This is a genomic window from Nakamurella sp. UYEF19, assembly GCF_040546275.1.
Taxonomy (GTDB): Bacteria; Actinomycetota; Actinomycetes; order Mycobacteriales; family Nakamurellaceae; genus Nakamurella.
This window is the reverse complement of record NZ_JBEPNO010000008.1, coordinates 1-115,343: the sequence shown is the minus strand read 5'-3', so window position 1 is coordinate 115,343 and position 115,343 is coordinate 1. Positions and strand designations below refer to the sequence as shown.

At 68.3% G+C, this 115,343-nt stretch carries 101 protein-coding genes, 1 tRNA gene and 2 pseudogenes (1 of these 104 running past the window's edge); 40 read left to right on the top strand and 64 right to left on the bottom strand.

Going from position 1 to position 115,343, the window contains the following annotated elements:
* A protein-coding gene (locus ABIB25_RS13340) for a hypothetical protein (protein ID WP_354528945.1) crosses the window boundary here: on the top strand, window positions 1-56 show its end. Its footprint begins 523 nt before the window's first position; the window shows 56 of its 579 coding nt (coding positions 524-579); its start codon lies beyond the left edge, outside the window; its stop codon occupies window positions 54-56.
* 588 nt (window positions 57-644) lie between these two features.
* Window positions 645-848 (top strand): cold-shock protein, encoded by a 204-nt coding sequence (locus tag ABIB25_RS13335; protein ID WP_090475851.1) that lies wholly within the window; start codon window positions 645-647, stop codon window positions 846-848.
* Between the two features lie 294 nt (window positions 849-1,142).
* On the opposite strand, the gene ABIB25_RS13330 is transcribed toward ABIB25_RS13335, so the two are convergent.
* On the bottom strand, window positions 1,143-2,261 hold the full coding sequence (locus tag ABIB25_RS13330) for an FAD-dependent oxidoreductase (RefSeq protein ID WP_354528944.1): 1,119 nt from the start codon (window positions 2,259-2,261) through the stop codon (window positions 1,143-1,145).
* 218 nt (window positions 2,262-2,479) lie between these two features.
* On the opposite strand from ABIB25_RS13330, the gene ABIB25_RS13325 reads away from it, so the two are divergent.
* Window positions 2,480-3,142 carry a hypothetical protein gene (locus tag ABIB25_RS13325; protein ID WP_354528943.1) on the top strand — a complete coding sequence of 221 codons (663 nt, stop codon included), beginning with the start codon at window positions 2,480-2,482 and terminating at the stop codon, window positions 3,140-3,142.
* Window positions 3,143-3,299: 157 nt separating this feature from the next.
* On the opposite strand, the gene ABIB25_RS13320 is transcribed toward ABIB25_RS13325, so the two are convergent.
* From ABIB25_RS13320 to ABIB25_RS13310, 3 genes are all read right to left on the bottom strand, one after another.
* Entirely contained in the window at window positions 3,300-3,530 is a 231-nt protein-coding gene (locus ABIB25_RS13320; protein WP_354528942.1) for a hypothetical protein, read from the bottom strand.
* A gap of 217 nt (window positions 3,531-3,747) precedes the next feature.
* On the bottom strand, window positions 3,748-4,947 hold the full coding sequence (locus tag ABIB25_RS13315) for a M20 metallopeptidase family protein (RefSeq protein WP_354528941.1): 1,200 nt from the start codon (window positions 4,945-4,947) through the stop codon (window positions 3,748-3,750).
* Window positions 4,948-5,026: 79 nt separating this feature from the next.
* Window positions 5,027-5,734, bottom strand: a complete 708-nt coding sequence (locus tag ABIB25_RS13310) for a TetR/AcrR family transcriptional regulator (RefSeq protein WP_354528940.1) — start codon at window positions 5,732-5,734, stop codon at window positions 5,027-5,029.
* 134 nt (window positions 5,735-5,868) lie between these two features.
* Between ABIB25_RS13310 and ABIB25_RS13305 the strand changes: the two genes are divergently transcribed.
* From ABIB25_RS13305 to ABIB25_RS13280, 6 genes and pseudogenes are all read left to right on the top strand, one after another.
* Window positions 5,869-6,315, top strand: coding sequence for a nitroreductase/quinone reductase family protein (locus ABIB25_RS13305; RefSeq protein ID WP_354528939.1), 447 nt, complete (start codon window positions 5,869-5,871; stop codon window positions 6,313-6,315).
* An 87-nt stretch (window positions 6,316-6,402) separates the two neighbouring features.
* Window positions 6,403-6,915: a hypothetical protein gene (locus tag ABIB25_RS13300; protein ID WP_354528938.1), complete on the top strand. Its 513-nt coding sequence runs from the start codon at window positions 6,403-6,405 to the stop codon at window positions 6,913-6,915.
* Window positions 6,831-7,058, top strand: a pseudogene (locus ABIB25_RS13295) (hypothetical protein); the annotation flags it as partial. The gene ABIB25_RS13300 and the pseudogene ABIB25_RS13295, both read left to right, overlap by 85 nt.
* A gap of 151 nt (window positions 7,059-7,209) precedes the next feature.
* The gene (locus ABIB25_RS13290; RefSeq protein ID WP_354528937.1) at window positions 7,210-7,707 is read left to right on the top strand and encodes an HNH endonuclease signature motif containing protein; all 498 of its coding nucleotides are present in this window, start codon (window positions 7,210-7,212) and stop codon (window positions 7,705-7,707) included.
* 131 nt (window positions 7,708-7,838) lie between these two features.
* Entirely contained in the window at window positions 7,839-9,164 is a 1,326-nt protein-coding gene (locus ABIB25_RS13285; protein ID WP_354528936.1) for an MFS transporter, read from the top strand.
* Between the two features lie 54 nt (window positions 9,165-9,218).
* Entirely contained in the window at window positions 9,219-10,046 is an 828-nt protein-coding gene (locus ABIB25_RS13280; protein WP_354528935.1) for a DUF1295 domain-containing protein, read from the top strand.
* Between the two features lie 57 nt (window positions 10,047-10,103).
* Here the strand turns inward: ABIB25_RS13280 and ABIB25_RS13275 are convergent, their stop codons facing one another.
* Window positions 10,104-10,667 (bottom strand): DUF1697 domain-containing protein, encoded by a 564-nt coding sequence (locus ABIB25_RS13275; RefSeq protein ID WP_354528934.1) that lies wholly within the window; start codon window positions 10,665-10,667, stop codon window positions 10,104-10,106.
* Between the two features lie 79 nt (window positions 10,668-10,746).
* Here ABIB25_RS13275 and ABIB25_RS13270 point away from each other — a divergent pair, with 79 nt between their 5' ends.
* Complete coding sequence (locus ABIB25_RS13270) at window positions 10,747-12,744, top strand: glycoside hydrolase family 15 protein (protein WP_502919814.1); 1,998 nt, start codon at window positions 10,747-10,749, stop codon at window positions 12,742-12,744.
* Between the two features lie 183 nt (window positions 12,745-12,927).
* On the opposite strand, the gene ABIB25_RS13265 is transcribed toward ABIB25_RS13270, so the two are convergent.
* From ABIB25_RS13265 to dcd, 3 genes are all read right to left on the bottom strand, one after another.
* Window positions 12,928-13,440, bottom strand: a complete 513-nt coding sequence (locus ABIB25_RS13265) for a tetratricopeptide repeat protein (protein WP_354528933.1) — start codon at window positions 13,438-13,440, stop codon at window positions 12,928-12,930.
* Between the two features lie 74 nt (window positions 13,441-13,514).
* A complete protein-coding gene (locus tag ABIB25_RS13260) occupies window positions 13,515-15,695 on the bottom strand; it encodes a (Fe-S)-binding protein (RefSeq protein WP_502919806.1) in 2,181 nt (726 codons plus the stop codon).
* A 234-nt stretch (window positions 15,696-15,929) separates the two neighbouring features.
* Window positions 15,930-16,511: a dCTP deaminase gene (gene dcd / locus ABIB25_RS13255; RefSeq protein ID WP_354528932.1), complete on the bottom strand. Its 582-nt coding sequence runs from the start codon at window positions 16,509-16,511 to the stop codon at window positions 15,930-15,932.
* Window positions 16,512-16,639: 128 nt separating this feature from the next.
* Between dcd and ABIB25_RS13250 the strand changes: the two genes are divergently transcribed.
* The 3 genes from ABIB25_RS13250 to ABIB25_RS13240 all read left to right on the top strand — a co-directional run bounded on the left by ABIB25_RS13250 (window position 16,640) and on the right by ABIB25_RS13240 (window position 18,250).
* A tRNA-Gly gene (locus ABIB25_RS13250) sits at window positions 16,640-16,713 on the top strand.
* A 73-nt stretch (window positions 16,714-16,786) separates the two neighbouring features.
* Complete coding sequence (locus ABIB25_RS13245) at window positions 16,787-17,503, top strand: SIMPL domain-containing protein (RefSeq protein ID WP_354528931.1); 717 nt, start codon at window positions 16,787-16,789, stop codon at window positions 17,501-17,503.
* A 141-nt stretch (window positions 17,504-17,644) separates the two neighbouring features.
* A complete protein-coding gene (locus ABIB25_RS13240; protein WP_354528930.1) occupies window positions 17,645-18,250 on the top strand; it encodes a ribonuclease FAU-1 family protein in 606 nt (201 codons plus the stop codon).
* A 220-nt stretch (window positions 18,251-18,470) separates the two neighbouring features.
* Here ABIB25_RS13240 and ABIB25_RS13235 read toward each other — a convergent pair whose 3' ends face one another.
* The 3 genes from ABIB25_RS13235 to ABIB25_RS13225 form a co-directional block, all read right to left on the bottom strand.
* A complete protein-coding gene (locus ABIB25_RS13235; RefSeq protein WP_354528929.1) occupies window positions 18,471-20,864 on the bottom strand; it encodes a putative bifunctional diguanylate cyclase/phosphodiesterase in 2,394 nt (797 codons plus the stop codon).
* A gap of 361 nt (window positions 20,865-21,225) precedes the next feature.
* The gene (locus ABIB25_RS13230) at window positions 21,226-21,900 is read right to left on the bottom strand and encodes a DinB family protein (RefSeq protein ID WP_354528928.1); all 675 of its coding nucleotides are present in this window, start codon (window positions 21,898-21,900) and stop codon (window positions 21,226-21,228) included.
* A 99-nt stretch (window positions 21,901-21,999) separates the two neighbouring features.
* A complete protein-coding gene (locus ABIB25_RS13225; protein ID WP_354528927.1) occupies window positions 22,000-23,976 on the bottom strand; it encodes a hypothetical protein in 1,977 nt (658 codons plus the stop codon).
* A gap of 261 nt (window positions 23,977-24,237) precedes the next feature.
* Here ABIB25_RS13225 and ABIB25_RS13220 point away from each other — a divergent pair, with 261 nt between their 5' ends.
* Together ABIB25_RS13220 and ABIB25_RS13215 are read left to right on the top strand one after the other, a co-directional pair.
* Window positions 24,238-25,086, top strand: a complete 849-nt coding sequence (locus ABIB25_RS13220; protein ID WP_354528926.1) for a GVDTG sorting domain-containing protein — start codon at window positions 24,238-24,240, stop codon at window positions 25,084-25,086.
* The gene (locus tag ABIB25_RS13215; protein WP_354528925.1) at window positions 25,087-25,989 is read left to right on the top strand and encodes a class F sortase; all 903 of its coding nucleotides are present in this window, start codon (window positions 25,087-25,089) and stop codon (window positions 25,987-25,989) included.
* Window positions 25,990-26,005: 16 nt separating this feature from the next.
* Here ABIB25_RS13215 and ABIB25_RS13210 read toward each other — a convergent pair whose 3' ends face one another.
* Window positions 26,006-27,790 (bottom strand): bifunctional 3'-5' exonuclease/DNA polymerase, encoded by a 1,785-nt coding sequence (locus ABIB25_RS13210; protein WP_354528924.1) that lies wholly within the window; start codon window positions 27,788-27,790, stop codon window positions 26,006-26,008.
* A 64-nt stretch (window positions 27,791-27,854) separates the two neighbouring features.
* Between ABIB25_RS13210 and ABIB25_RS13205 the strand changes: the two genes are divergently transcribed.
* The 4 genes from ABIB25_RS13205 (at window position 27,855) to ABIB25_RS13190 (ending at window position 32,340) form a co-directional block, all read left to right on the top strand.
* Window positions 27,855-28,304: a hypothetical protein gene (locus ABIB25_RS13205; RefSeq protein ID WP_354528923.1), complete on the top strand. Its 450-nt coding sequence runs from the start codon at window positions 27,855-27,857 to the stop codon at window positions 28,302-28,304.
* 129 nt (window positions 28,305-28,433) lie between these two features.
* On the top strand, window positions 28,434-30,122 hold the full coding sequence (locus ABIB25_RS13200) for an NAD(P)/FAD-dependent oxidoreductase (RefSeq protein ID WP_354528922.1): 1,689 nt from the start codon (window positions 28,434-28,436) through the stop codon (window positions 30,120-30,122).
* Between the two features lie 173 nt (window positions 30,123-30,295).
* Window positions 30,296-31,732 carry an ATP-binding protein gene (locus ABIB25_RS13195; RefSeq protein ID WP_354528921.1) on the top strand — a complete coding sequence of 479 codons (1,437 nt, stop codon included), beginning with the start codon at window positions 30,296-30,298 and terminating at the stop codon, window positions 31,730-31,732.
* A 260-nt stretch (window positions 31,733-31,992) separates the two neighbouring features.
* Window positions 31,993-32,340 (top strand): UBP-type zinc finger domain-containing protein, encoded by a 348-nt coding sequence (locus tag ABIB25_RS13190; RefSeq protein WP_354528920.1) that lies wholly within the window; start codon window positions 31,993-31,995, stop codon window positions 32,338-32,340.
* A gap of 402 nt (window positions 32,341-32,742) precedes the next feature.
* Here the strand turns inward: ABIB25_RS13190 and ABIB25_RS13185 are convergent, their stop codons facing one another.
* The 3 genes from ABIB25_RS13185 to ABIB25_RS13175 form a co-directional block, all read right to left on the bottom strand.
* Entirely contained in the window at window positions 32,743-34,116 is a 1,374-nt protein-coding gene (locus ABIB25_RS13185; RefSeq protein WP_354528919.1) for a CoA transferase, read from the bottom strand.
* A gap of 77 nt (window positions 34,117-34,193) precedes the next feature.
* The gene (locus ABIB25_RS13180) at window positions 34,194-34,610 is read right to left on the bottom strand and encodes a hypothetical protein (RefSeq protein WP_354528918.1); all 417 of its coding nucleotides are present in this window, start codon (window positions 34,608-34,610) and stop codon (window positions 34,194-34,196) included.
* A gap of 90 nt (window positions 34,611-34,700) precedes the next feature.
* Window positions 34,701-35,768, bottom strand: coding sequence for an alpha/beta hydrolase (locus ABIB25_RS13175; RefSeq protein WP_354528917.1), 1,068 nt, complete (start codon window positions 35,766-35,768; stop codon window positions 34,701-34,703).
* Between the two features lie 180 nt (window positions 35,769-35,948).
* On the opposite strand from ABIB25_RS13175, the gene ABIB25_RS13170 reads away from it, so the two are divergent.
* Window positions 35,949-37,799: an acyl-CoA dehydrogenase gene (locus tag ABIB25_RS13170; RefSeq protein WP_354528916.1), complete on the top strand. Its 1,851-nt coding sequence runs from the start codon at window positions 35,949-35,951 to the stop codon at window positions 37,797-37,799.
* A 226-nt stretch (window positions 37,800-38,025) separates the two neighbouring features.
* Here ABIB25_RS13170 and ABIB25_RS13165 read toward each other — a convergent pair whose 3' ends face one another.
* Window positions 38,026-38,766, bottom strand: a complete 741-nt coding sequence (locus ABIB25_RS13165) for a class I SAM-dependent methyltransferase (RefSeq protein WP_354528915.1) — start codon at window positions 38,764-38,766, stop codon at window positions 38,026-38,028.
* A gap of 372 nt (window positions 38,767-39,138) precedes the next feature.
* Between ABIB25_RS13165 and ABIB25_RS13160 the strand changes: the two genes are divergently transcribed.
* From ABIB25_RS13160 to ABIB25_RS13150, 3 genes are all read left to right on the top strand, one after another.
* On the top strand, window positions 39,139-40,557 hold the full coding sequence (locus tag ABIB25_RS13160) for a L,D-transpeptidase (RefSeq protein WP_354528914.1): 1,419 nt from the start codon (window positions 39,139-39,141) through the stop codon (window positions 40,555-40,557).
* Between the two features lie 207 nt (window positions 40,558-40,764).
* Window positions 40,765-41,007 carry a hypothetical protein gene (locus ABIB25_RS13155; protein ID WP_354528913.1) on the top strand — a complete coding sequence of 81 codons (243 nt, stop codon included), beginning with the start codon at window positions 40,765-40,767 and terminating at the stop codon, window positions 41,005-41,007.
* The gene (locus tag ABIB25_RS13150; protein ID WP_354528912.1) at window positions 41,004-41,381 is read left to right on the top strand and encodes a type II toxin-antitoxin system VapC family toxin; all 378 of its coding nucleotides are present in this window, start codon (window positions 41,004-41,006) and stop codon (window positions 41,379-41,381) included. Before ABIB25_RS13155 ends, ABIB25_RS13150 begins: the two co-directional genes overlap by 4 nt.
* Before the next feature lie 644 nt (window positions 41,382-42,025).
* On the opposite strand, the gene ABIB25_RS13145 is transcribed toward ABIB25_RS13150, so the two are convergent.
* Entirely contained in the window at window positions 42,026-43,435 is a 1,410-nt protein-coding gene (locus ABIB25_RS13145; RefSeq protein WP_354528911.1) for a bifunctional lysylphosphatidylglycerol flippase/synthetase MprF, read from the bottom strand.
* A 245-nt stretch (window positions 43,436-43,680) separates the two neighbouring features.
* Between ABIB25_RS13145 and ABIB25_RS13140 the strand changes: the two genes are divergently transcribed.
* Complete coding sequence (locus ABIB25_RS13140; RefSeq protein WP_354528910.1) at window positions 43,681-44,412, top strand: uracil-DNA glycosylase; 732 nt, start codon at window positions 43,681-43,683, stop codon at window positions 44,410-44,412.
* 114 nt (window positions 44,413-44,526) lie between these two features.
* Here ABIB25_RS13140 and ABIB25_RS13135 read toward each other — a convergent pair whose 3' ends face one another.
* The 7 genes from ABIB25_RS13135 to sthA all read right to left on the bottom strand — a co-directional run bounded on the left by ABIB25_RS13135 (window position 44,527) and on the right by sthA (window position 51,154).
* The gene (locus ABIB25_RS13135) at window positions 44,527-44,997 is read right to left on the bottom strand and encodes a hypothetical protein (protein WP_354528909.1); all 471 of its coding nucleotides are present in this window, start codon (window positions 44,995-44,997) and stop codon (window positions 44,527-44,529) included.
* A complete protein-coding gene (locus ABIB25_RS13130; RefSeq protein ID WP_354528908.1) occupies window positions 44,994-45,827 on the bottom strand; it encodes a heavy metal-binding domain-containing protein in 834 nt (277 codons plus the stop codon). The genes ABIB25_RS13135 and ABIB25_RS13130 overlap by 4 nt, the downstream gene beginning before the upstream one ends.
* 90 nt (window positions 45,828-45,917) lie before the next feature.
* Complete coding sequence (locus ABIB25_RS13125) at window positions 45,918-46,781, bottom strand: heavy metal-binding domain-containing protein (protein ID WP_354528907.1); 864 nt, start codon at window positions 46,779-46,781, stop codon at window positions 45,918-45,920.
* A gap of 146 nt (window positions 46,782-46,927) precedes the next feature.
* Window positions 46,928-48,304 (bottom strand): vWA domain-containing protein, encoded by a 1,377-nt coding sequence (locus tag ABIB25_RS13120; RefSeq protein WP_354528906.1) that lies wholly within the window; start codon window positions 48,302-48,304, stop codon window positions 46,928-46,930.
* Window positions 48,305-48,460: 156 nt separating this feature from the next.
* Complete coding sequence (locus tag ABIB25_RS13115; protein ID WP_354528905.1) at window positions 48,461-48,880, bottom strand: hypothetical protein; 420 nt, start codon at window positions 48,878-48,880, stop codon at window positions 48,461-48,463.
* Window positions 48,881-48,900: 20 nt separating this feature from the next.
* Complete coding sequence (locus ABIB25_RS13110; protein WP_354528904.1) at window positions 48,901-49,686, bottom strand: TerD family protein; 786 nt, start codon at window positions 49,684-49,686, stop codon at window positions 48,901-48,903.
* Between the two features lie 58 nt (window positions 49,687-49,744).
* Window positions 49,745-51,154 carry a Si-specific NAD(P)(+) transhydrogenase gene (sthA, locus tag ABIB25_RS13105; RefSeq protein ID WP_354528903.1) on the bottom strand — a complete coding sequence of 470 codons (1,410 nt, stop codon included), beginning with the start codon at window positions 51,152-51,154 and terminating at the stop codon, window positions 49,745-49,747.
* A gap of 249 nt (window positions 51,155-51,403) precedes the next feature.
* On the opposite strand from sthA, the gene ABIB25_RS13100 reads away from it, so the two are divergent.
* Window positions 51,404-51,598, top strand: coding sequence for a hypothetical protein (locus ABIB25_RS13100; RefSeq protein WP_354528902.1), 195 nt, complete (start codon window positions 51,404-51,406; stop codon window positions 51,596-51,598).
* Window positions 51,599-51,638: 40 nt separating this feature from the next.
* Here the strand turns inward: ABIB25_RS13100 and ABIB25_RS13095 are convergent, their stop codons facing one another.
* The 9 genes from ABIB25_RS13095 to pdhA form a co-directional block, all read right to left on the bottom strand.
* Complete coding sequence (locus ABIB25_RS13095) at window positions 51,639-51,959, bottom strand: GroES family chaperonin (RefSeq protein ID WP_502919805.1); 321 nt, start codon at window positions 51,957-51,959, stop codon at window positions 51,639-51,641.
* A 55-nt stretch (window positions 51,960-52,014) separates the two neighbouring features.
* Window positions 52,015-52,464, bottom strand: coding sequence for a pilus assembly protein CpaE (locus tag ABIB25_RS13090; RefSeq protein WP_354528901.1), 450 nt, complete (start codon window positions 52,462-52,464; stop codon window positions 52,015-52,017).
* A gap of 137 nt (window positions 52,465-52,601) precedes the next feature.
* Window positions 52,602-53,372 carry a trans-aconitate 2-methyltransferase gene (locus tag ABIB25_RS13085; RefSeq protein WP_354528900.1) on the bottom strand — a complete coding sequence of 257 codons (771 nt, stop codon included), beginning with the start codon at window positions 53,370-53,372 and terminating at the stop codon, window positions 52,602-52,604.
* A 400-nt stretch (window positions 53,373-53,772) separates the two neighbouring features.
* Entirely contained in the window at window positions 53,773-53,919 is a 147-nt protein-coding gene (locus ABIB25_RS13080; protein WP_354528899.1) for a hypothetical protein, read from the bottom strand.
* A 157-nt stretch (window positions 53,920-54,076) separates the two neighbouring features.
* Window positions 54,077-54,847 (bottom strand): mechanosensitive ion channel domain-containing protein, encoded by a 771-nt coding sequence (locus ABIB25_RS13075; protein WP_354528898.1) that lies wholly within the window; start codon window positions 54,845-54,847, stop codon window positions 54,077-54,079.
* Between the two features lie 283 nt (window positions 54,848-55,130).
* Entirely contained in the window at window positions 55,131-55,385 is a 255-nt protein-coding gene (locus tag ABIB25_RS13070; RefSeq protein ID WP_354528897.1) for a Smr/MutS family protein, read from the bottom strand.
* Window positions 55,386-55,451: 66 nt separating this feature from the next.
* Window positions 55,452-57,095, bottom strand: coding sequence for a dihydrolipoamide acetyltransferase family protein (locus ABIB25_RS13065; RefSeq protein WP_354528896.1), 1,644 nt, complete (start codon window positions 57,093-57,095; stop codon window positions 55,452-55,454).
* 17 nt (window positions 57,096-57,112) lie between these two features.
* The gene (locus tag ABIB25_RS13060) at window positions 57,113-58,126 is read right to left on the bottom strand and encodes an alpha-ketoacid dehydrogenase subunit beta (RefSeq protein WP_354529051.1); all 1,014 of its coding nucleotides are present in this window, start codon (window positions 58,124-58,126) and stop codon (window positions 57,113-57,115) included.
* 50 nt (window positions 58,127-58,176) lie between these two features.
* Window positions 58,177-59,346 (bottom strand): pyruvate dehydrogenase (acetyl-transferring) E1 component subunit alpha, encoded by a 1,170-nt coding sequence (gene pdhA / locus ABIB25_RS13055; protein WP_354529050.1) that lies wholly within the window; start codon window positions 59,344-59,346, stop codon window positions 58,177-58,179.
* 492 nt (window positions 59,347-59,838) lie between these two features.
* Between pdhA and ABIB25_RS13050 the strand changes: the two genes are divergently transcribed.
* Complete coding sequence (locus ABIB25_RS13050; protein WP_354528895.1) at window positions 59,839-60,573, top strand: SRPBCC family protein; 735 nt, start codon at window positions 59,839-59,841, stop codon at window positions 60,571-60,573.
* Window positions 60,574-60,698: 125 nt separating this feature from the next.
* Here the strand turns inward: ABIB25_RS13050 and ABIB25_RS13045 are convergent, their stop codons facing one another.
* Window positions 60,699-62,555, bottom strand: a complete 1,857-nt coding sequence (locus tag ABIB25_RS13045; RefSeq protein WP_502919813.1) for a phosphoenolpyruvate carboxykinase (GTP) — start codon at window positions 62,553-62,555, stop codon at window positions 60,699-60,701.
* 454 nt (window positions 62,556-63,009) lie between these two features.
* Between ABIB25_RS13045 and ABIB25_RS13040 the strand changes: the two genes are divergently transcribed.
* Window positions 63,010-63,672 (top strand): 4a-hydroxytetrahydrobiopterin dehydratase, encoded by a 663-nt coding sequence (locus ABIB25_RS13040; protein ID WP_354528893.1) that lies wholly within the window; start codon window positions 63,010-63,012, stop codon window positions 63,670-63,672.
* A 14-nt stretch (window positions 63,673-63,686) separates the two neighbouring features.
* The gene (locus ABIB25_RS13035) at window positions 63,687-64,307 is read left to right on the top strand and encodes a GNAT family N-acetyltransferase (protein ID WP_354528892.1); all 621 of its coding nucleotides are present in this window, start codon (window positions 63,687-63,689) and stop codon (window positions 64,305-64,307) included.
* A gap of 16 nt (window positions 64,308-64,323) precedes the next feature.
* On the opposite strand, the gene ABIB25_RS13030 is transcribed toward ABIB25_RS13035, so the two are convergent.
* On the bottom strand, window positions 64,324-64,686 hold the full coding sequence (locus ABIB25_RS13030; protein ID WP_354528891.1) for an ArsR/SmtB family transcription factor: 363 nt from the start codon (window positions 64,684-64,686) through the stop codon (window positions 64,324-64,326).
* 141 nt (window positions 64,687-64,827) lie between these two features.
* Here ABIB25_RS13030 and ABIB25_RS13025 point away from each other — a divergent pair, with 141 nt between their 5' ends.
* Window positions 64,828-65,394 carry a manganese efflux pump MntP gene (locus ABIB25_RS13025; RefSeq protein ID WP_354528890.1) on the top strand — a complete coding sequence of 189 codons (567 nt, stop codon included), beginning with the start codon at window positions 64,828-64,830 and terminating at the stop codon, window positions 65,392-65,394.
* A gap of 81 nt (window positions 65,395-65,475) precedes the next feature.
* On the opposite strand, the gene ABIB25_RS13020 is transcribed toward ABIB25_RS13025, so the two are convergent.
* From ABIB25_RS13020 to eccD, 13 genes and pseudogenes are all read right to left on the bottom strand, one after another.
* Window positions 65,476-66,897 carry a metallopeptidase TldD-related protein gene (locus ABIB25_RS13020; protein ID WP_354528889.1) on the bottom strand — a complete coding sequence of 474 codons (1,422 nt, stop codon included), beginning with the start codon at window positions 66,895-66,897 and terminating at the stop codon, window positions 65,476-65,478.
* A complete protein-coding gene (locus ABIB25_RS13015; RefSeq protein WP_502919812.1) occupies window positions 66,894-68,408 on the bottom strand; it encodes a TldD/PmbA family protein in 1,515 nt (504 codons plus the stop codon). Before ABIB25_RS13015 ends, ABIB25_RS13020 begins: the two co-directional genes overlap by 4 nt.
* A gap of 102 nt (window positions 68,409-68,510) precedes the next feature.
* A complete protein-coding gene (locus ABIB25_RS13010) occupies window positions 68,511-69,821 on the bottom strand; it encodes a DUF6802 family protein (RefSeq protein ID WP_354528887.1) in 1,311 nt (436 codons plus the stop codon).
* A gap of 172 nt (window positions 69,822-69,993) precedes the next feature.
* On the bottom strand, window positions 69,994-70,362 hold the full coding sequence (locus ABIB25_RS13005) for a hypothetical protein (RefSeq protein WP_354528886.1): 369 nt from the start codon (window positions 70,360-70,362) through the stop codon (window positions 69,994-69,996).
* Window positions 70,359-72,035 carry a DUF6802 family protein gene (locus ABIB25_RS13000; RefSeq protein WP_354528885.1) on the bottom strand — a complete coding sequence of 559 codons (1,677 nt, stop codon included), beginning with the start codon at window positions 72,033-72,035 and terminating at the stop codon, window positions 70,359-70,361. Before ABIB25_RS13000 ends, ABIB25_RS13005 begins: the two co-directional genes overlap by 4 nt.
* Window positions 72,036-72,143: 108 nt before the next feature.
* Window positions 72,144-74,549 carry a dynamin family protein gene (locus tag ABIB25_RS12995; RefSeq protein ID WP_354528884.1) on the bottom strand — a complete coding sequence of 802 codons (2,406 nt, stop codon included), beginning with the start codon at window positions 74,547-74,549 and terminating at the stop codon, window positions 72,144-72,146.
* A 22-nt stretch (window positions 74,550-74,571) separates the two neighbouring features.
* Complete coding sequence (locus ABIB25_RS12990) at window positions 74,572-76,620, bottom strand: Hsp70 family protein (RefSeq protein ID WP_354528883.1); 2,049 nt, start codon at window positions 76,618-76,620, stop codon at window positions 74,572-74,574.
* A gap of 75 nt (window positions 76,621-76,695) precedes the next feature.
* The gene (locus ABIB25_RS12985; RefSeq protein ID WP_502919811.1) at window positions 76,696-77,676 is read right to left on the bottom strand and encodes an acyl-ACP desaturase; all 981 of its coding nucleotides are present in this window, start codon (window positions 77,674-77,676) and stop codon (window positions 76,696-76,698) included.
* Between the two features lie 158 nt (window positions 77,677-77,834).
* Window positions 77,835-78,182 carry a histone-like nucleoid-structuring protein Lsr2 gene (locus ABIB25_RS12980; protein ID WP_354528882.1) on the bottom strand — a complete coding sequence of 116 codons (348 nt, stop codon included), beginning with the start codon at window positions 78,180-78,182 and terminating at the stop codon, window positions 77,835-77,837.
* A gap of 643 nt (window positions 78,183-78,825) precedes the next feature.
* Window positions 78,826-79,485: a nucleotide exchange factor GrpE gene (locus ABIB25_RS12975; protein ID WP_354528881.1), complete on the bottom strand. Its 660-nt coding sequence runs from the start codon at window positions 79,483-79,485 to the stop codon at window positions 78,826-78,828.
* Between the two features lie 266 nt (window positions 79,486-79,751).
* Window positions 79,752-81,365: pseudogene (locus tag ABIB25_RS12970) on the bottom strand (dynamin family protein); the annotation flags it as partial.
* A gap of 69 nt (window positions 81,366-81,434) precedes the next feature.
* Window positions 81,435-83,465 (bottom strand): Hsp70 family protein, encoded by a 2,031-nt coding sequence (locus ABIB25_RS12965; RefSeq protein WP_354528879.1) that lies wholly within the window; start codon window positions 83,463-83,465, stop codon window positions 81,435-81,437.
* Between the two features lie 155 nt (window positions 83,466-83,620).
* Entirely contained in the window at window positions 83,621-85,057 is a 1,437-nt protein-coding gene (gene eccD, locus ABIB25_RS12960; protein ID WP_354528878.1) for a type VII secretion integral membrane protein EccD, read from the bottom strand.
* Between the two features lie 223 nt (window positions 85,058-85,280).
* On the opposite strand from eccD, the gene eccCa reads away from it, so the two are divergent.
* The gene (gene eccCa, locus ABIB25_RS12955; RefSeq protein ID WP_354528877.1) at window positions 85,281-89,375 is read left to right on the top strand and encodes a type VII secretion protein EccCa; all 4,095 of its coding nucleotides are present in this window, start codon (window positions 85,281-85,283) and stop codon (window positions 89,373-89,375) included.
* 12 nt (window positions 89,376-89,387) lie between these two features.
* On the opposite strand, the gene ABIB25_RS12950 is transcribed toward eccCa, so the two are convergent.
* Window positions 89,388-90,227 (bottom strand): hypothetical protein, encoded by an 840-nt coding sequence (locus tag ABIB25_RS12950; protein WP_354528876.1) that lies wholly within the window; start codon window positions 90,225-90,227, stop codon window positions 89,388-89,390.
* Between the two features lie 232 nt (window positions 90,228-90,459).
* Between ABIB25_RS12950 and ABIB25_RS12945 the strand changes: the two genes are divergently transcribed.
* The 8 genes from ABIB25_RS12945 (at window position 90,460) to ABIB25_RS12910 (ending at window position 96,701) form a co-directional block, all read left to right on the top strand.
* Entirely contained in the window at window positions 90,460-90,792 is a 333-nt protein-coding gene (locus ABIB25_RS12945) for a hypothetical protein (RefSeq protein ID WP_354528875.1), read from the top strand.
* Entirely contained in the window at window positions 90,789-91,676 is an 888-nt protein-coding gene (locus ABIB25_RS12940) for a hypothetical protein (protein WP_354528874.1), read from the top strand. Before ABIB25_RS12945 ends, ABIB25_RS12940 begins: the two co-directional genes overlap by 4 nt.
* A complete protein-coding gene (locus tag ABIB25_RS12935; RefSeq protein WP_354528873.1) occupies window positions 91,676-91,885 on the top strand; it encodes a hypothetical protein in 210 nt (69 codons plus the stop codon). The genes ABIB25_RS12940 and ABIB25_RS12935 overlap by 1 nt, the downstream gene beginning before the upstream one ends.
* A gap of 158 nt (window positions 91,886-92,043) precedes the next feature.
* Window positions 92,044-92,574 carry a hypothetical protein gene (locus ABIB25_RS12930; protein WP_354528872.1) on the top strand — a complete coding sequence of 177 codons (531 nt, stop codon included), beginning with the start codon at window positions 92,044-92,046 and terminating at the stop codon, window positions 92,572-92,574.
* Between the two features lie 87 nt (window positions 92,575-92,661).
* On the top strand, window positions 92,662-94,014 hold the full coding sequence (locus ABIB25_RS12925; RefSeq protein WP_354528871.1) for a M12 family metallopeptidase: 1,353 nt from the start codon (window positions 92,662-92,664) through the stop codon (window positions 94,012-94,014).
* A 152-nt stretch (window positions 94,015-94,166) separates the two neighbouring features.
* Window positions 94,167-95,243, top strand: a complete 1,077-nt coding sequence (locus ABIB25_RS12920; protein ID WP_354528870.1) for an ABC transporter ATP-binding protein — start codon at window positions 94,167-94,169, stop codon at window positions 95,241-95,243.
* A 79-nt stretch (window positions 95,244-95,322) separates the two neighbouring features.
* Window positions 95,323-96,078: an ABC-2 transporter permease family protein gene (locus ABIB25_RS12915; protein ID WP_354528869.1), complete on the top strand. Its 756-nt coding sequence runs from the start codon at window positions 95,323-95,325 to the stop codon at window positions 96,076-96,078.
* Window positions 96,079-96,344: 266 nt separating this feature from the next.
* On the top strand, window positions 96,345-96,701 hold the full coding sequence (locus ABIB25_RS12910; RefSeq protein ID WP_354528868.1) for a hypothetical protein: 357 nt from the start codon (window positions 96,345-96,347) through the stop codon (window positions 96,699-96,701).
* Between the two features lie 92 nt (window positions 96,702-96,793).
* On the opposite strand, the gene ABIB25_RS12905 is transcribed toward ABIB25_RS12910, so the two are convergent.
* The 15 genes from ABIB25_RS12905 to ABIB25_RS12835 form a co-directional block, all read right to left on the bottom strand.
* Window positions 96,794-97,585 (bottom strand): TVP38/TMEM64 family protein, encoded by a 792-nt coding sequence (locus ABIB25_RS12905; protein ID WP_354528867.1) that lies wholly within the window; start codon window positions 97,583-97,585, stop codon window positions 96,794-96,796.
* Window positions 97,578-98,795 (bottom strand): nickel pincer cofactor biosynthesis protein LarC, encoded by a 1,218-nt coding sequence (larC, locus tag ABIB25_RS12900; RefSeq protein ID WP_354528866.1) that lies wholly within the window; start codon window positions 98,793-98,795, stop codon window positions 97,578-97,580. Before larC ends, ABIB25_RS12905 begins: the two co-directional genes overlap by 8 nt.
* Window positions 98,792-99,484: a nickel pincer cofactor biosynthesis protein LarB gene (larB, locus tag ABIB25_RS12895; protein ID WP_354528865.1), complete on the bottom strand. Its 693-nt coding sequence runs from the start codon at window positions 99,482-99,484 to the stop codon at window positions 98,792-98,794. Before larB ends, larC begins: the two co-directional genes overlap by 4 nt.
* A complete protein-coding gene (gene larE, locus ABIB25_RS12890; protein ID WP_354529048.1) occupies window positions 99,477-100,277 on the bottom strand; it encodes an ATP-dependent sacrificial sulfur transferase LarE in 801 nt (266 codons plus the stop codon). The genes larB and larE overlap by 8 nt, the downstream gene beginning before the upstream one ends.
* 47 nt (window positions 100,278-100,324) lie before the next feature.
* A complete protein-coding gene (locus ABIB25_RS12885; protein ID WP_502919810.1) occupies window positions 100,325-101,611 on the bottom strand; it encodes a lactate racemase domain-containing protein in 1,287 nt (428 codons plus the stop codon).
* A gap of 44 nt (window positions 101,612-101,655) precedes the next feature.
* Window positions 101,656-102,675 carry a LacI family DNA-binding transcriptional regulator gene (locus ABIB25_RS12880; protein WP_354528863.1) on the bottom strand — a complete coding sequence of 340 codons (1,020 nt, stop codon included), beginning with the start codon at window positions 102,673-102,675 and terminating at the stop codon, window positions 101,656-101,658.
* 25 nt (window positions 102,676-102,700) lie between these two features.
* On the bottom strand, window positions 102,701-103,774 hold the full coding sequence (locus ABIB25_RS12875) for a Gfo/Idh/MocA family protein (protein WP_354528862.1): 1,074 nt from the start codon (window positions 103,772-103,774) through the stop codon (window positions 102,701-102,703).
* The gene (locus ABIB25_RS12870; protein WP_354528861.1) at window positions 103,771-104,724 is read right to left on the bottom strand and encodes a sugar phosphate isomerase/epimerase family protein; all 954 of its coding nucleotides are present in this window, start codon (window positions 104,722-104,724) and stop codon (window positions 103,771-103,773) included. The genes ABIB25_RS12875 and ABIB25_RS12870 overlap by 4 nt, the downstream gene beginning before the upstream one ends.
* A gap of 43 nt (window positions 104,725-104,767) precedes the next feature.
* Window positions 104,768-105,868, bottom strand: a complete 1,101-nt coding sequence (locus ABIB25_RS12865) for a Gfo/Idh/MocA family protein (RefSeq protein ID WP_354528860.1) — start codon at window positions 105,866-105,868, stop codon at window positions 104,768-104,770.
* Window positions 105,865-106,692: a sugar phosphate isomerase/epimerase family protein gene (locus ABIB25_RS12860; RefSeq protein ID WP_354528859.1), complete on the bottom strand. Its 828-nt coding sequence runs from the start codon at window positions 106,690-106,692 to the stop codon at window positions 105,865-105,867. Before ABIB25_RS12860 ends, ABIB25_RS12865 begins: the two co-directional genes overlap by 4 nt.
* Before the next feature lie 66 nt (window positions 106,693-106,758).
* The gene (locus ABIB25_RS12855) at window positions 106,759-108,159 is read right to left on the bottom strand and encodes a mannitol dehydrogenase family protein (protein WP_354528858.1); all 1,401 of its coding nucleotides are present in this window, start codon (window positions 108,157-108,159) and stop codon (window positions 106,759-106,761) included.
* Window positions 108,156-109,619: a glucuronate isomerase gene (uxaC, locus tag ABIB25_RS12850; RefSeq protein WP_354529047.1), complete on the bottom strand. Its 1,464-nt coding sequence runs from the start codon at window positions 109,617-109,619 to the stop codon at window positions 108,156-108,158. The genes ABIB25_RS12855 and uxaC overlap by 4 nt, the downstream gene beginning before the upstream one ends.
* Before the next feature lie 8 nt (window positions 109,620-109,627).
* Window positions 109,628-110,545, bottom strand: a complete 918-nt coding sequence (locus tag ABIB25_RS12845) for a carbohydrate ABC transporter permease (RefSeq protein WP_354528857.1) — start codon at window positions 110,543-110,545, stop codon at window positions 109,628-109,630.
* A gap of 1 nt (window position 110,546) precedes the next feature.
* Entirely contained in the window at window positions 110,547-111,395 is an 849-nt protein-coding gene (locus ABIB25_RS12840) for a carbohydrate ABC transporter permease (protein ID WP_354528856.1), read from the bottom strand.
* A gap of 101 nt (window positions 111,396-111,496) precedes the next feature.
* Window positions 111,497-112,843: an ABC transporter substrate-binding protein gene (locus tag ABIB25_RS12835; RefSeq protein WP_354528855.1), complete on the bottom strand. Its 1,347-nt coding sequence runs from the start codon at window positions 112,841-112,843 to the stop codon at window positions 111,497-111,499.
* A gap of 160 nt (window positions 112,844-113,003) precedes the next feature.
* Here ABIB25_RS12835 and trmB point away from each other — a divergent pair, with 160 nt between their 5' ends.
* Together trmB and ABIB25_RS12825 are read left to right on the top strand one after the other, a co-directional pair.
* On the top strand, window positions 113,004-113,732 hold the full coding sequence (gene trmB / locus ABIB25_RS12830; protein ID WP_354528854.1) for a tRNA (guanosine(46)-N7)-methyltransferase TrmB: 729 nt from the start codon (window positions 113,004-113,006) through the stop codon (window positions 113,730-113,732).
* A 322-nt stretch (window positions 113,733-114,054) separates the two neighbouring features.
* On the top strand, window positions 114,055-115,343 hold a 1,289-nt coding region (locus ABIB25_RS12825), incomplete at its 3' end, for a DUF222 domain-containing protein (RefSeq protein WP_354528853.1).

Below are 115,343 nucleotides of genomic sequence, written 5' to 3'. Positions count from 1 at the left end.
GCATCAGCGAGCGCGACTTCCAGGCTGCGAAGCTCCGGCTTCTCGACGAGCTCTGAGGTCCCGACCGACGCTCGGCCCACGACCTGGTCGGCTTCTCTCCCGAGCGCTCTCGGCGGTCCCGCTGGCAGCCTCGACTGCCGTGGCGCCAGGACGCTGACGAGTGGCGTGGGCAATCGGACGCACGGCATTCGGGTGGATCACTGGCGCAAACGTGCGTTGACGCCGAGGGACATACGACGTCACCGGAGTTCGGGCCCGCCCGCGGCGGTGCCGATCACCGTCGACCCGCTACCGCTGGAGTCGGCCAAACACTCTGCGACGCTCTGACTTTCACGCCCGCGCCGGACTCGACCTCGGGGCCTGACGGGCGGCGTCACGGGTTCTGGTCGAGTGACGGTCTGCTCTGGTTCGTTACTCCGGACGGGTGCTTTGGGATCGAGTTGGTGGTCCGATTTCGGTGTTCAGTCTGTGTCATGGAATACTAGTTCCTGGTTACAGTTCTTGAGTTCGTGTCATAGCGGTCCCAAGGCAGTCGAATCGTCTTGGGACCTCTCGGATCTTGTGTCCGAAAGTGTCGCACTCGTCGACGAACCCGGAGGGGCGATCCACGTCCCTCTGATCGGATACATGCAAGGAGAAACAACATGGCACAGGGAACCGTCAAGTGGTTCAACGCTGAAAAGGGCTTCGGCTTCATCACCCCCGAGGGTGACGGACCGGATGTCTTCGTCCACTACTCGGAGATCCAGTCGGGCGGCTACCGCTCGCTCGAGGAGAACCAGAAGGTGACCTACACGGTCACCCAGGGTGCCAAGGGCCCGCAGGCCACCGGCGTCACCGCCGTCTGATCTGCGCAGATCCCAGGCCCGCTGAGGTCCTAGATCTTCAACTGCAGGGTGTCACCTCTCCGGAGGTGGCACCCTGCAGTGATTTCTGCACGGTGGCGAGCGCCCCGCGTCGTGTGATGGCCACCGGGCCGTATCACCGCCAACGGGCTGTCTGACCGGCTGCCGGGCGGTATGACACTCACGCTGCGTACCTGCAGGTCGACGGCCATACGACCTAGCAGTGCAAACGACCCAGCAGTGCATACGACCTGGAAACGCCGACGCGCCCGACGCGCCGTCGTACGCAGCAAGCCGTCACGGCTTCAGCAACCGGCGGAGGTCGCGGACGGCGAGACGGCCGGCACGGTTGGCGCCGATGGTCGAAGCCGAGGGGCCGTACCCGACCAGGTGGATGCGCCGATCAGCTGCGACCGCGGTCCCGTCCATCTCGATCCCACCGCCGGGGCGACGAAGGTGCAGCGGCACGAGATGATCGAGGGCAGCACGGAACCCGGTGCACCAGAAAAGGATGTCCGCCTGACGGGTCCGCCCGTCGGCCCAGCGCACACCGTCGGCCGTGATCGTCGAGAACATCTCCTCCCGCTGCAGAACGCCGCTCGCCCTCGCCTCGATCGTCGCCGGCGTCAGGCCTAGACCGGTCACCGAGACCACCGACCGCGGCGGTAGCCCACGACTGACCCGGTCGATCACCATGGCCACCGCCGCACGGCCCAGCTCCGGCGTGAACTCACGGTCTACCCAGACAGGTGGTCGGCGGGTGACCCAGGTGTGCTGCGCGGTGTGGGGAGCCAATTCCATCAGCAACTGCACGGCCGAGATCCCGCCGCCGATGACGATCATCCGGGCTCCGTCGAACTCGGCCGGCCCGCGGTAGTCATGGGTGTGCAGCTGCCGACCTCGAAAGGCAGCGGCCCCGGGATAGTGCGGCCAGAACGGCCGGGTCCACGTGCCGGTCGCGTTGATCAGCCCGCGCGACCGGAGCACCATCCCATCCCGCGAGGTCGTGACCAGCATCTCCCGGTCCGACTCCACCTGGCTGACCTGCACCGGGCGACGCACCACCAGCCCGAACTGTGACTCGTACCCGGCGAAGTACTCCGGGATCGCGGCCCGCGCCGGCGTCCTCGGGTCGACCGGAGGCACCACGGAGCCGGGAAGTTCACGGATGCCGTTGACGGTGGCCATCGTCAGGGAGGGCCAACGGTGCTGCCACGCTCCACCGGGCCCGCGCTCGGCGTCGAGGACGACATGGCTCAGTCCGCTCCGCTGCAGGTGGAAGGCGGCGGACAATCCCGCTTGGCCGGCCCCGATCACCACCACCTCGGTCTCCTCGACGGGGCTCGCCCCGACGGCCGCTGATCCCTGCGGCACCCACGCCTCCGCCCACCTGCCGTCCGCCGCCACGATGTTCATCGTCCGCTGCGGGTCCCGCTCGTCGAACTCCGGGCCCCGAGGGCGCAGGCTGGGCAGGGTCGGATCTTCGCTCCGGCGGTGCGCAGGAAGAGTGACGCAACGGATCGGCCGGAGCTGCCGTCTCTGAAGTGATCATGACCGGCCCTGCTGCGGTCGCGAAGCGTGGATCCGGCCTGACGGCGGCCACGAGCCCGGCACCACGAATATCAGGAGGAACCATGTCCCGAATGCGCTTGATCGTCGTCGGCGCGGCTCTGGCGGCCAGCTTGGCCGCATGTGGAAGCGCCGTACCGGCCGGAGGGCCCAACTCCCCGGCGGTTCCCACTGCCCCTGCAGCCTCCGCACCTGCCGGCTCCGCACCTGCCGGCTCGGCACCTGCCGCCTCCTCCGCCGCCTCCGCACCTGCCGCCTCTGGACCCGCCGCTTCCTCCGCCGCCCCCTCGCCTGCCGCTCCCTCCGCGCCGGCAGCGCCCACGTCGGCCCCGGTCACCGCAGGTTCCACAGCGGCGTCGACGCCCGCCGTACTCCCACCACCCAGCAACGCCCCGTCCAGCGGCGGAACGTCCACCGGAACCACCGCGGACTCGCCCACGAGCAGGCCGACGTCCACCGGGCGTCCGGTCGTCTCCACCACCCCCGCGCCGCCCACGCCGCCCGGCGAGCAACTGACCCTGACCGGCACCGTCGAGGCCGGCGTCGAACGCGGCTGCCTGATCCTGAAGGACACGGCCACCGGCCGACAGGTCAACCTGACCAGCGGCGACAAGAACATCGTCAAGGTTGGAGCCAAGGTCACCGTCGTCGGCGTGATCCGCAAGGACATGATGAGCTACTGCCAGCAAGGAGCGATCTTCCAGGTGGTCAGGGCCACCGCGGGATAGTCACACGCGGGCCAACCACGTGGGGACAGAACGCAAAGAGGCCCAGCGGCTGGTCGCACCGCAACATTGCGGTGGACACTGCCCTGGGCCTGTCAGATGGAGCGGTACCACCGAAACTACGGTACTTCTCGATCCTGCAATCCTGCCGTGAAATGAATCAGGCGGCGCGGTGTTCGGTGCTCGACAGCACGCGTTCGCTGATCAGCTCCTGGATCTCGACGCCCAGTTCGTCGTCGTTGCGCTCGAGGATCGCCGACAGCTCGGCCTTCTCGGACTCGGTGACGAAGCTGGCGAGCTCACGCTCGAGACGACGACGTTCGGCAGTCTCGTGACGACGGTCGGCGCGAGCAGCCCAGATCGCGGACATTCCGGACTTCGGGGTACTCATTCTTGTCCTCCATCTATTTGAAGCTTGGAATAGTCCCAGGTAGAACTACCTGAATCGATTATGAACGAACTCAGTTCTCGTCGCCAACGAAACGCCCCGTGATCTCCCTCTCGAATCGGGACTTCGGTCCCGCCCCGCCGACAGACCGACCCGAGCCGCACTGCGCAGCACCGGCCCGCACCGCACCGCACCGCGCGCTCAGACAGGTAGGAGGACCTCAGCCCTCGGCGAGCCGGTCGAGAGCCAGCGCTGCGAGGACAGCCGGCCCCACGGCCAGCGCAGCGTCGTCGAAAGTCGCCTGTGGTGCGTGGTTGTAGGCAGCAGTGGTCGGGTCCGTTCCGCGCACGGTGGCACCGACGCCGAAGAAGGCGCCCGGCACCTGCTGCAGGACGTAGGCGAAGTCCTCCGAGCCGGGGATCGGCTGCTGCGCCGGGAAGTACGCCTGCGCCCCGAAGAGGCCGCGCGTCAGCCGAGCCACCCGGTCCACCTCGGCTGCAATGTTCACGGTCACCGGATAACCGAGCCGGTAGTCGATCGTCACGGTCAGGCCGTGCGCAGCTGCGACCCCCTCGCAGACCCGGCCGAACTTCTCGCGAACCTGGTGGTGGACGGCTTCGGAAAAGGTGCGCACGGTTGCGGAAATCGTTGCGGTGGAGGGGATCACGTTGTCGGCCGTGCCGGCCTCGATCCTGCCGACGGTTACGACCACCGGGTCGAACACGTCGAACTGCCGGGTGACCATCGATTGCAGGGCCAGCACGATCTCCGCGGCAACCGGGATCGGATCAGCGGCCAGATGCGGCATGGAACCGTGGCCGCCGCGGCCGTGGAGCGTGACGGTCACCGAATCTGCGGCGGCCAACACCGTCCCGGGCCGGGATGCGACCAGCCCGAACGGCAGGATCGCCGACATCACGTGCAGACCGTAGGCGGCGGCGACGCGTTCGCCGGCCGCCTCGAGAACACCCTCCTCGATCATCAGGCGGGCGCCGTGCTCGCCCTCCTCCCCCGGCTGGAACATCAGCACGACGTCACCGGTCAGCTGCTCCCGACGGGCCGCGAGCAGTCGCGCCGCTCCGACCAGCCCCGCGGTGTGCAGGTCATGGCCACAGGCGTGCATGGCCCCGGGGCGCTCGCTGGCGAAGTCGACGCCAGAGTCCTCCGTCACCGGCAGGGCGTCCATGTCGGCACGGAGCAACACCGCCGGACCGGGCTTCCCGCCGCGCAGAACGGCCACCACCGAGGACAGGCCGCGGCCGGTGGTGATCTCGAGGTCGAGCCCGTCCAACGCGCGCAGCACGGCCAACTGGGTGACCGGCAGGTCCAGGCCCACCTCGGGATGACGGTGCAGATCGCGGCGCAGGGCGACCAGCTCGGGCAGCATCGCCGCGGCGTCGGTCGTCAGGTTCTCGATCATCGATGATCCTTTCTCTTCGCGCAGGCGCTCATCGGTTCGCGAGCTCCGCTCCTTGCTCGCGCCTCGCTAAGATGCTCGCTCACTGCTCCTCGATTCCCAGGAAGTCCGCCATCAGGTCGACCGCTGCGGCGAAGAATTCGTCGGCCGGCTCGAGGGTTCCCACGAGTTGCCCGAACAGCTCGAAACTCACCATTCCGAACAACTGCGTCCAGACGACGACCATCCTCAGTACGACCGAGGCGGGCAGGTCGGGCGCGAACTCTGCCGCGACCGCCGAGAGTTGACCTTGCAGGAGGCCTGGAAGCCGGTTGGCGTCCGAAGCCGGGGCGTCGACCGTCCCCGCAGCCCAGGCCAGTCGAACCGCGTCGATCAGCGCCAGCGGCACGCGTGCGGCAGGGCCGATCGTGTCGGCCGGGGCGCGATATCCGGGAATGGGCGAGCCGAAGATCAGCCCGTACTCCTGGGGATGGCCCTGCGCCCAGTTCCGGACCGAGCCACAGAAGGCGCGCCAGCGGGCTCGGATCCGCTCGGGGGGGACCGCGTCGACGGCGCGTTCGACGGCACTCCCGAGGGCGTCGTACGCATCGACGATCAAGGCGGTGAGCAGATCGTCCCTGGTCGGGAAGTAACGGTAGACCGCTGAGGAGACCATGCCGACCTCTCTTGCCACCGCCCGGAAGGACAGGCGCGCGGCACCCTCCTCTGCGACCTGACTCCGGGCCGCGTCCTTGATGGCCGCCGTCAGGCTGGCTCTGGCCAGTTCTCGGGCTGTGACGCTTGCGTTCATCGATCCAGCATGCCTGACCCAAGAGCGCCGAACAACAACGAGAGCAACGCTCTTGACCGGCAAAGGGTTTGAGTGTTCACTGATCCACAACACGAGCACTGCTCTCGCACCCCGCTACTGATCGGGAGAACACCATGCGCGACACCCGCTACCTCCGGCCGGGCCGCCTGACCCGGCTCTTCAACTCCGTCGTCGCACTCTGCACCCGGCTCGGCCTCACCGTCTGGGGCAGTCGGCAGCTCTACGTGCGCGGCCGGTCGAGCGGCGAGCTCCGCCAGACGCCGGTCAACCTCCTCACCGTGGACGGCGCCCGTTACCTGGTCGCGCCGCGCGGCGTGACCCAGTGGGTGCGAAACCTGCGGGTGGCCGGCGAGGGCGAGCTCCGACTCGGGCGCCGGACCGAGAAGTTCATCCCCACCGAGCTCTCCGATGCGGAGAAGCCCGTCATCCTGCGGGAATACCTGCGGCGCTGGAAGTTCGAGATCGGCGTGTTCTTCAACGGTGTCGACGCCAAGTCCACCGACGAGGAACTACTGGCCATCGCCGCCGGTTACCCCGTCTTCCGGGTGTCCACCGTCTGAGTTCGGAGAATGCTGTGCGGCGCGCATCGTGGGTCGGTTTTCGCAGCCACTCTTGCCCGGCCTGACCAGGTGAGACAGCCCCGACCGGTGTCCGTTTCGGGGGACTGTCGGTGCTACCTGTGCCACCGGCGCGGTGGGTCGGCCCTGCGAGCCACCCTCGCCCAGCAGCACCATCCTGACGACGCCCCCGACCCCGCCGATTCCTACTGGGAACCCGGCCCGGCGCAGACCGCGATCAACGCCGTCGCCACAGCCGTGGACGGCCTGCTCCAAGTGGACCCGACCGCCCCCGGCACCGGCGCCACCCTGGACCTGCTGCGCGCCGTCGAAATGCAGACCCGCCGGCTCTACGGCATGTCGGTGTCCGTCATCTCCCAGATGGACCACCGCGGCCTCGCCGCCCCCGCCGGGCAACTGTCCACCACCTCCCTGATCCGGCAGATCATCAACATCAGCCGCACCGACGCCGCCGCCCGCGGCTGCCGCTACTCGCCGCCGCCGTCCACGCCGGAACCATCGGACCCACACACGCCGACCTGGTCGCCGGGGTGTTCAAAACCTTCGACGCGTCGGTGCCGCAGGAGCTGCGGGAATCGGTAGAGACATTCCTGGTCGCCGAAGCAGCAATAGCGGATCCGTCGACGTTCGATCAGGTGTGCCGCAGCATCATCCTCGCCGCCAACCCCGACGGGCCGCAGGAGGAGAAGGACGCCCACGACAAGCAGGAATTTCACATCTGCGCGCGCCGACCCAACGGACTGACCAAAGTGTGGGGGCTGCTGGATGACCTCACAGCCGCAACTCCTGGTCACCGTCGAAGAACGATCACTACGGGACCGCCGCGGCCACGGCACCCTGGGCTACGGCACCCACATCAGCATCAAACAAGTCCGGATGCTCGCCTGCGACTCCACAATCATCGCCGCCGTCCTGGGCGGACGATCACAACTGCTGGACATGGGCAGATCCATGCGCGCCTTCAACGCCGCCACCGCCCGAGCCATCCTGCACCGCGACAAAGGCTGCGTGTTCCCCGGCTGCGACATGCCCGGACTGTGGACCGAAAAACACCACATCCAACCCTGGGAAGACGGCGGACCCTCCAACTACGCCAACGGCTGCCTGCTGTGCCGCCGACACCACACCCTGATCCACCACAACGACTGGGAAATCCGCCCGGCCCCCGACGGCCACCCCGAAATCATCCCCCCGCCACCCACGACCCCACCCGAAAACCGTTGCGCAACACCCTCAACCACCAACCACAATTCAGCTGGCCACAACCAGCCTGACCATCGCAAAGTCCCGGCTGACCAGACGGACCCAGTTCTCAGCCGATCCGGCCAGACAACGAACCTCGTGCTCGACAGCGACCAGCCCGGGCGCAGGTGACCCGTGACGGCCGGCCACCGCCCGAACAGCATCCTCGCGGGAGGAACCGGAGCCACGAACTCTGGCCGATGGTTCGCGTCGCGAATGGCCCCTTGTCGATGGTTCGCGTCGCGAACGACGAAGATGGACCCGTGCTCGACAACGCCCCACCCGCTCCACCCCGGCACCCGTCGCCGTCGCCGTCGCCGTCGCCGTCGCCGTCGACGCAGCCCACCGCCCGGGACCGGGCTGCGCGTCGATCGGTCATCGTGCTGTTCGCGTTGATGGGTGCGACCACCGGCAGTTGGGCTGCGCGGATCCCGGGCGTCCGCCAGCAACTGCACGTCACCGATGCACAGTGGGGTCTGGCCAACATCGGGGCGACCGCAGGCAGCCTGATCTCGCTGACCCTGGTGCTGCTGATGATCACCCGGGTCGGTCCGCGGCGGCTGAGCCTGGTCGGCGGTCCGCTGCTGATCCTGAATGCACCATTGCTCGCCGGCTCGACCAGCACCGTAGCCCTGGTGATCGGCCTGTTCGTCCAAGGGGTCTCGACCGGGTTGCTGAGCACACCCATGAACGCGCAGGCCGTGGAGGTCGAGCGTCGCTACGGCCGCCGGATCATGTCGAGCTTCCACGCCTGCTTCAGCCTCGGTCAGCTCGCGGGCGGAATCATCGCCACCTTCGCCGCGGCCGCCGGTGTGCGGCCGAACGTCCAGCTGGCCGTCACCGGCCTGCTGCTCGGCATCCTCCTGGCCCTGACCTTCCGCGGACTGCCGTCCGATGCCGAAAATCCAGCACCCGATACAACCAAACCTGTAGTAGCACAACAGGAAGCGAGAACGACGCGACGATTCACCCCTCAACTCCTCCTGCTCGCGTGCATCGCGTTGCTGGCGTCGATCAACGAGGGATCCGCTGCGCAGTGGAGCGCGCAGTACACGGCCGGCGCCCTGGGTGCCGGCGCGGCGTCCGGCGCCGCCACCTACACCTGCTACACGATTGCGATGACCATCTCGCGGACCACTGGCGACCGGCTGGTGGATCGGCTGGGCCAGCGGCTGTTCATCCGGCTGTCCGCGGCGCTCGTCGCCGTCGGCTTCGGCCTCTGCCTCGTCGTGGCCACTCCGGTCGCAGCATTCGTGGGATTCGCGCTGCTCGGGCTGGGCTCCGGATGCATCGTGCCGAGCGTCATGGGGCTGGCCGGCAATCAACCGGATGTGTCGACCGGGTACGGCGTCTCGGTGGTGTCGTTCGGTCAATGGCCGGCAATGCTCGTCGGACCACCGTTGATCGGGGCGATCGCGGGCCTGATCGGTCTGTCGCATGCACTGTTCGTCCTGGTGGGGGCCGCGGTGCTGATCGTCGCACTGTCAGGGTGGATCAGGCAGCCGGATCGGGCACGACGAGTGGCGGCGGGCACATCCCACACACCGATGGACCGTCAGTCGGAGCCTGAACGGCGTCCATCCGGGTGACGGCAGAGTCCCTGCACGCCACGCAACGGTCCGATGGTGGTAATTCTGGAAGTCGTGAACAACTTCTCCCTCGGCCTGACGGTCGCCGGCGGCGCGACCGCCGTCGTCTGGCTGTTGTCGCTGCTGACCGGCGATCACTCCTGGGTCGACCGCATCTGGTCGATCATCCCGGTGGTCTACCTCTGGATCTTCGCCGGCGCCGCCGGGTTCGGCGATGCCCGGCTGAACGTGATGGCCGTGCTCGTCACCGCGTGGGGCATCCGACTGACGTTCAACTTCGCCCGCAAGGGCGGTTACGCCCGAGGCGGAGAGGACTACCGCTGGGCTCTGCTGCGCTCCCGCATGACGGGGTGGCAGTTCCAGCTCTTCAACCTGCTGTTCATCGCCATCTACCAGAACGCCCTGTTGTTCGCGATCACGCTGCCGGCCCTCACTGCTGCCGAGCACCGCGGCGGATTCGGCGCCCTGGACGTCATCGCCCTCCTGCTCTTCCTCGCACTGCTGGCCGGGGAGACGCTGGCCGATCAGCAGCAATGGAACTTCCACCAACGGAAGCGGACCGAGTCGGACGCCGGACGGCCCGGTGGGATCGGGTTTCTGCGAACCGGACTCTTCCGGTTCAGCCGGCACCCGAACTACTTCTGCGAGATCGCCATCTGGTGGGTCGTCTTCGCCTTCGGCGCCATCGCGGCCGGATCGGTCGCACAGTGGACGATCGCCGGCGCCATCCTGCTGACGCTGCTGTTCGTCGGATCCACTGCCTTCACCGAGAAGATCACCCGGGCAAAGTATCCCGAGTACGCGGAGTACCAGCGAACCACCTCGGCGATCGTCCCCTGGCCGGCCCGGAACGCGCCGGCCCGACGGACCAGCAACGCCTGAACCGGGCACCGGTCGGCGCACCCACGACGCCTGGAGCTGGCAGTTGCGGCGGACGGCTCAGACCTTCGTCATATCAAGGAGTTTGCCGATCGTCGCGAAGTTGCGCATGGTCACGGTGACACCGAGTTTGCGGTCCCAGTCGACCATGGCGAACGACGACTTGGACACGCCTTGCGGGCACCACAGGTAGCAGTGGTCCTTCTCGATCCGGTACACGCCCCCGACATCGGGGTCGACGTTCTTCGACGTCACCAGGTCGTCGAAAGCGGTGAGCTTCGACGCTTCGGGTACCCCTGAAAGAAAACCCAGCAGGTGCTTGGACGGGTCGTCGGCGAGGTCGGTGAACGGGTCGGCCGCGACAGCCGCGGCCAGTTGGGCCTCGGTCCGGACCACCACCGCGACGTCAAGGCCGCACTCGTCGAGCAGTCCCTTCTCGATGGCCGCCGTCACCTTCGGAGCGGTAGCCGAGGCAGTGAAGACCGCGTTGCCGCTCTGCAGGAGCGTGGCGACGTCGTCATAGCCGAGGCCGGCGAGCAGTGCACGCAGATCGGCCATGGCGATCCGTTTCGCCTTGCCCACGTTGATGCCCTTGAGCAGGGCGACGTAGGTGGTGGCCGTCAAACGACCAACCTTTTCTTGGGAGTCGTCACCACGCGATCCTCTCAGTAGTGACAATGATCAGGTGAACGACACCACCCCTGTGGCCCACGCCGGAACGACCAACGGTCAGGTCGACTCGTTACGGCAGGAGCAAGGCACCTTCAGCTCCACCGTCCCGGCGACCGTCGGTCCGGACGGGGCGCTGCTCCAGCACTTCGGGACGAGCAACTTCCCGAACATCGCCGACTACGCTTTTCTCTCCGACTGCGAGACGAACTGCCTGATCGCGCCGTCGGGAGCGGTCGAATGGTTCTGCCTGCCGCGGCCGGATTCACCCAGTGTCTTCACTGCCCTGCTGGATCGGTCAGGCGGGTCGTTCCGGGTCGGTCCGTTCGGCGTGCAGGTGCCGGCTGCCCGCCGCTACCTTCCCGGCACGTTGGTGCTCGAGACCACCTGGCAGACGCCGACCGGGTGGGTGATCGTCCGCGATGCCCTGATCATGGGGCCGTGGCACAACGTCAACGACCGGTCCAAGACGCACCGCCGTTCGCCCACCGACTTCGACGCCGCCCACTGCCTGCTCCGGACGGTCAAGTGCATCTACGGCACCGTCGACCTGTCGGTCGTCTGCGAGCCGGTCTTCGACTACGCCCGCGTGGGCGCCACCTGGTCCTACCCGGGATCCGGCTACTCGAAGGTGGTCGCGAAGGCCGACGGGCAACCGAGCCTGACGCTGACCAGCTCGTTGCGCCTGGGGATCGAGGGGCGGGCGGCGATGGGCCGGACCAAGATGTCGCTCGGCGACTCCCACTTCGTGGCGCTGACATTCTCCGAACTGCCGGCGCCGCAGGACTGGGCCGAGGCCGAGGACCAGATGTGGAAGACCGGCGAGTACTGGCGCGAGTGGCTCACGCAGGGGTCGTTTCCCGATCATCCATGGCGGGTTTTCCTGCAGTCATCGGCGCTCGCCCTGAAGGGGCTGTCGTATGCGCCAACCGGTGCGCTACTGGCCGCGGCCACCACCTCGCTGCCGGAGACGCCGCAGGGAGAACGCAACTGGGACTACCGGTTCACCTGGATCCGTGACTCCACGTTCGCGCTCTGGGGGCTGTACACGCTGGGCTTCGACCGCGAGGCCAACGACTTCTTCTTCTTCATCCACGACGTGTCGCGGGACAATCCCGAGGGCCTGCAGATCATGTACGGCGTTGGCGGCGAACGGCAGCTGGAGGAGTCAACGCTCGACCATCTGTCGGGCTACGACGACGCCCGCCCGGTGCGGATCGGCAACGGCGCGTTCGGTCAGCAGCAGCACGACGTGTGGGGCGCGCTGCTCGACTCGATCTACCTGCACACCCGATCACGCGAGCAGATGCCCGAGGAGCTCTGGCCGATCGTGGTGGCGCAGGTCGAGCAGGCCGCCGCCCACTGGCGCGAGCCGGACCGCGGCATGTGGGAGGTGCGCGGCGAGCCGCAGCACTTCACCTCGTCGAAAATCATGTGCTGGGTCGCGCTCGACCGTGGCGTTCGACTGGCCCGCCTGCACGACTCGCACTCGATCGCCGACAAATGGCAGTCGGTCGCCGACGAGATCCATTCCGACATCCTGGAGAACGGCGTCGACGACCGCGGCGTCCTGGTCCAGCGCTACGGCGACAAGGCTCTTGACGCCTCGCTGCTGATGGCGCCCCTGGTGCGGTTCCTGCCGCCGGACGACCCGCGGATCAGGGCGACGGTGCTGGCCATCGCCGACGAGCTGACCCGCGAGGGCATGGTGCTGCGCTACCGGGTCGAGCAGACCGATGACGGACTCGCCGGCGAGGAGGGCACGTTCACCATCTGCTCGTTCTGGCTGGTGTCCGCGCTGGTCGAGATCGGTGAGGTGGACCGCGCACATGCCCTCTGCGAGCGCTTGCTGTCGCACGCCTCGACGCTCGGCCTCTACGCCGAGGAGCTCGACCCGGAGACCGGCCGCCACCTCGGCAACTTCCCTCAGGCCTTCACGCATCTGGCGCTGATCAATGCCGTCACGCACGTCATCCGGGCCGAGGACGTCTCCCACTCCTTCGGCTTCACCCCCGCCAATCGGCAGGGCTGAGGTTTACCGGGGCTTCGGGCTTCCGGGCGCTGTCGGGGCGTCCTGGCAAGGTCCACCCCGTCCTCGCAAGGTCTGCGGGCCATGCCAGGACCGGGCTGCCCTTGCCAGGTGTGGCCGGGATGTGCAGGCCGCCAACCCCGGGACGTGCAGGCCGCCAACCCCGGCGAGCGCAGCGCTGAGCGCCTACGACTCGCGACGGCGGGCCGCAGCAGCGTCGATCAGCTCGTCGACCCGCTCCAGCGCCATCCGGGACGACTCGATCTGATCACCCGGCGCGCGGGAGATCACCCGATGGGCCATCGCCGTGGCGAACGACTCCCGGGCCCGCGTCAGATCGCCTGACTGGAAGAACACCTTGCCGAGGTGCTGGTGCAACAGGGCTTCTCGCGGTCCATGGAGATTTTCCTCCAGCAGCGCCTCGTAGATCACAGCGGCTCCCGCGAAATCGCCTTGTGCGCAGGCGATGTCAGCCGTCAGGGCACGTATCCGGAACGTCGGCGGTCCAGCGGCGTCCACCAAAGCGGTCGCCCGGTCCAGATCGCCGAGGAACAGCGCTTCGAGCAGCAGGTCGGCCGGATCACCCGAGGCCCGCATCGCGGCGGAGAACCGAGCGCGGTCGTGCACGATCGGGCGCAACGACCACCGGTCGATCCCGGCGCCCGCGCCGGTGTCCAGGTACTCACCCTCGTGGTCCACGGCCTCACCATAGGCTCCGGCCGGCTGAAGTGCCGGGCGCCGGGTCGTCGACCGTCCAGAGCCGGCCGCGCAGGTCAGCCGCTGCCCTTGACCCCGGCCAGCAACATCATCGCGACGTCGACGACCTCGACGTTCTCGCCCACCGGTTCCGGCTGGCCCTGACGAGCGGTCAGCCCGTCGGTCAGCATCACGCGGCAGAACGGGCAGCCCGTCACGATCTTCTGGGCCTTGGTCTCGAGCGCCTCGTCGACACGGTCCAGGTTGATCCGCTTGCCGATTTTTTCCTCCATCCACATGCGTGCGCCGCCGGCGCCGCAGCACATGGACCGCGCGGAGTTCCGCGGCATCTCGGTCAGCGTTGCCCCCGCTGCCCCGATGAGCTCCCGGGGCGGCGAGTAGACCTTGTTGTGCCGGCCCAGGTAGCAGGGGTCGTGATAGGTCACGTTCGTCGCCTCGACCTCAACCTTCCGCACCAACCGCTTGTCCCGCACCAACTTGTTCAGCAGCTGCGTGTGGTGCACGACCTCGTACTGCCCGCCCAGCTGCGGGTACTCGTTCAGCAGGGTGTTGAAGCAGTGCGCACACGACACCACGATCTTCTTCTGCGCCCGGTTGCCGAACGCCGCGTTGATGGTCTCGACGTTCTGCTGGGCCAGCATCTGGAAGAGGAACTCGTTGCCGGCCCGGCGGGCGGGATCACCGGTGCAGGTCTCCCCGGTCCCCAGCACGGCAAATCCGACGGCCGCGATGTGCAGGAGTTCGGCGATCGCCCTGGTGGTCTTCTTCGCCTTGTCCTCGAATGCTCCGGCGCACCCGACCCAGAACAGGTATTCGTGATCGTCATCCATCACGTCGGTGATCACCGGGACCTCGAAGTCCAGGCCCTTGGCCCAGTCCATCCGGTCCTTCTGGTTCTGCCCCCACGGATTGCCCTTGTTCTCCAGGTTGCGGAAAAGCCCGCCCAACTCGGAGGGGAATTCGGATTCGATCATCACCTGGTAGCGGCGCATGTCGACGATGTGGTCGACGTGCTCGATGTCCACCGGGCACTGCTCGACACAGGCACCGCAGGTGGTGCAGTCCCACAGCACTTCCGGATCGATGATGCCGTTGACCTCGGGGCCGCCGATCAATGGCCGGCCGGCCTCCAGCATCGCCAGTGGATCCGCATGGGCAAAGGCTGCGAGATCAGCTTCGCTGAGTTTTTCAACCCCGGCCATATCAGTGCCACCACCGGCCGCCAGATAAGGCGCCTTGGCGAACGCATGGTCCCGCAGCGCGAGCATGACCAGCTTGGGGGACAAGGGCTTTGCCGTGTTCCACGCCGGGCACTGCGACTGGCAGCGACCGCATTCGGTGCAGGTGGCGAAATCGAGCCAGCCTTTCCAGCTGAAGTCCTCGATCTTCCCGGCGCCGAAGGTGTCCTTCTCCGGATCGGCCTTCTCGAAATCGAGTGGCACACCATTGCTCATCATCGGGCGGAGAGCACCAAGGGCCGTCCGCCCGGATTCCTCACGCTTGAAATAGATGTTGAAGAACGCCAGGAAACGGTGCCAGGCCACGCCCATGGTCAGGTTCCGCGCAATGACGATGGCCCACGCCATCGAGATGATCACCTTGATCAACGCGACGATGCTGATGGCTGCCAGCGACGCCGGGAGGATATCGCCGAGGCCATGCGAGATCGGCGCGGCCCAGGTCGGATAGGGCAGGTTTCCGGTCGACGCCTTGAACCCGCGGATCAGGAAGATGCAGAACCCGATCGAGAGAATGACCGACTCGACGAAATAGGCCTGCAGGAAGTTGGATCCGGTGAATCGCGAACGCCGATCGGACCGGCGGGGATGGGCGAGTTGCCGGATGACGATCAATGTGCCGATGCCGAGGACCGTCGTCAGGGCGATCAGTTCGACGAACAATCCGTACCAGGCCTGGTGTCCCAGCCAGGGGATCTCGAACCGCGGGTAGAACGTCTCGCCGACGGCCTCGACCAGCGTCAGGACCAATGCGCCGAACCCGACCATGACGAACCAGTGGGCGACGCCGACAATGCCCCACTTGAGCATCCGGGTGTGGCCGAGGAATTCCTTGAACAGCGTCTTCGTGCGGGCGACCGGCGACCCGGTGCGGGTGGGGTCGGGACGGCCCAGCTGCACGGTGCGGTAGATCTTCAGGGAGGCGACACCGAGCATGGCGAACCCGACGATGATGAACGCCGCGCTGACCGGGCCGGTGAACCACTGCAGGCCGGTCACCGTCCGGCTCCGACCATGACAGCCGGTGGGGTAGCGGCATGCAGCATGGTCGCTCCTTCGCGGGGTCTGTTCCTGACGGACGACCCGAAGACGTGTGTCGTCACCGAGCACGGCGAGCCCGGTGATCAGTGGTGACTTCACGAGGTTACCTGTGAGTAACTCCCCGGTACCAAGGCGCGGAATCGAACCAGTGGCGGGCATCACGCCCGTCCTTGGTGGCAGGGGCGGGGTAGGTCAGCGGCGGGTGTCGTCCCGACGGAAGTTCAGATGGGAACGGGACGGCGTCGGGCCGCGCTGGCCCTGGTAGCGCGACCCGTACTCGGCGGAACCGTACGGGTGCAACGACGGCGACGTCAGCCGGAACAGGCACAGCTGGCCGACCTTCATCCCAGGCCACAGGGTGATCGGCAGATTGGCCGCGTTGGACAGTTCCAGCGTGATGTGGCCGGTGAAACCCGGGTCGATGAACCCGGCGGTCGAATGGGTCAGCAGACCGAGGCGCCCGAGCGAGGACTTGCCTTCGAGGCGGCCGGCCAGCGTGTCCGGCAGGGTGACCGCCTCGAACGTCGAACCGAGCACGAACTCACCGGGGTGCAGCACGAACGCCGCGTCCGGCTCGACCTCGACCAGCGCCGTCAGGTCGTCCTGCTGTAGCTGGGGGTCGATGTGGGTGTACTTGGAGTTGTTGAACACCCGGAAGTACCGGTCCAGCCGCACGTCGATGCTCGCCGGCTGGATGAGGGTGGGATCGAACGGATCGAGGCCGAGCGCGCCGGATTCGATCTCGGCGCGCAGATCGCGGTCGGACAGCAGCATGGCGATCACCCTAGCGGGACGGGATACCGGCCGTGCCCCGCTGGAACCGACGGCCCGGACGGTCCGGTTCTGAGCCGTCCGGAACGGTCGTGCCCCGGCATCCGGCCTGGGTATAGTGAGCCGACCATGCGGGTGTAGTTCAGTGGCAGAACTTCAGCTTCCCAAGCTGATAGCGCGAGTTCGATTCTCGTCACCCGCTCCAGATGTTGATGTCACCGTCGCGCAGTTGCCGCCCGTGATACCGACTGTGATGTGGACCGGCCTAGCATCGCGTCGTGACCACTCCCGAAGCGTCGACCACCCTCTCCGTCCGCGGCGAGGCGCAACGGGCGACTCCGCCGGACGAGGCACGGGTGTTCCTGACGTTGCACAGGACCGCCGATTCCAGGAGCGTTGCCGTCGCGGAAGTCCAGGCGATGCTGTCCGCGGTCACCAGCGAGCTCGCCGGCCTCGGCGGGGAGATCCTGACCCCGGAGACGGCACGCACTCCGCTCACCTGGTCCGCCCAATCGATTCGGACCGAGGCGGAATACGACCACGACAAGCGCAGCGGTTCGCACGGTCCCACCGGTCGTCAGGTCGCCTCGGTCACGCTGCTGGTCACCGTGCGCGACTTCACCCGGCTTCCACCCGTGTCGACGGTGTTGACCGACCTCGACTCGATGGACGTGCAATCGGTGCAATGGTCGGTCGACGACGACAACGCCGAATGGGCGCTCGTACGGGCGGACGCCATCCAGGCCGCGCTGCTCAAGGGCAGGGATTACGCCGCAGCCCTGGGGGGACGGCTCCTGACGATCGATCACGTCGCCGACGCCGGTCTCCTGGCGGGTGATAGCGCCGGCCGCATACGGATGACGGCGTTCGGTGCGGCGGCCGGTGGGGTCGGGATGGGCGGAGAAGGGCTGTCGCTGGATCCGGTTCCCCAGGTGGTCAGTGCGACCATCGAGGCCCGCTTCACGGCCGTGGTCAGCGCCCTTCCCGGCCCCTGACTCACCTTCCGGTCGCTCACCTGCTTCCGGGCCTCCTGCCCGACGGCCGGCCCTCCTGTCCGTCGGACGGTCGTCGGCCCGCGCTGCCCTGCATCGACCACCAGGGTGACCGGGCCATCGACGACGGTTAGCCTGTCGAACATGTCAGCTCCTTCGCGCCAAGGGCAGCCGCCGTTCACCCCGGGTTCCGTGGTGGACTACCGGTTCCTGCGGTCGGACGGCTCGGTCAGCGGAATTCATCCGATGACGGTGGTCGCCGACGACGGCGTGACGCTGCTGGGCTGGATGCCGGTGGGCACTCCCATCCGGCGCAGTGTGCTCACCGACGGACGCGACATCCGCGAGGCGGATCTCGAGCAGCGATTCCGCCTGCCCCGCAAGCTGATCGATGGCGAATGGCTCGGGACGTCGACCCTGCGCCTGGTGGACGATCGTTGGTGGAGTGCGGTCTGGTGGTTCTTCGAGGGCAGCACCGGTTCTTTTCTCGGCTGGTACGTGAACCTGGAGATCCCGCTCGGCCGCGATGAGCGCGGTGTGATGAGAACTGATGCGGTGCTGGATATCTGGGTCGACCCGGACCGCACGTGGAGTTGGAAGGACGAGGACGAGTTCGAATCGGCCATCAGGGCCGGCCGGTTCACCCCGGACCAGATCGTCGCCCTGCGTGCGGAGGGCCTGCGGGTGGCCGCTCTCGCCGAATCGGGTGTCTTCCCGTTCGACGGCACGCACGCCGATTTCGCCCACTGACCTCGATCCGAGGTTGCGCCTGATGTCAGCGTGACCCTCCGGGTCGGGTTCGTCCCGATCATCGCCGACCGCATCCCGACCCTCCGGGTCACCGCGCATACGGAATCGACCGGAATCGCCTCCTCGGTGACCAAAACGGAAGTTTCGGTATGCGCCGGGCAGTTCGGTATGCGCACAGGGGACGCGCGACCTGCGCAGGGCGGGGGCGTCGGCTGTGGATCTACCGGGGCGGCCAGAACACCGGGCGGCCCTGGGGGTCTCGGGGTAGCGAATCGACGAGGGCCGTCAGGCCGTGCACCGATTTCGGGTGGGCGAACAGGTAACCCTGCCCGATGGCGCAGTTCATCTCGAGCAACCGATCCAGCTGCGCCGCCGTCTCGATGCCTTCCGCGACCACTTGCAGGTTCATCGTCCTGGCCAGCGTGATGATGGCCTCGACGATGCCGGCGGCGCTGCGTTCGCCGTCGAGGTCGGCGATGAACTGCCTGTCGATCTTCAGCACGTCGACCGGCAGATGCCGGAGCTGGGCGAGCGAGGAGTAGCCGGTGCCGAAGTCGTCGATGGCGATGCGGACACCGGCGGCGCGGAGTCTCAGCAGACTGGACCTGGCCGAGGCAGGGTCTGCGACGAGCGTGCTCTCGGTGACCTCCAGTCCCAGATATGCAGCAGGAAGGCCGGTCTCGGCGAGAATCAGCTGGACCCGGCTCGGGAACTCGGCGACCCGGAGTTGGCGCGGCGAGACATTGACCCAGATGCTGACGTCGCTCCAACCCGGCCGCTCCGCGCGCCAGGCCGCCAACTGCTCGCACGCCCGGCGCAGCACGAACTCGCCGACCTCGACGATCAGGCCGCTCTCCTCGGCAACCGGGATGAAGGTCATCGGCGGGACGTAGCCCCGCCGGACGGAGTTCCACCGCAGGACCACCTCGACGTCGACCAGCCGGCCGGTCCGGAGGTCGATCATCGGCTGGAAGGCGCAATCCATCTCGTCGTTGACCAGCGCCAGCGCCAGATCGGCCTCCAGGCTCAGCCGGTCAGCGGCCTGGGCCCGAAGGCCGGGCGTGAACATCGCCACCGAGTTGCGGCCCGCTCGTTTGGCCGCGTACATCGCCAGATCAGCGTTGCCGATCAGGTCGGTCGACCCCTCGAACCCGTCCAGCGGGTGCACGGCCACGCCGACACTGGCCGAGAGCGACAGGGTCTGCCCGTCGATCGAGATCGGCCACCGCAGGATCTCGACCACCCTGCGCGCCAGGGATTGCGCCTCACGCGCCCCGCTGACCGCCGGGCAGAGCAGCACGAACTCGTCTCCGCCGAAGCGGGACACGGTGTCTCCGGGTCCGACCGCACCGGCCAGTCTCTCGGCGACCACCAGGAGGAACTGATCCGCGACCGCGTGCCCGAACGTGTCGTTCACGAACTTGAACTGATCGAGGTCGACGAACAGCACAGCGACGGTGGTGGTCGATTCGATCAAAGCCATCCGGAGGCGGTCGGTGACCTCAGTGCGGTTGATCAGGCCGGTCAGCGGATCCAGGGTCGCCGCCTGCCGGAGGGCATCCATGTCTCGCGCTCTCCCAATGGCGAACCCGGCGAGGTGGACCCATTGGGCGATCCGTCTCCTCTCCTCATCGGTGGGCTCACGGGGCGCCCCGTAGTAGAGGGCGAAGGTACCCAGCACCTGGCCCAGCGCCCCCGGAATCGGCACCGACCAGCAAGCGCGGAGCCCGAAAGGCAGTGCCACGTCCCGATAGTCGTCCCAGCGCGGATCGGTGGCGATGTCTCCGACGATGACGGTCTGGCCGGTGAAGGCCGCAGTACCGCATGACCCGACGGACGGGCCGATCGTCACGCCGTCGATCGCCGTTCGGTAGGCCGCCGGCAGGCTCGGTGCGGCGCCGTGGCGCAACTGCCGCCCGTCGAGCAGCAGCAACGAGCACTGCGTGCCCTCGAAGGCGGTCTCGACCGCGATGGCCAGGCTGTTCAACACCTGCCCGAGATCGGCGCCGCCCAGGATCAGATCCATCGATGAGCTGGTCGCCGAGGCGACCGCACGCTCGAGGTCGAGTTGACCAGCCACGTACGGCAACTCCAGGAGCGCGCCGGCGTAGCGGCCGAACTGCTCCAGCGCGTCGATGTCGTGGCGAGAAGGCCTGTGTGGCACCGAATCCCAGGCACACAGTGCCCCGAAGACGGTGCCGTCGGAGCTGGTCAGCGGAACTCCGGCGTAGAAACGCAGACCGCCTGCCGGGACGACCCTCGAGTGCCCGGAGAATCGGGGATCGTTCCGCGCGTCGGGAATGACGATCGGCCGCTGACCGGCCACCACCTGGGCACAGATGGTGTCGTCGGGCGCGAGGATCCGGCCGGCCCCGGAGACCGCGGCCCTGAGCCACACCTGCTCGGTGGAAACCAGGACCAGTTCCGCATGGGGACATCCGAACCGTTCGGCCACCAGGGCCACCAGACCGTTCAAGGCGACGTCCGACGTGCCCAGGGGCGAGTTCGGGGCACCGTACCGGTGGGACGGCATCGACGAGGCAGCCGGGACAGCGCTCGCAGCGGTCACCACCACCCTGTCGGCGGCCGAGGAGCCCGCACGAGCGACATCCATCGCATCCTCCCGCGGTCCGGTCCAGTCAATCCCACATCAGACCGTCGGCCGCTGGGCCGACCGAAACCACGATGTCCGTGGATCAACGTGACGTCGGGTCACATGCTGAGCTGACTATGCCACGCTACGGCGCGCGGCTCCATTTGATCTTGCGCAGCACCGGGATCAGCCGGCATGCCGACGACCCACCGTGACGACGTCACCCCTTGGTGTGTCCACTGGCCTGGTGACAGACCACAGACGGACACCCAGCGTGCCGAGGAACTCCGACGGAACGCGGGGAGTTCGCGAAAGGACGTTTCTCGGCGACCCGGAGGGGCCGCGGCCCAGGAATCGGGCTCCCCGGGGCGGCGCCGATGGCTCAGCCGTCGACATCGCTCAGGTGGTGGACCACGTCGTGCAGGTAGTAAACCCCGAGCGTTTCCATGGTGAACACCGATCCGTTGCTGCGGTGCCCGCCTCGCCGCCACTGGGCATCGGTCAGGCCGCTGAAGAAGTCCGCGGCGGTGGCGCACGCGGCGTCCAGATCTGCCGCAACGTCGGCCGGGTCCGACGCCCAGTAGCGTCCGGCGAGCGCGGTCTCGTCCTGGTCCCAGTTGGCGAACCCCGGGTCGTCGTGCTCGGCGATCAGCGTCGCGCGCTCGCCGAACAGGGTGTGCACATCCCGGACGTGGCAGCCGTACTCGAGCGATGACCAGATCTGCGGCGCCGGACGGACGGCCACCTCGTCGCGCGCCAGCACGGCCTGCCACCGCGGGGTGGTGGCCAGCAGGCGCTCGCGGATCGTCTCCCGCTCGACAGCCGTTGCCAGAAAATCGCATTCGGGGCACGGACGCTCGAGAACCCAGGTCCAGTCCTTGTGGTCCGGCACTGGGACGTCCGGAACAACGTCCGAGGCATCCGGCGCCGCCCCATCAGGGACGACGTCGGCAGCCGGTCCGTCATGCGTCGTGCCCACTGCCGGATGGCTCTTCGCGCAGGCCTCGTCGCTGTTCGCTCCGCTGCTGACGCGTTCCTCGCGTCGATGCTCGTTCATCCTGCGACGATATGGCCACCCGTACCCGGTGTCCCACCCGGTACGGAGGAACATCCCGTTGCAGCAACACCGGCCATCGACGCCGGGTCGAGTCGCCCGTCAGACCGACTGCAGTCGGAGTCGGAACCCGGCCGCCGGACCCGCCGAGGGGCCGGCCACCAGCAGGTAGTAGACCCCAGCAGCCAAGGTGCCGGTGCGGTCCCTACCGCAGGGCGTGACCCGGGTCGAGACCGGATGGCCTGCGCTGTCGAAGATCCGGGCCGCGGCCGCGCCACGCGCCACCCGACGAGCCGCCTGCGCCGCACTGCAGCCCAGACCCTTGATCTCCATTGCCGTCGGCGAGACCAGGGTGACCCGGTAGTAGGAGCGGGCGCCGGCAGCCACCGCGTCCTGGATCAGCTCGCCGAGGCCGATGTCCCGGGCCGACACCACCGCGCCAACGGTCGAGGCCGGCCAGTCGTCCGTCATCGACGCGGGCACCACCGGCGACGTGGCTGCCGTCGCCAACTCCCGATGAGGGACGACATACCCGTCGTCCCCTGTCCGCGAGACATCGAAAACACAGGCCGCCAGGTCCTCCGATTCGGTAATACCTCCTGCTACACAGGTCTTCTCGGCCGCCAGAATGGCCGTCGGACTGATGGTCGCCGACGCTGCCGTCGGCGTGGCGATCGGTGCGTCGTCCGGGAAGAGCGAGTCGCCGGCCGGCACCCGCCAGGACTCGATCACCTGACCGGAGGACGACCCGGTGGTCCCGGAACCCGATCGCGGCGTGAAATCGCCCCTCGAACCCAAGGCCGGGACGTCGGGGACGTTGCCCGCCGGTGGTGTCGGACCGGTCGACGCCCCGCCGTTCCCGGTCGCCGTCCGGACACCGAACAGGCCACCGACGGCCGCAGTGGGCAGCCGTGCGACGAGGGTGATTCCCAGCGATGGATCGGCCGACAGCGACACCGTCGATCCGTCCGGCCAGAGCACGACCACATGACCGACGCCGCCGGCGTCCGGTGGCCACACGCCGATGGCTGGTCCGTCGGTCGGCCGCATCTGGACGAATCCGTGGGTCGCATCCACGACGCTGCCGTCGATTCGCAGGCCACCGGCGAGGGAGAGCTCGATCGTGTGCCCGGGCACACCGATGGCGGCTGCGCTGACGTAGCTGACCTCGCTCTGGTAGGGCATCGGCTCGACGCGAAACTGGATCCGGTGAACGGGGTCACCGCTGCGGGCCACGAAATCACCCACCAGCTGACTGGTGACCCGGACGCCGTCGATGGTGATCAGGTGGGGGTCGCCGGTGATCCCGCCCGCGAACGGCAACCGCCCGGTGGCGAAGTCGAGCAGACCAGGAAGGTCGACCCCGGAGGTCGCGACGGCCTCGTCCAGCGTCATCGAAGACGCCGCGGACCGAACCGGGATGCCCGCGATCTGGTAGGCCCCCAAGGCGCTGCCCGCCGGCCCCCAGACCGTACGCAGGGCGTTGGCCGTACCGGTCACGGCGACGTTCCCTGCGCTGTCGAACGCGACACATCGTCGATGCAACTTCTCGGCGACGGCCCGCGGGGTCTGCGGTGCGCAGCCGACCGCCGACCCGTCCGGCCCGACCCATCGGTAGGCCCCGTCGGCGAGCAGTTCCGCCTGCTCGCCCGCAGCCGAACCCTGCCATCGGACGAACCCGGCCTCCTTGACCCTCACCCCAGCCGCAGCGCTCGGTCCGTCCAGCCATGACAGGGCCACCACGTGCGGAAATGTCGGAGCCGACGGGAGGGCGGTGTTGGCCGGCGGGACCGCGGACGGCGAACCGCTCGCCGCCGCGGGTGAGGACGCAGTGCCAATCGGGGCGGTCCGGGCCGTGGACCGATCGGGCGCCGGAGCCCTGGCCGCGGTGCAGGAGGACAGCATGGCCGAGATCAACAGTGCGGCGCCGAGCACGACCGCCGGCAGGTGGCGCGAGCGAGGTGAGGCAGGTTTCATCCGCGCATCAGCGTCAGCATCATCGCCCTCACCATCCTCGAACCAGCTGGTCACTGCGGCGTCGTCACGCGCCTCGTCACCCCGCCATCCTCGAACCAGCATCGTGACGTGTCGGCCCCGGCCCGTCCAGTCGAGTTCTGCCGAGTCTGGTCGACGCGGCCTCTCCGCGCCAGAAAGTGAGCAGGAGAGTGCGGATTCGGGCAGAATGAGCGAATATGTCACTCGTCAGAGTGATCTCCGATCACCGCCAGTCCGTTCATGCTTCACGATGGTGCCTGCGGGGGCGAACCGGTCCGCGTGACCGCCGGGTCGGACCAGCACCCACGCCTCGCCGTCAAGGCGAAGCTCCGGAAGGAAACCGCGATGCGCAGCAAACTACTCGCCCTCTTGGGAGTCGCCGGCCTCTCCGTGTGCGGCGGGCTCCTCGCGCCATCGGCCGCGACGGCAGCTCCCGCCCCTGCACTGCCGGACACGTCCGTCAGCGCCAAGACGCTGAACTACTACGCCGCACTGGCGCCGATCGCCCAGAACCGGGTGACGGCCAGCGGCGGGGTCTGGATCTCGTTGACCGGTAACTCGGCGAAGTTCACGCTCCAGGTCGCCGGGGTGCTGGGCGGCGCGCCGCACCCGGCGCAGCTGTGGGTCGGAAGTGACGGCAAGTGCCCGGGTGCCGGGGACGCCGGCACTGACGGAACCATCTCCCTGAGCGACGAGACGCCGGTCCTCGGCACCGTCGGGGCCGCCCTGACCACGTCCGGCGACACCTCGGCGAGTTCCGCGCTCGCCATGGCCCGTTATCCCACCCAGGCCAACTACACGTACACCAGGACCTTCGCGGTGGACGACGCCACCGCCGCGGCCGTCCGGGCCGGCACCGCCGTCCTGGTGGTCCATGGTGTCGACGCCAACAAGAACGGCAAGTACGACGGTGTCATGGGCACCAACGCCGCGGCTGGCCTGCCGGCCGAGGCCACCGATCCGGCCCTCTGCGGATCGTTCGTCGCCGCCCAGGTGATGCAGTTCGTCCCGACCGGCAGTGCGGACACCGGTGGGGGCAGTACCGCAGACTCGACCGTCCCGGCGACCGAGGTCACCGTCGGCATCGTCGCGCTGCTCGCCGCGTTCGGAGCGGCCTTCGTCTCCCTCCGTCGCCGGGCCTCCGGCCAATCCGCGGATGTGGTGGTGACGAACGATTTCCGGAGGCTCAACTAGATGACTGACGCACGACACCGGCACCTACCGCGCAAGAATCGACGCATCCCGTCCCTGATCGCCATCGTCTTGGCGACCATCGGCGCACTGCTGATCACCCTGGCGGCCTGCAGTTCCAAGTCCGGTCCGCCGCAGCCGCTCCCGTCCCAGGCTGGCACCCTCGGTGGCGACGTCAGCTCGTCGGCACCCGGTGTGGCCGGGACTTCGCCGGCGGCCGCGAGTTCGGCTGCTCCGGGATCGGCTTCTTCCGCCGGGGCTTCGACCGGCACCGCACCGACCGGGTCCCCCGCGAAGCCGACCACCGCCACGTCGCCGAAGGCGACGACGGGCAAGCAGTCCTCGAGCGGCACCGTGTCCGCCGTCGGCCCGTCGACGCCTTCACCTACGTCCAAGATCGTCGTTCCGACGTTCTCCAACCCGGCCAAGGGCCTGGTGCTGCAGTCCTCGGCTCCGGTTTCGATGTCCATCCCGTCGCTCGGGGTGACCTCGGCCCTCCTCGACCTCGGCCTGAATCCGGACGGCACCGTGCAGGTGCCCTCTCTCGACGATCCGGAATCCAAGGCGGGTTGGTACAAGAACTCCCCGACGCCCGGTGCGGTCGGACCGGCCATCATCCTGGGCCACATCGATTCCAAGAAGTACGGACCCGGCGTCTTCTACAAGCTGGGCGACCTGCAGCCGGGCCAGGAGATCGACGTCACCCGCGCCGATGGCTCGGTGGCGGTCTTCAAGGTCGACGGCGTGCGCTCGTACCCGAAGAACAACTTCCCGACCAAGGACGTCTACGGGAACATCGACCATGCTGGACTGCGACTCATCACCTGCGGCGGGACCTTCGACTTCGACAAGCACAGCTACGAGGACAACATCGTGGCCTACGCCAGCCTGGTGTCCAGCCACTAGGCCCGACGGTTTTCGGCTACTTGGCATCCGCGTAGCAGTCGACGACCACGGGACGGACCGGTGTCGCCACCGGCCGGCCCGGGAAGACCAGCGCCCGAGCCGATTCGGCAGCGGCCACGGTGAGATCACCTACCATGGCTGCTGTCTCGGTCGGCGTGTGCACCACTATCTCGTCGTGCTGGAAGAACACCAGCTCGGCCCCCGGCACCCCGCGCAGGTCGCGGCGGAGGCCGGAGAGCCAGACGCCGGCCCAGTCGGCCGCCGAACCTTGCACCACGAAGTTGCGGGTGAAACGTCCACGGTCCCTTGCGATCTGCCTGGCCCGGCGTTCCTGGGCCGGGGTGGCCTCCGGTAAGGAGCCGGCCTGCGACAGGTCCCACCAGTTCTGGCCGGGCGGCGGGCTGGTCCGCCCGAGCACCGAGGACACGACCCCACCGAGTTCGCCCTGACGAGCCGCATCCTCGACGCAGGCCATGGCGACCGGGTACCGGCGGCGCAAAGTGGCCAGCAGGCGGCCGGCCTCACCGGAGGTCGCACCGTACATCGCCCCGAGCATGGCCAGCTTCGCATGTGCCCGGTCGCCGCCGAAACCGTCGTCGGCCAGCGCCGTGTAGAGGTCGTTCTGTTGCGAAACAGCCTGCAGCGCAGGATCCCCGGCGATGGCAGCCAAAACCCGTGGCTCCAACTGGGCGGCGTCGGCCACCACGAACACGTAGCCCGGCTCGGCGATGACGGCGCGCCGCACCAACTTCGGGATCTGCAGGGCCCCGCCTCCGCGCGCCGCCCACCGCCCGGACACCACGCCGCCCGGGACGTAGCCGGCGTGGAACCGCCCGTCCCGCACCCACTCCGCCAGCCAGTTCCATCCGTTCGCGGTGAACAGTCGCGACAGTTCCTTGTAGGCCAGCACCGGCGCCGTGGCCGGGTGGTCCAGATCCTTGATCACCGAGGAACGGGTCGATTCGATGTCGAATCCGACCCGGCGGAAGGCCGCCCGCAGATCGACCGGTGAATCCGGGTTGACCGAAGCCCCGAAGGCGGCATCGATCTCGCCGGCCAACTCGACCATGCGGGCCGGCCGGGCGCCGACCGCCGGACGCGGCCCGAGCATCTCCGTCAGGATCCCGTCCAGCACCTCGGCCCGTAGCGGAAGGCCGAGGTGACCCATCTCGACGGCGGCGAGCGCAGCAGCCGATTCGGCCGCGATCAGCAGCTTCAACGGGTTGTTCTGTCCCATCCGCGCGAGCTGGTCGACGTAGGCCTCGCAGAGGGCGAACAACGCGCCGGTACCTGAGTGGTCGCCTTCGGCCCGATCACCGTCGGCGCGCTCCGGGTCGGGCGCTCCGAACAGGGCTGCGGCGAACAGGGCCGGATGGGCGTCGGGTGTCTCGGCGACCCGGTCCGCCGGAACCGGTAGTCCGTGCCGCCGCGCCCACACCGCCCCCGCCGACGCGGGTTCGCCATGACGGCCCTCACGCCCCAGCAGGATCCGCTCCGTCATCGTCACGTCGTGGCATCGCAACGGGCTGAACCCGGCCGTGAGCAGCGGTGGGTAGATCGGCTCGGTGGCATCCCACAGCCATCGCGCCCCTGACGCCTCCCACCGGCGCAGATCCTCGACCGCCCGCACGATGACGGGCTCCGCGGCCGGGGTGCCGTCGTCGGACAGGGTCTGCACCAGCCACCCTGGCTCGTCGCCGGGAGCCGGCACCACGGCGGCGATCACCGCTCCATTCTGCGGGGCGGGCCCGACAGGCCCGTCCGTCATGCCTGCCGCAGGCCCGTCCGTCAGGTCCGTCATGCCTGACGTGACCCGTCCGTCAGGTCCGTCATGCCTGACGTGACCCGTCCGTCATGATGGTCCGGTGTCCGACGAGAGCATGACCGGGGTCCTGGCGGGCCGGGTGGATCCGGACCTGGCGTGGTTGGTGGTGGCCGGCGGGTCCGATGAGCAGTTCTACACGATGTTGGAGATCTACCGCGACGGACAGCGGCTCACCGGGCCAGGGCTCACCGGGCCGAAGCTGGCGCCGGGCCAGGTGGTCGAGAAATGCCACGACACGGGTGACGGCCTGCCGCACTTCGTCCTGGTGCGGACCGCCCCGGAGGTCGATCGAGTCGTTGCGATCACCGGGACCGGCCGCGAGGTGGAGTTGACGCTGTCCGCCGTCATCGAGGACTTCGGCCTGCGGTTCGGAGCCGTGGCCCTGCCGGAGGGTGAGGTGCCCGGGTCCATGCGAGTCGAGCGAGACGGCGTTGCGGTCGTCCTGGCACCGGACCCCGGAACAGACCTCCGGGCACCGGACGTCCGGTAGCCGAGCGCAGGTCCACCAGGAGCGAACAGCAGGCGCTTTTGCCGGCGACTCTCGCTACGGTGTTCAGGTGCGCAAGCCGAGCCGTTCACCGATGTCCACGCTGTCCTCACCGCCCGGGTCCGTCGTTTCGTGAGCTCCCCGGGAACAAGTGACCAGACGGCTGCCCGTCGTCCTGCCATCCTGACGGTCGACGATGATCCGGGTGTGTCCCGGTCGGTGGCTCGTGACCTGCGACGACGGTACGGCGAGAAGTACCGGATCGTCCGGGCCGAGTCGGGGGCCACCGCGCTGGACGCACTGAAGGAGATGAAGCTCCGCGGCGACGAGGTGGCCGTCCTGCTGGCGGACTACCGGATGCCGCAGATGAGCGGGATCGAGTTCCTGGAGCAGGCGATGGACCTGTATCCGTGGGCCCGGCGCGTGCTGCTGACCGCGTACGCCGACACGGGCGCCGCGATCCAGGCGATCAACGTCGTCGACCTCGACCACTACCTGCTCAAGCCGTGGGATCCGCCGGAGGAGAAGTTCTACCCGGTGATCGACACGCAGCTGGACTCGTGGCTGGCCTCCGACCGCAAGCCCGTCTCCGAGATCAAGGTCGTCGGTCATCGGTGGTCGGCGCGGTCGTCGGACGTGCGGGAGTTCCTGGCGCGCAACCAGATCCCGTATCACTGGTTCTCCAGCGAGGACGCCGAGGGCGCCCGGCTGCTGGCGGCGGCCGGTACCGATTCGACCTGCCTCCCGGTGATCATCTCGCCGGACGGAGCCGTCAGCATCCAGCCGACCGATGCCGAACTGGCGACGGCGGTCGGGCTGACCACCTCGCCGGAGGGCGACTTCTACGACATCGTGGTGATCGGCGGCGGGCCCGCCGGGCTCGGCGCCGCCGTCTACGGGGCGTCCGAGGGCCTGCGGACGGTGCTGGTCGAGCGCACCGCGACGGGCGGGCAGGCCGGACAGAGCTCCCGGATCGAGAACTACCTCGGCTTCCCGGACGGCGTCTCCGGCGCCCAGCTCACCGAGCGGGCCCGCCGGCAGGCGACCAAGTTCGGTGCCGAACTGATCACCACGCGGGACGTGGTCGGGCTCGAGATCAACGGTTCCGCGCGGACCGTCCGGTTCGCCGACGGGGCGTCGATCGACGCCCACTCGGTCATCCTCGCGACCGGCGTCGCCTATCGGCAGCTGAGCGCCCCCGGCCTGCACGACTACACCGGGATCGGTGTCTTCTACGGATCCGCCATGACGCAGGCCCCGAGTTGCGCCGCCCAGGACGTCTACATCGTCGGTGGGGCCAACTCCGCCGGTCAGGCCGCTGTCTACCTGGCGAAGACGGCGAAGAGCGTGACCATCGTGGTGCGGGCGGGGTCACTCGAGGCGTCCATGTCGTACTACCTCATCCAGCAGATCGCCGGCATCGACAACATCCACCTCCGGACCAGGAGCGAGGTGATCGAGGCGGCCGGCTCCGACCACCTCGAGCGCCTGACGCTGCGCAACAGCGACACCGGCGAGAACGAGACGGTGGACTCCGGCTACCTGTTCATCTTCGCCGGGGCGGCGCCGCACACGAACTGGCTGGACGGCGTGGTGATGCGTGACGATCACGGGTTCGTGCTGACCGGCCCCGATCTCTCCCCCGACGGACGTCCGCCCGGGTGGACACTGGACAGAGCCCCCTACCACCTGGAGACCAGCGTGCCCGGGGTCTTCGTGGCCGGCGACGCACGCGCCGAATCCGCGAAGCGTGTTGCATCCGCAGTGGGCGAGGGCGCCATGGCGGTCATGTTCGTACACCGTTACCTGGAGAAGCTATGAGCGGACATGACCCAATCTGGGTTGGGATGCTCGTGCACCGTGACCTGGAGAAGCCATGAGCGGACATGACCCAATCCGGGTTGGGATGCTCGTGCACCGTGACCTGGAGAAGCCATGAGCGGACATGACCCAATCCGGGTTGGCATGCTCGTGCACCGTGACCTGGAGAAGCCATGAGTGTCGCCACTGATCCGATTCCCTGCGACATCGACGAGCTGCGAACACTTTTCCTGTTCGAGAGGCTGAATGACGAGCAACTGCAGTGGTTGTGCGAGCACGGGCACACCATTCATGCGGAGACCGGCCAGGTGTACGCCGAGGGCGACCCGGCCACCTGCTTCTACGTGTTGCTCGAGGGCAACATCGTGCTGTCTCGGCTGATCGGCGGCGACGAGGTCGAGATGACCAGGACCACCCAGGTCGGCGCATACACCGGTGCGTGGCAGGCCTACATGGGCGAGCGCGCCCCGCAGACGTACAACAACTCGATGCGAGTGGTGGTGCCGTCCCGGCTGCTGGTGCTGGACGCGGTGGATCTCGCGGTGATCATGCGGGACTGGTTCCCGATGGCCGTTCACCTGCTGGAAGGGATCTTCTGGGGCCAGCAGAACATGCGACAGGTCACCGATCAGCGAGAACGTCTATTAGCACTGGGTTCTCTGTCTGCCGGGCTGACCCACGAGCTGAACAACCCCGCCGCTGCCGCCGTCCGCGCGACTTCGGTACTGCGCGACCGGGTCGCGGGCATGCGCCACAAGCTCGGGGCGATTGCCGCCGGTCCGTGGGACCGGATGACGATGGAACAGCTCATGAGGCTGCAGGAGAAGGCCGTCGAGCAGGTGGCCAAGGCGCCGACACTGAGCCCGATGGAGGCCACCGACCGGGAGGACGCGTTGGGCGAGTGGTTCGACGACCACAGCATCGGCGGTGGCTGGGATCTCGCGCCGACGTTCGTCCAGGCCGGACTGGCCGTGGACTGGCTCGACGAGGTGGAAGCCCTGGTGGCGCCCGACGTGCTCGAAGGCGCAGTCCGCTGGATCAACTACAGCGTGGAGACCGAACTGCTGATGAACGAGATCGAGGACTCCGTCACCCGGATCTCCACGCTGGTGTCGTCGGCCAAGCAGTACTCGCAGCTGGATCGGGCTCCGTTCCAGGTGGTGGACGTGCACGAACTCCTGGACGCCACCCTGCTGATGTTGAGCGCGAAGATCGGCAAGGGGATCAAGGTCGTGAAGGACTACGACCGGACGCTGCCGGAGATCTCGGCGTACGCGTCCGAGCTGAACCAGGTGTGGACCAACACCATCGACAACGCGGTCCAGGCGATGGCCGGTGTCGGCACGCTGACCATCCGCACCGCGCGCGACAACGACTCGATGCTGGTCGAGATCGGTGACACCGGGCCGGGTGTGCCCGACGAGATCAAGAGCCGGATCTTCGAGCCGTTCTTCACCACCAAGCCCGTCGGCGAGGGCACCGGGCTGGGGCTGGACATCTCCTGGCGCATCGTGGTCAAGAAGCACCATGGCGACCTGAAGCTGGTGTCGGTTCCCGGCGATACCCGCTTCCAGATCCGCCTGCCCCTCGTCTCCGCCGAGCTCCCCTGACCCCCCGTCTCGGCGCACCTCCGCGTTTCGGCGCACCCCGAGTTTCGGCGCACCCCCGCTTCGGCGCACCCCCGCTTCGGCGCACCCCGCGTTTCGGCGCATCCCCGCTTCGGCGCACCCCCGCTTCGGCGCACCCCCGCTTCGGCGCATACAGAATGGCCCGGCGCATATGGTTCGTCCCAGAATCGGCCCTTTGACGGCCGGAATGGAACATTCTGTATGCGCAGCGAACCCGAACACCCGTCCTAGGAGACACGAACATGACTGAAATCAAGGGAATCAGCGTCACGGCCGCACCCTCCGGGACCGGGTGCCTGGACTGCGAGGCGGTCCAAGGCTGGTGGTTCCATCTGCGCCGATGCGCCGAGTGCGGCCACATCGGGTGCTGCGACACCTCTCCGGCCCAACACGCAACGGCGCACGCGAAGGAATCGGGCCATCCGTTCATCCAGAGCTTCGAGCCCGGCGAGGACTGGTTCTACAACTACGACGACGAGCAGACGTACGAGGGTCCGGAGTTGGCGCCGGCGACGCACCACCCCGAGGATCAGCCTGCTCCGGGACCGGCCGGTCGTGTACCCGCCGACTGGATGAAGCTCATTCACTGATCCGGCTGATTCACTGATCCGGGCGAGCCGATCCGGACGATAGGCGCGAGCCGATCCGGCCGATCCGGCTGATCCGGCTGATCCGATCCGGACGACCGGCGCGAGCCGGTCCGGACGATCCGGACGATCCGGACGGCGCGGGTGACGCCGTCGGGCCGGCTGATCCGGCTGATCCGGTCCGGACTATCAGCGCGAGCCGATCCGGACGCCGGCCAATCCGGACGCCGGTCGATCCGGACGCCGGTCGATCCGGACGCCGGCGCGGGCTGTCGGGGCATGCCGAGCGGTGCGCTCCCACTGCGCATATAGGAACGTCCGTTTCCCTCCGAAAGCGCCGACATCGCGGCATTTTCATGCGCGCCGGGCGATTCTGTATGCGCGCCCGGGCCAGGGGAGGCGGGGTCAGGCCCAGGCGGCGGGGGCGGATCCGATCGGGGCGGCCGCGACCGAGAAGGACATCTTCGTTCCCCCGACGGTCACCGGGCCGGGGAGCCGGCGCCCGGGACCCCAGAAGGTGTCCTCGGTTTGCGCGCCGCTCAGGTCGACCTCCTCGATGGGCCCCTCGTCACGGTCGGACTTGAAGTCCTGCAACAGTATTCCGGTACGTGCCAACGAGACCCGGCTGACGCTACCCAGTCCAGTACGGTACCGCTCCGACAACCCCCGCAGGCCTGCGGTTGCCGCGAGATAGCCGGTTGCGTGGTCCAGTGCCTGGACCGGCAGCGGTATGGGGGGTGCGTCGGGATCGCTGCTCATCGGATGAGCGATGCCACTGCTCATCTGCACCAGCGAGTCGAAACCCCGCCGACCACGCCACGGACCTGCCCATCCGTAGGCGTCCAGCATCACCTCGACCAGGCCAGGGCGCGCAGCATGCAACTCGCGCTCGCCGAGGCCGAGGCGATCCATCGCCCCCGGGCGGTAACCGTGGATCAGCAGGTCCGCATCGGCGAGCAGGTCCAGCACGGTCTGCCGATGCTCCCTGAGATCCAGCCGGGCGCAGTGCTTTCCGATTGTCATCTCGACTTCTAGGGCGGACTCGGTCCGGTCGAGGGGATCGATCCTCAACACCTGCGCCCCGAATCCCGCAAGAAATCGGGTGGCAGCCGGACCGGCGAGCACCCTCGTCAGGTCCAGTACCTTCAGACCACGCAGCGGCCGATCTACAGGACCGGGACCCGTTGGTGGGCTGGCGATATCGGTGAAGACCCTGCTCAACAACGGATCGTGGGCCACTGCCATGCCCTGGTGGTGGTTGCGCCACTCCTCCGAGCTTCGCAGCTGCGCGGCACACCCACCGGCCGCCACCACCGCGGCCTCCAACTTCTCGCCCGGCCATCCCGACACGGTGCCCGCGACGGCGTCGCGACTTGCCGGCCGGACAGCCGTGTCCGGTACACCCAGTACCGCCAACGCCGCCTGTCGGTGACGGAAATCATTGGTGTGCAGGCGGATCCAGCCGTCAGCGCATCGATAGTCGCCGGCGATCGCATCCCAGGTGGGCGGCTGCTCCCACCCGGACGACCGGAACGTCGGACCGAACCAGGCGCCGGACAACCTTCGGTCGACCCGCACCTTGGCGGCATCCCCACCGGCCGCGGCGAACTCGGCCAGGGCCAGGCCAGCGGCACCCACTACGGCCGATGCAAGATCCGCGACCGGATAGGTAGAACTCAGCACCCTGGCTCCGCTGAACGAGACCTGGTCCGGCAGTTCCTCGTGCCCACCCACCGCCGACCACACATGCTCGAGCAACGTCCGATCGATCCACGTCATGGTCCCGATGGTCCCACCGCGCCACTTCCTGCGCGCGCGCCGGTGGCTACCTGACAGGCTCCTGGCGCTCGGCCAAGTCAGCTCTGAGGCCGCATCGAACGCCGGATCTCCTCGAGCTTGTCCTTACCTGCCTGCTCCCGGGCCGCACGTTGCTGCTCGGCCTGGATGGCTGCCTGCTCCTCGGCGATCTTCCGGGCGGCCGCCTCGCGAACCGCCGCCGCCTCACCCAGTTCGGTGCCGCCAAGGGCAGTCGCGTATCGACCCTCGATCTTGTCGCGCAGGTAGTCCAGGCTCGGGACCCCCGCGTCGCTGTAGTCGGGCGCGATCCCGCCTAACGGGAGCGGCGCGAACACCGATGACTCCACGATCTCGGCGTCGACCACGTCGTCGTCATCATCCAACGGCGGTGGCGCCTGGTCGGGCCGGATCACCAGTTCGCCTGCCACTGCGGCATCATCCGACCCGGAACCACCAGCTGTCGACGTCTTGTCCATCGCGTTCTCCCCTCGCAGGCGGCCCGGCGACCGATGAAGTCAAAGGCTACTGGTCGACGCTGCCTTGCGCTGGGCGCCGCGGTCACTCGGTCATCCAGCACTGCGCGTCACCGAGCACTGCGCGTCACCGAGGACTGCGCAGCACCGAGGACTGCGCAGCACCGAGGTCACCGTCGGCTCGACGAGCACCGCACGGATTGCCATCAACGACCGAGCCAGCGCGGCCGCCGCGGCCGGGACCCACTGCACGTAACCGACGAACCCGTGTGTCAGGCCGTCGTGGTTCTGAAGTTCGACCGATACTCCGTTGCGGCGCAACAGCTCTGCGTAGGCGGCGCCGTCGTCGCGGAGCGGATCGAACGTGGCGGTAGCGATGTAGGCCGGTGGGAGATCGTGCAGGTCTGCGGCGCGGGCGGGTAGATAGGTCGCCGGCAGAGTGGCCGGGTCCGCATCGCCGGTGTAGGCAGCCTGGAACAGCTGCATGTCCAGCAGGCTCAGGATCGGTGCGGTGGAATTCTCCGCCATGGAGGGCAGATCAGGGTCGAGACTCGTTGCGGGATACCACAACAGCTGAAACTTGAGGAGCGGCCCTCCTGCATCCCGAGCCAGCTGCGCGACGGCAGCAGCGAGGTTGCCGCCCGCCGAGTCGCCGGCGACGGCCACCCGAGTCGGGTCGACGCCCAGTTCGGAGGCCTGTGCCACCGCCCATCTCAGCGCGGCCCAGGCGTCATCGACCGCAGCGGGGTAGGGATGCTCGGGTGCGAGCCGGTAGTCGACCGCCACCACCACGGCGCCTACCTGGACGGCGATCTCCCTCGCGATGTGGTCGTGGGTGTCGAGGTTCCCGACGGTCCATCCACCGCCGTGGAAGAAGACCACGAGGGGGAGGAGTTCTTCTCGGCTGGCGGATCCACCGACCGACCCGCGGGCGGACCCGCCGACCGACCCGGCGGCGGATTCAGGGACCTCCGGCCGGTAGACGCGCAGCTTCGGACCGTCCGGCACCCGACGATCGACGACGCTCGGCAGCACGATCGGGCTCGGCGCCCGCGCCGTGCGGGCGAGGTATTCGGCGCGGAATCTCTCGATCCCGACGTCGGAGATGTGCTCGAAGGCAATCTTCTCGAAGAGCCGCACCACTGCGGGGTCCATCACCATCCCGACATCGTGGCATCCCGGGTTCCCGTGCGGGCGCACGACCCGGATCCGGGATGGAGGACTTCTCTGGCTGCATGAGGCGGCAGCAGAGTGTGGTCGCGAGCACTCGCCCTTGCCTAAGTTACTCGCCAGTAATAACCTGGCTCTACTCGCCAGTAACTTAGAACTCCTGGAGCAGACATGACTCATTTCCGATCCAACCTCCGCGACCTGGAGTTCAATCTCTTCGAGGTGTTCGGGTCCGGTGAGCGCATGGGGAGCGCTCCGTTTGCCGAGATGGACGCGGAGACCGCTCGTGGGGTGCTCGCCGAGCTGGAGAAGGTCGCCAGCGGGCCCCTTGCCGCATCATTCGTCGATGCCGACCGCAATCCGCCGGTGTACGACCCGAAGACCTTCTCGGTGACCATCCCCGAGTCGTTCAAGAAATCGTTCGCCACCGCCATGGACGGCGACTGGTGGCGGTTGGAGCTGCCGACCGAGCTCGGTGGTTATGGCGCGCCGCCGTCGTTGCGGTGGGCTGCAGCCGAGCTGATCCTGGGTGCGAACCCAGCGATCCAGATGTACAGTTCCGGCCCCAACACCGCCAAGCTCATGCACGAACTGGGCACCCCGCTGCAGCAGCAGATGGCCAAGACCATGATCGAGAAGCTGTGGGCGTCGACCATGGTGCTCACCGAGCCCGACGCCGGCAGCGACGTCGGCGCCGGCCGCACCAAGGCGGTACTCCAGGTGGATGGGACCTGGCACCTGGAGGGCGTCAAGCGCTTCATCACGTCGGCCGAACACGACATGGCCGAGAACATCGTGCATCTCGTGCTCGCCCGCCCGGAGGGTCCCGGCATCGAGACCCGTCCCGGTACCAAGGGTCTGAGCCTCTTCATCGTGCCGAAGTTCCTGTTCGACGTCGAGACCGGCGAGCTGGGCGACCGCAACGGAGCCTTCGTCACCGGGGTCGAACACAAGATGGGACTCAAGGTCTCTACCACCTGCGAACTCACCTTCGGCCTCAACGGCACTCCCGCGGTCGGTTATCTGGTTGGCGAGGTGCACGACGGTATCGCCCAGATGTTCAACGTGATCGAGTACGCGCGAATGATGGTCGGCACCAAGGCCATCGCCACTCTGTCGACCGGATACCTGAACGCGCTGGACTACGCCAAGATCCGCGTCCAGGGCGCCGATCTGCTCCGGTCCGGCGACAAAACAGCTCCGCGGGTGACGATCATGCATCACCCCGACGTGCGCCGGATCCTGTTGAAGCAGAAGGCCTATGCCGAGGGCCTGCGCGCGACGTACCTGTACACCGCGAGCTGGCAGGATCGGATCGAAGCACAGGAGATCACCGAGGCCGTCGACCTGAAGCTGGCCAAGAAGGTCAACGACCTGCTGCTGCCCATCGTCAAGGGCGTCGGTTCGGAGCGGGCCTACGAGAATCTCGCCCTGTCGCTGCAGGTTTTCGGCGGGTCCGGGTACACCCAGGACTACCCGATCGAGCAGTACATCCGGGACGCGAAGATCGACACCCTCTACGAGGGCACCACGGCGATCCAGGCCCAGGACTTCTTCTTCCGCAAGATCGTCAAGGACAACGGCGCTGCGCTCTCGGTGGTCGCCACCGAGATTGGCGAGTTCCTGTCGACGCAGAGCACCGAAGGTAGCCGCCACAAGGAAGAGCTGGCCCTGCTGAACACGGCACTGACCGACTTCCAGGGCATGGTGGGCACTCTCGTCGGGTACGCCATGGCGTCGGCGCAGAACCCGGTCAGCCTCTACAAGATCGGCGAGCACGCGGTCTCGCTGCTGATGAGCGCGGGAGACCTCCTGATCGGCTACCTGCTGATCAAGCAGGCCGTCGTTGCGCAGAACGCGCTCGACGGTGGCGCCTCGGCGAAGGATGTCGACTTCTACACCGGAAAACTTGCAGTAGCCCATTGGTTCTCGCGCAACGTGTTGCCGGAGTTGACGGCACGCAAGGCTGTCATCGAGGCTGCCGACGGCACGTTGATGGAGGTTCCCGAGGGCGCGTTCTGACCCTCACCTCGTCGCCGGCCCGCCCGGCGCACGTGCATTCGCCGCGCCGCCCGGCGCATATGGACCCGCCGCGCCGCCCGGCGCATATGGACCCGCCGCGCCGCCCGGCGCATATGGATGTGACCGAATTTCGGCCAAAAAGGCCTGAAGCGGTCATCCCATATGCGCCGGGCGGTTTGGTATGCGCAGAAGGGGGATCCGGGGGCGGCGGACAGCGCGGCGGGGATCAGGGGCGCTGGGCGAGGAAGATCAGCTCGGGCGCCGTTGGCGTGACGGGGCCGGAGTTCCAGTCGCCGTAGACGGCGGTGGTCAGCAGTCCGGCGGCGAGCAGCGACTCCTCGACTTCGGCTCTGGTTCGAAACCTCAGCGTGCTGGCGGCCACCAGTTCGTCGGCATCAGCAAGAACCGTGTGACCCTCGAAGTCGACCAGATCGCCCCGGACGTCGGTGACCTGGACCCACGATTCGAAGGATCCACCACCAGGAAGTTGATACCGGTCCGTGGTCTGCGCTCTGGTCCATCCTTCCCAGGCGGCCCGGTCGGGATTGCGGACCTCGAAGGCCAGATATCCGCGCGGTGTCAGCGCACGGGCGCACTCGGTCAGCACCCGGCTCCAACCGTCATCGGTGAGGAACACCTGGGCCACATGGCCCGTCATGATGATCAGGTCGGCCGATCCTGACTCGAGCACCGAGGCCTCTCCGTCGATCCAGGTGACGATCTCGCCGCCGGATCGGTGTCGCGCGTAGTCCAGCATCGCGGCGGCCGGATCGACGCCGGTCGTGGTGAACCCGGCCGCCCCCAGCTCCGCGGCGAGCACTCCCGTGCCGCAACCCAGGTCGGTGACCCGCCCGGCCCGGAGCGCAGACGCCAACCGCAGGTAGAACTCGATGTCGTCACGGCCGGCGTTCTCCGCGTCGTAGACAGCGACCAGGCGAGGGTCCGTGTAGTGAAGATCCAGCTGCATGGCTGGACCGTATCCGCCACGGCAACCGCATTGTTCTGACGCTTCGAACGCCGCGTGAGGTCCGCGTGAGGAATTGCTCTGCGACGTCGTCATAGTTACCCGGGAAAAGTAGAGTACCTGACCCACGGCGTGCTCCGTCGGCAGTTTCGCCGACCGAGATCACATCGCAACCTCGATCGCATTCATGGGCAAAACACAGCTGCCGACTCCCCAAATGAGGCCCCGACCCGACGCAACATTGGCCTAGCGTTGCGCGTCAGTACAGGCGTAGGACGCAGATCGAATCCCCTTCAGCTCGAATCCCTCCGCGCGCCCAGAGTCACCAGCCCAACAGTCGGCACCACAGACCTTCGAAAATCCAAGGGACAGGCAATGACGATCACCGCACGCATGAGGATCTGGGGCCGCCGCACGGCTCTGCTGGGGATGTCGGCTGCATTGCTGGCCGGCGCGGTCGCCTGCAATTCGAGTAACACGTCCAGCGGATCTCCGACGGTCGCCGGCGGCGCCACAGCGGCAGCGACATCGGGCACCGCGCCCTCGAACGCCGCGCCCTCCACGCCGGCACCGATCAGTGTGTCCGAGCCCGCCGGTACCGGCTCATCGTCCGCGGCGACCTCGTCGGGCGCATCGTCCGCAGCAACATCACCGAGTCCGACCACCGCCCTGACTCCCACCACATCGACGTCCCTGCCCCCGGCCCAGCCGGCTGCCGCCGTCATCGCCTCGCCGGCATTCGGCACGTCCGGCATCTCTCCCACCCAACCCATCTCGATTGCCGTGAAGAACGGGACCATCAAGGCCCTGAGCCTCGTCAACCCGACCGGCAAGGTGGTGGCCGGCAAGCTGTCGGCCGACGACGCGAGTTGGACGCTCGGCGAGGACCTCGGGTACGGGAAGACCTACACCGTCAAGGGAACGGCACTGGGCCGCAACGGGCAGAGCGTCCCGATCAGCGGCACGTACACCACCCTCACCCCCGATGACGAGGCGCACGCCACCATCTCGCCCGGTGACGGCGACGTCGTGGGGGTTGCGGCCCCGATCATCGTGCGATTCAGCTCCGATCCGACGTCGCAGAAGGCCGAGATCGAGAAGCGGATGAAGGTCGTCACCACCCCCGCGGGCCAGGGCTCCTGGGCCTGGATCACCCACGACGGCGACACCTACCCGTCACTCGACTGGCGGCCGAAGGTCTACTGGCCGCAGTACACCAAGGTGCACGTCGAGGCCGACGTCTACGGCGCCGAGTTCTCCGACAGCGTCTACGGATCCGCTGACGCCACCAGCGATTTCACCATCGGGCGCAATCAGGTGGTCATCGCGAACGCCAAGAACTACGACATCGTCGTGCAGCAGTCCGGGAAGACGGTCGCGACCTACCCCGGCTCCTACGGCATGGGCGACGATCCGAACAGCCGCTACGGCCTCAACCCCGAACTGGTCACCAGGTCCGGGATCCACATCGTGATGGACAAGCAGCAGACCGTCTCGATGAGCAACCCGAAGTACGGCTACACCAACTCGATCGAGCACTGGGCCGTCCGGATCAGCGACAACGGTGAGTTCATCCACGAGAACCCCAACACCGTCGGCGACCAGGGCAATACCAACGTCAGCCACGGCTGCATCAACCTCTCCGCGGAGAGCGCCGAGGCCTACTACAACTCGGCGATCTACGGCGACCCGGTCCAGATCAGCGGGACCAGCGTCCAGCTGTCGGCGGCGGACGGCGACATCTACGACTGGGCCCTGTCCTGGTCGACCTGGCAGTCCTTGTCCGCCCTGTAGGCCAGATCGCCTTGACGGCGCCAGACCCGATCCACCCCCGAACGCCGCCGCCCCGGATTTCCAGGGCGGCGGCGGCTTCCTGTCATGACGTGGTCGTGCTGACCATTGACGAGGCGACCCGTGACAGCCGACGAAGCAGCGTTTCCGCAAGGGGACTGCTCCGAGAATGTGGGTGCATCGTGCACCCGCACGGTCTACAGTTGATGCATGCCCAAGGTGATGCAGATCCGCGACGTACCTGACGATGTGCATGACGCCTTGACGGAGGCCGCGCGGGCCGAAGGTCTCTCCCTGACCAGGTACATGCTGCGGGAGCTCGAGCATTTGGCGCGGGTGCCGCAGGTCGCGCGGGAAAACACCGCAGCCATTCGCCGGACTCAGGAGAAGGTCCAGGGACGGGCAGATCGCAAGGCGATCTTGTCCGTGCTCCACGAGGGCCGCGGCGAGTGAAGGTCGTTGACGCCGGTGTCGTCGTCGAACTGCTTGCCGGCGGCCTCGATCCAGACCTGCTGGGCGAAGAAGAGCTTGCAGCGCCCCATCCGATCGATAGTGAGGTCACACATGTGCTGCGAGGCCTTGTTCACCGTGACGTGCTCACCAGCGAGCAGGGCGACTCCGCGATGGAGGGCTTCGTCGGTCTCACGATCACACGATTTCCCGCCGACTGGCTCCGGCCGCGGATGTGGGCTCTTCGACACAACCTGAGCGGCTACGACGCCACCTACGTCGCCCTTGCGGAAAGGACTGCGGCTACTGCACTTTTGACCACCGACGCCCGTCTGGCCCGCACCCCCGGCATCAGGTGCAGCATCCAGTTGTTGTAGGCGGGCCATCTCACGGTTGAACATCGGCGACTCCACAGCCCGATCGGCAGGCGGAGCGCGCCATCAGCCGATCGGCCTGTGACGTCAAGAGCGCCACCCACCTCTCCCTGCGCGGCTCGACCGACAATGGCTGATGCTTCTCCCGCATCCGGCCCCGGCCGGCCGGCCAGGTTCTGTCTATGAGTCTTCAAGTAGGGGGTCGGTGAAGTCCATCGCCGCTACCTCGCTGAGCTCCAGCCATGCCGAATCGTTGACGACGAACAGGTCCTAGGCATACTTGGAATCCGAGAGAATCACTGCTCGGACATGAAGGCGCGAGCTGTCGCCCCGGCGAATTGACCAGAGCTCTCAGCGCGTTCTCGAACTACAGCGTCTGATGATCAGGCTCTGATGAAGCTCGGTCAAATCGAACGAGTGCCGGGCAAGAAGGGTAATCTCGCCGCCTACCGGCTAATGGTTCACGACTAAATCCAGAACTTAGCGATAAGCGGCAACCCGGTCACCCGAACGCCGCCGGCGGCGCGAGCGGCGGATCCGAGTACACCCCGATGGATGACAACGCGTACGGCGGGTCCGACAGCGCGTCGATGATCAACTCCGCCGGCACCGACATACCTCGGTGTGGTGACGGGCTGAATCGACGATCAGTCCTTCGCCGGCCGGTGCCGCTCGAACTCGAGGGTCAGCATGGCCGCAACGGAGGGGAGGAACGCACGCAGCCCGAACATCACGTAACGCCGCCGGCCCAGCGCGTGGAACTTTTGCAGGAAGGTATAGAGCGACTCGAACTCGAGCAGGCCGTCGCCGATATGCGCCAGCCGGTAGAGGATCTGTCCGACCCGGGTCCGAGCCCGGTCGTCGAACAGCTCCGGAAACGCCGCAAACGACAGTGAGAGATGCGTGGCATCACGGTCTCTGGCCCAGGCCAGCATGTCGAGCGTCATCCGCTCGTCGGTGCCGTTCGGTGCATCCGGACGACGGCACGGCACGTCGAGGGACACTTCGCGGCCGGCGTCAGCTGTGCCGTAGCGCTGGAAGCGGACCACCCGTCCGCCGGCATCCCGCGCGATCACCACCCACAGGCCAGGGATCTCCCCGGTCAGCAACCGATCGAGGATCATCGAGAATCCGCGGCGGTTGTCACCCCGGTCGGCGGCCTCCGCCACCTCCAGCAGTTCCGTCCGGAGAGCGCCGTCGATGGCCGACTCGGCGAGGACGGAGGTCGTCACCCCGGCATTGTGGGATCGGTTGACCGCCTGCCGGAGGTTGCGGAACTTCCGGCCCTGCAGGTCGAACGTCTGGACGTCCAGCACCACATCGCGACCGAACGCGACCGAACGCAGACCCGGCTGCCCGGGTCCGCGCAGGGCCCAGAGCTCCCGGCAGTCCTCGCCGGCACCCAGCACCGCGACCCGCCAACCCCAGGTGCGGCAGAAGCGGTGGAAATCGCTGACGAGTAGCGCGAAGTCGGCAGTGTGTCCCACCGGATCCCCGCCGACCACAGCGATCCCGAACCGGGTGCGGTAGCCGAGCGCCGCACTTCCCTGACCGTTCACGAAGTAGGTCTTGCGCGAGTGCAGGACGAAGGGCGCCAACGGGTCGTCGGGGGTGCTCTCGACCAGGGGGATGATGGTCGGTAGCAGCGTCGGCGTCGGCCGACTGCTCGTTGGGAGCACCAGGGCGAAACCGACCAGCATCGTCGCGACGAATCCGAGGAGTCCGAAGTGTGCGGCATCAGCGGCAACCGCGACGACGAGGCCGATCGCGGCGAGGCCGGTGTGCAGGGCGGTGATCGGACGCCGCAGTCGCAGACCGCGGCTCAGCAGGATCAACGCGGCTGCGGTCGCGTAGATCCAGGCCCGTTCGACGTGCCGTTCGGTCAGCCGATGCGCGAAGAGCGTGATGAGGAGGGCGATCAACAGCGCCGTGATCGCCGCCACGTCGCCGGGCCGGGTCCACGCACGCGACGACGCCTGGTCGTCCGCCCCGCCTGTGCCGTCGGGGTGGAACCCTGGGGCGTCCGCGGCGGCGCCGATCTGGTCCAGGTCGCTCACACCGACCACCCCACCGTAGCCATCGCCACCCACAGGTTCCGTCCACCAGCGCATCTCTCGGACTCAGCCATCATGCTCAGCTCACATATAGCACGCAGACAACCGGGTCAACGTGATCCGGTGCCAAAGCCATCCATCCGGGCACGTTCCGGCGGTGGATCTCCTGATCCAACTCTCCCTGACGTCCAAACGGCTGGGTGTTGGAGAGCCGCTGATCCCTCACGTGGCGTCCGCCGGTGCGCCGGATGACAACCCCTCGTGAGAGCGAGATCTCGGCCGCACCCGACCTGCGGCGGCTGGGCCTCCTGGTCGCCGACTGCCGGGCGTGTCCACGACTGGTCGCCTGGCGGGAACTGGTCGCCACCGAGAAGCGGAAGTCCTACGCCGACGACACGTATTGGGGCAGACCCGTTCCCGGGTTCGGTGAGGCGGATGCCTGGCTGGTCGTGGTGGGTCTGGCTCCGGCCGCACACGGGGCGAACCGGACCGGTCGCATGTTCACCGGGGACCGCAGCGGTGATGTTCTGTTCGCGGCTCTGCACCGCTCGGGCCTTGCCTCCCAACCACATTCGGTGGCAGTCGATGACGGCCTGCAGCTGACCGGCGTCCGGATCACGGCGCCAGTGCACTGCGCGCCGCCGGACAACAAGCCGACGCCCGTCGAGCGGGACAACTGCGCGCCCTTCCTGGCCCGTGAACTCCGACTGCTGGCCGGCACCGCGCGGGTGGCCCTGGTGCTCGGCGCCTTCGGCTGGCAGGCGTTGCTGTCGAGCCTTGAGCGGCAGGATTGGCGGCTTCCGCGCCCACGGCCGCGCTTCGGACACGGCGCCGAGGTGGCGATCGACGGCCCGGACGGACAGCGGCTCACGCTGCTCGGCTGCTACCACGTGAGCCAGCAGAACACCTTCACCGGACGCCTGACGCCGGCCATGCTGGACGCCGTTCTCGCTCGCGCTGATGAGCTCCGACCGCGCTGAACCCGCGCTTATCAACATCGTCTGCGCTCATGATCGGGTCGATTTCCGTCCCACCCGTCACAAACGGGCTACTTTCATGAGCGCCGTCGAAGTTGATAAGCGCGGGGGGGCGGGTCAGAGGCCGAGGAGGGCGGCGAGGGCCCGACGGGCGTTGGCGTTGGCCGCGGCCAGGGTGGTGAGCTCGCCGGCGAACTGCTGCACCCACTCGTCGATCCCGATCTGCTTGCGGGAGATGACGACCCCACCCACCACCTTGCGGATCTGAGCCTCGACGGCCCCGCGCGCTCCTTCGGACAGTTCCAGTTCACGATCGGCGCCACGGACGGTCAACCGCACCGGGCGTCCCGGTCGCCCGGACATCCGGTCGGAGAGCGACCGCTGGTATTCGACGTCCACCACTCCCGGCGGAAGCGCGTCACCGAGCGACCCGGTCAGCACCCTGGCGTAGGAGGCGACATCATTGCGGTCGTTGCGCAGCATCGCCGCCAGCACCTGGACGTCACCGAGGGGCCCGAGGCCGCTGGACGGCAGTCCAGCCGGGATCCCCTGCGGGCCGGCCGGATTCAGTTCGCCCCCCGTCGTCATCGATCGGCCAGCGGGAGCATCAGCTGCGGGGTCGGGATGGAATGGTCGGCACGCAACGGGCGGACGGCCGTCCCGACGGCGAAGAATTCCGTCGTGTGCCCGCCCCAGCGGTGCGGGAGCGAGAGCAGATTCACCCCGACGATGCCCTCGGCGTGCAGGGCCTCGCCCTCCGCCTGCATCCGGCTCATAGCGAGTTCCCTTGCGTCGTAGAGAGCCTCGGTGAACTGCGGGATCTCCACGTTCTGCCCGATGTTCGAGAACGACTGGCTGAACTTCTGATGGGCGATGTGGTAGACGCAGGTCCCCATCACCAAGCCCAGCGGTGCATAACCTGCTTGCAGCAGGGTCCAGAAGTCCTGGCCGGACAGGTCCGACGTGAACGGCTTACCGGTGTTCGGCTTCCACCCGAAACCATCTGGTGCGGCAGCGGTATCGGCCTTCACCGCAGTCCCGACGGCGGTGAACTCGGCCAGATCGGAACCGAATTCCTTGAACTCGATCTCGAGTCGCACCGCGACGACGCCGTCGGCCCCGAGCACGTCGGCCTCCGCCTCCATCCGGGTCATCGCCAGTTCCCGCGCGTGGTACATCGCCCCGGACAGGGTGGTCATCTCCTGGTTCTTGCTCCATCGTCCGGCCTGGAAGCCGACGTGGTAGATGCTCGACCCGAAAACCAGACCCAGCGGACGGAAACCGGCCTCCCGCACCAGCAGGAACTCGTTCACCGACAGGTCGGAGGTGAACATCGACGTCGCCTGCCCCGGCCGCATGGCGGACAGCCGGCGCAGTGCGTCCTGGGGGATGCCGAGTGCATTCGGGTCAATGGTCATGGTGCGTCCTTCTTCTCGTCAGCATCTTCTTGTCAGGATGTCATCGTGGGAAAGTCATGGTGGTGTCGGTGTTCTCATCGACCTGCCGGGTCACCGCAGCGGCAGGAAGTTCAGCGTCCGTGGCGGCTTCGGAACGCCCGGCCTCGGGAACTGGACCACGCCGGTGCCGAACATCCGCGCCTCGGCCAGGTGATCGCGGTGTCCGTCCGACGGTTCCTGCTCCCAGACCCGCATGGTGGACGTCGTGATGAGCACCCCGCCGGCCCCCTTCTGCCCCGCCTGAGCCGTGACGATCCGCCGCGACTGGCGTCGCACGTTGCTGGTCAGCTCGGTGAAACCCGAGACCTCCTGATTCGTCCAACTTCTCGTCTGCGAGTAGGTCATCCAGTCGTCGTGACGGATGGCCAGCGCGATCCCGTAGACGATGGATGTGGGCATCCACCCGTGCAGCATGAGTTTCGCGACGTCCGCCCCGGGCAGTTCGGTGAGGAACGGGACGGGGAGCGCCTTCGGGATGTTGCCGATTCCACTTCGCTCGTCGCCGAGACGGACGGCGCTGCCCAATGCGACGAACTCGTGGTTGTCCCGGCCGAGATGCGTGACGGTGATGCGGACGTCGATGATGCCGTCCGCTCCGAGCATCCTCGCCTCGTCGGACAGCCTGGCCAGTGCCGTGTCGTAGCCGTGACGGACCGCATCGACATACGGCTGGTAGCTCCCGAACGAAGTGGAGCGGACCTGGCCGAATCCGTTGCCCCAGTAGCCACATCCGGCCCAGCCCTGCCAGCCGATGTGTTGCACGATGCAGCCCATGACCTCGCCGATCGGCGAGATCCCGACGGCATGGGCACTCACCGCACTCGGCACCGAGAGCAACGACGTCCTGACGCCGGAGGCCGACGCCCTGGCGATCCGGTCGAGCGCGATCTGGGGAAGACCCGATCCTGCTGTCACCACGCACCTCCCGGACCGAGGAACCGAGCGGTTCTTCGCGTCGCAAAACTACACCTGCCGACTGGGAACACGCCGGGAACGACACTTCCCGGCGGCTCCGATTCATCGCCGGTGACCTACCGAGGGCGGGTTCGCCCGGACCGGAACTACCGAAGGATCCCAGCACCGCGAGCCGCGCGGAGCCAATCCGGGAACTCCGAGAGCAGGCGGCGGTAGAGCTCACCGTCATCGATCCGGTCGATGTCGGTCACCGGGAAGAAGCCGACGTTGTCGACCACCCGACCCGTCATCTCGTCCAATTTGGTCAGCACCCCGAAGTTGTTGTTGCCGATCCCGACGAACTGCCAGAAGGCGGGAAGGTTCGACGCCTTCTTCATCAAATTGGTGATCTCCTTCTTCTTGGTGAATCCACCGTCGGTGAAGAAGAGCACCAGGGTCGGCCCGGTCTGGCCCTGCAGGCTGTTGATCACTTCGTTCATGATCGGGATCTCGTCGTTGTAGCCACCGATGTCCCTATAGTTGATGCCCTGGTGCGTACCGGTCATGTGGATGAAGTCGGCCATCCACTGATCCAGGTACTCGATGCGGATATCCGGCAGCTTGGCGAACTTGACAGCGTAGAGGTAGCACTCGAGTGAACCGTCGTCATCCAATTGAATGGCGACCGGAACCATTCTCTCGACCACCCGGTGGACGATTCCGGCGGCATACTCGTCGGACATCGACCCGGTCTTGTCCAGCACCAGGACGATGCGGGCCCGCTCGTTCTGCGCACCCTTGGTCAGCAACACCTTCGCCACTTCGCGTTTGCGGAGGTCCAGCTTCTGTCGCTTGACCAGGGAAAGGCCGGCCTCGCCGGGGACCGAACGCACCCCGTCTGCGGCCGGGGGCGGTGCTGCGGGAGGGGCAGGCTGCGGGGCCGAAGGCGCCGCCGGGGGCGGGAAGTTCTGCGCAGGCGGCTGCGAACTCCCGGCCGGCGGCCCGCTCGCAGGCGGTGCGCTTGCCGCGGGAGGAACGGCGGCGGGTTCGTCGTCGACGCTGACACCGTGCTCCTTCGCCAGACCGCTGAGGCCCTCGGTCCATCCCGCCGAGACGTTCCGCACCTTCCAGCTGCCCGCCCGGCGGTAGATCTCGACCAGCACGGCGGCACGTTCGGAGGTCATTCCGGCGGCCGGGGCGACGTGTTGATCCGACGACCCGGTCACCGACACCCCGAGCCCGGCGATCCCCGCCAGCGATCCTGCAACGGAGTCGTCCAGGGCTACCGCAACGGCAAGCTTGTCGATGGCCTCCGGGATTCCGGTCAGGTCGACCGTCAGGCTGTCCGCGGCCGTCAGGCGAACGGCCCCCTCGGGCGACGCCGGTTGGTTGAAGAACACGAAATCGGCGTCGCTGCGCACTTTTCCGGTCTCACCGACCTGGAAAACCATCAGATCGACGGCTCCCTGACGGGCTCCGGACACTGCGACCTGCAGGCTGGTTCCGGAGATGGAGGCGTTGGCACCGCGGGTCAGATCAGGCATACCGATCACCTCACCACAGCTGCGCGAATGCGCGCAGAACTACTCGCAAACTGCCGTCGGACTCCCGCCCGCCTGACGTGCAATCCCCATCCGCGGAGCTACTCGCGAAGTGCCGCTCGACTCGTCTTCACGCGACGGGCAGTCCCCATCGGACACTCAGGACTCCGACGCCCGCCGTCCGAAACTGCCCCGGCGCATCCGGCGGTGCTGGTCGGCCCTGATGCGGTCGAGCGCTGCCAACGGGTTCTCGCTCCGGTCGGTCGGTGCATCACGTGCGGTCGAGCGCCCGGGTGCAGTCGAGTGCCCGGGTGCAGTCGAATGCCCGGGTGCAGTCGAATGCCCGGGTGCAGTCGAATGCCCGGGTGCAGTCGAATGCCCGGGTGCAGTCGAATGCCCGGGTGCAGTCGAGTACCCGGGTGGATCGGACCGGCCGGGCGATTCGGCGTCGGTCACCGGTCCGACACCGTGGGCCGGCTGCTCGACCGGCACCGGGAGACCGTGCCGGCGGGAGCCCGAACGCCCGGTCAGCGCCTCCGGATCGGCGTCCTGGTCGGCGATCCGGTCCATTCGCGACACGAGCCGTTTGATCAACCCCATCAGTTCGACGCCGCCGGCAGAGAACCGCCCGGTGCGACGAACCCACCGGGTCGCGGGGGTACGAAATCCGGCGCCGGCGGCAGATTGCCACCCGGCGGCGGAAACCCGCCGGGTGACGGATAGTTGGCGGCCGGCTGGTAGCTCGGCACCGGCTGCTTGCCAGGGGCGGGCTGGTAGCTCGGGCTGGGCACCGAGCTGTGCGCGGCGAGCACGGCCGGCGGCAGAGCGACCCTCGGATCGTCACGCGGCCGCGTTGTCGCAGGCTGCGCCGTTGTCGCGGGCGGCGGCGGGGAATCGTCGACGCTGACGCCGTGCTCGGCGGCCAGTGCCGACAGCCCTGCCGCCCAGCCCGCCGACACGTTCCGGACCTTCCAGGCGTTGGCCCGGCGATAGAGCTCGACCAGGACCGCAGCACGCTCGACCGTCAGGCCTGACGCCGGAGCGCTATGTGATTCAGCGCCGGAAACGGCCACCGCCAGCCCCGTCATGGCAGCGAGTGATCCGGGAACGCCGTCGTCCATCGACACCGCAATCGCGAGGGTCTCGATGTCGACCGGCACCGCCGTCAGGTCGACCGTGATGCGGTCGGCAGCGACCAGCCGAACTGCACCCTCTGGCGACGACGGTTGATTGAAGAAGACGAAGTCCGCGTCGCTGCGAACCATCCGGTCCGGACCGAGCTGGAAGACCATCAGATCGACGGACTTGTGCTCGGCGCCGAAAACCGCCACGTCGATCGGGCCAGTGGCAAGCGGCGCATTGGCGCCGCGGGAGAGAATCGCCATACCTGACCTAACCACGATCCGGGACCATCGGGTCCGGAAGCGCGTCGCGCCGGGGCTGTCAGAGCTGGGTGACCCGGGCGATGGCGCGCATCTTGTTGACCGCGTCGAGCGCGGCCACCTTGTACGACTCGGCGAGGGTGGGGTAGTTGAAGACGGCGTCGACGAGGAAGTCGACCGTTCCGCCGCAGCCCATCACCATCTGCCCGATGTGCACCAGCTCGGTGGCATTGGTGCCGAACACGTGGACGCCCAACAGCTCTCGCGATTCGGCGTGCACCAGGAGCTTGAGGATGCCGTAGGAATCGCCGAGGATCGCGCCGCGGGCCAGCTCGCGGTACCGCGACACACCGACCTCGAACGGGACGTTCTCGCTGGTCAGCTGCTTCTCCGTGCGCCCGACGTAGGAGATCTCCGGGATCGAGTAGATGCCGATCGGCTGCAGGTCACCGAGCTTCCCGCCGACCGACTCCCCGAACGCGTGGTAGGACGCACGGCGACCCTGCTCCATCGAGGTGGCCGCCAGCGCCGGGAAGCCGATCACGTCGCCGACGGCGTAGATGTGGTCCACCGACGTCTGGAAGTTCTCGTTGACCTCGAGACGGCCGCGCTCGGCCGGTTCGATCCCGGCGGCCAGCACGTTGACCTCGTCGGACGCGCCCTGCCGGCCCGCCGAGTACAGCACGGTATCGGCCGGGATCTTCTTGCCGGATTCCAGGATCGTCAGGGTCCCGCCGGCGTGCCGCTCGACGGTACGCACGGATTCGGAGAACCGGAACGTCACGGCGAGGTCCCGGAGCTGGTACTTCAGTGCCTCGATGATCTCCTCGTCGCAGAAATCGAGCATGGTCGCCCGCTTCTCGACGACCGTCACCTTGGTGCCAAGCGCGGCGAACATCGAGGCGTACTCGATGCCGATCACCCCGGCGCCGACGACGACCATGGACGCCGGCACCTTGTTCATGTTCAGGATCTGGTCGGAGTCCACGATCGTCTCGCCGTCGAACTCGACCGTGCTCGGCCTCGCTGGACGCGTCCCGACCGCGACGACGAATTTGTCGGCCGTCAAGTTCTGTTTGACGCCCGCCTCGTTCTCCACCTCGATGCTGTGCGAGTCCAGGAACCGGGCGCTGCCGGCGATCAGAGCGACCCGGTTGCGGGACAGCTGGTTGCGGATCACGTCGATCTCGCGGTTGATCACGTGCTGGGTCCGCGCCGAGAGATCGGCGACGGTGATGTCGTCCTTCACGCGGTAGGCCTGCCCGTACAGCTCCCGCTGGTTGAGACCGGTCAGGTAGAGCACGGCCTCGCGGAGCGTCTTGGACGGGATGGTGCCGGTGTTGATGCAGACGCCGCCGACCATGTTGCGACGTTCGATGACGGCGGCCCGCTTGCCCAGCTTTGCCGCGGCGATAGCAGCCTTCTGACCGGCCGGTCCGGATCCGATGACGATCAGGTCGAAGTGGTCCATATCGAACTCTTTCCTGCTGCAGGTCGGCGTCGCGCCCGGGCACCGCACGCCATCCTCGTCCATGTCAGCGGGTCGACGGAACCATGGGGTCCGATGTTGCGCCGCCGTCACCCGGAATTGATCTGCCGGACGTCTGCACACGGGCCGATCGGGGTCGGCGGGCCGAATCGGCCGGTAGTCAGGTCGCCGACCTGAACCGGCGCTATCGTGGCAGGTGACGCACGGTTCCGGCGTCAGGAGAGGTGGGACGTGACGCGGGAGGAGAAGCTCAGCCTTCGCTGCCGATGGGGCATTCACCACTTCGTCGACTTCCCCGACCCGAATCCGGAGACCGGGGGCCTCGAGTCGCAGGGCTACCAGGCATGCACCCACTGCCCCAAGGAGAAGGACTCGAAGGTCTACCACCCCGCCTACCGGTATCGGAGCGGCTATCGGGGCTGGTGACCGAGGACTGGGCCGTAGCAGGTGCTCTAGCTTGCGACGGCTAGAGGTACAGCCCGGACCGGCCGGCGGCAGCCTCGCTCGCCACCGCTTGGAGATCACGTTCGCGGAGCACCAGGTAGGTCTCACCGCCGATCTCCACCTCGAACTGGTCGTCCGGGGAGAACAGCACGCTGTCCCCCACCTTCACCGACCGGACATGCTGGCCGACGCCGTGGACGTCGCCCCAGATCAGCCGCTTGGCGATCTCGGCGGTCGCGGGGATGACGATGCCGCCACGAGACGTCCTCTCGCCGGCCGCCCCGGACAGTTTGATCAGGATCTTGTCGTGCAGCATCTGGATCGCTTGGGGGTGGTCGGGCACGGAGCCGAGCGTAGCGGTCCTGCCGGGTCGGTCCCAGCTCCTGACGCTGCCGGTCCTAGCTCTCGATCTGGGTGTCCAACGGCGGTGGGTGCAGCCGCTCGTTGGCAGCGGCGATGCGGGCCAGGGCGCCGAGCGCGTAGGCCTCGGCGGCGGTCTCCGCCTCGATCTCCTCGTCGGGCCGTGGCGGTAGGCGCACCGTCAGGACGAAGCCGTCGTCGGATACCCGCAAACCGATGAAGGTGGCGCCCATCAACTCGCGCAACTGGTCCTCGCGCGGCAGCCAGAGCGCATCCTCCAGCCCCACGGAGTCCAGCGCCCATTCCGTCGTGCCGTTGAAGCCGAGCACCCTGGCCTCGGGTGGGCCCTGAGCCTCGATGGTCATGTCGCTGAGGGTGAAGATGTCCCCCTCGAAGGCGGGGTCGAGCAGGCTGAACCGATCGCCTGACGCCGGAACCCAGCGCACGCCGGCCTCCCGCAGCGCCAGCGCGAGTTCGCGCGTGATCATCCGGGCTTCCTCTCCGTGGCATCGCCTGCAACATCTGATGACCGCCGACAACGGCATGGGTCGCGCCCGACAGATGCACCCACCGCGGGTGCGGCCGCTTCGAAGGTTCCCATTTTGCCGCACGAGCGAACGGAAGGTCAGGGTTTGTGTCCCACGGCGAAGATCCGCCGGAACGGGAAAAGCGTCCCAGCCTGCGTCCGGGGGTAGGCCACCCGGAGACGGGCGGCGTACTCGGCCTCGAACTCGGCGGTCTCGGCTGGGTCCAGCAGGTCAAGTACCGGACGCAGGCCGGTTCCCCGAACCCATTGCAGCACAGGATCTTCGCCGTCCAAGACGTGGGTGTAGGTGGTCTCCCAGGTATCCGCCGTCAGACCGAGTTCGAGCAACAGCGCGGCATATTCGGCGGCCGTATCGACGGTGTTGTCATGACGCAGCACGCCGGCCAGCTGCTCGCTCCACCGGTCCGACTCGGCCAACTCGCGCATCAGGGTGTGCGACGGCGAGTTGAAGTTGCCAGGCACCTGCCAGGCCATCCAGGCGCCCGACGGCAGCGCCGTACCCCAATCCCGCAGCAGATCGCGATGCGTCGGCACCCACTGCAGCGCTGCGTTGGTGATCACCACATCGACGTCGGGCCCGGGTGTCCAGGCCTTGATGTCGCCGATCTCGAACGCCAGACGGTCGGCGGGTTTCGCTGCGGCGATCATCTCGGCGGAGGAATCGATTCCGACCACCTTGGCCGTCGGCCATCGCAGCGGCAGTGCGGCCGTCAGGTTTCCCGGGCCGCAGCCCAGGTCGACGACGAGGCGCGGACCCTCTGCCCCGACCCGGCCGAGCAGGTCGAAGAACGGGCGGCCGCGGTCACCGGCGAAGCGGCCGTACTGATCCGGATTCCAGGTGACGGCCATGCTCGCCACGCTAGTTCGCGGAGCGGCTGCGAGCGGTGCCGGCCGTGACGCCGGAACCTGGGGCGCCGCGGGTGGCGGCGATTGGGGTGCCGCGCCCGCGGGATCCCTGCGCATACAGGACAACCCGAAATGGGCCGAATCGCCGAAATTCGGGCAGATCGTATGCGCCGCGCAGATCCGTATGCGCACAGGGGCGGCTGGGCGGGGGGAGCCTGCCGGAGACAGCAAAGACCCCGGGGGCTGCCAGGTCGGGGGTCCGGCAGCAACCGGGGTCAACTGTGATGTCGCTGGAGCGTCAGGCAGCGTTACACGAATCTTCAAACAAAATCTGCGAAGATTCCGCGCTCACTCACCGACACCCCCGGCTGCGGGGTTGTACCCCCCGCAAGTCGGGCTCGGGTCAGCGTGTGTAGCCCTGACGCTGAGCCATCAGGATGATCTCGTCGCGCATGGCCGGGGTGGCGGCGCGCTCGATGGCGCGGCCGATCTCGCGACGGTTGCGGGAGATCTCGCGGTTGCTGCGGATGGCGTTCGTGATGCGGCTCATGGTGTCCCGTCCTTTACAGGTGTTTCAGCACTTCCGGCACTTCCGGTGTTCTGTGGTGACACCCTGTATGACGCTCAGAGCCTCTCTATCGTTACCACATCCGCCGGTGAACCGCGTCACACGCCGTCGATTCGCCGGTGAGATGAGGATTTCTCTGTCATCCGTCCGGTGACGCCGTCCTTTCGGACGTTCGCTTGGACGCTGCCACTGCAGTGGCCTCCTCGTCCTGGCCCGTGTCCGACGCGTCGGCCGCGTCCGCTTCCAGTGCGTCAGGATCGGGCTCCGGAGCCGGACCGATCGCCGCGCCCAGCAGGCCCGAGTTGGGCATGCTGATGGGCCCCTCGTCGGTCTCGATGATCGTGTACAGCAGGCCGGCCGCGACGATGACGCCTTCGAACGGCCCGCCCATCGCGCCGGTCCGGACCTTGACCCGCTGGCCCGGTGTGTAGGGCCGGGCGAACAGCAGCACCAGACCGGCGAAGAAGTTGCCGAGCGTCTGCTGGGCGGCGATGCCGATCACCACGCCGGTCACGGCGCCGCCGACCAGCAGATTGCCGAGGTTGACGTTCAACAGCCCCAGCAGGCCGAGGGCGACCGTCAAGTATCCGACGATGACGCAGACGAGCCGGATGGCCGAGGCAGCAGCCACGCCGGCCTTGTTGTGGGTGACCCTGGCGACCTCGTTCCCGACGGACCGGGTGGCGACCACGCCGGCCAACACGAACACCAGGGCGAGCACGACCGCGATCACCGTCAGGTAGCCCGGACGGACCACGATCTCCCGACCGAACAGCTGGAAGACCGCCGAGGTACTGCGGCCCAGGCCGCCGAGCCGATCGCCCGCGATGAAGCAGAACAGCGTGATCAGCACTGCAGGAACAGCCCTTTTGAGATCCGGCTTGACCCGATGGTCCAGGGCCCGCAGCACGGCGAGAGCACCTCCAGCCTGCGGGGCGCCTCCAGGTTCCGGGGCGCCTCCAGGTTGCGGGGCGCCTCCAGGTTGCGGGGCGCCTCCAGGTTGCGGTGCGCCTCCGGCCTGCGGGACGCCTCCAGGCTGCGGGGCGGAGATCCGGTCAGGGGCTGACGACTGGTCTGTCATGCCCACCATGCTGGCAGCCGACCAGGGCCATCGGAAACCAGCTTCACTCCGACAGCCGGCGAACGTCCTGCAGGGTGATCGCTATAGCGATCACCCTGCAGGACGTCTGCCGTTACTTCCAACGGAAGTGGACGAACACCCGGCCAAAGTTGTCCGAGTCCTTCTCGACGCGGTGATAGATCGCCTTGATGTCCTTGCGGTCCAGAAATTTGAGCACGTGCTTCTTGAGTGCCCCGGTCCCCTTGCCGGGAATGATCTCCACCAGCGGGGCCTTCTTGGCCACCGCCTCGTCGATGATGGCCTGCAGTGCCCGGTCGATGTCCTGCCCCTTGTTGTAGATCTCGTGCAGGTCGAGCTTGAGCTTCACGCCGACGCGCCGTTCACGACGACACTGCTCATGACGACCCGCGGTTCATGACGACGCCGCTGTTCATCAGAACACCAGGGCCAGACCGGGGTCGGCCAGCAGCGCTCCGACGTCGGCGAGGAACTGCGAACCCTGCTGACCGTCGATCACCCGGTGGTCGAACGAAAGCGAGAGCTGGCAGACCTTGCGCACCGCAAGTTGGCCGTCGACCACCCAGGGCGCGTCCTTGATGGACCCGAGCGCGAGGATCGCCGACTCGCCCGGGTTGATGATCGGTGTGCCGGTGTCGACGCCGAAGACACCCACGTTGGTGATGGTGAAGGTTCCGCCCGACATCTCGGCTGGTGACGTCCGCCCGGCCCTGGCCTTCTCCGTCAGGCCAGCCAGGGCAATGGCGATTCCACGCAGGTCGAGTTGGTCCGCATCGCTGATGACCGGCACGATCAGGCCGCGAGGAGTCGCCGCGGCGATACCGAGGTTGACGTAGTTCTTGTAGACGATCTCGGCCGTGTTGCCGTCCCAGACGGAGTTGATCTCCGGCGTCCGACGAGAGGCAAGACAGACCGCGAAAGCAGCAAACACCAGCGGGCTGAGCTTGACGTCGGTGAACTCCTGCCGCTTCCGCAGCCGGTCGCGGAGCTCCATCATCGGGGTGACGTCGAGCGTCAGGAACTCGGTGACGTGCGGCGCCGTGAACGCAGACGCGACCATCGCCTGGGCCGTCATCTTCCGGATGCCCTTGATCGGTACCCGCGTCTCCCGCGGTCGGGCGGCCGGTCCCGCCGCGGCCGCCACCGCAGCCCCGATCGCGGTCGTATCCGCAGGCCCGATCGCGGTCGTACGACCGGCCACCTGCTCGTCTGACGCTTGAGGGTCATACGACTCGGCGGACGGTGATACGAGCGGGGGCGAGCCCGCCGGGTCGGCAGAGTTTACGGTGTTTGCGGCGGCCTCGACCTCGGCACGGGAGATGACGCCGTCGGCACGGGCGGGGGACAACGTGGACAACTCGACACCCAGGTCCCGGGCCAGCTTGCGGACCGGCGGGGTGGCCTTCGGCGCAGGCCGTGCGAGCTGTCCGAGTCCGGCCGTCACCGGCTCGGCGATCACCGCGACCGGCTCGACAACCGCGGCGACCGGCTGGACCACCGGCTCGACGACCACCGGCTCGACGACAACCGGCGCCGGTACGGCCGGAGCAGCAACCGGGACAGCCGATCGGGGCACGCGGTCGAGGTCGAACCCGAGATCCTCGACGGGTCGCATGGCGGAGGACTTGCGGGCGCGCCGCGCGGTCGACGGTCCGGCAGATACGTACCCGACCAGGGTGGCGATTCGACCATCGGCCGTCATCTCGCCGATCTTCGTCCCGGCCTCCTCGGCCTCGACCGAAGCCGCGGGACCACCGGCACCCTCGACCGCTGCCGCGGCACCAGGAGGGGTCGGAACGACCGCAGCACCACCCGGATCGGTATCGATGCTGATGATCGGCGTCCCGACGTCGACGGTGATGCCCGGCTCGACGAGCAGCGCGGTCACCAACCCGGCGAACGGGGACGGCAGTTCGACGGCAGCCTTGGCCGTCTCGATCTCGACCATGATCTGGTTGACCGTCAGGGTGTCGCCGACGGCGACGTGCCAGGTCAGGATCTCGGCCTCGGTGAGGCCCTCACCGACGTCAGGCATCGGGAACGTCTGGATGTTCGGCATCTTCTCTCCCCAACCCCTCAGTAGGCCAGCACGCGGTCGACGGCGTCCAGCACCTTGTCCAGGTCCGGCAGGTAGTACTCCTCGAGCTTGCTCGGCGGGTAGGGCGTGTCCATCCCGGCCACCCGGAGCACCGGAGCGGCCAACGAGTAGAAGGCCTCCTCCATCACCCGCGCGGCGATGTCGCCGGTGATCGACGACTCCCGGGGCGCCTCGCTGACGACGACCAACCGACCGGTCTTGCGGACGGATTCCAGCACCGGGTCGAGGTCCAGCGGCGAAAGCGTCCGCAGGTCGATCAATTCCAGCGACCGGCCCTCGGCCGCAGCGGCGTCGGCAGCGGCCTGCAGGACGGGCATCGACGGGCCGTACGACACGACGGTGACGTCGGTCCCGGTCCGCCGGATTGCGGACGAGAAAGTGCTGCCGACAACGGCTCCCACGTCCAGCGGAGCCTTCTCCCAGTACCGGCGCTTCGGTTCGAAGAACACCACCGGGTCGTCGCAGCTGATCGCCTCCTGGATCATGAAGTAGGCGTCGGCGGCGTTGGAGCAGGTGACCACCCGCAGACCGGCGATGTGGCAGAAGAACGACTCAGGAGCCTCGGCATGGTGCTCGACGGCGCCGATGCCGCCGCCGTACGGGATCCGCACCACTACCGGCATCTTCACCCGACCCTGCGTCCGGAACGTCATCTTGGCGAGCTGGGAGATGATCTGGTCGAAGCCGGGGAAGACGAATCCGTCGAACTGGATCTCGGTGACCGGCCGGTACCCGCGCATCGCGAGACCCACTGCAGCGCCGATGATCCCGGACTCGGCCAGCGGTGTGTCTAGCACGCGGTGTTCGCCGAAGTCCTTCTGCAGGCCGTCCGTCACCCGGAAGACACCGCCGAGCTTGCCGACGTCCTCGCCCATGACGAGCACCTTCGGGTCGTTCTCCATGCTCGCCCGCAGGCCCATGTTGAGCGCCTTGGCCAACGTCGTCGGAGGGGCGGAGGCGTGACCGTTCGATGACACGTGCCCATTCGACATGCCGACCACTGCAACACCTGCCGCACCGACGGCCGCGGAACCCGTTGCGTTCATGCGTGCACCGCGGTCTCGTCCTCGAACCCGTCGAGGTAGGAACGGAACTCGGCCTGTTGGGTGTCGAGTTGGTGGTGCGGCTCGCTGTAGACGTGACTGAACATCCGGTCCGGCGCCGGGGTCGTCAGGCCGATGCAGAACGCCCGGAAGCGGACGGCCAGCTCGTCGGCCTCCGCCTCGATCTGATCGAAGAAGGCTGCGTCGGCCAACCCGTTGCGCGCCAGGTGCACCCGGACACGTTCGATGGGATCCAGCAGCTTCCAGGCCTGCGCCTCGTCGGCCTGCCGGTAACGGGTCGGGTCGTCGGACGTGGTGTGCGCGTCCATCCGGTAGGTGAAGGCCTCGATCATCACCGGGCCGTTGCCGGAGCGACACTCGTCCATCGCCCAGCGGGTCACCGCCAGGCAGGCCAGCACGTCGTTGCCGTCCACCCGGACACCGGGGAACCCGTATCCGGCGGCCCGGTTGAACAGCGGGATCCGGGACTGCCGCTCGACCGGTTCGGAGATGGCCCACTGGTTGTTCTGGCAGTAGAAGACGACGGGCGCGTCGTAGGCGGCGGCGAAGACCATGGCCTCGTGCACGTCGCCCTGGCTGGTGGCGCCGTCACCGAAGAAGGCGATGGTCGCTTCAGAAGGCCGGTGGGAGGTCTCCGACGGGCCGACGGCCCCGTCCAGACGTTGGCCCATCGCGTAGCCGGTCGCGTTGATGACCTGGTTGCCGATGACGATGCAGTAGCCGGCGAAATTGGTCGCGACCGGATCCCAACCGCAGTGCTCGGTGCCGCGGAAGATCGGCAGCAGCTCGGTCGGGTCGATGCCCTTGCACCACGCCACGCCGTGCTCACGGTAGGACGGGAAGGCCATGTCCTGCGGCTCCAACGCGCGGCCGGCGCCGATCTGCGCGGCTTCCTGACCGAGCAGCGGCACCCAGATCGACAACTGGCCCTGACGCTGCAGCGCATTGCCCTCGCGGTCGAATCTCCGCACCAGCACCATGTCCCGGTACAGGCCCTTCAGCAGGGCCGGGAAGTCCTCCGCCGACACGTCGAGCGGGTAGTCCGGATGGGGGGTGAACTCACCCTCCGGGTTGAGCACCTGGATCAGGTTCTCACCTCCGCTGGTCGCCTTGAGGCCGGCGATCACCTGCGACGGGGAGGGAGCCATGGTCGGCGTTGGCGCCGCGCCGGCTCCGGTGGCGCCCCGTTCCTTCACACCTCGCGCCGTCGTCAGGCTGTCGATCCATTGCTGATTGACCACCGATACATCTCCTCGTCCAATAGGTCCCACCTCCGGGATCGCCGGGGGTTGCGGGCGCCGGACGTCAGGGGCACGAGCGACCCGGGGTGTGGGCCATCGAACCGCTGTCGTCGGCGTTGACGGTCAGCTTCGGTTCCTGTGCGGCACACCCGATCCGGGTGGTCCGACGAGATACCTTGCCCAGATACTGGCACGGATCGCGACCGCAGGTGATCCCGCCCACGTCCGACCGTCGGAGTACCTACCAGTTGATGCACGTCGGCGAGAGACCTCCCCACTGGCCGTCCCGTGCGGCGCGGCCATACGATCAAGGGCGACGGACCGGCAACAGTGCCCGGCCGGGGTCCACCGCCGACGGGCGTGGGCGAGGCGAAGGCCGTTGACGACGAAGGGGTCCCCATGGAGCTGGAACACCGATTCGAGGTGCCGGTTGGCATCGAGACCGCCTGGAACACCCTGCTGGACATGGAAAAGGTCGGACCCTGCTTCCCCGGTGCGACTCTCGAGACCGTGGACGGCGACAGCTTCACCGGCTCGGTGAAGATCAAGCTCGGCCCGATCCAGCTGACGTACAAGGGCAAAGCCACGATCGTCGACAAGGATCCGGTCGCCCACCGCGCGAAGATCGAGGCGTCCGGCAACGCAGCGCGTTCCGCCTCCACCGCCGCCATGCTGGTGACCGCAACAGCCACCGCTCTCTCCCCCAGCCGCACCGCCGTCGATCTGGTCACCACCCTGTCCATCACCGGCCGCCCGGCGCAGTTCGGCCGCGGCGTGATGGTCGAGGTCGGCAACAAGTTGATCGGCCAGTTCGCCGACGCGGTGTCCACCCAGCTGTCCGGTCGTCCGGCCGGTGGCGCTGAACTGCTGCACGAGGTCAACCCGGACGAGGTCGCAGCGGAGGTCGCTGCCGCTTCGGAAAGCTCTTCGGAGGGGGCAGGTACCGAGCCCTACCGCTCGGTCGGCGCTCACCGGGTGCCGGCCGGTCAGGCGCCGGAGCCGATCAACCTGCTGCAGTCGGCCGGCGCCCCGATCCTCAAGCGCCTCGCGCCGCTGATCCTCGGCCTGGTCGCCTTCGTCCTGCTCCGCCGCGCAGCCAAGCGCCGCCGCACCCCCGCCGCCGCCGAGGCCTGACCGACCCCGGGCCGCGCTTATCAACTTCGACTGCGCTCATGAAGCAGTCGATTTTCGTCACACCAGCCCCAAACCGGCCACGTTGATAAGCGCTGGCGAAGTTGATAAGCGCGGGAGGGGGCGGGTCAGGCCACGCCGAGGGCGGTCTTGAGGGCGGCCAGCTCCGCGTGGAGGGAGGCCGGGACGGTGTGCCCGATGTGGGCGAACCACTCCTCGATGAGCGGGATCTCCTTCTTCCACTCCTCCGGGTCCACGGCGAGCGCAGCGGCGATGTCCTGCTCGCTGACGTCGAGGCCGTCGATGTCAAGACCGCCCGGCGCCGGTACGAGTCCGATGCTGGTCTCTATCGCCTCCGCCCGGCCCTCGAGCCGGTCGATGACCCACTTCAGCACCCGTGAGTTCTCGCCGAACCCCGGCCACAGGAACCCGCCATCGGCCGCCCGGCGGAACCAGTTGACGTAGAAGATCTCCGGCAGCTTGTCGGCGTCCGGACGGTTCGCCAGACCCGCCCAGTGGGCGAAGTAGTCGCCCGCGTCGTAGCCCATGAACGGCAGCATCGCCATCGGGTCACGGCGGACCACTCCGACCGCTCCGGTGGCGGCCGCCGTGGTCTCGGAGGACAGCGTCGCGCCCATGAACACGCCGTGGCCCCAGTCCCGCGCCTGCACCACGAGCGGGATGGTCGTCTTGCGACGGCCGCCGAACAGGATCGCGGAAATCGGGACGCCGGTCGGCGAGTCGTACTCCGGAGCCAGGATCGGGCACTGGTCGATCGGAGTGCAGAACCGTGAGTTGGGGTGTGCGGCCGGCTGCCCGGCGGACGCCAGCTCGTTGCCGTCGGAGTCCCGGCCGGACGGGGTCCAGTCGCGTCCCTTCCAGTCGGTCAGGTGCGCCGGCGGCTCCTTGGTCATGCCCTCCCACCAGATGTCGCCGTCGTCGGTGAGGGCGACGTTGGTGAAGACCGAGTTGCCCTGCGCGATCGTCTTCATCGCGTTGGGATTGGTGTGCCACCCGGTGCCCGGGGCCACTCCGAACAAGCCGAATTCCGGGTTGACTGCGTACAGCCGGCCGTCCTCGCCGAACCGCATCCAGGCGATGTCGTCGCCGAGTGTCTGGACCTCCCAGCCCGCCAGCGTCGGCTCCAGCATCGCGAGATTCGTCTTGCCGCAGGCGCTCGGAAAGGCAGCGGCCACGTAGTGGACGTCCTGTTGCGGCGAGGTCAGCTTCAGGATGAGCATGTGCTCGGCGAGCCAGCCCTCGTCGTGGGCGATCGCGGACGCGATCCTGAGCGAGTAGCACTTCTTGCCCAGCAACGCGTTTCCGCCATAGCCGGACCCGAAGGACCAGATGGTCCGCTCCTCGGGGAACTGGCTGATGTACTTCGTCGGGTTGCACGGCCAGGTCACGTCGGCCTGGCCGGGCGCGAGCGGCGCGCCGATGGAGTGCAGGGCCTTCACCCAGGTACCGCCGGAATTGATGAGCTCCAGCGCGCGGTCGCCGGTCCTCGTCATGATCCGCATCGACGTCACGACGTACTCGGAGTCGGTGATCTCGACACCGAGCATCGGGATCTGCGCGTCGTACGGACCCATGCAGAACGGCACCACGTACAACGTCCGCCCGCGCATGCTGCCGCGGTACAGCTCGGTCATGACGGCCTTCATCTCGCTCGGGGCCATCCAGTTGTTGGTGGCCCCCGCGTCCGCCTCTTTCTCCGAGCAGATGAACGTCCGGTCCTCGACGCGGGCCACGTCGTCGGGGTCCGACGCCGCGAGGAAGGAGTTCGGCTTGGCCGTCAGCCGGGTGAACGTGCCGGCGTCCACCAGCTTGTCGGTGAGCTGCTTCCACTCGGCGTCGGACCCGTTGACCCAGACGACGCTGTCCGGCTCTGTCAACGTGGCGATCTCGGCGACCCAGCGCAGGAGTTCGGGGTCGGTCGCCGTCACTGCTGCCGTCGAGCTGCCCTCTGCTACCGCTGTCACGCCGGCCAATGCGGACACGCGGGCCGCTCGGGTATCGGGCGGAAACGCGTCGAGGCGCGTCCGGCGGGGCGAAGCGGCCGGCCGATCCTGTTGGCCGCGGGTATGCCCGAGGGGCGGGTTGACAACGGCGGTCATCGACACCATCTCCTGTTGATTTTCGTTTGATTTTCTGCTGATTTGCACCGATGGACGACATTGGCCGTAGGCCTCGAAGTTGCTGCTCTTCAACCCGTCTCGGTGAGGATTGCGCTGACTTTAATGATTCAGCCTAGGTTTTCTTCGATCCTGACGTGAGGCACACGCCACAGAATCGTGAAAGAGATCGATTCAGAACACGTGATGGCACACACAATTGTTTGATTTTGTTGCTACTTGAGATGTTGTGCTGACTCTGGACCTACACCGCGCCTGTTGCTCTTCACCCACTGTCGGTGCCCCGTGACACAGTCGAACGATGGAGAAAGTCAGCAACCAGCAGATCGTCGACGCCGGCCTCGCCGACTGGCGGAAGCTCGCCCAGGCTCTCCACGCGCGCTTCGCGATCCCGGACTACGTGGTGGCCGCGAAGTTCCTGACCGCGGTCGCACAGGCTGCCGAGTCGGCGTCGCACCACCCCGACCTGAAACTGACCTACGGCGTCGTCGACGTCTCGCTGTGCACGCACCAAAACGGTCTGTGGGTCACACAGAAGGACATCGAACTCGCCCGGACGATCAGCGCCATCGCCCGCGGACATGGGCTCGAGCCGCAGCCGACAGCGGTCACCCAACTCGAACTGGCTCTCGACACCGCCAACGAGGACGGCATCTCCGCCTTCTGGGCCGTTCTCCTGACGGGTACCGCGGACAGCCGGATCCACGACTCGGTCTTCGACCCCACCGGCCGCGTGCCGGGCCTGTGGTTCCAGGGCAGCCCCGACGACGAGGGCCGCGAACCGCCCCGCCAGCGCTGGCACTTCGATCTCTGGCTGGCCCCGGAGGTCGTCGACGACCGCATTGCCGCGGCGGTGGCCGCCGGCGGGACCGTCGTCGACGAGTCCGGTACGCCCGCCTTCACCGTCCTCGCCGACCCGGACGGCAACCGCGTCTGCCTCTGCACCTCGACCGGTCGCGACTGATCTCCGGAGGTCCCATGTCGGCACGCGTCGACGCGCCGGCCCCGGAGCGGTCCCTGGAAGTCCGGCCGGTCACACCGGACCGTTGGGACGACCTGGTCTCGGTGTTCGGGCAGCGAGGGGACGATCCGGGCTGGTGCTGGTGTCGGATGTTCCTCGGACCTGCCGCCGACACGTCCGGTTCTCTCGGGACGACACCGGACAATCGCGAGGCGCTCCGGCAGGAGGTCACGGCGGCGGCGACACCACCCGGCCTGATCGCCTACGTGGACGGTCGCCCTGCCGGCTGGAGCAGAGTCGGTCCGCGCGACGGCTTTCCGCGGGTCCGCGCGAACCGGGCCCTGGCACGGGTGCTGGCCGACGACCCCGGCGCCTGGTGGGTGACGTGTTTCGCCATCGAGAGCGGCCATCGTCGAACCGGCGTCGCAGCGGCGCTCCTGGAGGCCGCGGTCGCCTTCGCTCGCGACCACGGGGCGACGTCCGTCGAAGGTCACCCGGTTGACGTCGCGGCACTGAAAGCAACGCGCGTCAGCGGTTCGGCGCTGTTCATCGGGACCATGGCGACGTTTGTCGCCGCCGGATTCTCCGAGGTCGGGCGGACCTTCTCGTCGCGGCCCGTCATGCGGCTGGTGCTATGACCGGCTGCCGCCGCTGCTAGCGCGGCGCCGGGTCCGGCGCGAGTGTTCCGTCGGGCGAGATGTGGTCGAAGATCTGGCCGACGAGCGTCAGGATGTGCGGGTCCTCGACGGTATAGATGTGGTTGCGGCCGACCGATCGGGTGGTGACCACTCCGGCCAGGCGGAGTTTGGTCAGGTGCTGACTGGCCGAAGCTACCGTCACCCCCACCTCCCTCGCGAGCGTTCCGACATCCCGCGGGGCATTGGCCGCCAGCCACACCAGGTGCAACCGCACCGGTGACGACAGGAGTGCGAAGGTCGACGCCGCCGCCTGCAGCTGCGGGAGCGCGGGCCGTCGGGCTCCACCGCCCCGGGCTGTCGGACTCGTCACGAGGCTCATTGTCTCCCGGCGGCGCAGCTCACCCGGCCCCGCGGCGCCAATCCTGACGTTCAAGTGATTGCGCAAGTATGCAATCATGGAGTCCGGATGGTGCCGCCGGCCCATCGCGCGCCCGACCACCGACCGACGAGAGGCTGACCATTGAGCTTCTGGACCCTGACCCTCATCGCGTTCGGCGTCTCGGCCGACGCCTTTGCCGTTGCCCTCGGAAAAGGCCTGCGCATGCCGCGGCTCGACCGCGCGCGTGTCCTGATCATCGCGGCGACGTTCGGTGCGTTCCAGGCGCTGATGCCGCTGGTCGGGTGGTTGCTCGGGATCAGTTTCGCCGGCTACATCACCGGCTTCGACCACTGGGTTGCCTTCGGCCTGCTCGGCCTGCTCGGCGGGAAAATGCTGTGGGAGGCCGGCTCCAGCAGAGAGGGCACGGCCAGGGACGAGGACACCCTGGAGATCAACGAACTCCTCGTGCTGGCGCTGGCCACCAGCATCGACGCACTCGCGGTCGGGATCAGCTTCTCGTTCCTGGACGTCCACATCGGGTGGGCGGTCGTCCTCATCGGAGTCGTCGCGCTGATCGTGACCGCGGCCGGTGTGGTGCTCGGCCATCGCGTCGGGAGCAGGCTGGGCAAGCCTGCCGAAGTGGCCGGCGGCGTGATCCTGATCCTCATCGGCGTCCGGGTCCTGCTCGACCACCTCGGGATCTGGTGACGAACTGCAAAACCGTTGCGTCCTGCAAAGTGATCGCGATAGCGAGCACTTTGCAGGACGCTACGGGTCACCAGGCGAGCGTTATTGCGCCTTGGACACCGATGACATGTTGAACCCGTCGACGCGGATCGGCGGCATGGCGCTGCGGGTGAACCAGTCGCTCCACTCGCGGGACAGGGCCGCCTCGGTGCGGCCAACCGCGGAGGCCTGGCGGAAGACGTCCAGCGGGGACATGTTGAACCGGAAGTTGTTGACGGCACCGGCGATCTCGCCGTTCTCGATGAGGAAGACCCCGTCGCGGGTCAGGCCCGTCATCAGCAACGTCATCGGGTCCACCTCGCGCAGATACCACTGCGAGGTGACGAGCAGCCCGCGCCTGGTGCCCGCGACCAGGTCCTCGGTGGTCAGGCTCTGGTCACCGCCGTCGAGCACCAGGTTGTCGGAGAATCCGTGGAACTCCGAGCCGAGTTCGGCCGCCGAACCGCGGGTGTGCAGCAGCGCGGCGATCTCACCCCGGGCGATCAGGTCCGTCCGGGCCAGCGGCGCTCCGTTGTCGAACACCGAGATCTCGTCCGACGACGAAGGAGCGACCACGTACGGCGCGGTCTCCAGCCCGGCGATCGTGGGGTCAGAGTAGAGCGAGAGGGGCAGATCGGTGAGCTTCTCCCCGATCCGGGTGCCACCGCCCGGAGCCGCGAAGGCGGAGTGGCCCTCATAGGCCGCGCGCGCGCCGGACGACCAGGCCTGGAACAGCATGAAGTCGGCGACGGCGGTCGGCGGGAGCACCGTGTCGTAGCGCCCGGGCGTGATCTCGACCCGGCGCCTGGCCCACTCGAGCCGCCTCGTCAGCGCGTCGGACATGGTCAGGATGTCGACGTCGGTGAAGTCGGAGCTCGACGCACCGCTCCAGGCTGATCGCGAGAGGTCGGCGGACTTGGCGTTCACCTCGACGGTGCCCGTCGGCTGGACCCACCGACGGCGGATCCCGGTCGATGTCCCCAGATACGTGGTGCTGATCTCGTGGCGGGCGAACCCGAAGAGCAACCGGTCGTCGGACCGGGCGCCGTCGAAGGCGGCCGCCAGTCCGGACAGCAGTGCGGAGTAGACCGAGAATGACGTCGGCTCACCCGGTTCGCCGAACCCGACCTCCGAACCGCCGGCCTGCTCGGGCGTCACCAGCTCCGCGAAGTCCCTGGCCCGGCCGGCCGACGCCGAGGCCTTCGCCTCCCGCTCGGACTGCCGGACCACCTCGGCCACCGCGGCCGGCGAGGACGCGGCGGCCACCGAGGCGTTGACCGTGGCCGCCGCTCCGCCGACCACCGAGATCACCAGCCAGGACAGCGAATCCGAGACTCCGCTGGTCGTCACCGTGTTGTTCGCCCATCGCACGTTGGCGGTGCTGGTCCCGTTGACGACCACGATGCACCCGTCGGCCCGCGACGCAGCCAGTGCCACGTCGATGATCTGCTGGGGCGAGAAAACCTGCTGCGCAGCGGCTGTCATGCGGCACCTTCGGAGATCGTGTTGAGGATGGAGATACCGCGGAAGCGGGCGGAGGGGCAGCCGTGCGACACCGCGGCCACCTGACCCGGTTGTCCCTTGCCGCAGTTGAAAGCGCCACCGAGCAGGTACGTCTCGGGCCCCCCGACGGCATCCATCGCTCCCCAGAAATCCGTTGTCGTCGCCTGGTAGGCGACATCTTTGACCTGACCGACGATCTCACCGGACCTGATGCGGTAGAAGCGCTGCCCGGTGAACTGGAAGTTGTAGCGCTGCATGTCGATCGACCACGATTTGTCGCCGACGACGTAGATGCCGTCGTCGATTCCGGAGATCAGGTCGGCGGTGGAGCCACCGGCCGGATCAGGTCGCAGCGACACATTCGCCATGCGCTGCAACGGTTGGTGCGACGGCGAATCGGCATAGGCACACCCGTTCGACCTGCTCAACCCGAGCCGCGGCGCGAACCCCCGGTCCACTTGATAGCCGGTGAGGATCCCGCCGGAGATCAGGTCCCAGGACTGCCCGGCGACGCCGTCGTCGTCGTATCCGACGGTGGACAGTCCGTGCTCGACGGTCCGATCGCCGGTCACGTTCATCACCGGCGAGCCGTAATGCAGCGTGCCCAGCAGGTCCGGTGTGGCGAAAGAGGTTCCGGCGTAGGCGGCCTCGTAGCCGATCGCACGGTCGTACTCGGTGGCATGGCCGATCGACTCGTGGATGGTGAGCCAGAGGTTGGTCGGATCGACGACGAGGTCGTAGCGCCCGGCCTCGATCGACGGCGCTTTCACCTTCTCGGCGAGATACTCCGGGATCGAAGCGATCTCGGTGTCGAAGTCCCAGGTGCCGTCGGTCAGGTACTCGAAGCCACGACCGACCGGCGGAGCCAACGAGGACATCGACTCGAACCCTCCGGAGGACGCGTCGACGGCCACCGCGGACAACGACGGCTCACATCGCACGCGCTGCTGCGTCGTGGTGGTGCCCGCGGTGTCGGCGTAGAACTTGTTCTCCTTGACCGACAGCAGGCCGACCGTCGCGTGAGCCACACCGTCCGCGGCCAGCAGCCGCTCGGACCGGTCCAGCAGCAGGGTGACCTTGTCCTGGGTCGGCACGGAGAACGGGTCGGTGACGTACGAGCTGACCCACTGCGCATCGACGTAGACCGGCTCGTCGGCACGTTCCACCCTCTCGGCGACGACCGAGGCGAGCGCTCTGGCCACCTCGACCGCCTGACGGGCCGTGGCCGCTGCGACCTCCGGGGTCGGAATCACCGCGGCCGCGAAACCCCAGGTGCCGTCGACGATCACCCGGACCGCGAAGCCGGTGGTGACCGAGTCGACGGAGGACTGCACCGCGGTGTCGCGAAGGCTCAGACTGCCGACCATCAGCCGCTCGAACCGGAAGTCCGCGAACGAGGCACCGGCCAAGGTGGCGGCGGACAGCGCGGCATCAGCGAGCGAGCGCAGTGGGAGGGCCAGGAAGTCGGCATCCACCGGATGGGCAAGGTTCAACTTCGGGTCAGCGGACACCACGCCACTGTATGACGCCCACGACGGCCCGCCCCGCGCGACGGGTAGCACCGGGACGCCCGGCGCAGCCCATCCCAGCCCAGATCAGCCGGTGGAGGCGCCGGCCGTGGTCTGATCGGGGACGAACTTGCCGTCGGAGCCGATGTGGCCGGTGGCGGCCTGCTGCCAGCCGCCGTGACCGTCCGGGACGCCGATGGTGACCTGACCGTCCGGAGCGAGCTGGGTGACCTGGTCGGTGGTGCCGTCGCCATCGGTGTCCGAGTAGGCGACGACGGTGCCGTCGTCCAGATGCGTGACGACCGTGTCGGGCGTGCCGTCGCCGTTCATGTCCGCCGTCGGCGCGCCGAGGTCGTAGTCCTTGCCACCCTCGGTGAAGGTGATGTCGCCGGCGGGCGCGTGACCGGCCGCCACCTGGGTGCCGGGCGCGTCTTCGGTGCCGGCGGAGCCGCCACTCGTGGTGGCCGTGCTGGTGTCAGCAGTGCTGGTCGAGCCGCCGTCGGTGGTCGTGCTGGTCGAGCCGTGGTCGGTGGTACCCGACGTCGAAGTACCGGTAGTGGTACCGGAGCTGGTGCCACCGGCGTGGCCGGTCGTCACACCGTCGCTGTCGGTGCCGCTGAGCGCGGCGGTCGGGTCGGGAGTGGTGTCCTGGACCAGCGCGCCGGAGGAATCCATGTGACCGGTGGCGGCTACCTGCCAGCCCCCGTTCCCGTCGCTGACGGCGATGACCACCTTGCCGTCGGCGCCGATCTGGGTGATCTGGTCGGCGTGACCATCGCCGTCGCGGTCGGTGTAGCCGGTGATCGAACCGTCGTCGTTGTGCTGGACGGCGGTGTCCGCCGAGCCGTCCTTGTCCAGGTCGACCGTCGGGACACCGAGGGAGTGGGCGGACCCGTCATCGCCGGTGACGGTGATGTCGTGACCGCCCGTCGAGGTGCCGGACGACGTGCCGGACGACGTGTCGGATCCGGAGGAGTTCGTACCGGAGGTGGTGCTCGAGGATGTGCCGGACGAATCGGTGGTCGTGCCATTCGTGTGCGAGGAGGCGCCCGTGTCCGTACCGGTGCTGTCCGTGCCGGTATCCGTGCCGCTCGTGGAGGTTCCGGTGTGGCCCGACGTGGTGCTGCCACCGTCCGTCCCGGAGTCCCCCACCGGCGCACCGGTCTGCGGGTCGACCTCCGTGCCGTGGGCATCGTAGGCATGCATCGAATCGGCGTGGCCGTCGTGATCGGAATCGGTGACGACGTACTCGTGGTCACCATCGATGACGATCACCGAGTCCGCGATCCCGTCGTGATCCGAGTCGTAGGTGGCTTCGCCGAGATCCTGGGAGCCCTGCGAGCTGTCGATGGTGATGTCGTGCCCTGGCTGCACGTCCGAACCGTTGTCGAATTCCATGAGGTGCTCCCTGGTTGATCGGGCGGACCGGCGCGGGCGGAACCACCCGAAGGTGCTGCCGCGCACGTCGCCGTGGGCGAAATCTGAGATTGTGCAGGTCTGACGACAACACCGGACAAATGGTTCCCGGTCAAGACCGGCGGCGGAATTCCGGAATTTCCGCCACTCCGTTTCAGCGGGTGCGCTGGATCAGCCCGGCCAGCGAGACCGGATTCAGCAACGGGCCGACACCCGTTCCGCCCGGTTGCAACCGGGGAGAGGACACGACCTCAGCGGGCGCGAGGTCGTCCCCGGCGATCCTCTCGGGCCCGGCGACCCTATCGGGCCCGGCGACCCTCTCGGGCCCGGCCGGCGTCTCGGACCGGGCGAACACAAGACCTTCGAAGAGGGGCGAATCGGCGGTGCGGCGGAACCGCGGACCGGCGGCCGCCTCGACCGGCCGGACCGGCAGGTCCCCCAACACTTCCCGCACGCCGGTGAGCAGCAGCTGCAGCCGGACGGGATCCATCGGGTCGGACTGCGGCTGCGAAGACCCGGTCATGATCTCTCCCCGGTCGGCGCTACGGCGACCCAGTTCCCACTGGGAGTCAACGCATAGTTTGCCGTGACCTGGCCGGATGCGTCCGCGGTCCAGGCCTTGTCCGCAACGCCGTCCCCGTCGGAGTCCTGGTAGAAGAGGGTCGATCCGCCCGGCCCGGCCACGGACACCGTGTCCGGGACTCCGTCGCCGTTGCTGTCGATGGTGGCCGGCCCGGCGTCGAACGACCGGCCCGCCACGCCCACCTCGACGTTCTCATCGTTCTTGTCGTGCTCCCCCGCATCGGGAGGCGAGACCGGAGCGTCCTGCCCGGAGTCGGTGTGGGACGAGACGGGGTGCCCGGTAGGGTCGATCACCAGCGATCCGTCGGCCTGGACGTGGCCGGTCTGCACGACCTCCCACCCACCGTGGCCGTCGGGGACGGCCCAGATCGCCTCGCCGGACGCCGGGTCGATCTGGATCACCTGGTCGGGGTGCCCGTCGGCGTTGGTGTCCGAGAGCACGAGGACGTGGCCGTCGTCGGTGCGCACGGCAACTGATTCCGGAACACCGTCGCCGTCGAGGTCCTCCTTCGGAGCACCGAGATCGACCTGCGCGCCGTTGGTGGCGACGTAGACGATGTCCGGGGCGTGGCCGGTGTCGCCGTGGGTGCCCGACGGCTCCGTCGACGAGGGTTCGGTCGTGGACGGCGTCGTCGGCGGCGGGTGGGTGTCGGACGTCGGATGCGCCTGCGCCGCTGGGTCGGACGATGCCGTCACGCCCGCGGTGTGCTCCTCGACGAAGCCGCCGTCGGCCCCGATGTGGCCGGTCGCAGCGACCTCCCACTTGCCGGATCCGTCGTCGGTCAGGATCGCCGCCTGGTGGGTGGCCGTGTCGACCTGCAGCATCTCGTCCGCCCGGCCGTCCCCGTCCGTGTCGGAGACCTGGATGATGCGACCGTCCGCTTGGACCACCGCGGTTTCGGCACGGCCGTCACCGTCCAGGTCGTACTTCGCCGGCCCGGCGTCGATGTAGTGACCGTCGGCGGCCACGGCGATGTCGCCGGCCGCAACGCCCGGATAGCTCGCCTCCTCGGTCGTGGAAGCCGGTCCGTCGGTGGACGAGGTCGGCGTGGACGACGGGGTCGAGGTGGCCGCAGCCACCGACGGTTCGGTCCCGGCCGCAGCAGGATCGATGGTCGAGTCGACGACGGCGGTGCCTGCCGAGTCGACGTGTCCGGTCGCGTGGACGGTCCAGTGGCCTTCGCCGTCGGTGGTCCACGCGGTGAACGATCCGTCGGCATCGATGCGGAGGGCGACATCCACGTCACCGTCGTGATCGCTGTCGGCATAGACCTCGACGGTGCCGTCCGAGCCCTCGACCGCCACCGCGTCGACGCCGTGACCGCCGTAGCTCAGGTTGGGTTGACCGAGGTCGATCTCCGATCCGTCGGCCGAGACGACGACCAGGTCGCCGTCCGAAGCGGTCGGTTCGTGGTCGGGCCCGGATGACGGCGCCCCCACGTGATGGACCGCGTCGAGACCTGACGCGTCAGGGTCGGCGGGTCCGTGAGCATGGTCGACGTCGTGGGTCTGGTCGTGATCGTCCATGTGCGCGTCTGCCGCGAACTGGCCGTCGAAGGCCCCGGCACCGGCCTCGTGCGCGGGCTGGTCCCCGAGATCTGTGTCGGTGAACATCGGTCCCCTCTTCTGGACTGTGGATGCAGCGCGGTCGGCGGCGGAAGTCTGTGCCGGGTCGGACTCTCCGGACGGGCTTCCGGTTCCACTCCGCCACGGTGCGACGGGTCAGGCCGGCGGATCGACCCGTTCGGCCGGGTCGGATTGCTGTGCGGCCAGCTTCTGCGCGGCCAGGTTCTCCGCCGCGACGCTGAGCGCGGAGAGGTTGAGTCCGGCGAAGGACGATCCCGGCGATGCCGGTGCAGAGACTGCAGGCGGTGTGGCCGAGCCGGGCGGAATGTCTGCAGGCGGTGTGGCCGAGCCGGGCGCCCCGACAGCCGGCGGCCAGGACGCGGCAGCCCCTGGGGTCCAGCCGAAGTCCGGTGGCCCACTCGCGCGCTGCGTCTCGGCGACCAGTTGCGGCAGTCCGGCCGGCAGCCGGATCGACGGCGGCGGAGGCGGGGCGGTCGCCGGGGGCGGGGCGATCGCCGGGGCCGGGGCGATCGGCCGCCGGAGCGCGGCCGGGGACGGGAGCAGTTCGGCCGGTAACCGTGGGGAGAGCGCAGGTTTCACCATGGCGGCAGCCAGACCAGCTGCCACCGAGGAGATCTCGAGCGGTGGCAGGCCACCGACCCTGGTCGCCCTGATCCGCTGCAGCAACGCCTCACCGCCGCCGATAATCGTCGCCCCGGCCCCCCGTCGTTCGTCCAGGGCCCGCAGCTGCCCGGCTCGCTCGGTGGCGTCGAGCTTGAGAGCACCGTCCACCTCACGGATCTCGTTGTCCAGCGCCGCCACCTGGCGGACCAGCACATCGTCAAGCGCCAGCGTCAACTGCTCGTCGGCCTCGATGAACTGCTCGGCGATGTTCTGGTCGATCTGCGCCTTCGCCTCACCCAGTACCTCCATGAGCCACTGCTTGAGGTGCTGCTTGTCGGCCATCCGGCGACGGGATCGCATCAGGTAGAACGCGGCAGCGCCGCCGAGCACGATCGACACCGGGGCCATCACCACGCCGAACGCCGCGGGCAACGCCGCGGCCGGCAGCATGGTGACCATTCGCGACAGCGTGAAGCCCATGCCCGCACCGGACATCGTCATGATGGTGTCGTCGAGATTTCTCGCCTTCTCCGGCGCCCTCGTCGTCAGGCCGGAGTAGGGCCGGGTGGCGAGTTGCCCGACCAACAGGGTCATCTCCTCCGGACTGAAGAGCTCGGAGAGCACGGTGCGGCAGATCCGGCCCATCGCCTCGATCAGCCGGCCGTGCGCGCGGGCCGTCATCGCCTGGGCGTAGGCGTCGATGTGGAACGCCATGTTCTTGAGTTCGGCGTTGTCGGCCTGGTCGATCGAGCCCCGGAACATCTGCGAGGCCTCCCGCACCTCACGAGCCGTCTCGTGGGTGAGATCTACTCGGGCGCGCTGGATCTCGGCCCGGAGCATCACCTGCCAGCCTCGCGTCCCGGCCTTGCGCTGGCCCAGCAATTCCTCGCGCCGGGCCTTGAGCGCTTCGGCCTGGGCGGCGCCGGCGGTCAGCGCCCGTCGCCGGCCCTCCAGCCTGAGCACCGCACCGGACAGCACCGTGACGCTGGTCCGGATGATGTTGGCATCCGACATCATCGCGGCGACGGCGGCCACCTCCGACTGCAGGATCGTGCGCAGCTGCCCGACCCCCGACTGGGTCAGTAGCACCTCTGCGATCTTCGGGTCGGCTGCCGCCGCGGCGGCCTCGGCCAGCCGACTCGATACCGGATGGAACGGGGCGTCGCTGAATCGCGGCGCCCACCGGGCCAGCAGGTGTCGATCGGCCTCGACGATCTCGCGCCATCCCCGGTAGGCGTCGGTCTTGGTGACCACGAAGTGCACGGCCTCGACCCGGTCGGAGACGGCAGTGAGGAAGTCCAGCTCGCCGCGGGTGAACGGGGCGGACGCGTCGACGACGAACAGCAGGGCGGCTGCGGCCGCAGCGGCCTCGGCCGCGAGCTCGCCGTGCGCCGCCACCAGTCCGCCGACCCCCGGGGTGTCGACGATCGTCAGCTGGGAGGTGAGCTCGCACGGCACGCCCACCTCGATCCAGCGCGGCGGCGGGATGTCGACGTCCGGCTCGCCGTCGACGGTGGCCCAGGCGCGCAGATCCTTCGGTGGGAAGGTGATGTCGGCCATCCCGCCGCCGAACCGTGCCACCGTGTAGGGGGTGGCGGCCTTGGTGAAGACGAGGTAGCTACAGGTAGCCGTCCCGGCATCCACCGGCGACAACCCTGGAACGCCGAGCAGCGCGTTGATCAGGGACGACTTCCCGCGGTTCGTCTCGCCGACCACCACCACGCGGGGCAGCTCCGGCGACGGTTTGCGGGCCACCAGGTTGCCTGCGCTGTCGGGATCGTCGACGCGCAGCCAGCTCGAGGACAGGTCACGCCATTGTCGGACCGCCTGCGGTAGCGGCACCACACCCGGTCGCGTTGGCGCCACGGGGCGAGGCGCAGCCCTCGGCGCGGAGATGCCGAGGGCGGCCACCGAGGCGAACGGATCCGGGGTGCTCATGGCGCCGAACCTACCTTTCTCCTCAGGTCCCGACGTTGTCGTTCCACAAGGTTTCCAGGTCCGCGAGGGTGATCGAGCCAGAAGCCGCCAGGACGCCGACGAAGTTCTGACCGCCCTGCGACCACATCACCGCCGGGTACTTCGTGCCTTCGATCGGCAGGGCGGCGGCCGCGATCACCCGGCCGCTGGCGCCGTTCAGCGTGTAGGAGTGGTCCTCTTCGGTGGTGCCGCTGACCCGCACCGACGCCAGGTAGTCAAGGTAGTCCACGACGTCGGTCTCGCTGCCGACACTGACGACGATGAGGTAGAAGGTTCCACCACCGGGGTCGTTGTTCAACTGGCAGAACGCTTCTCGCTCGATGTTCACCGGACCGGTCGAGTCCGATCCGGTGGCAGCCGCCGGCAGGATGCACTGCAGGACGTCGAACCCACTGCCGACGAACGCCCGTTCTTCGCTGGTCAGCGTCGTCGGGACGGCAGTCGTGATCTTCGTGGACGCCGGCGAGGTCTGCGAACTCTCGGGCGTGCTCAGGGGCGGTGTGGACACGGCGGCCGAACTGCCGGTGCGGGCCTGGGTCCCGTTCGTGACCCGGCTCGACGGACTGGTGGTCGGATCGGTCGTCGGGTCGGCCACGCTCGAGGACGCGAACGGTTTGACGATGATCAGGACGAGGGCCACGACGAGGACGACGGCCAGCGCGACCGAGCCGACCAGCAGTTTCTGCCGGTTCTCCCTCGGCGCCGTCCCGCTCCACGGCGGCTGTGGGGCACCGGACTGCGGGATCGAACCGGACCCGAGCGGGTGCAACCCGGTGGTCTGCGTTCGCCGTGCTCCCGCCGACCGTAAATACTGCGGAACAGGTGGAAAGTACTGCGGTGCAGGCGATCCAGGTGGCATCGGCGATCCGGGCTGCGCAAGCGGTCGAACAGGCGTCACAGGCGTCCGGGAGGCGGGGGCCGCGGCCGAGGTGCGGAGGTCCCGACCGGCGAGTGGAACCGCCAGCGCCCCCAGTGCCACCGCGGTCTCCGGCTGATCCAGGGCCACCGGGGTGAGGTGGAAGCGCTCCTGGATGAGGCGGGCGACCAGCGGGACCCGGGAGGAGCCCCCGACCAGGAAGATGCCCCCGAGGAGCAAATTGGTACTGAGCGACGACGGAGCAACGCCGGCCCGGCGCAGGGTCTGATCCATCGTCTCGATGCTGCGCATCAGATTCGGCCGGACCAGGTTCTCGAACTCCGCCCTCGTCAGGTGGACGTCGACGAAAGGGTCGGGCAGTGCGACCTCGGTCTGGGCGTAGTCCGACAAGGTCTCCTTCGCCGCCCGGACGTCCTCGGCCAGTCCGCGTGCGGCTCGCCGGGTGCCGCCGTCGGTCGGCCGGAGGATTGCCTGCCAGCGGGCCGGGTCGGCGACGGCGGCGCTGCGGCCGATCAGATCGAGGATGGCCTGGTCCAGGTCCAGCCCGCCCAGATCGGTGAGGCCGCCTTCGGCCAGCACCGCGAAGTTGCCGGCCGTCCGTCCGACGACAGCGACGTCGAACGTGCCGCCACCGAGGTCGTAGATCGCCACGGCCTGACCCGGCGCGAGCTGGCGCCCCGGGAGCTGGGTGAATTGGGCCGCTGCCGCCACCGGCTCGGGAATCAGGTCGATCGAGCGGCCGAGACCCGCATTCCGAGCCGCGCTCAACAGGATGTTCTGCCGGATCGATCCCCACTGCGCGGGATGGGTGAGGCGGACCTCGTCGGCAACCTCCCCGCCGAACTGTCGACGTACCTCGCCGGCCACCGTCCTGAGCACAGCGGCGATGAGATCGACGACCGGGAAGACCTGATCGCCGAGCAGTACCTCGCCGTCGTCGATCCGGCGTTTCGGGTTGGGCTCGAATCTGGACGGTTCCAGGCGGGCCTGACGCTGCGCCGCCCGCCCGACGGTGATCCCGTCCGGACCGCCGTAGACCGCGGAGGGCAACAGGGACGACGGCCCGAAGTCGACGGTCCGCGGGGCCTGGGCGTCCACGGCCAACGCCGCCACCGTGTTGGAGGTGCCGAAGTCGATCGCCAGGCGCCTCATCATGGTCGAGCTTAGTTGCTGATCACGGCGGGCGACGAGGCTTGCGTGCGTCGGACGGCCGACCGCCGGCTGCGGCGCCTAGGCCTTGGCCGCGGCGCGAGCGGCCTGACGCTGGCGCATCGTCTCGCGTTGCTCGACGAAACGGCTGGCCTGGGTGTCCAGGCCCGTCATGAACGCGGACAGCTCCTCGCGTGCCTGCTCGCCGGCCGGGCCCAGGTCGTCGCGGTCGAAGACGCGCCAGAACTTGAGCACCGGCTGGACCACCGCATCGTGGTGCAGGCGCAGGTCGTAGATGCCGGCCTTGGCGATGGTGACGGCGTTGCGGGTGTAGCCGGGCATACCGGCACCCGGCATCTCGAAGCCGACGACCTCGTCGCGGATGGCCTCCATCGTCGCGTCCGGCGCGCGATCGAACGCCGCGGCGACGAGGTTCCGGTAGAAGATCATGTGCAGGTTCTCGTCCAGCGCGATCCTGGCCAGCAACTGCTCGGCGAGCGGGTCGCCGGAGGCCTTGCCGGTGTTGCGGTGCGAGACCCGGGTGGCCAGTTCCTGGAACGAGACGTAGGCAACCGTCTGCAGGACGGATTTGTCACCCGAGTCGTACCCGGCCGTCATGTGGGCGATCCGCAGGTTCTCCAGCTCGACGGGATCGACCCCGCGAGTGACGACGAGGTAGTCCCGCAGCGCGATGCCGTGGCGACCCTCCTCTGCCGTCCAGCGCCCGACCCACTGGCCCCACGCCCCGTCACGCCCGAAACGGGTGGCGATCTCGCGGTGGTAGGACGGGAGGTTGTCCTCGGTGAGCAGGTTGACGATCATCGCGGTCTTCGCGGTGGGGTCGAGCTGCGAGTCCTCGGGGTCCCAGTCCTCGCCGCCCAGCATGGCGAAGTCGCGGCCCTGGCTCCAGGGGATGTAGTCGTGCGGCATCCAGTCCTTGAACACCGACAGGTGACGGTTGAGGTTCTCCTCGACGACCGGCTCGAGGTCGTGCAGCAGCCGTGCCTGGAGACCGGCGGCATCCTTCGGGATCGCTCTGGTACTGACCCCGTTCGAGGTGATCGTCAAGTCTTCTCCATTCCGAACCCGCTGGTGGCGCGGGCATACACTTTACCCGTGGCGTCGGCCTGACCGGGCGGGGTATCAGCCCGATCAGACCGGAGCGGAACCCAGAGAGAAAAACTACCCCTGGTTCCTGGGAGACCCCTGAGCGCGCAGGATCAGCCGTTCGCGCCCATGGCTGCGGCGTACTGCGCCCGCACCTCGGCCGAGACCCGGCCGCGGACCGACACCGGCACGCCGGCCTCGTTGGCCCACTGGCGGATGACAGCCGCATCGGGCCCGGCAGCCTTGCCCCGGGAACCGACCCGCCCGGCGGGCGCGATGGCCGGTGCCTTCAGATGACGGCCGGCCGCGACGAACTCGGCGAACGCCTTCCGGAGCGCCTTCGCGTTCTTCAGGCTGAGATCGATTTCGTAACCGACACCGTCGATACCGAAGGAGACTGTCTCGGCGGCCTTGGCGCCATCGAGATCGTCGAGAAGTTTGACATTGGTGACCTGAGCCATGACGAGGCCTTTCGATTGATGCCGGCGTGAGAGCACCATCATCCCTCATGCACACCGCAAACTTCGCGATCTGCTGCGGCCCGCCGAAACGATTGCTGTTCGCGGCACATCTCCGTCGCCGCCCGCCAGCACCGACATCAGGCCCTGCCCAACCCCTGAACCGCTCCGACCGATGCGGTGTCGTGACAAAAGAATGACGATCAATAGCTTCGAGATCTGTTGCAGCGTAGGTTTTCCAGCCGGATTACGGAGAACTCGACCACCGCGAAAGACCATCCCGAGACCCGCTGATAGTCGCCAATGGGCCTTTCCCAGTAGGCACCGGAGCGTTCCCCGTGACGCCGGGCGAATGTCACACCGACCTGAATCGGCCGCGCGGGTTATCGCCCGGGTCAGACACCTGGCCCGGACCGGTCGGCGCCTATGTCCGATAAGCAGGACGCAGCCCGCCGGGTTTGCTCGAACAACCTTCGGCACTCGACCCAGCCTCGGTAATAGGCCCACGAAGCAACGGGGTGAACCTCGACACCAAACAAGACACGATTGCGCACGGCGCGGAAAAGCGTCGGAGTGAACCGTGAGGAATCTCTTTGCCCACCGTACCGGGCATCGACCGGGACCCCCGAAGGGCTCTGGGAGCGAATCAGCTAACTCGGTACACCACGACCACGGGTTCTCTGATCAACCGGCCCCGATCGCGAAATCCGGCCGACTCGGTTTCGGCGATCGTGTTGTGCAGCAGCGGGTCGGTGGTCTCCTCCACACCGCCGACCTCATGGCACGTCGGGTCGAAGATCTCGCCATCGGGCCTGATCACCTCGACACCGATCCGGGTCAGTCCGGCCGTGAGTCGCTCCCAGACACCGGCGCTGCGCGCCCGGTCCCAGGCGTAGATCAAAAGGTCGAGCAGCACGGCTCGCTCGGCGACGGGATCAGGCCCTGGCACGTCGTCCGGAGGGTGACCATCCAGGGGCAGATCACCGCCCAGCGCGTCGTCATCTGCGACCCCAGCTGGGAAGACATCCGCAGACGAACCGGACGCGAGCGCCGGCTGGCCTGCTGGTGGAGAGCCCTCGGGCTGCGGGGTGGCACCGATCCCGGCAAGGTCGCTCCCTCCCAGGACCCCCGCCGACCCGGCCTTCGATCCGTGCCCCGAGCCGCCTTCCCGGTGGATCACGGTGGTCACCTCGTCGTCACGGTGACCGGTGCCGACCCGGGCGTGCAGGTCCGGCCGACCTGCGGGATCCGGCTCACGCTCGTGCCCCGTCCGGCGCGATCCACCCCCGACCACGGCATCCGTCATCGGCGTCCGTCTCCGGTCCAGCCGTCGCCCGCCGCACCCCGCAGCGGACCTGGGAAGCCGGGCGACGGATCGTCCGGCTCGGCCATCGGACCACCAGAACCAGGCGGCCGCCGCTGTCCGAACTGACCCGTCGGCCGACCGTAGCGACCCGATGCCTGACCGTATTCGCCCGCTTCGTGTCCGATCTGGCCAGCCGGTTGGCGGAACTGCGGACGAGGCACGCTCCCGTTCGCGAGACCGCCTACCGGGCCCGACGGCTGGTCGCCCTTCAGGTCCTGCCAGATCAAGAAATAGGCGCGATGGACGACGTGGGCCACCCGCCCCTGCGCGGGTGTGGCCCCGAAGGAGGCGAACGAACGCCACCACCCGGCTCGTTCGAGGGCGGCTGCCTGGAGCGCGGTGTGCGCGGCGGTGGGCAGGCCGAGTTGATCCTCCGGCCGCACCGAGCCGCCCAACCGGATGATCTCCGCCGTCAGGTCGTCAGGCATGGTCACCGCACCACTGCTGACGAGCGTCAACGCCTCCAGCAGACGCAGTTGGTGGGCTTCCGGTCGCTGCAGGAGGACCTCGATCGCGTCGTGGATGCGCTGCCGTTCGGCCCAGTCACTCGAAGCTGCCGCGAGCGCGGCCATCGAGGCCAGCGCTGCGGAGGCCTTGATGCCATCCGCCCGTGACCGGAAGACCTCGCCCAGCCGGCGCCGCAACTCGGCAAAGCCGGAGGCGTCCAGCAGGCGCCGCCGCAGTTCGCCCGCCGAGATGGCCGGCTCGACCCGCAAGATCGCCACCGCCTCCCCGATGCCGTACAGATCGAGTAGCTGCAGCAGCCGGATGCGGGTCGGCCGGTCGACCGGCGCGTCCATCTCGGTGAACAGGTCGCCGGCCATCGTCATGGCGCCGAACAAGGCGGGGTCGACCGTCGTCAGCACTCGCAGCGCCTCCGCGTCGGCCGCGGTGAAGGCGCCGGTTTCCGCCGTCTCGGCCAGCAGACCGATCACCGGGATGACGTCGGCAACCCGGGGCCGCAGTACCTCGGCCTGGCTGCGGGCGAGGATGCGCGCGGCCTCGCGAACGCTGCCACCCGCCCCGGTGACGGAATCGGCCACCACCGTGTCGGCCTTGTTCAGCACCCCGAGGGCGTTGACCGGCCCGGCATCCCGCGAGGCGGTCGCGGCGGTGAAGGCCGCCAGCACCAGGGCGTCGTCCGCCCGGACCGACTGGGTGAAGACGTAGACGACGGCTTCGGCGCCGGCGACGGCAAACCTGGACACCGGGTCAAGCGACCCCGGCGTTCCACGACCCGCGTCGGCCCCGGTGCCGGTGCTCGTCGCCCGCGTGCCGGTCGCCCGGGTGCCCGTCGCCCGGGCGCCCGTCGCCTGGGTGCCCGTCGCCCGGGCGCCCGTCGCGCCGGAGGCTCCGAGCAGGGCCTCGGTCCGGGACACCGAGGCGGCGTCGAGCGATCCGAGCCCAGGGGTGTCGATCACCGTGATGTCCGCCAGCAGCGCACTCGTCAGGTAGGCCTCGATGTGGGAGACCCCGGCCAGATCAAGGCCGAGGTCGGCGGGGATGCCACCGTCGGCGGCGAACGGGAGGGTGGACCGGCGTCCGTCGCCGAACACCACCTCGATGCGGTCGACCGTGCCGTACTGGAACCTCGTCACCAATCGCGTGCACTCGCCGACGTCGGTGGGCGCGACCCGGCGCCCGATCAGGGCGTTGACCAGCGTCGATTTACCAGATTTGATGCGACCGGCGACGGCGAGCTGCAACGGGGTGTCGAGCCGCCCGACCACCTCGGCGACACCGGCCGCAGTAGTGCTGGAGACCTGGGGGAGCAGCGCGGTGCACATGCCGGCGACGGCCTGCGACAACGGACCCTGCATCAGTGCTCCCTTCGCCGGATGGCCGGCGTTCCGCTCGCCGGATGGCTTGGTGTTCCCCTCGGCGGTCGGCTAGCCGCGCGGTTTGTAGCTCTGGGCCCAGTAGGTCATGAGTTCGTCCTGCGTCGAAGTCGAGACCGAGACTACGACGCCGATGTAGGGCTGACCGGTCAACACCCAACCCAGCACGGAAGCCCCTCGGTCCCCGCTCCCGCCGAGGGCCGGCAGGTCGAAGGCCGTCATCACGCGGCCGGACACCGAACCCACGGTGAACGGGGCGTCGGAGTCGTACTTGTACAGCTCGGAAGTGTCCTTCTGGCGGCTCTTCACCAGCTGGTCGAGGTAGGCGATGGGCCCGGTCGAGGGGGCCGATGCGGTCATCACGTAGACCAGTATCTGTTCACCTTTGAGGTCCGGGGTCAGCGCGGCCGCGGGCGCCTGGCACCGCACCGCCCTGCCCACCTTGAGCTTGGCGGCGACCGAGGCGTTGTAGGCGGTCGTGCTGTCCACGCAGTTGATCAGCTGGGCGATGCTCGTGCCCATGAAGGCCACCTCACCGGCCGTGAACAGCTTCCCGGGCCCGAGGCCGGTCGGCTGGACACCGGAGGACTGCGCGCCGGACGACTGCGCGCCGGACGTCTGCGGCTTCACCGGTGAGCTGCCGGAGGTGGCTGCTCCGGAGGCGGTCACCGGGGTGGTCGGGTCCGCGCCCGGGGTCGGCGAGGGACCGAACGGTTTGACGATCACCAGGACCAGGACCAGCACGACCACCACCGCAACGGCCGCGGCGATCACCGTCAGCCGCCGCCGGTTGCCGGTCCCAGAACTGCGTCCTGACGTGTTCGTCGACCCGCGGCCAGGATCCCCGATCGGGAGCTGGCCGCCGGTCTGCAGACCGGGACGCCCCATTCCACCGGCGCCGTAGAGGCCGGGACCCGCAGGTGCGCCGGACCGCGGCGACTGGCCGTCGGTCAGCGCTACCGTGCGGTTGCCGTCCCGACGGACGGGCACGAGCAGGGCCCCGAGCGCGACGGCGGTCTCCGGCTGGTCCAGCGCGACCGGGGTCACGTGCAGCCGGTCCTGGATCAGGCCGGCGACCAGCGGGATCCGGGACGAACCGCCGACCAGGAAGATCCCGTTCAACTTCTCAGGGCCGATCCCGGCGTTCTGCAGGACCGACGTGAGGACCTCGATGGACCGCAGCAGATTGGGCCGGATCAGACCCTCGAACTCGGTCCGCGTCAGGTGGGCGTCGACGAACGGGTCGGGCAGCGAGACGTCCGTCTGCGGATACCGCGACAGGGTTTCCTTCGCCGCTCTGACGTCCTCGGCGAGTGCTCTGGCCGCACGCCGGGACGAGGTGTCGACCGGCCGCAGGATCTGCTGCCAGCGGGCCGGATCAGCGGACGACGTGTCCCGTCCGACCTGGTCCAGGATGGCCTGGTCGAAGTCGAGTCCGCCGAGGTCGGGCAGACCGGCCTCGGCGAGCACGTGGAACTCGCCGTCCCGCGCCGGGCCGGGCGACGATCCGGACGACGGCTGGGTGCGGCCCACGATGGCGATGTCGAAGGTGCCACCGCCGAGGTCGTAGACGGCGACGGTGCCGCCGGGCGGCAACGCACGACCTGGCAGCTGGGTGAACTGCGCCGCCGCCGCGACCGGCTCGGGGATGAGCAGCAGGTTGGCGCCCAGCCCGGCTGATCGGGCGGCGCTGACCAGGACATTCTGTCGGCTGGCACCCCACTGGGCCGGGTGGGTCAGGCGCACTTCGTCGGGCAGACCGCCGCCGAGTTGCCGACGCACCTCGATTGCCACTGCCCGCAGCACAGCCGCGATGATCTCCACCACCGGCACCACGCGGTCACCCAGCAGGACCTCGCCGTCGTCGATCCGGCGCTTCGGGTTCGGCTCGAAGCGGGCCGGGTCGAGACGCGCCGAGCGCTGGGCGTCGCGGCCGACCGTCACCTGTCCGTCGACGTCGACGTACACCGCCGACGGCAGCAACGGCGAGGTGTCGAAAGTGACCGTCCGTGGGGCCTGACCCTCGATCAGCAGCGCCGCCACCGTGTTCGACGTCCCGAAGTCGATGGCCAGCACCCGCATGTCTCTCCCACCCTGACCGGGGCCAACCCCGCGATTGACTGTTCGTCGAGCTGATCACTGTCGTTTCCGTCGAGCACACCATTATCGATTCGGTGGAGTTCATCGTGACACGTTCGGACGCCGTCCATCCGGCAGTCCGCAGGCTTGCCCTCGATTCAGCTCCACCAACGCTGCACCATGGGGATGACCCGGAAGAGCAGGACGATCCCCGGCACCAGGGCCAGCATGGCCAGCAGTTCCAGACGCTCGAGGGTCCGCTGCAGCCGTGCGCCGGCTACCTCGCGGAGCGAGCGCAGGCCGGAACCGGCCCCCAGCAGGCCGGCCAGGACCAGGACCAGCAGGGTGATCACCGGTCGCGAATCTGCGTCGAGTTCCAACCAGACGGGCAGCCGCACCGCGACGGCGACCACCGCGACGACCACGACGGCAAGCATGGGACCGACATGCGACGCCCGGGTGAACATCCGGCTCCGCAGCCCGAAGATCAAGCCGCCGAGGGCCCCGACCGCTGGGGCGATCCAGCCGGATGGCGTCCCCGAATCCGGGCTCCGCAGGATCAGCACGAGGCACGCCGCGGTGGCTGTACTCACGGCCGCCCAGACCATGCCGCCCGTCAGGCCGAGCCCGCGGCGGACGGCGGCCGCCACCGCGAGGCGCGGCACCGGCTCCCCTCGTTCGTCGGCCACCATCAGGTCGACCAGTCCAGCTCCACCCAACGCGACCTGACCTGCCAGACCGGCCAGCAACACCGCCACGACGACGGCCAGCCCGGCCGTGCGGTCGGCGGGCATCCCGGCCCGGGTGCACAGCAGTGCCAGGAGGGACAGCACGACGGCGACGCTGCCACCGATCGTCACACCGGGGTGACGCCTGACGATCCCGGCCAGAGCCAGCGCAAGGGCACCCGCCGCGACCAGCAGCAAGGGGAAACCGTTCCAACCCGCTGCACCCGTGGCCTCGGCGAAGATCTGGAGCGCGCTGCGATCGGCGGGCGCGCCAAGGACATCCTCGGTCGGGTCGAGGCCCAGGAGGGACGGGCTGACGGCGACCAGCCCCAACACCAGCAGGACGGCAGCCGGCACGGCCACCAGGGAGCAGACCCAGCCGCCCCGCTGACGGATGACACCGCCGGCAACCAGGGCACCGACGATCACCAGGGCCGGGGCGAGCCAGTCGACCGCGCCTCGCGAGGTCAGACCGACCAGCAGCGCGGCGAACAGGACGATGGCCAGCAACATGGCGATCGCGCTGCGCCGAGTGTCCCCGGTCCAGCCGGGAGCACTCGCCACGACCATCTCGGCCACCGCCGACTCGACGTCGTCGACGAACGGTGGGGGCGGGGCGGATGCCGCTTCCGTCAGGTACAGCTGCGCACCGTCGAGCACACCCGCGTCGTCGAGGGACCGCGAGGGTTCCAGCGGCCCGAATTCAGGTGCCGCAAGCCGCCACCGGACGGGCACCGGCGTACTCGGCACCGACAACAGGCGGAGAACGGTCGGGAGTTGTTCGGCCAGCGGAGCATCGGCGGGCAACGAGATGTCGATCTGGCGGCCGTCACCGATGACGGTCACTCTGGTGAACCGGGTTCCCATGGACCTCCCCTGATCGACGACGGGCTGTCGGTGCTCTCGGTGTCGACCAACGTCGTTGGTCGGTTTCCGAGCCACTCCCACCCCGCGGGACTGGCCCGACATCTCCGGCGAGCCATCGGCCCGCATGGATGTCGGTGGCCCGCCGTAGTCTAGGCGCGGTCACAGGGGAGTCATGGATGTTCGACCGAAGGGGCGAGATGGCCGATCACAACAAGGGGGCGATATGGCCCAGAGATTGATCCACCGTCCGGCGCGGACGCGGCCGGAGCCGCTCGACCTGCGGCCGGTCGAGTTGCTCTCGGCACCGACCCTGCCCGATGCAGCGGCGGGTCTGCAGGGCGTCATGCAGATCCTGATGCCCATCATGGGCGGTGCCGGGTCACTGATCATGATCGTCGCGAACCGCAATCCGGTGATGCTGATCGCCGGCGGCATCATGCTGATGGCCACCATCATCGGGGCCATCGTGATGTTCGTGGCCCAACGCACCGGGGCCGGCAAGAGGGCGAACGACCTGCGACGACGGTATCTGGACTACCTGGACCGGGTGCGCGTCGACCTGGCCGGCTCGGTCCGTCGCCAGCGCGCGGTCGCCCTGCACCATCACCCCGACCCCGCCTTGCTGCCCGAGCTCGTCCGCGATCCGCTACGGCTGTGGGAACGACGTCCGGAGGATCCGGACTTTCTGATCGCCCGGGTGGGGACCGGCCCGAGCCCGCTGTGGCAGCGGGTGGTGCCGCCGCTCGATCGCGACCCGCTGTCCGAACCCGATGTGGTGGTGGCCGCGGCAACGCTCCGGATCGTCGAACGGGACCGGATCGTCGGCGGCATGCCGATCGGTCTACCCATCAGCGGGCGCGTCTCGATCGTGGGGCCTGCCGGAGCGTCGCGGCAGGTCGTCACCACCGCGCTGGCCCAGCTGGTGGCCTGGCACGGGCCCGGCGAACTGCGCCTGTTCACCTGTGTACCGCGACGGTCCGCCGGCTGGCTGGACTGGCTGAAGTGGTTGCCGCACTTCCTGTCTCCCGACGAGTACGACGGCGCCGCCCCCAAACGCCTGACCACCGAGCACCCCGAGGTGATGGCCCAGCTGCTCGGGCCGGAGATCTCGCGTCGCACCGGTGAAGCGGTGCGGGCCGGTCGCTTCGGGCGCGTCAACCCGGCGAGATTCGGGCCTGCCATCGTGGTCGTGGTCGACCTCGGCGGGCCCGGTGGGGACCTGTTCGGCGGTCTCCCACCGGAGGTCACCCCGTCCGATCTCGGCATCAGCGTTCTCACCCTGGTCGAGTCGACGACCGCGGAGCCGGAGCGGGTCGACGTCAGGTTGACCTGCCACGAAGAGGGCATCCGCGTCGAGGACCTGCGGCCGGCCGGTGACGACGACAATGCCGAGTCCAGGCTCCGGGCCGCCGGTGCGCGGTCGGGCACCCCGGACGTGATCAGCCCGTCGACCCTGAAGGCGCTGCTCAGAGAGCTGACGGCCGTCCGGCTGGTCGAGGAGACATCCTCGTCGGCCCCGCTCGAGGCCACCCTGGATCTCGGCGATCTCGTCGGCGTCCGGGATCCCGGCAACTTCGACCCCCGGGCCACGTGGCTGCCGCGCCCGCTCGGGGAGTTCCTGCGCGTGCCGTTCGGGCTGGGCCCGGCGGGCGAACGGGTCTACCTCGACCTCAAGGAACCGGCGTTGGGCGGCATGGGACCGCACGGGCTCTGCGTCGGTGCGACCGGCTCCGGCAAGTCGGAGGTGCTGCGGACCGTGGTGCTGACGCTGGCGATGCTGCATCCACCGGAGCGGCTGTCCATGGTGCTCGTCGACTACAAGGGCGGCGCCACGTTCGCGGGCCTCGAAGAGGCCCCCCACTGCGCTGCGATGATCTCCAACCTGTCCGACGACACCGGGCTGGTCGACCGCCTGCACGACGCGCTGTTCGGCGAGATGAAGCGGCGCCAGCAGATGCTCGCCGACGCCGGCAACCTGCCGAACATCACCGAGTACAACCGGCGGCGCGAGAGCGGGGACCCGGCCTGCCGGGCTCCCCTGCCGAACCTCTTCGTGGTGATCGACGAGTTCGGCGAGCTGCTGACGGCGAAGCCGGACTTCATCGAGCTGTTCCTGGCCATCGGTCGTATCGGGCGGTCGATCGGCGTGCACCTGCTGCTGGCCAGCCAGCGCCTGGAAGAGGGCCGGCTCCGCGGGCTGGAGTCGTTCCTGTCCTACCGCCTCGGGCTGCGCACGTTCAACGTCGGCGAGTCGCGCGCCGTGCTCGGCGTCGGCGACGCCTACGAACTCCCGCCGATCCCCGGATCCGGCTACCTCAAGGTGGACACCACGGTCTTCCAGCGGTTCAAGGCCGGCTACGTCTCTGGCGCCTACGTCCCGCCGGTCACCGGCGAGACGGTCGTCGACGCCGCTCCCGTCCCGGCCCCCTTCCCGTTCTTCAATGACACCGCCTCCTATCTGGCCGCCATCGAACCGGACCGTCCGGCCCCGGTGGACGAGCCGGACGCACTCGCGCCGACAGTTCTGGACGTCGCGGTGCGCCAACTGGCAGCGGTCGGCGAGAAGGTCACCCAGATCTGGCTGCCTCCGCTACCGGCCGAGCTGACGCTCGACCGCATCGTCGGCGCGGTGACGATCGACCCGGTGCTCGGCCTGCGGGCAGCCTCGTCCGTGGTGCCGGTGCCCGGGACGAGCCGGCACGCCGCTCCGGGCGAGACCGAACCGGGCCGGGGCGTTGCGGCACCGGGTGGACTCACGGTCGCCATCGGGCTGCTGGACAAGCCGGCCGAGCAGAAGCAGGAACCGCAGCTGCTGGATCTCTCGGCCTCGGGTGGCCATCTGGCCATTCTGGGGGCCCCCCAGAGTGGCAAGTCGAATCTGCTCCGCACGCTCGTGGTGTCGGCGGCACTGAGTCATCAGCCAGGTGAGATCTCCTTCTACTGCTTGGATCTCGGTGGCGGTGCGCTCCGAGTGCTGGACGGTCTGCCACACGTGGCCGGCGTGGCGCCGCGGTTGGATGCCGACCGGGTACGGCGGACGGTCGCCGAGGTGGCCGGCGCGATGGCCGAGCGGGAGGAGCTGTTCGGACGGCTCGGCATCGACTCACCGCAGGCGATGCGGGCGATGTTCCGCGCCGGTCGGCTGACCGAACTGCCCGTCGCCGACATGTTCCTGGTGATCGACAACTTCCCGGTGCTGCGCAGCGATTTCGAGGACCTCGCCGATCTGGTGCAGGACCTGGGTACCCGCGGTCCCGGGTACGGCATCCACCTCATCCTGACGGCCGGGCGGTGGTCCGACATCCGCATGCAGCTGCAGGCCGCAATCGGCAATAAGATCGAGTTCCGGCTCAACGATCCCGGCGACTCCGTCATCGGGCGCAAGCAGGCCGTCAACCTGCGGGCCGACAACCCGGGTCGCTGCCTGGTCGAGGGTGGCCTGCAGGTGCAGACCTGCCTGCCATACCTTTCCGAGTCCGTTGCCGGCACCGGCACGGTCGAGACGTTGGTGGCCCAGATCGCGGCGGCCTGGCCCGGCGAGTCGGTGCCGCCGATCCGGATGCTGCCCACCCTGGTGGAGATGACGCCGCTACTGGCGGCCGCCGGTCCGCGTAGCGGCATCGTCATCGGGGTGGACGAGACGGATCTCAAGCCGGTCGAACTGGACTGGCGCAGCGCTGACTCGCACCTGCTGGTGATCGGCGATGCGGAGTCCGGGAAGACGTCGCTGCTGAAGACAATCATCCGCGACCTGGTCTCCAAGTACACGGACCAGGAGGTGGTGTTCGCCGTCTTCGACGTGCGCCGCACCCTGCTGGACGTCGTTCCGGAGGACTACCTCGGCGCCTACGCCGGCACCACCTCGATGGCTGCAGGCATGGCGGGGGGCGTCGCCGGCGAGCTGAAGGGTCGGCTCCCACCGGAGGACGTCACGGCCGCGCAACTGCGTGCGCGGTCCTGGTGGCGCGGGCCGGAGATCTTCGTCATCGCCGACGACTACGACCTGCTGTCGCCGGGTGGCGCTGGCCCACTTGCCCCGTTCGTCGAGTTCCTCCCGCAGGCCAGGGATGTCGGATTCCACATGATCGTCGCGCGACGCTCCGGCGGGGCTGGGCGCTCGCTCTACGAACCGGTGCCGCAGCGTCTCCGCGAGGTCGGCGCGACCGGTCTACTGCTGTCGGGAGACCGTCAGGAGGGTGCGTTCTATCCGGGCGTCCATCTCTCCGTGCAGCCGCCTGGCCGCGGCACGCTCGTGCGGCGCGGCCGCAAACCCAGCCTGATCCAGCTGGGCTTCAGGCCGGATGACGCCATCGACTGAGCTGGGACCCGATCAGCCGCGCCGGACGTCGGAGACGGTGCGCACCAGTTCCAGTCCGGCGGTGAGCGCGCGACGCGACATCCGCCCTGGCAGCCCGTTGCGCAGCGCCCGATCCCGTGGCACCAGGACCCAGGGCAGGTCGCCGGGTCGCCAACGTGGGACCAGCCGATCGACCGCGACCAGTGCGACGCAGACCGAGTGGTGCCTGGCCGGTCCTGGGGCGGACGATAGCCAGCGCCGCGCCGCGTCGAGCCGTGCGGGGGCGGAGCGGTCGGCGGTGAGCACCAGGACCACCTGGTCGACCAGATGCAGTACGGCATGGAACACGGGTTCGCCGCGGTCACTGGGTGTGTCGATGATGGTCAGATCGGCGCGATGACGCAGTCGGGTCAGGGTCTGCTCGAGCACCTGCGGGGCGAAGCTGCCCGCGTCGGCGGGGAGTGCCAGTACGGGAACGGCAGCCCCGGGGGTGCCCGCCGATCTGACCCGGCGCCGCGCCACCGCCTCGCCGTCGGGGACCGTCAGGAGCGCAGGCAGCCGGCCGTCGCCGCTACCACCGAGCAATTCCGTCACCGACCGTCCGCGTCCGCCGGCGCGGTTGGTCTCGACGACCGTCACCCGGTTGTCGGTGTACCCGGCCGCGGCCAAGGCCAACAGTGCCGCGACCGTGCTGGTCCCCGAGCCCGGAAGGCGACCTATCACGGCGACCGTCCGGCCACGGGCGGTGGACGGCACCCCGGCTCTTGCGCGGCGAAAGGCGCCGACCTGCCCGGAGAGCCCGGGGTTCAGCCCGGCCAGCAGCGAGCGGCCCCAGTCCACCCGATGGCGCTGCCCGCCGCCGTCGATGCTCATCCCTGCACCGTAGCCGGGTCGCGGAACCGTCGGCGGGCGTTGCCCCATGTGGACAACGGCTCCCCGCGCCCGCCAATGCTGGCAACATGGGACGGGAACCGCTGGGGCGGAGCGATCGTCCCAGCCTGTGCCGGTCAGCGGGACTGCCCCGGCGGGAACGCTCGACAGACTACGAGAAGTACTGCACTGCAACAGTTCGAGTTCGCAGAACGCACATGGGGAGTGAGTAGCGATGTCCGATTTCGCCCAGTATCCGTACGAGGCCCTGCAAGCCGTCGGCAGCAACCTGACCACCATCTCGGACCAGATCGGTTCGAAATCCAAGAACGCCTTCGAGATCCTCGGCTTCACCGCGGACCAGGACCGCATCAACAGCGCACTGGGCCATTTCCGGTCGGAGTGGGAGGCGAGCGTCAAGAAGCTGGGCGAGAACATCGGTGGCTTCGGCGACACCAGCACCCAGATCGGCTCGATGAGCGCTCAGTTCGATGCACAGTTGGCCAGCTCGATGCAGCCGGGTGGCACCGGAGGTTCCGGCGGTGCCGGCGGCAGCGGCCCGCAGTGACGCAACTCGGTGAGCTCGCCGGCGATCGGATCGAGCTCAACCCGGAGGTGCCGTTCCCGCCGTTCCCCATCTGGCTCCGCGTGCCTTCGACGTGGTCCCAGTTGGACTCCAACCCGGGGACCTGGCGGCGTTCGGCCGACGATCTGATCGACACCACCTTTCGTGGGTCGCGGGTGAGCTCCAAAGAGCGTCGCGAGATCGTCGCGCTGCTCGAAGGCCTGGTGGCCGACTGCCAGCGGGCCGGGGCCGCCCTCAGTCTCATCACCGTCGGCAAGCGGGCGGAAGGCGGAGCGGCGAGTTTCGGGCTGCACATCGCGTTCGCCAGTGATGGCCGCCCCACCTCGCTCGGCCGGGTGCACGACATCCTGCCCCGCACCGGAACGGTCACCGAGATCACCACCAACACCGGTCCGGCGATCCTGCACCGCGACCGGATGACGATGGTCGTGCCCGGTACCGCGGCCATCGCCGCGCTCACCAGCCTCCAGATCTTCCTGCCGGTGCCGGATACCAGTTGGACCATCCTGCTCTCGACTGCCAGCGCCCATCCCGAACTCACCGACCAGCTCGAGATGCTGCTGCGTACGGCGGCCCAGAGCATCCGCACCGGCGAGGACGGGTCGGTCGATGAGGTCGCCGATCCGGATCTGGCCTCGGACGCCCCCGGACCTGCCGCCAAGGCAGCGGACGTCGACTGGACGACGCCGACCGATTCGACGCCGAGGCCGGGGTACGAGCGCGGGTTCGGAACCACTGTCCTGCGCCGGCTCGACCCGCCCGGGGGTACTGCCGCAGATTCCGGCAACCGGGACCGAGGGACCGACGGGACCGGCCAAGGGACCGGCCAAGGGACCGGCCACGGCAGCGGGAGTGGGACGGCCTGATGAACCAGATTCGCCCGAAGGTCATCCTGCAGGCCCACGCGACCCGGTCGCTGACGGCGCTCGCGCTGCTGCTGCACGCCCGGGATCGCGGACCGCGGGACATGCGCAAGCCGCTGAACACGCTCATCGCGTCACTTGTCGTCGCGATCGTCATCGTGGTGGCCGTCGCGGTCGGTGGGCGGATCGGCTCCCTGATCGGCCAGCACTGACCCGTCGGCACTTCCCAGCCTTACGTCCTGCACAGCGATCGCTATAGCGATCGCTGTGCAGGACGTCCGGGTGCCGCAATCAGCACAGACCGGCCATCACAGCAGGTACACAGCTTCTGCACCGACACCCGGCCGGAAGTCGCCCTATCCTTGGAAGGGTGCTGACACGGATCCGCGACCGACCCCGGGCATGGGGATCAGTCCTGATGTTCTGCGGACTGCTCCTCGTCCCGTGGCTGCTGTACCTCTCGTTCAAGCTGCCCGACACGACCCGGGCGCGGAACTGGTCGCTGATGTGGACCGGAGTGGACCTCGCCGAGGCAGTCGGGCTCGTCGTCACCGGGGTCCTGCTCTGGCGCCGCAGCCCGCACCGCGCGTTGCCGGCGGCTTTCACCTCGGCGTTGTTGGCGCTCGACGCCTGGGTCGACGTCACGACCTCGGCACCCGGACATGCCAGAACTCTCGCTCTCGTGATGGCGTTGCTCATCGAGGTGCCCGCCGCAGTCGGCTGCCTGGTGCTGGCCGTCTCGGCCTTCCCGACCCGGCAGCCCCACGATCGTCGGTCCGACGCGCCGACAATCCCGTCGACGGATTCGAAGGACCTACCGCAGATCGATTCTCCGGCCGGAGAGCGTGCGCACGTGGATGTCCGGGAGGACGTCCCTGAACCCACCGGACAATTCCGGTAGCAATTTCGTATTTCACCCCCGGTCCGGCGCTCCGTCTAGCAATTGGCGTGGAGAAACCCGCCATTCGCTACCGGGGAAGGACCCCTCATGGAACGACCGAGTTGCAGTATCAAGGTGTTGCCGTCGGACCAGTGGATCGACGCGGCGGCCGCTGCCGTGGAGATCAACCCCACCAATGCCCCTGCCACGCAGGCACTTCGACTGAGCATGCCGGACACCGTCATCGAACCGGCCCATCTCGCACTGCTGACCTCGAAGTACTGGGGTAGCGGCGGCGTCCGGTTGACGGTCGGGTTCATGGACGGCCCGGCCGCCGATCTCCGCGCCCGCATCCTGTCCCACATGAACGCCTGGGGCAGCTACTCCAACGTCCAGTTCCTCGAGACGGCAACGGATCCGCAGGTTCGGATCAACCGCGCGGCCGACGGGTACTGGTCGTATCTCGGCACGGATGTGCTGCACATCGCCGCCGACCAGCCGACGATGAATCTGCAGGGGTTCTCGATGGCGACCGCCGATTCGGAGTTCTACCGGGTCATCCGACACGAAACCGGTCACACGCTCGGGTTCCCGCACGAACACACCAGGGACGACATCGTCAATCGAATCGACCGGGCCAAAGCGCTCGAATACTTCGAACGGACGCAGGGTTGGTCGGAGGCTCAGGTCATCGCCCAGGTCCTGACGCCGATGGACAACTCCGCCCTGATCGCCACCGCGAAAGCCGATCCGGTTTCCATCATGTGTTATTGGTTGCCGGCCTCGATCATGAAGGACTCCGTCGCGGTCGACGGCGGCACCGACATCGATCCCCTGGACCAGCAGTTCGCCGGACAGGTCTACCCGCGGGGAAATCCGTTCCCGCAGTGGCTGGAGCTGGACGACAACCCGGCCACCGTCGACATCGTCGCGTCCGGCGGAAACCTCTACCAGCTGCACAACTCCGGACGCATCTGGATCTACACGGGCACCCCGCACACCGGGTGGATGGAGCTCGACAACAACCCCGCAACGGCCCAGATCGCCGCCGACGGGGGCAACCTCTACCAGCGCCACCAGGACGGCCGGATCTGGATCTACACCGGCACCCCGCACACCGGCTGGCTGGAACTCGACAACAACCCGGCCACCGTCGGCATCGTCGCCGCCGGCGGAAACCTGTACCAGCTGCACAACTCCGGACGGATCTGGATCTACACCGGCACCCCGCACACCGGCTGGCTCGAGCTCGACAACAACCCGCTGACCGTCGAGATCGCGGCCGACGGCGGAGCGCTGTACCAGCGACACGACAATGGCAACATCTGGATCTACACCGGTACCCCCCACACCGGCTGGCTCCAGGTCGACGGCAACAGCCAGACCGTGGACATCATCGCCGGCAGCGGTCACCTGTACCAGCGCCACAGCTCCGGACGGATCTGGATCTACACCGGCTGATCCGTTCGCTCGGCCCACCCCGGCTGCGCAGACGGAATCGCCCGTTTCGCCCCCATTTCGGGCCGAAACGGGCGATTCTGTCTGCGCCGGGCAGTTCGGTATGCGCGGAAACCGGGGAGCGGGGGGCGGCGACCTAGCGCAGGATGGGGTCCATGATCGAAGTTTCCGGACTCACCAAGATCTTCGGGCCTACTCGAGCCGTCGACACGCTGTCCTTCACAGTCCGACCCGGCACCGTGACTGGTTTCCTCGGGCCCAACGGCGCGGGGAAGTCCACCACCATGCGGATGATCCTGGGTCTGGACAACCCGACCGCCGGTCAGGCCCTGATCCAGGGCAAGCCCTACGCCTCGCTCACCAGGCCGCTGACCAAGGTCGGCGCCCTGCTGGACGCGAACTGGGTGCACCCGAACCGGAGTGCGCGGTCACACCTGCGGTGGATGGCCGCGTCCAACGGACTCTCCGTCAAGCGCGTCGACGAGGTGCTGGAGACCGTCGGACTCAGCTCCGTCGCGAAGAAGGCGGTCGGGAAGTTCTCCCTCGGCATGAAGCAACGACTCGGGCTGGCCGGCGCCATCCTCGGCGATCCCGAAGTCCTGCTCTTCGATGAACCGGTCAACGGGCTCGACCCGGAAGGCATTCTCTGGATTCGACAGTTCATGCACAGCCTCGCCTCCGCCGGCCGGACCGTCTTCGTCTCCTCCCATCTGCTGTCCGAGATGTCCGTCACAGCACAGCATCTGATCGTCATCGGCAAGGGGCGACTGATCGCCGATGCTGCTACGGCCGACTTCATCGCCCAGTCAACCGAATCCACCGTCCGGGTGCGGTCACCCCAGCTGCCCGCACTCGCCGACCTGTTGGACCGCAACGGTATTCAGACCAGCCCGGCCGAGGGTGCGCTGATCGTGCACGCCACCCCGATCGAACGGGTCGGTGATCTGGCCGGGACGGCGGGCATCACGTTGCACGAGTTGGCCGGCGTCCAGGGCTCGCTGGAAGAGGCCTTCATGCAGCTCACCGGCGATTCGGTCGAGTACGGAGGGCACCAGTTCACCGCCGGCATCGACCCGATGCTCACCCCATCCGGCGTCCCCGCCTTCGCAGCGACCGGCGCGGTCCAACCCGGCGCATTCCAACCCGGCGCATTCCAACCCGGCGCGGCCCCCCCGCCCCGCGCAGCGCCCGCTGACCAGACCCCAGAAGCGAAGAGGCAGGATCAGACATGAGCGAGCATCGCCGCGAGGTACGAGCAAGGAGCGGAGCTCATGAACTGATGAGCGCCCGCGCGAAGAGGCAGGATCAGACATGAGTTTGCTTGCTGTGGAACGGATCAAGCTGTTCTCCACCCGCTCGCCGTACTGGTGCCTCGGCGCAATCCTGGTGGCCGCGTTGGCCTTCGGGCTGCTCATCGGCCTCGGCGACAGCGGCAGGCAGGCCATCCCCTTCTTCGCCCTGCGCGGAGTAGCCCTGGGGCAGAGCATCTTCATGATCATGGCGGCCCTGGCCATCACCACCGAGTACCGCTTCTCGACGATCCGCAGCACTTTCCTGGCCGCACCCAAGCGAACCACGGTGCTGCTGGCCAAGACCCTCCTGCTTGCCGGACTCGGGGCCGTCGTCGGCTTCGTCTCTGCCATCGGCGCCTTCTTCCTGACGAAGGCGTTGGCCAAGCAGCCACCGGAACCGTTGGTGCTGCAGGGCGAAGTCTGGCGTGAGGTCGCCGGATACTCGGCACTGTTCGCGATCGCCGCCGTCATCGCGGTCTCCGTCGGCACTCTGCTGCGGCAGTCGGCCGGAGCGATCACGCTGCTACTGCTGTGGCCGCTGCTGGTGGAGACGTTGTTCACGCTGATCCCGACGGTGGGACCGAAGGTGGGCCCCTGGCTGCCGTTCGCCGCGGGCAGCGAGTTCGTCACGCCGACCAGCAACATCGCCGGATTGCAGGATTTCCTGTCCAACCGGAGCGCTCCGAGTCCGGTGCAGGGCGTACTGGTGTTCCTGGCCACCGCCGTCGTGCTGTGGATCCTGGCCGCTTTCGTGCTCAACAAGCGCGACGCCTGAACAGTTTTGCGAAGTGATCAGGCACCGCAACCGATCGGCGACCCGGCCCGTCAGAGCGGCGTACGAAACCGCTCGTCCGTCGTCGCTCTGCGAGCGCGCCACCCACCACTACCCCGGTGCCGCCCGGCACCCGCACCCGCCGGTAGCCCTGACCGGGCCCACGGCGGGCGCAAAGCCGATGTTCTGGACGACCCGTCAGCCCGAGCTACTACTGCCCCACCAAGGGAACGTCCGTCCCGACCCTGATCGTCTACGACGACGGCTCTGTGCTGGTGTCGAAGTACTTCGGCGCCTACTGGAACCAGATCCCGACGTTCACCGCAGGCTGGATCGACCCGGATGTCCTGGCCGCGCTGGCGGAGAACTATCTCGACTCGCCGGAGGCCGAGGTCGACTTGAGGGACCTCGACGTCACCGACGGGCCGATCGACCACATCGCCTACCGAGCCGCCGGCACCACGACGACCCGTGGCGTCTCCGCCTATCTCGCGGACTTCGATGTGTCGCAGATCGACCTCCCGGCCGAACAGGTGCCGGCCCGGCAGGCGTTCAACGATCTACGGGCGACCGTGTTCGGCCGGGCTGACGCGACCCAGGACTGGACCCCCAGTGCCTGCCATTGACCGGATCCGCGGCCGAGGCCGTGCTGGACGCCCAGCGGAACCGTCACGTCGAGGCCCCCTGGACCTGGCACGGCAAGAAGCTCACCTGGCGGTCAGCGCGATTCCGCCGTGCTGGACACCCTGTCAGACGCCCGAATGACCGGGGGCCGGTCGAGCCCGTCCGGCACCGTATCGGCTGCCGGACGGCGTCGCCGGCGGGCCATCACCACGCCGACCACGGTGAGCAGCACCAGGGCACCAACGGCAGCCAGGAACGGCCACGACCCGGGCTCGGCGCCGTACGCACCGACCGTGACATAGGCCGTGGTGGCCGGGATCATGCCCAGCACCGTGCCGGCCACGAAGTCGCGGAGCCGGACGACGGTGAGTCCGGCCAGGTAGTTGACGGCGGTGAACGGGACAACGGGGATCAGCCGGGCCGTCAGGATCGCGAAGAAGCCCCGCCGTTCGAGCAGGGCGTCGAAGCGCTCGAACCGCACGCCGACGATCCGGCGCACCGTCTCCCGGCCCAGCACCCGGCCGATGCCGAAGCCCGCGATAGCCCCGATGTTCGCGCCGACCACCACCAGGAGCAGGCCGATTGGCACCCCGAAGAGCGCACCCGCGGCGAGCGTCAACACGGTCTTGGGCAGCGGGGAAAGGGTGGCCGCGGCGTAGAGACCGGCGAAAACCACACCAGCCCACCAACCCATCCGGGCGAGGTCGGCGCGCAGCCCATCCAGGTCGGGCAGGCCGACCGTGAGGGCGACGATCACGATCGCCGCCATCAACAGCACCAGGCCGGTCGCCTGCCAGATCACCCGCTGCCGCATCCGCATGGGCCCATCGTCCCAGGCCGGCCGGTGAGAGTTCTCCGGATCCGCCCTGACAGCCGGGTCAGCCATCGTGATCACCGGGAACCGGCTCGCCGGCGACCCAGCCCGCGGCCCGGGCGGCCATCAGCGACAGCACCATCACCTCCTGCTGGCTGCGGCCGAGTTCGGCCGCCCTCGCGGCGACCGTGTCGAACTCCGCACTGACCTGGCTGACCACCCCGCCCCGAAGGGCGACCTTGATCGTGACCGGGCCGCCTTCGACGTCGAGATCGGTCGTCAGCCGGGGCAGCGCGAACTTCCCGACCTCGAGGTGGCGGACGCCGATGGTGCTGGTCAGGTCGAAGATCCGGTTCCGCAGGAGGTCGGCTCGGCCCGGATCGCACAGCACGTTCAGCGTGTGTGCCGGACGGCCCTTCTTCATCAGGATCGGGGTCAGCCAGGCGTCGTCGGCGCCCGATACCAGCAGCTGGTGCAGGACGTCGGGCCAGAGCCTCGGGTCCAGATCGTCGACGTTCGCCTGCAGGATCAGTGCCGCACTGCCCACCGCCCCGTCGGTCGGACGACGCTCCACCAGTTCGCCCACCATCACCCTCGTGACGTTGGCACGGCCGACCACCTCGCGCGTCCCGGCCCCGATCCCGACGTGGGCGATGACCATCGGTGGCAGGTCCTCGCAGCGATCGGCCAGCGCGGCGAGCAGGGCCATCCCGGTGGGGGTGGTGAGTTCGCCTTCGCCGCCGGCACTGACCCGCCAGCCGAGGGCCAGTTCGGCCACGGCCGGCACCGGAACGGGCATGGTCCCGTGGGCCGCGCGGACCCGGCCGGATCCGAGGGCGACCGGTCCGGCCGACACCGAGGTCACCCCGAGGTCGTCCAGCGCCGCACAGACGCCGACCACGTCGGCGATCGAATCCAGGGCACCGACCTCGTGGAAGTGCACCTGACCGGGATCAATCCCGTGCACGCGCCCCTCGGCGGCGGCCAGCTTCGCGAACACCGCAAGCGCACGATCGCGGATCGGCTCCCGCAGTCCGTCGAGCATTCCCCGGACGGCGCTCCAGGTGCGGTGCGGTGGATCGGGCGCCAGGAGTTCGACGTGGGCCTTCGTGGCCCGTTGCCCGGCTCGGGTCACACTCTCCACTCGCAGCGAGATCGATTGCGCCACCACGGTATCGATCGCCGATTGGACCAGGGACAGCTCGGCCCCGGCGTCCAGCAGCGCCCCCAGCAGCATGTCTCCCGCCACCCCGGCCGACGGGTCGATCCAGAGGTGCTTCATGCCGGGGCGGCGATCTGGGCCGCCAGGTAGCCTGCGCCGTAACCATTGTCGATGTTGACCACACTCACCCCGGGCGAACAGGAGTTGAGCATCGTCAGCAGAGCGGCCAGGCCGCCGAAGGAGGCGCCGTACCCGACCGACGTGGGCAGCGCGATCACCGGAGCCTCGACGAGGCCGGCCACCACACTTGGCAACGCGCCGTCCATCCCGGCCGCGACCACGAGAACACCGGCCCGCCGGAGGGTCTCGAGCCGCGCCAGAATCCGGTGCAGTCCGGCGACGCCGACGTCCACGATCAGTTCCACGGCACGGCCCAGGTACCGGGCGGTCAGGTAGGCCTCCCGGGCGACCGGGAGGTCGGAGGTACCGGCCGCGATGACGACGACCGGCCGCCCGGTCGGCTCGGGTGGTTCGGGCGGCCAGGCCAGCAATCGGGCAGTCGTGCTGTACCGGGCGTCGGGGAGATGCGCCAGCACCGCCGAGGCATGGTCCGGGCTCGCGCGGGTGAACAGGGTGGTGATGCCCCGATGCTGCAACATGTTCGCGGCGATCAGGCCGACCTGCTCGGGTGATTTGCCCTCGCAGTAGATCGCCTCCGGGTATCCACGACGGCGGGTGCGGTCCAGGTCGAGGTCGGCGATGTCGGCCAAGCTGTCGGCGAGATTTTCTGGGAGGCTGTCGTCAGGCATGGTGGTCCAGCACGGTCAGGGTGAAGGCGCCCGACATCATGCCACCGAGATCAACGACGGCGTAACGGAATCCGGCAGCGAGAACGGCCTGCCGGATGTACCGACGCAGCGGGTCGCTGGCGGCGCGCACCAGATCGTCGGCCGGCAGTTCGATCCGGGCGATGTCGCCGTGGTGCCGGACCCGAAGGTCCACCAGACCCAGTCGACGGAGCGCACTCTCGGCCTGATCGATCTGGGCCAGCTTCTCCGGGGTCACCTCCTCGAAGTGTGGGATTCGCGATGCCAGGCAGGGTGCGGCCGGCTTGTCGGCGCAGGGCAGTCGCCAGGAACGGGCCAGTCGACGGACCGCAGCCTTGTCGAGGCCCGCGTCGGCCAGTGGATGGAGCACATGATGGGCTACCGCGGCTTTCGATCCCGGTCGGTCGGGACGCTTCACGTCGTCCGCATTCTCGCCGTACGCGACCGCATCAAGTCCGTGTCGCTCGAGGATCTCGTGGTCGATGCGGGTGAACAGTTCGTCCTTGCAGTGGAAGCACCGATCCGGGCCGTTGCGGCGGTAGGCGTCGTTGTCACCCTCGGCGGTCATCACCTCGATGATCTCTGCGCCGATGAAGGACGCGGTGCTCAGCGCGCCGGCGTACTCGTCGGCGGCCAGGCTGGGCGAGACGCCGATGATGGCGAGCACCCGGTCCGGCCCGAGCGAGCGAACCGCGGCCGCCAGCAGCACTGACGAGTCGACGCCGCCGGAGAACGCCACGCCCAACCGGTGAACTCCCTGCCACGTCGCCGACATCCGCTCCGGGACGGGAAGTTCCTCTGCGATCGAGGTCGGGTGGGCGCTCATCCGGGCAACGCCGCCGAGGGTGCCGGCATCCCCGAGGGCGGCCGCAGCCGGTACAGCACCTCGCCGGCGTGCGCCTCGACGAAGGTATGGGGATCGGCCTCACAGGCGGCGATGTCGATCGACGCGGGATCGAGGTAGTCGAGGTTCACCGACCGGACGATGTCCTCCGGGATGCCGGTGGCCAGCGTGACGGTGACCCGGTTGCGCTCGCCGTCGGCCACGCTCCAGGTGCCCTGCCCGCGTAGGTGCGTCGAGTGCGCCAGGTCGCCCCACGGCACCTTTTCGAACCGCTCCCACTGGCCGAGGAAGTAGTCACGGTTGTGATAACCGATCTCGGCGATGTGCGGGTGCATGACGGAGATCTGGGTGATGTGCGGCGCGTAGATGATCACCTCGCCGCCGTCGGCGACGATGGGTTCCAGCTTGTAGAAACCCTTGGCCGCCGTCCAGATGTCCTCGTACTTGCTCGGCATGATCGAGAGCACCCGGCGGACCGGTGCGTCGCGATAGGTGACATGGGTCTGCGCCGACACCGCCGCGCAGGCCGCCCAGGAGTCCTCCGGCACACCGAAAGCGATGGCGTGCAACGTATCGGTCCCGGAAGCCACCACCATGCACAACGCCAGCCGCTGGGTCGGGATCATGGCGGCGGCCTCGTTGATCAGCGCCCGGACCGGTGTGATCCCACTGGTTCCGATCATATCGGCGCTGGTGATGAGCGCACCGACCCAGTGCGACAGGTCGATGAGTTCCTGGCCGGACACGCCGGGAAAGAAGTACTTGTTGCCGCCGGAGAAGCCGACCACCTCGTGCGGGAAGACCGGCCCGACCACCAGCGCGATGTCTGCGTCTGCGACGTGCCGGTTGATCCGGACGTCGACCGCCGGCCCGTTCAGCAGACCGCCGGTCAACTCGCTCAGCCGGGCTGCGGTGATGGTGCCGAGCGTCACGAACGTCTCCGGGAGCCACGACTCGTGGTTGACCACCGTCCAGCCCGGATATACCTGCTCCGCTTCACCTATCGGATATCCGAGATGCCGCGCCAGGTGCTCGTTGCTCATCCCCTGGTGGGTGCCGAGTGCGATGACAACTGTGACCGAGAAGGCCTTGTCGCCGACCGTGTCATGGATCGCCCCCAGCAGCAACGGAAGTGGGCAGGTGCGCGTCCCGTCCGGGACGACGAGGGCGACACGCTTGCCGGTGAAGTCGATCTCGGCCAGCGCGGTACCGATGAACGCCGTCACCTCCGCCGGCGTCAGCTCCACACCGGGGGCGCCGATCATCGTCAGGGGTGGTGCGTTCGATGCAGTGGAGACCAAGGTCACGTTCAGTCCTTCCGGTCACGGGCCGGACCGGCCGACCCGCGTTCGATCAAGTGTGTCGGAACCATCAGTGCGGTGCCGGCAATGGGTTTGGCTCCCCTGATCACGGCCAGCAGATTGCGGACCGCGATGATCCCCATCTGGCGCAGCGGCGCCGCGACGGTGGTCAGCGCCGGGGTGGTCAGACTGGAGGCGAAGATGTCGTCGAAGCCGATGACGCTGACCCGCCCCGGCACGTCGATGCCGGCCGCGGCCAGCCTCTTGATGACCCCGATGGCGACCTGGTCGTTGTAGGCCAGCACCGCGGTCGGCAGGTGCTGGGACAGTTTGATCGCAGCCTCCTGACCGCCGCGGACCGTGGGTGGGAACGGGCCGATGCGACGGGCCGCGACCTTCAGTTTCGCTCCGACCTCCACCAGCGCCCGCCACCTCGCCCCGTCCGCCCAGGATGCTTCGGGGCCGGCCACGTAGGTGATCGAGCGGTGACCGAGCGGGACGAGATATTCCACCACCTGACGGACGCCGGACAGATTGTCGGTGGTCAGGCTCGGCAACTCGGGGATCGAGCGATTGAGCACCACCATCGGCTTCTGCCGCGCGGTCATCTTGATCGCAGCGTCGGACATCCGACTGGTCGCCAGCACCAGACCCTCGACGATCGGGATGACCCGTTCGAGCGCTTCACGTTCCAGCACCTCGGATTCCTGACCGTCGGCCAAGACCATCGTGAAGTTGGCCGCTGCCGCGGCGGACTGTGCCCCCTGGATGATCTCGGTGTAGAACGGGTTCGTCACATCGGAGATGGTCAGCGCGATGATCGACGTCTTTCCGGTCGGCAGGGCCCTGGCCAACGGATTGACCCGGTAGCCAAGGCTCTCGGCTGCTACCCGGACACGTTCGGCGGTAACGGTGTTGACACGCCCTGGCCGGGCGAAGGCGCGGGAAACCGTGGACGCTGCGACGCCGGCCTCGCGGGCGACGTCATAGATGGTGGGTGATCTCGGCACGTCGGCGTCGTCTCCCATGTCAACCTCGTTGGTCTCACCCGCATCAGCAACATCCGCTCCCACTGTAAGGCCCGCTCCGGCCAGTGGCAGCGGACACCATGGGCAGCGACACTCGATCGGGCGAGGGCGGACAGTCCGACTGCCGGTACACGCTCGTCACGATGCGGAGCGTCTTCAGGGCCTCTTCGGCGTCGATCCAGAACGGCCGCCGCTGCTCGACGTGGCGGTAGAAGTCCTCGATCAGCAGAGCGTGCGAGAGGCCCCAATAGGCCTTGGCGCCGGTGGCGGTCCCCTCCTCCGGAATCACCCTGGTGGTGCCGTCGACCGAGGTGACGATCAGATCCTTCTCCAGCCGCACCCGGGCGTGCTCGGTCAGCACCTCGACCATCACCGACGCATCGTCGACATAGGCGTTGGTGGCGTGGAAGATCGAGCCGACACCACCGTGATGCCGCAGCACGATGTTGGCCGTGTCCTCGACCTCGACCGGGTCGTCCAGCGCCAACCGGTCCGCCCGGCCCCTGATCTCGACGACGTCGCCGAGGAACCACTGCAGCAGATCCAGGGTGTGGATGGACTGGTTGATCAGCACCCCGCCACCGCCCCGGGCCCAGGTCCCGCGCCACGGGCTCCGCGAGTAGTAGCCGTTGTCGCGGAACCAGTTCACCGTTGCCCGGCCGCCCCGTGGCCGGCCAAGAGTGCCGCCGTCGATCAGGTCGCGCATCGCTCTCGCGGTGTTGTTGTAACGGTTCTGGTAGCAGACCCCGAGGATGGCCGGGCTGGTCCGGGCCGCCCTGGCCACCGCCTCCCCATCGGCAACCGTGGTGGCCAGGGGCTTCTCGAGCAGGACGTTGACATTCCGGCCGAGCGCAGCGATCGCCATCGGCGCGTGCCGGAAGTGCGGTGTGCAGACGTGCACGACGTCGGGCCGCTCGACGTCCAGCATCTGCTCGAAGTCACCGTACTCGCGGCACCGGTGCTGCAGCGCAGTGGTTCTCGCCCGCTCCGGGTCGGTGTCGCAGACGGCCACCAGCTCCGCCCCCGGCGCTGCAGTGATGGCCTCGAGATGTTGGACGGAGATGACGCCGCACCCGGCCAGCGCAACCCGCAGCGTCACGCGGGTGAGCCACTAGACGTCGAACCACCCGGCATCGACTCACCCGACATCGATCCGTCGACGAGGGAGGCGGGCGGAAGAGTGGCCATCGCCCAGTCGTACGCCATCTGATGGCACTGGCGCAACGGAAGCGACGGTACGTCGACCTCGATCATGTAGTCGCCGGTGAACCCGGACCCGAGGGCCTCGACACAGGCCGCCAGATCGACCTGGCCGAGTCCCGGTTCGGCCCAGATGCGGCCGGCCCTGGTGGCCTCGCGGTAGTCCAGGTCGTCGCGCGCGGCACGTTCGATGCCGGCACGGAACGTGTCCTTGAGGTGGATCCCGACGATCCGGTCGGCGTACTGCTGCAGCACCGACGGCACATCCATGCCGGCCCAGGACATGTGGCCGGTGTCCGGACCGAACGCCAGCAGGTCCGGACCGAGTTCGTCGAGCACCGTCCTGACCTCGACCTCGGTCTCGACCCAGCCGCCGACGTGCGGATGCAGTGCGGGACGGACGCCCTCGGCGAGCATGGCCCGGCACGAGGCGCCGATCCCGTCGACCACCGCTGCCAGCCGGGCCGCGTCGAAGCCGGACCCGACGGCCGGATGCGACATACGCGGCGATCCCGGCGGTTCGACGGTCGAGATCATGCAGACCGACTGGCCGAGCGAGGCCTGCACAGCAGCGAATCTGCCTGCTGTGGTTGCCATCTCGCGGTGCGTATTCCGGTCTGCGAAGGATCCGCTGAACAGGCTGAGCGCCGGCACCAGTCCGAACGTGTCCAGCCAGGGCCGGTAGTCCTGCGCGGCCATGTCGGTGGGGACGTCGGCTTTCACGGCCTGGTAACCGATCTCGGCGAGTTCGGTGAAGGCCCGGCCAAGGGTGGCGGTGGATCGGTCGGGTGTCCCGCCGGCCAGCCAGTAGGCGATCGGGTTGACGGCCAAGCGGCCTCGGGTACTCATGTCTGCCTCTTCCTCAAGGTGTCGATCGAACGGGATGGGGCGGTTACAGGGCGACGGGCAACCCGGTCCGCGCGGATTGGTAGAGGGCCAGGATGACAGCCAGCGACGTGCGGGCGTCACCGGTGCCGACCCGTGGCCGCCCGCCGGTCTGCACCGCCTCGATGAAGTCGGCCAGCTGCCGTTGGTGCGCATCCCCCAGCCCGGCGTCGCTCGGATCCAGAGCGAAGTCCGCCGTCACCTGGTTGCTGCCGGTGCCCGACGAGAGCTTGATCTCCGGCGCCGGGCCCACGTTCTCGTGGAAGAACGTCAGCTCGTCATTCGAGATCACCGCAGATCCCTTGGATCCGAAGAGGCGCAGGCTGGCATCCAGCCCGGGGTAGGCCGCGGTCGTCCCATGGATGATGCCCAGTGCCCCGGACGCGAACTTCACCACGGCTGCCGCGGTGTCCTCCACCTCGATCCGCTCGTGGGCCAGACACGCGGTGTGGGCAAACACCTCGACCGGCGTGCCGACCGCGGTGACCAGCAGGTTGATGGTGTGCACCGTCTGGTTCATGATGGCGCCGCCACCGTCGAGGGCCCACGTACCGCGCCAGTCACCCGAGTCGTAGTAGGTCTGGCCCCGCCACCACGCGTGCGAGGCGATCGCCGAGGTGATGGTGCCCAGGTTCCCGGCGCGGACCGCCTCCAACACCTTCTCGGTCGACTTGTCGAACCGGTGCTGGCTGATCACCGTCACCGTCCGGCCCGACCGCTTCTCGGCATCGATGATGCGATCCGCCGCGGCCAGCGAGATGTCGATCGGTTTCTCGATCACCACGTGCTTGCCGGCGTCCAGCGCAGCGACGGCGAGATCGGCGTGCAGACCGCTCGGGGTGCAGATCGTCACCGCGTCGATGTCGGATCGCGCAAGCAGCGCGGTGACATCGTCGGTGTGGTGGGTGATTCCGAAGTCCTGTGCCAGCGTCGCGGCCCGGTCCGGGTGGCTGTCGGCAATGGCAACCAGTTCGGCCGCCCCGGTGAGATTGGTCAGGGCGCGGCAGTGCACCCGGCCGATCACGCCCGCGCCGATGACGGCGAACCTGATCGGCGTTCCGGCTGTATTCGTGTCAAGGGCTGTGCTGTTGTCGGGGACGGTGCTCATGCGTAGCTGATCCCTTCGCTGTCGAGGATGGCGGTGAAAGCCTTGGTGGCTCTGACGAACTCGTCCGTGCCGGAGAAGCCGCCGAGCGGGTTGACGGCCGCCAGGTGCGGTTCCATGGAGAAGAAGCCGTCATACCCGTCGGCGAGCAGCGCGCGGATGGTCTCCCGTACCTCGCCGTCGCCCTCGCCGGCCGGGACCACCTCGGCGTTGGCCGCGAGCGCGTCCTTGACCTGGATGTACACGGTGTGCGGTCGGAGCCGCTCGTACCCCTGCGTGAACGGGCGGACCCCGACCTGCACGTAGTTGGCGGCATCCCAGGCCAGCTTGAGGCTCGGCAGGTTCACCGATTCGACGATGTCCAGTACCCGCTCCGGGATGTCACCGAAGATCTCCTTCTCGTTCTCGTGCAGCAGCACCACCCCCGTCGGCCGAGCACGCTCCGCCATCACCGTCATCCTGCGGATCACCTCGTCCCGATGATCGACCGGGCGCTGGTCGGTGCGCAGGAAGAAGGAGAAGATCCGAATGTACGGAGCGCCGAGTCGGGTCGCCACCTGCAGCGCCCGGTCGAAGCGGACGAGGTGCTCGTCGAAGTCGTCCTCGATGTTGATCTTGCCGATCGGCGACCCGATGGACGAGACCGCGATCGAGTGAGCGGCCAGGATCTCCTCCACCTCGGCCAGCTGCTCGTCGGCCAGGTCGAGAACGTTGGTGTCCCAGGCGGAACGGAGTTCGAGGAAGGTGATGCCGAGTTGGTCCAGGACCCGGCACTGGGTCTCCAGGTCCGGGTCGATCTCGTCGGCGAATCCCGACAGTGTCCACATGGTGGTGTGTACTCCTTGGTGTGATTGCGTTCCCGATGAATGGTGGGTAGTGCTGTCCTGCAGTTTTCAGCTCAGCTCGCGGCAGGCGGTCGCGACAGCGGCCAGCAGTTCACCATCGGCGGCGAGGCTCGGGTCGAGGAACTCCAGGACCCCGGTGACGGCCTCGTCCAAGGACCCGGCGGCCAGGTCGGCGACGTCGACCTTCGAGTCCTTGACCGGCGCCCCGGCCCCGCGCAGGTGATTGATCCAGGCGGCGACGGCCCGAACCGCACCGGGTGGCATCCGACCGGCCTTCCGCTCCAGCCGCAGGACCGGCAGGATCCGGACGGCGATCTTCTGCGAACCGTCCCCGGCGATCTGGGCCAGCAGATGCCGGATCGCCTGATTGGTGAACCGGGCGACGAGAGCATCGCGATAGTCGGCGTTCTCGGATGCGGGCAACGTCAGGTGGGGCGTTGCCTCCTGCCACCACTCGTCGAGCCAGCCGCGGCAGACCGGGTCGGCCATCGCCTCGGCGATGGTGAGATGTCCTCGCGCACTGCCGGCGTAGGCCAGCAGGCTGTGACCACCGTTGAGCAGCCACAGCTTTCGCTCCTCGAACGGGACGACGTCCGGGACGAACCTGGCCCCGGCGCTGTCCCATCCCGGCCGGCCGGCCGGGAAGTCACCGCACAGCACCCACTCGCTGAACGGTTCGGTGACGACCGGTGCGGCATCGGTCCTGCCGGTCAGTTCCGCGGCCGTGGCACGGTCCCCGTCGATGGTCGCCGGGGTGATCCGGTCGACCATCGTCGTCACGAAGCTGACGTGCACGTCGATCCACTGCCGCAGCCCAGCATCGAGTTGATCGGCGAGATCTCCGACCACCAGGGCGATCACGTGTCCGTTGTCCGGCAAATTGTCACAGGAGACGACGGCCAACGGGCCGGCGCCGGAAGCCCGCCGGGCGGCCAGCCCTGCGACAAGCCGGGCCGGGGCCGTCTGCAGGACGAGCGGCGACAGTCCCTCCTGCAGCGCGCGGAGATCGGCCACCACCTCCGGCCTGGACAGGTCGAGGTGGCCATCGGCCCCCCGGACGTATCCGGCCTCGGTCACCGTCAACGTCACCACGGCGACCGCTGGATCGGCCAGATAGCGGACCAGCGGATGGATATCGGTTCCCGCGTGGGCTCTCACGAGGCTGCCGAGGATCTCGGCCGAGTCGCCCGTGGCGCTACGGGTGATCAGTGTGTAGAGCCCGTCCTGCGCGGTGAGCTCGTCCGCCAGTCGTGTCGAGCGACCGGTGAACGCCGCGATGCCCCAGTCGGCGGCGTCCGGCGCGTTGGCGGTGTACCAGGCCTGGTGCGCACGGAAGAAGTTGCCCAACCCCAGGTGCACGAGGCGAACCGGCGGGACCCGATCGGCCGGCCCACGGGTGAGATCGGGGACGGGATCGCCGGCAGCAGAGCCACTCGCGGTCCCGTTCACAGCTTGAACACCTTCCGCGGCTGCGCCGTCACCAGGTCGGACAGGCTGTCGATCGCCTCGTCCAGGTCCAGCCGGTGCTCGGCCACCAGCTCGGCCAGGAACCCGGCGTCGAGCCGGCGGGACATGTCGTGCCGCGCCGGGATCGAACAGAAGGCCCTGGTGTCGTCGATGAATCCGGAAAGCCTTGACAGACCGGCGATCTCCGAGACCGATCGTTGGAAGCTGCGAATCTCGGTCGGGTTGTCGAGGAACCACCACGGCGCCCCGATGTACACCGACGGATAGAAGCCGGCCAGCGGTGCGATCTCCCGGTTGAACGCATCGGCGTCGACGGTGAACAGCACCAGATGCAGATTCGGGTGGGTGCCGTAGCGTTCCAGCAAGGGCTGCAACGCATTCGTATATTCCGTGGCGACCGGGATGTCGTGCCCGGTGTCGCCCCCGAAAGCCGCGAACGTCGCCGGGTGGTGGTTGCGATGCACCCCGGGGTGCACCGTCATCACCAACCCGTCGTCGCAGGACATCCGGGCCATCTCCAGCAGCATGTGCCGCCGGAATGCGGTGCTCTCGGCGTCGGTGGCCTCTCCCACCCGGGCACTCGAGTAGATCCGCGCAGCCTCGGACGGTTCCAGCGGTGTGGTCCGCAGATCGAAATGACTGTGGTCGGCAGACACCGCACCGTTGGCGATGAAGAACCGTCGCCGTTCCTCCAAGGCCGCGATGTACCCGGTGAAGTCGCCGACCTCCGTTCCGGCCGAGCGCCCCAGCCGGTCGACGTCGCCGACCCAACCGGCCCCCGCCGGTTCGAGGTAGCGGTCGGGCCGGAAGGTCGGGATCACGCGGGTCGGGAAGGTCGGGTCGGCCGCGATGGCCTGGTGGGCCAGCAGGCCGTCCGACGGGTCGTCGGTGGTGGCCAGCACCTCGATGCCGAACTGCGCCAGCAACGCCCGCGGCCGGAAGGCGGTCTCGGCCAGCTTGGCCGCGATCTGGTCGTAGAGACGGTCGGCGTTCTGCGCACTCGGACGTTCCGTGACGCCGAAGATGCCGCCGAGCTCGGAGTCGAACCAGTACCGCATCGGGGTGCCGCGGAAGAGATCCCAGTTGCCGCAGAGCATTCGCCAGGCCTGACGTGCCTTGTCCTCGGGCAGTGGTCCCCGACCGACCCCGAGTTCGGCCAGGGAGATCCCGCTGGCGTGCAACATCCGCGTGACGTAGTGATCCGGTTGCACCAGCAGGCTGGTCGGATCGGCGAAGGGCTCGTCGGCGAGCAGCATGCCGGGATCGACATGACCGTGCGGCGAGATGATCGGGCGGTCGCGCACTGCGGCGTACAACTCGCGCGCGATCCCCCTGGTGCGGGGTTCGCTGGGCAGCAGGCGATCCTCGTGCAGGTTCAGCGGTGCGGCGCGCACGGGAACTGCGGCCCGCTCGGGATTCTCGCTGGTCTTCGGTTCGGTCATCGTCATGGTCAGCCCTTTTCCCCGCCGGCGGTCAGGCCACCCACGAGTTGACGCTGGAAGATCATGTACAGGATCACCACGGGCGCCGCGGAGATCAACGAGGCCGCCATCAGCTGGCCGTACAACGGGAGCGCGCCACCCTCCGTCGTCGACGCGAACGCCGACAACTGGATGGCCACCGTCTGCGTGTCGGGGGTCGTCAGCACACTGGCGAACAGTACGTCGTTCCAGCCGACCAGCAGCGAGAACACCAGCGTGACCACCATTCCCGGGATCATCAACGGGAAGATGATCTTCCGCAGCGCACCGAACCGGGTCAGACCGTCGATCATCGCGGCCTCTTCGAACGCCACCGGAATCTGCTGCAGGTTGGTGACCAACAACCAGGTGGCGAACGGGATGGCGAACGTCAGGTAGGTCAGGATCAGTGCCGGGCGAGAACCGACGATCGGGATGCCGAGCGCAGATCCGAGCGAGGAGAACACCACGAAGAGCGGCAGGATGATCATCACGCCCGGGATCGACTGCAAGCCGACCAGGGAACTCAGGAAGGGTGCGCGTCCGCGGAAGCTGAAACGGGTCAGGCAGTAGGCGGCGCCCAGCCCGAAGAAGGTGGCGATGACGGCAGCCGACAACGAGGCAATCAGGCTGTTGACCAGACCTTTGGCCAGGTCAACGGTCGACCACACATCCAGGTAGTTCCGGAAGAGGAACGTACTCGGCCAGATCTTCCCGGCCGCGGCGTCGAGATCAGGACTGACCGAGATCAGCAGCATGTAGACGACCGGGAGCAGGAACAGCAGCAGGACGGCGATCGTCACGAACTGCAGCCAACGGGGCAGCAGACGCTGCGGATCGCGATCCCGGCGGAGGTTGGTGCGGGTCTTCCCGCTACTCCGCGGTTCGATGCCGGAAACGGTGGTCATGTCAGTCCTCCCCGGGTGCGGCGGTCAACTTGGAGGCCCGCAGGTAGAACACCGCGGGCACGATCATCAGGATCAGCGAGACGACAGACATGGCACTGCCCAGCCCGAACCGGAAAGTCTGGAAGGAGGTCTGGTAGATGTTCACCGGAAGGGTCAGTGCGGGATCAGGGGAAGGCGTGCCGAAAAGGACGAACGGCAGGGTGAAGTTGTTGAAATGGCTGAGCGTCGACAGCAGCAGGCCCAGCGCCAATTGATGACGGATCTGCGGGATCACCACGTACCGGATCTTCTGCATCCAGGTGATGCCGTCCATGTCGGCCGCTTCGTACAATTCGTTGGGGATGCTCTGCAGGCCGGCGATCGTCATCATGTAGACGAACGGCCAGGCAGCCCAGATGTCTACGATGACCAGGGCCCAGAAGGCCTTGTCACCGATCAGCCATTGACCGCCGTCGATTCCGAACTTGGCCAGTACCTCGTTGAAAACACCGTCCGGCCGAAGAATGAACCGCCAGACCGTGGCCGTCACGAACGACGGAAGCACGAAGGGGATCAGAAATGCCGAGCGCACCAGGAAACGGCCACGGAACCTTGTGTTCACCGCCAATGCTGCCAGCAATCCGATCGGCGCGCAGACCAAGGTGGTCAGGACGGAGAACGACAGGCTGACCCAGATGGAATGCAGAAGGCCCGACGAGCGGAACGACTCGAAGTAGTTGTCGAGCCCGAGGAAGGGTGCGCCGAACCACGAGCGGAGACTGTACTGATCGAGGTCGAGAAAGCTGATGACGACAGCGATCAGGAACGGCACCACGATGACGAGCGTCAGGAGGACGAGGGTCGGCGACATCAACCACAGCGGCCGCCCGCCGACCGTTCGGGCCTTCCTCGGCTTTTCGGGCCGTGGCCGCGGCTCGGTCGTTACCGTCCAGGGCACCTTGGTGTCGGTACTCATTTGTTGGCTCGGTCCAAGCTCGACTGGGCCTTGGCGTTGGCACTGCTCAGCAGCGCGGCGAGTGCACTCGTGTCGTAGCTGCCCTTGGCCAGTGATGGCTGCGACTGGACGACGACATTGGTGATCCCGTTCTGGAAGTCGGCCCAGGCGCCGGTGAAAGCCGTTGGTGTCGAACCTTTCTCGGCCTCGGTAAAGGGAGCCAGCAGCGGGTTGGCCGCGGCGACCTTTGCGCTGGCCTCGACACTGGTCGGCAGGTTGCCGAAGTAGGTGAACTGCGAGACCTGCATATCGGTGCTGGTGATCAGGTTGACGTAGGCCAAGGCGAGGTCCTTGTTCTTGGAATACGCGGCAATGGCCACGTTGTCGCCCGAGACGATGCTCTGGGCGGCCGGCGCACCGGCCGGACGGGCCGTCAGTCCGAAGGGCACGGATGGCAGTGGGGCGAAGGCGTACTTGCCCTTGACGACCGACTTGTCCAGCGTGGGCACCGAGGTACCGGTGGCCATCGGGAAGATCGCAGCCTTTCCGGTTGCGAAGGCGGAAAGGGCATCGGCGTCCTTCCAACCCGGACTGGACGAGCTGACCACCTTGTCCTTCACCAGAAGATCGAAGTAGCTCGTGATGGCGGCGGAGACCTGCGGCGAGTCGAGCTGGGCCTTCTTCATGTCCGCGCTCAGGAACGAACCACCGGACTGCTCGGTGAGCGACCAGATGAACTTCCACGGGTCATAGGTGTCGCCGTAGGCGATGGCAAGCCCGTAGACGTCACCACTGGTCAGCTTCTTGGCGTCCGCGACGAGCTGGTCCCAGGTGGTCGCCGGGGAGGTGATCCCCGCGGCCTTGAACATCTCGGTGTTGTAGACCATGCCGAACGGGCGGGTGGCCACGGGAATGCCGATCTGCGTCTTCGCGTCCGGCCCGGACATCCCGAGCGACTCGGGACTGAACCGCGCACGACCGCCGACTTTCGCCCAGTCCGCATCCGACAGAGTCACGAAACCCTTGGTGCCATAGGCGACCGGCGTGAAGGTAGTGCCCAGCTGGTAGACGTCCGGGCCGCTCCCGCTGACGATCGACGCCTGGATCTTGGTCGTCTCGTCCGAGGCGCTCGCGTAGGTCTCGATCGTCAGGTCGGCCCCGGTCGCCGCCTTGAACTTCGCGGTGACCTCCTTGGACCAGGCGGCGAACTGTGTCGGGTAGTTGGGCTGGGCCCCGACGAAGACGTCCAGGCTTCCCCCGCTCCCCGATCCGGCACTGGTGCTGCTGCTGCCGCAGCCGGTGAGCAAGAGCGAGGCGCTGGCCAGAATGGCCACCGCGGTGGTGGTGGGACGCGATCGACGCATGATCCACTCCTCTCGGCGAACCCGTCCACGTTGGCGGGTTCGTGTGGAGCGACCGTAGGAGAGACGAACGTCATACGGGAACCGGTTGCCATAAGTTGCCACGGACCCGTGTTCTGCGGCGATTCGCTTTCACCCTGCCCACCCACCTAACCTCGCGGGCATGCAGGACTCACGGATCCGGACCGTCAACCCGGCGGACGGACTCCCCGCACACTTCCGGCGGGTGGTCAGCTTCCATCCCCGCGGCGGCCGGCTGAACGATGTGCAGCGGCGCGCCTGGAACGAGCACGCCGACCACTGGTACCTCGATCCGGAGTCCTTCTCCCCCCAGAACCCGTTCGACGGGGACGCGATCTTCGGGCGGTCTGCGCCGCTGGTCATCGAGATCGGTTCCGGCATGGGCGAGTCGACAGCCGCGATGGGTCTGGCCCGCAAGGACATCAACCTGCTGGCCATCGAGGTCTACAAACCCGGTGTGGCGCAGACCTTCCACCACCTGGCGCGGGCCGGTGTCGAGAACGTCCGGGTGATGCGCGGCGACGGCGTGCAGATCCTCACCGACCTCATCGGGCCCGGTGCGCTGGCCGAGGCCTGGCTCTTCTTCCCGGACCCATGGCCGAAGACCAAGCACCTGAAGCGACGGCTGGTGAACCCGGCGTTCACCGAGCTCGTCGCCTCGCGCCTTCGACGCGGCGGGGTCTTCCGGCTGGCCACCGATTGGGAGCCGTACGCCGAGCAGATGCTCGCCGTCTGCGCCACCACCAAAGGGCTGCGCAATGCCTATCCCGGCTGGGCCGCGCGGCCGGAGTTCCGCCCCCGCACCCGCTTCGAGCGCCGTGGCCTGGCCGCCGGCCGCGAGATCTTCGACCTCGAGTTCGCCCGCCGCTGACGGGTGTGGCGTCGCGGTGTGCCGTGGGGGGTGGTCGCCCTGGAGTCGCTCCGCGCGCCATCCTGCCCGCGCTGCGCACCCAGGATGGGACCAAGAGCTGCGCGCACCCGACATCGAGCCTTTTGCGGGGGAATGCGGTTCTGCCATCCTGCACCGTCATAGGTCGGTCTTCGCGGCCACTCCCACCCGGCATGAACAGGTCGTTTAGTTGCGACGATCGTCCGTTGTGACCGACTGTCGGTTCTGTCTGTGCCATCGGCGTGGTGGGTCGGTCTTCGCAGCCCCTCCCACCCGGCCTGACCAGGTCCGACAGCCCCGACCGGTGTCCGTTTCGGGGGACTGTCGGTTCTACCTGTGCCACCGGCGCGGTGGGTCGGCCCTGCGAGCCACCCTCGCCCAGCAGCACCATCCTGACGACGCCCCCGACCCCGCCGATTCCTACTGGGAACCCGGCCCGGCGCAGACCGCGATCAACGCCGTCGCCACCGCGGTGGACGGCCTGCTCGAAGTGGACCCGACCGCCCCCGGCACCGGCGCCACCCTGGACCTGCTGCGCGCCGTCGAAATGCAGACCCGCCGGCTCTACGGCATGTCGGTGTCCGTCATCTCCCAGATGGACCACCGCGGCCTCGCCGCCGCCGCCGGGCAACTGTCCACCACCTCCCTGGTCCGGCAGATCATCAACATCAGCCGCACCGACGCCGCCGCCCGCGTCCGCCTCTCCGCAGCGACCAGCGTCGGCACCGGGATGTCCGGCGCCCCCATCCCCGCGCGGCTACCGCTGCTGGCCGCCGCCGTCCACGCCGGAACCATCGGACCCAGACACGCCGACCTGGTCACCGGGGTGTTCAAAACCTTCGACGCGTCGGTGCCGCAGGAGCTGCGGGAATCGGTGGAGACATTCCTGGTCGCCGAAGCCACCGTGGCGGATCCGTCGACGTTCGATCAGGTGTGCCGCAGCATCATCCTCGCCGCCAACCCCGACGGGCCGCAGGAGGAGAAGGACGCCCACGACAAGCAGGAATTTCACATCGGCGCGCGCCGACCCGACGGACTGACCAAAGTGTGGGGGCTGCTGGATGATTTGACCGTGGAATCGCTGCGGGTGGTGTTCGGCGCGATGTGCGCACCCGCCGCCGACCGCAACAAATGCGACGCCCCCGACCCCGCCCCCGCACCCGACCCTGGCCCGGCCGACGGGACAACCAGCGATCCGAAGCCCACCGCGGATGCCGACGAGACCGGCGGCCCCACCGCGGATGCCGACGAGACCAGCGGCGCCACCGCGGACGCCGATGCCGACGTCGACCTCGGCCTCGGCCTCGGCCTTCCAGACAGCTCCGACTCCACCACCCAGGAACCAACCGGCGAGCACCCCGCCGGTAAACCGGATATCGACCTGACATCCGAGCAAGCGACAGGAACCCCGGACGACGTCGACAACCGAGTCGAAGCCACAGACATCCATGACCCCGTGAACCGCAGCAACCCCGACAATAGCGAAAATGATTCAGCAGCAACCGATGTCGGCCCGCTGCCGATCTGGCGGGCACCACGCGTGCCCTACCAGTGGGCGCCGCTGGGCACCCTGCCCGGCGACTACCTCCACCT

Bases quoted from the DNA above. Each gene is read 5' to 3' on its own strand.
- ABIB25_RS12920 (WP_354528870.1), top strand. From the start codon at position 94,167: ATGATCGAAGTTTCCGGACTCACCAAGATCTTCGGGCCTACTCGAGCC.
- ABIB25_RS13010 (WP_354528887.1), bottom strand. From the start codon at position 69,821: ATGGAATTCGACAACGGTTCGGACGTGCAGCCAGGGCACGACATCACC.
- eccCa (WP_354528877.1), top strand. From the start codon at position 85,281: ATGGCCCAGAGATTGATCCACCGTCCGGCGCGGACGCGGCCGGAGCCG.
- ABIB25_RS13230 (WP_354528928.1), bottom strand. From the start codon at position 21,900: ATGAACGAGCATCGACGCGAGGAACGCGTCAGCAGCGGAGCGAACAGC.
- ABIB25_RS12885 (WP_502919810.1), bottom strand. From the start codon at position 101,611: ATGATCGGCGCCCCCGGTGTGGAGCTGACGCCGGCGGAGGTGACGGCG.
- ABIB25_RS13290 (WP_354528937.1), top strand. From the start codon at position 7,210: ATGCTCGCCTGCGACTCCACAATCATCGCCGCCGTCCTGGGCGGACGA.
- ABIB25_RS13165 (WP_354528915.1), bottom strand. From the start codon at position 38,766: ATGCAGCTGGATCTTCACTACACGGACCCTCGCCTGGTCGCTGTCTAC.
- ABIB25_RS13120 (WP_354528906.1), bottom strand. From the start codon at position 48,304: ATGCCTGATCTGACCCGCGGTGCCAACGCCTCCATCTCCGGAACCAGC.
- ABIB25_RS13225 (WP_354528927.1), bottom strand. From the start codon at position 23,976: ATGCTGGTTCGAGGATGGCGGGGTGACGAGGCGCGTGACGACGCCGCA.
- ABIB25_RS13240 (WP_354528930.1), top strand. From the start codon at position 17,645: ATGTCAGCTCCTTCGCGCCAAGGGCAGCCGCCGTTCACCCCGGGTTCC.
- ABIB25_RS12990 (WP_354528883.1), bottom strand. From the start codon at position 76,620: ATGATGAGGCGCCTGGCGATCGACTTCGGCACCTCCAACACGGTGGCG.
- ABIB25_RS12980 (WP_354528882.1), bottom strand. From the start codon at position 78,182: ATGGCTCAGGTCACCAATGTCAAACTTCTCGACGATCTCGATGGCGCC.
- ABIB25_RS13325 (WP_354528943.1), top strand. From the start codon at position 2,480: ATGTCCCGAATGCGCTTGATCGTCGTCGGCGCGGCTCTGGCGGCCAGC.
- ABIB25_RS13035 (WP_354528892.1), top strand. From the start codon at position 63,687: ATGTCGGCACGCGTCGACGCGCCGGCCCCGGAGCGGTCCCTGGAAGTC.
- ABIB25_RS13210 (WP_354528924.1), bottom strand. From the start codon at position 27,790: ATGACGGACCTGACGGACGGGCCTGCGGCAGGCATGACGGACGGGCCT.
- ABIB25_RS12845 (WP_354528857.1), bottom strand. From the start codon at position 110,545: ATGACCACCGTTTCCGGCATCGAACCGCGGAGTAGCGGGAAGACCCGC.
- ABIB25_RS13030 (WP_354528891.1), bottom strand. From the start codon at position 64,686: ATGAGCCTCGTGACGAGTCCGACAGCCCGGGGCGGTGGAGCCCGACGG.
- larB (WP_354528865.1), bottom strand. From the start codon at position 99,484: ATGCCTGACGACAGCCTCCCAGAAAATCTCGCCGACAGCTTGGCCGAC.
- ABIB25_RS12965 (WP_354528879.1), bottom strand. From the start codon at position 83,465: ATGCGGGTGCTGGCCATCGACTTCGGGACGTCGAACACGGTGGCGGCG.
- larC (WP_354528866.1), bottom strand. From the start codon at position 98,795: ATGAAGCACCTCTGGATCGACCCGTCGGCCGGGGTGGCGGGAGACATG.
- ABIB25_RS13135 (WP_354528909.1), bottom strand. From the start codon at position 44,997: ATGACGACGGGGGGCGAACTGAATCCGGCCGGCCCGCAGGGGATCCCG.
- ABIB25_RS13195 (WP_354528921.1), top strand. From the start codon at position 30,296: ATGAGTGTCGCCACTGATCCGATTCCCTGCGACATCGACGAGCTGCGA.
- ABIB25_RS13235 (WP_354528929.1), bottom strand. From the start codon at position 20,864: ATGGATGTCGCTCGTGCGGGCTCCTCGGCCGCCGACAGGGTGGTGGTG.
- ABIB25_RS13305 (WP_354528939.1), top strand. From the start codon at position 5,869: ATGCGCGACACCCGCTACCTCCGGCCGGGCCGCCTGACCCGGCTCTTC.
- ABIB25_RS12950 (WP_354528876.1), bottom strand. From the start codon at position 90,227: ATGAGCATCGACGGCGGCGGGCAGCGCCATCGGGTGGACTGGGGCCGC.
- ABIB25_RS12915 (WP_354528869.1), top strand. From the start codon at position 95,323: ATGAGTTTGCTTGCTGTGGAACGGATCAAGCTGTTCTCCACCCGCTCG.
- ABIB25_RS13330 (WP_354528944.1), bottom strand. From the start codon at position 2,261: ATGAACATCGTGGCGGCGGACGGCAGGTGGGCGGAGGCGTGGGTGCCG.
- ABIB25_RS13220 (WP_354528926.1), top strand. From the start codon at position 24,238: ATGCGCAGCAAACTACTCGCCCTCTTGGGAGTCGCCGGCCTCTCCGTG.
- ABIB25_RS13170 (WP_354528916.1), top strand. From the start codon at position 35,949: ATGACTCATTTCCGATCCAACCTCCGCGACCTGGAGTTCAATCTCTTC.
- ABIB25_RS13175 (WP_354528917.1), bottom strand. From the start codon at position 35,768: ATGGTGATGGACCCCGCAGTGGTGCGGCTCTTCGAGAAGATTGCCTTC.
- ABIB25_RS13310 (WP_354528940.1), bottom strand. From the start codon at position 5,734: ATGAACGCAAGCGTCACAGCCCGAGAACTGGCCAGAGCCAGCCTGACG.
- pdhA (WP_354529050.1), bottom strand. From the start codon at position 59,346: ATGGCTCCCTCCCCGTCGCAGGTGATCGCCGGCCTCAAGGCGACCAGC.
- ABIB25_RS12945 (WP_354528875.1), top strand. From the start codon at position 90,460: ATGTCCGATTTCGCCCAGTATCCGTACGAGGCCCTGCAAGCCGTCGGC.
- ABIB25_RS13320 (WP_354528942.1), bottom strand. From the start codon at position 3,530: ATGAGTACCCCGAAGTCCGGAATGTCCGCGATCTGGGCTGCTCGCGCC.
- ABIB25_RS13185 (WP_354528919.1), bottom strand. From the start codon at position 34,116: ATGACGTGGATCGATCGGACGTTGCTCGAGCATGTGTGGTCGGCGGTG.
- ABIB25_RS13140 (WP_354528910.1), top strand. From the start codon at position 43,681: ATGACAACCCCTCGTGAGAGCGAGATCTCGGCCGCACCCGACCTGCGG.
- ABIB25_RS13315 (WP_354528941.1), bottom strand. From the start codon at position 4,947: ATGATCGAGAACCTGACGACCGACGCCGCGGCGATGCTGCCCGAGCTG.
- ABIB25_RS12835 (WP_354528855.1), bottom strand. From the start codon at position 112,843: ATGCGTCGATCGCGTCCCACCACCACCGCGGTGGCCATTCTGGCCAGC.
- ABIB25_RS13090 (WP_354528901.1), bottom strand. From the start codon at position 52,464: ATGATCACGCGCGAACTCGCGCTGGCGCTGCGGGAGGCCGGCGTGCGC.
- dcd (WP_354528932.1), bottom strand. From the start codon at position 16,511: ATGCTGCTGTCCGACCGCGATCTGCGCGCCGAGATCGAATCCGGCGCG.
- ABIB25_RS13155 (WP_354528913.1), top strand. From the start codon at position 40,765: ATGCCCAAGGTGATGCAGATCCGCGACGTACCTGACGATGTGCATGAC.
- ABIB25_RS12880 (WP_354528863.1), bottom strand. From the start codon at position 102,675: ATGGGAGACGACGCCGACGTGCCGAGATCACCCACCATCTATGACGTC.
- trmB (WP_354528854.1), top strand. From the start codon at position 113,004: ATGCAGGACTCACGGATCCGGACCGTCAACCCGGCGGACGGACTCCCC.
- ABIB25_RS12925 (WP_354528871.1), top strand. From the start codon at position 92,662: ATGGAACGACCGAGTTGCAGTATCAAGGTGTTGCCGTCGGACCAGTGG.
- ABIB25_RS13065 (WP_354528896.1), bottom strand. From the start codon at position 57,095: ATGCCGAACATCCAGACGTTCCCGATGCCTGACGTCGGTGAGGGCCTC.
- ABIB25_RS12905 (WP_354528867.1), bottom strand. From the start codon at position 97,585: ATGGCTGACCCGGCTGTCAGGGCGGATCCGGAGAACTCTCACCGGCCG.
- ABIB25_RS13040 (WP_354528893.1), top strand. From the start codon at position 63,010: ATGGAGAAAGTCAGCAACCAGCAGATCGTCGACGCCGGCCTCGCCGAC.
- ABIB25_RS13190 (WP_354528920.1), top strand. From the start codon at position 31,993: ATGACTGAAATCAAGGGAATCAGCGTCACGGCCGCACCCTCCGGGACC.
- ABIB25_RS13000 (WP_354528885.1), bottom strand. From the start codon at position 72,035: ATGTTCACCGACACAGATCTCGGGGACCAGCCCGCGCACGAGGCCGGT.
- ABIB25_RS13335 (WP_090475851.1), top strand. From the start codon at position 645: ATGGCACAGGGAACCGTCAAGTGGTTCAACGCTGAAAAGGGCTTCGGC.
- eccD (WP_354528878.1), bottom strand. From the start codon at position 85,057: ATGGGAACCCGGTTCACCAGAGTGACCGTCATCGGTGACGGCCGCCAG.
- ABIB25_RS12860 (WP_354528859.1), bottom strand. From the start codon at position 106,692: ATGTGGACACTGTCGGGATTCGCCGACGAGATCGACCCGGACCTGGAG.
- uxaC (WP_354529047.1), bottom strand. From the start codon at position 109,619: ATGACCGAACCGAAGACCAGCGAGAATCCCGAGCGGGCCGCAGTTCCC.
- ABIB25_RS12865 (WP_354528860.1), bottom strand. From the start codon at position 105,868: ATGAGCACCGTCCCCGACAACAGCACAGCCCTTGACACGAATACAGCC.
- ABIB25_RS12975 (WP_354528881.1), bottom strand. From the start codon at position 79,485: ATGACGGATGCCGTGGTCGGGGGTGGATCGCGCCGGACGGGGCACGAG.
- ABIB25_RS13130 (WP_354528908.1), bottom strand. From the start codon at position 45,827: ATGACCATTGACCCGAATGCACTCGGCATCCCCCAGGACGCACTGCGC.
- ABIB25_RS13160 (WP_354528914.1), top strand. From the start codon at position 39,139: ATGACGATCACCGCACGCATGAGGATCTGGGGCCGCCGCACGGCTCTG.
- larE (WP_354529048.1), bottom strand. From the start codon at position 100,277: ATGTCGGCGACGTGGCAGGGAGTTCACCGGTTGGGCGTGGCGTTCTCC.
- ABIB25_RS12840 (WP_354528856.1), bottom strand. From the start codon at position 111,395: ATGTCGCCGACCCTCGTCCTCCTGACGCTCGTCATCGTGGTGCCGTTC.
- ABIB25_RS12935 (WP_354528873.1), top strand. From the start codon at position 91,676: ATGAACCAGATTCGCCCGAAGGTCATCCTGCAGGCCCACGCGACCCGG.
- ABIB25_RS12870 (WP_354528861.1), bottom strand. From the start codon at position 104,724: ATGAGTACCCGAGGCCGCTTGGCCGTCAACCCGATCGCCTACTGGCTG.
- sthA (WP_354528903.1), bottom strand. From the start codon at position 51,154: ATGGACCACTTCGACCTGATCGTCATCGGATCCGGACCGGCCGGTCAG.
- ABIB25_RS13085 (WP_354528900.1), bottom strand. From the start codon at position 53,372: ATGGCCGTCACCTGGAATCCGGATCAGTACGGCCGCTTCGCCGGTGAC.
- ABIB25_RS13005 (WP_354528886.1), bottom strand. From the start codon at position 70,362: ATGACCGGGTCTTCGCAGCCGCAGTCCGACCCGATGGATCCCGTCCGG.
- ABIB25_RS13020 (WP_354528889.1), bottom strand. From the start codon at position 66,897: ATGACAGCCGCTGCGCAGCAGGTTTTCTCGCCCCAGCAGATCATCGAC.
- ABIB25_RS13180 (WP_354528918.1), bottom strand. From the start codon at position 34,610: ATGGACAAGACGTCGACAGCTGGTGGTTCCGGGTCGGATGATGCCGCA.
- ABIB25_RS13110 (WP_354528904.1), bottom strand. From the start codon at position 49,686: ATGGCGATTCTCTCCCGCGGCGCCAATGCGCCGCTTGCCACTGGCCCG.
- ABIB25_RS12995 (WP_354528884.1), bottom strand. From the start codon at position 74,549: ATGAGCACCCCGGATCCGTTCGCCTCGGTGGCCGCCCTCGGCATCTCC.
- ABIB25_RS13215 (WP_354528925.1), top strand. From the start codon at position 25,087: ATGACTGACGCACGACACCGGCACCTACCGCGCAAGAATCGACGCATC.
- ABIB25_RS13060 (WP_354529051.1), bottom strand. From the start codon at position 58,126: ATGTCGAATGGGCACGTGTCATCGAACGGTCACGCCTCCGCCCCTCCG.
- ABIB25_RS13080 (WP_354528899.1), bottom strand. From the start codon at position 53,919: ATGAGCCGCATCACGAACGCCATCCGCAGCAACCGCGAGATCTCCCGC.
- ABIB25_RS13050 (WP_354528895.1), top strand. From the start codon at position 59,839: ATGGAGCTGGAACACCGATTCGAGGTGCCGGTTGGCATCGAGACCGCC.